The sequence below is a fragment of the Nocardioides thalensis genome (assembly GCF_013410655.1).
GTDB classification, from domain to species: Bacteria; Actinomycetota; Actinomycetes; order Propionibacteriales; family Nocardioidaceae; genus Nocardioides; species Nocardioides thalensis.
In genome coordinates this window covers 1,697,501-1,812,843 of sequence record NZ_JACCFP010000001.1, presented here as the reverse complement: position 1 = coordinate 1,812,843, position 115,343 = coordinate 1,697,501, and the positions used below count along the sequence as shown (strand labels likewise).

Sequence of the window (115,343 nt, the reverse complement as noted above, 5' to 3'; positions counted from 1 at the left end):
CGCGGCGCAGTCGTCGCCACGCGGCCGCGGCGGCCCGCGCGTCGGCGCTGTAGAACAGCAGCACGACCGACGAGGGACGGTGCCGCCGGACCGGGTCGAGCAGGCTCGCGCTCAGCTCCTCGAGCACCTTGCGACGCTCGGCGAGGTCGCGCGGGAGCGGAGGCAGGTCGATGCGCGCGTGGAAGGGCCGGTCGAGCCCGAAGGTCAGCATCACCACCGAGTCGGCCGGGTGGAAGCCGAGGACGACGGGCGCGACGGCGAGCAGGTCCTCCGTCGAGCGCGCGGTGTAGCGGGACTGCGGGATCGGACGAGGGGTGAGGTCAGGTGTCGGTTCCATGCCCGGACGCTTTCCACGGCGCCCGACACGGGCGCCGTGCGCCGTACGCCCCTGTGGACGGCTGCGCCCCGCGTCCCGCCTGTGGACGACACGCGGTCCGTGCTGGGGGAGGAATGGCCTACCGTGCTCGCGTGCGGAAGCAGGCATCGGTGCTCCACCTGGACCTCGACGCCTTCTTCGCCGCCGTCGAGCAGCGGGACAAGCCGTCGCTGCGCGGCAAGCCGGTGGTCGTCGGCGGCACCGGCAACCGCGGCGTCGTGTCGACCGCCTCCTACGAGGCGCGGGCGTACGGCGTCCGCTCCGCCATGTCGACGCGCGAGGCGCGCGCCCGCTGCCCGCACGCCGCGTTCCTCGGCGGCCGGTTCGAGGCCTACCGCGAGACGAGCGCGGCCGTGATGGAGGTGCTGCGCGCCTGCTCGCCCCTGGTCGAGCCGCTCTCGCTCGACGAGGCGTTCGTCGACCTCGAACGGGCCGGCCTACCCGACCTGGAGCTCGCGACCGTCACCGCCTGCGCGGAGCGGCTCCGCGCCCGCGTGCACGAGGTCACCGGCGGCCTGACCGCGTCGGTCGGGCTGGCGAGCTCGAAGTTCCTCGCCAAGGTCGCCAGCGACCTCGACAAGCCCGACGGCCTCCACGTGGTGGTGCCGGGCACCGAGCTCGAGGTGCTCCACCCGATGCGGGTCACGGTGATCCCCGGCGTCGGCCCGGCGACCGCCGACCGCCTCCACGGCGTCGGGGTGCGCACCGTCGCGGACCTGCACGGCCTCAGCCTCGACGAGCTGGTGCGCCTGGTCGGGAAGGCCCACGGCCAGGGGCTCTACCAGCTCGCGCGCGCCGACGACGACCGCGCGGTGGTCGCCGAGCGGGAGACGAAGTCGGTGAGCGTCGAGGGCACCTACGAGCACGACCTCACCGACCGCGTGCTCATGGCGGGCCTGCTCCGTCGCCAGGCCCAGGGCGTCGCCAAGCGGCTGCGCGCCAACGGCATCTCCGGCCGCACGGTGACGATCAAGGTCCGCCGCTACGACTTCAGCACCGTCAGCCGGTCGGTGACGCTCGCCTCCCCCACCGACGACGGCGCGCTGATCGGCCGGACGGCGACCCGGCTGCTCGACGACCTCGACACCACCGGCGGGGTGCGCCTGCTCGGTGTCGGCGTCTCGGGCCTCGCCGACTGGGTCCAGGACGACCTGTTCACCGAGGCCGCGCCCGAGGACGCTCCCGAGGAGCCCGGCGACGACGCCACCGACGCGCAGGTCGACGAGGCGGGCGCCCGCCACCGGTCGGGGTGGTATCCCGGCATGGACGTCGTGCACGAGGAGCACGGCCGGGGCTGGGTGTGGGGCTCGGGCAAGGGCGTGGTCACGGTGCGATTCGAGACCGCGGAGACGCCGCCGGGGCCCGTCCGCTCGTTCGCGACGGACGATCCCCTGCTGTCCCCCTGGCGCGGCGACGATGGGGCGCGCAGCGGAGCGGAGTGAGCGAAGCGAGCGCAGCTGCGCGCCGAAGGCGCCGACCCGTCACACCACATCGCTCCGTTCACACGATCGTCACGCGCCCGCATTGCGACGTACGACCGCAGCGACGACCATGGTGCCGTGCGCGGGCGGCGACACGCTCGGCGTCCCCGCACCACAACCAAAAAGGGTGAGGGCCTCTTGATGGTATGAGCATCAAGAGGCCCTCGGCTTGGCCGGCCGCCGAAGCGGCCTGCCGACGACGGTCCGGGACAAGTCCCGGGGCCTTCGCCCCCGACCTTCTCGCTTCCCCCGAAGGTTCCGCGGTCCGGATCGGTAGGAGAGTTCTACGCCCCTGCGCGACCGCGGCACAAGGGCTTTCGGCAAAGAAATTCCACATACTTCCGGTCCCACAGGACCCTCCACCGACGGCGCTCCGTCCTCCACAGGATTTCCGCCTCCCTCCACAGCCGACCACCGGGATCTGTGGATGGACCGGCCGGATAGCGTGCGGACATGTCCGCCGCACCGCAGCCGCCGCGCATCGAGCGCCGCCCCGTCGTCACGCACCACCACGGTCACGAGCGCACGGACGACTACGAGTGGCTGCGCGCGAAGGACGACCCGGCCGTGATGGCCCACCTCGAGGCCGAGAACGACTACACCCAGGCCCGCACGGCCCACCTCGCCGAGCTGCGCCAGGCGATCTTCGAGGAGATCAAGGGCCGCACCCTCGAGACCGACCTGTCGGTGCCCACCCGGGTGCGCGGCTACTGGTACTACGGCCGCTCCTTCGAGGGCCGCCAGTACGGCGCCAGCTGCCGCACGCCGGTGACCGACCCCGACGACTGGACGCCGCCGCGCCCGGCCGAGGACGCGCGTCCCGACCAGCCGGCGCTGCCGGGCGAGGAGGTCCTGCTCGACCTCGACGCGCTCGCCGAGGGGCACGAGTTCTTCTCGCTGGGCGGCTCCAGCGTCAGCCCGGACGATCGGCTGCTCGCCTACGCCGTCGACGTGGTCGGCGACGAGCGCTACACCGTGCGGGTCAAGGACCTCGCCACGGGCGAGCACCTCGCCGACGAGCTCACCGGCGTGCTCGGCGGCGTCACCTGGGGCGGGACGCCCGACCACTTCTACTACACGACGATCGACGAGAGCTGGCGTCCGGACAAGGTCTGGCGGCACCGCCTCGGCACCGCCCAAGGCGACGACGAACTCGTGTTCCACGAGCCCGACGCCCGCTACTTCGTTGGCGTCGGCCGCACCCGCAGCCGGCGCTACGTGATGATCGCGGCGAGCTCGAAGACGACGTCGGAGTACCACTACCTCGACGCCGCCGACGCGGGGGCCTCCCCGGTCTGCTTCGCCACCCGCGAGGACGGGGTGGAGTACTCCCTCGAGCACGCGCGCATCGCCGGCGAGGACCGCTTCCTGGTGCTCCACAACGCCTCCGGCCCCGAGTTCGAGCTGGCCACCGCCCCGACCGAGCCGACCGCGCGCGACGGGTGGGGGCCGCTGCTCCCCCACGACCCCGGGGTCCGGCTCGAGGACGTCGACGCCTACGCCACCCACCTCGTGGTCTCCCAGCGCAGCGGCGGGCTGCCGCAGGTGCGGATCCTCGTGCTCGGCGACGACGCGCCCGCGGGCGTCGCCGACGACCGGCTGGTGGAGTTCCCGAGCGAGCTGGCGACCGTCGGCGCCGGCAGCAACCCCTCGTTCGAGCAGCCGACGGTGCGCGTGGGCATGACGAGCATGGCCGAGCCGTCGTCGGTGCACGACTACGACCTGCGCACGGGCGAGCTCACGCTGCTCAAGCGCGCTCCGGTCCTCGGCGGCTACGACGCGTCCGACTACGAGGAGCACCGGCTCTGGGCGAAGGCGCCGGACGGCGTACGGGTGCCGATCTCGCTCGTCGTACGACGCGACGCCCGCGCGAGCGGCGACCCGGTGCCGCTGCACCTCTACGGCTACGGCGCCTACGAGACCTCGATCGACCCCTACTTCGCCGTGGGCCGGCTCTCGCTGCTCGACCGCGGCGCCGCGTTCGCGATCGCGCACGTCCGCGGCGGGGGCGAGATGGGCCGGAACTGGTACGACGACGGCAAGCTCGAGCACAAGCAGCACACGTTCGACGACTTCATCGCCTGCGCGCGGCACCTCGTCGAGACCGGCTGGACCACGCCGGACGTGCTCGTCGCCGAGGGCGCGAGCGCCGGCGGCCTCCTGGTCGGCGCGGTGGCCAACCAGGCACCGGAGGCGTTCGGCGGGATCGTCGCCGGCGTCCCGTTCGTCGACGCCCTCACCACCATGCTCGACGCCAGCCTGCCGCTGACCGTGCCCGAGTACGACGAGTGGGGCAACCCGTCCGACGACCCGGAGGCCTACGCCCGCATCGCCGGCTACGCGCCGTACGAGAACGTCGCCGACCTCCCCTACCCGCCGATCCTGGCCGAGACCTCGCTCAACGACACCCGGGTGCTGTACGTCGAGCCCGCCAAGTGGGTCGCCCGGCTGCGGGAGCGCGCACCGCGCGCCGACGTGCTGCTGCGCACCGAGATGGCGGCCGGCCACGGCGGCGTCTCGGGCCGTTACCGGGCCTGGCACGACCGCGCGTTCACCCTCGCCTGGATCCTCGACCGGATGGGCCTCGCCAGCGCGTGACCTGCTGTGGGGGGTAGGGAGCGACACCCTGGGTAACGCGACCCCTGAGAAGTCCCTGAGAAGTCAGCTCCCCGGCAACTCTGGGAACCGTCGGAACGTCTGACTCTACGTAGGCCGCATGGGGAATCACTCGCCGCCGCGGCACGTTGACGAGGAGTACGGATCCAAGGTCCGTATGCGAAGGAGGGTCGCGATGGCAACTGCAGTCGCAAACAAGAAGGGTGCGGTCCGCGAGATCGAGGGCCGTGACAGCGTCGGGCTCTACCTCGACGAGATCGCCCGGACCCCCTTGCTCGACGCTGCCCGCGAGGTCGAGCTGGCCAAGACGATCGAGGCCGGTCTCTACGCCGAGCACCTCCTCAAGGAGGGTCGCTGGGGCCGCCGCAAGGGCGCTCCCGCCGGCAACGTGAAGCGCGAGGAGCTGGAGTGGATGGCCGAGGAGGGCCAGCGTGCGGTGCAGGAGTTCATCACCGCCAACCTCCGCCTGGTCGTCTCCATCGCCCGCAAGTACGGCCGCGCGCAGATGCCGATGCTCGACCTGATCCAGGAGGGCAACACCGGCCTGATCCGCGCGGTCGAAAAGTTCGACTACGCCAAGGGCTACAAGTTCTCCACCTACGCCACCTGGTGGGTGCGTCAGGCGATCACCCGCGGCATCGCGCAGCAGGCGCGCGTCGTCCGCCTCCCCGTGCACGTCGTCGAGGAGCTCAACCAGGTCGGCGGCGCCCGGCGCACCCTGGAGCGGCAGCTCGGCCGCGAGCCGGAGCCGGAGGAGATCGCCGCCGAGCTCGGCATCGAGCTCGAGCGCGTGCTCGACCTGCTCTCGTGGGGGCGCGAGCACGTCAGCCTCGACACCCCGGTCGACGAGGACGGCGACACCTCGCTGGGCGACCTGATGGCCCAGGAGACCTCGCCCGGCCCCGACCTGACGGTCCTCGACACCGAGGCCCGCGACCGCCTCAACCGGCTGGTCGGGCAGCTCGACGACCGGGCCGCCGACATCATCCGGTCGCGCTACGGCCTCACCGACGGCCGCCAGCACAAGCTGGCCGACATCGGCGCCAAGCACGGCATCTCGGCCGAGCGGGTGCGCCAGCTCGAGCGGGAGGCGCTCCAGAAGCTCCGCCGCCTGGGTGACCCTGACCTGGCCGCCTGACCGTACAACTCCACAAGGACGCTGGCTCGACCTTTCGGTTTCCCCACCGCCTGTCAGGTCAGCTGATCGAAGGCCTCCGCCACCCTTTGGGCGGGGGCCTTCGAGCGTCCTGTGCCGACGCGGTCAGCCGCAGGCCGCTGCCGGGCCGCCCCGGGGCACCCGGACCGTGGCCGCGTCACCGCGCTGGTCGCCGCGCCACGACCGCACCCGGAACGTCCACGCCGCGGCGCGCGGCAGGCCGGTTGCCAGGTAGCGGGGCCGGATAGTGCGGCCGAGCGTGCGCCAGCCGTACGGCGTGCGCCGCTGCACCTGATAGCTGCGCGCGTGGCGCGGCGCCAGCCAGGTGAGCACCGCGCACCGGCGACCCGCGTCGCCGGCGAGGCGCCGCGGCGCCCCCGGGGGCGGCGAGGGTGCGACGCGCACGACGTTCGAGAAGACCCTCCCGCCCGGCTCGTCGTCACCCTTCACCGGCTGCAGCCGGTAGTCGTAGCGGTGGCCGTTGGTGAGGTAGCGGGCGGTCCACGCTCCGCCCGCGACCCGGAACGGCAGGCGGGTCCACGCCTGGCCGGCTGTGACGTCGCGGACCCAGACGTACTGGCTCGTCGCGCCGGGTGGACCCGTCCAGGCGAGGGTCGCGCTCGCATCCCTCGGCACCGCGGAGAGCCGGGCGCCGGACCGCGGCCCGACGGGCGGGAACGGCACCGCGCGGTCGGCCGCGGGCCCGACGCCGAGCCCGTGCAGTGCGTCGGCGACCGCCCAGGCGATCCGCACCTCGCCCCGCGCGTTGGGGTGGGAGCCGTCCCAGGTGTCCGCGAGCGCGTCGTGACCGGCAGCGGTGGCCGCCACGACCACCCGCGACCCGTCCGTGGTCGCCGCCGCGGCGACCGACCGCAACCGGGCGTTCAGCTCGGGCACCGCCGGGAACCAGGACTGGGTCGCCTCGGCCAGCACCACGTCGACGGTGGGGTCGGCCGTCCGTGCCTCGTCGACGAAGCGCCCGATCCGGGCCGCCACGGTCTCCGGCGTCCGCTGGGCGTAGAGGTCGTTGAACCCGAGCATCTCGACGACGACGTCGGGCCGGTGCTCGGCGACCAGGTCGGCGATCGGCACGTCGAGCACCTCGACCTGCATGCCCCACCGAGCCGCGTGGTCGCGGTCGAAGGCTCCGTCGGCGTACGCGAGGGAGCCGTGCTCGTCGGCGACGTTGTCGTAGAGGTCGGTGCGGGGGCCGACGAGGTCGACCGGCACGCCGGCGGCGGCGAGGTGCTGCCAGAGCCGGTAGCGCCAGGTCCAGTCCCCTGCCGAGCCCTGCGTGACCGAGTCGCCGACGAGCAGGATCCGGACCGGCTCCGGGGTCGGCTCGGCCGCCGCAGGCACCGGCGGCGCCGGTGCGGCGAGCACCGCCGTGACGAGGGCAGCGCACAGCCCCCCGAAGATCGAACGCATCATCCCTCCCGGACCAGGCTAGGTCAGCGACCCAGCTGGCGCAGCCGGTCAGGTCAGCTGCTGGAAGACCTCGGTCACCTTGCGGCGGAGGTCGTCGAGCGTCCCCGTGTTCTCGATGACGTACGTCGCGATGGCGCGCCGGTCCTCCCGCGAGGCCTGCGCGCCGATCCGCGCCCGGGCGTCCTCCTCGGTCCAGCCCCGGTCGCGCAGCATCCGCTCCACCTGGACCTCGGCCGGGACGTCGACGACGATCACCGCGTCGAACGTGTCGGCCCGCCCGGTCTCGGCCAGCAGCGGGATGTCGTGCACCACCAGGGCGCCCTCGGGCGCGTTGGCCTCGAGCTCGACGACCCGCTCGAAGACGAGCGGGTGCACGATCCCCTCGAGCACGCGGCGCTGCTGCTCGTCGTTGAAGACGATCGAGCCGACCTTGGGCCGGTCGAGGTGGCCGTCCGGCGTCAGCACCTCCGGCCCGAACGCCTCGACGACCGCGGCCAGGCCGGGGGTGCCCTTCTCGACCACCTCACGCGCGAGCTGGTCGCCGTCGATCACGACCGCACCGAGCTCCCGGAGGATCGCCGAGACGGTGCTCTTCCCCGAGGCGACTCCCCCGGTCAGTCCCACGCGCACAGCCGGACCCTACTGTGAGCACCGTGCGACGACCGACGACGGGTGACCGGGTGGCGCTGCTCGTCCCCGGCTCGCACGCCTACCTCGAGGCGGTGCTGCGGATGCTGACCGGCGCCGTGCTGCCGATCCCGCTCGACCCGCGCCTGACCGAGGGCGAGCGCACCCGCATCCTCGCCGGCCTGGACCCGACACTGGTCGTCACCGACGAGGACCAGCTCGCCGACCTGCTGGCCGTCCTGCCCGCGCCCGGCCTGCCGCTCGCCCGGCCGATGCACTGCACCAGCGGCACCACGGGCACGCCGAAGGGGGTCTGCTCCGGCGTGCTCGACCCGGAGCAGGCACAGGCACTCGTCGCCGAGGAGCGCGACCTGTGGGGCTTCGCCCCGGACGACGTCAACCTGGTCCTGAGCCCCCTCTACCACTCCGCTCCGCTGCGGTTCGCGCTCGGCACCGTGCTCGCGGGCGGCCGGGTGGTGATCCCCGGTCCCTTCGATCCGGCCGCCGTCACCGACGCGATCCGCGCCGAGCGGCCGACGACGATGTTCTGCGTCCCGGCCCACCTGCAACGGCTCTTCGCCCACTGGGACGAGGTCGGCGTGCCCGACCTGTCGTCGTTCCGGCTGGTGGCGCACGCCGGCGCCCCGTGCCCGACCGAGGTCAAGCGCCGGCTCATCGACCTGTTCCCCGACGGTTCGACCTGGGAGTTCTACGGATCGACCGAGGGCCAGTTCACCGCGTGCCGCAGCGAGGAGTGGCTCGCGCACCCGGGCACCGTCGGCCGCGCCCGCCCCGGTCGGATCCTCACCGCGGACCCCGACGGGCTGCTCTGGTGCGTGGTGCCCGAGTTCGCCCGGTTCACCTACTACGGCGAGCCGGAGAAGACCGCGGCCGCCTGGCGGCAGACCCCCGACGGCCCGGCCTTCACCGTCGGCGACCACGGCCGGATCGACGCCGACGGCTACGTCTACCTCGACGGCCGTCGCGAGGACCTGATCATCTCCGGCGGCGTCAACGTCTACCCGGCCGAGGTCGAGCAGGTGCTCGGCGAGTGCCCGGGCGTCGACGACGTCGCTGTGTACGGCGTGCCGGACGACACGTGGGGGCAGCGGGTCTGCGCCGCGGTGGTCGGCACGGTCGACGAGGACGCGCTCGCGGCGTACGCCCGGGAGCACCTGGCCCCGCCCAAGCGACCGAAGAGCTATGCGTTCCGCGACGCGCTCCCCCGCACGCTCACCGGGAAGGTACGGCGCTCCGAGCTCTGAGGCCTACCAGCGGTCGTGGACGGCGGCCCGGAAGTAGCGGTCGTAGATCCCGCGGACGCCGTCGAGCAGCTCGGGCGCGAGCGCGGGCAACGCGCCCGCTGCCGCGTTGGACCGCGCCTGCTCGACGTTGCGCGCGCCCGGGATCACCGTGGAGACGCCCGGTTGCTGGGCCACCCAGGCGAGCGCGACCTGTGCCGGCGAGGCTCCCGCGGGACCGTGCTCGCGCACGAGGGCCGAGAACTCCTGCGCCGCGGCGACGCCCGCCTCGTAGTCGACGCCCGAGAACGTCTCGCCCACGTCGAAGGCCTCGCCGTGGCGGTTGTAGCTGCGGTGGTCGTCGGGCGCGAACCGCGTGGTCGCGTCGTAGCGCCCCGACAGCAGGCCGGAGGCCAGCGGGACGCGCGCGATGATCGCGACCCCGGCGTCGGCGGCCGCCGGCAGCACGGCGTCGAGCGGCTTGAGGCGGAACGCGTTGAGGATGATCTGGATGCTCGCCACCCCCGGCCGGGCGATGGCCGAGAGCGCCTGGTCGCACGTCTCGACGCTCACGCCGTAGGCCGCGATCGCGCCGTCGGCCACCAGCGTGTCGAGGGCGTCGTAGGTGGCGTCATCGTCGATCACGGCGCTGGGCGGGCAGTGCAGCTGGACCAGGTCGAGCGTGTCGACGCCGAGGTTGCGCCGCGAGCGGTCGGTCCACGCCCGGAAGCTGTCGAGGACGTAGTGCTCCGGCAGCTGCTCCACCCGGCGGCCCATCTTGGTCGCGACCGTGATCGCGGCGTCCGGGTGCTCACGGAGGAAGCGGCCGATGACCTGCTCGCTGCGGCCGTCGCCGTAGACGTCGGCGGTGTCGAAGAACGTCACTCCGGCGTCGGCGGCCGCCTCGAGCACGGCGAGGGCGTCGTCCTCGGTGACCTCGCCCCAGTCGGCGCCGAGCTGCCAGGTGCCGAGGCCGATCACGGACGCGTCGCGGGAGAGCCGCGGAAGGGGTCGCTGCTGCATGCGCCCTTCCTACCAGCCGCCGGCGACCGACCGGTCAGCAGGCGAACTGGCGGCGGTAGGCCTGCGGGCTCACCCCGCGCACCCGGGTGAAGTGGTGGCGCAGGGCCGCGGCGTTGCCGAAGCCGACCTGGCCCGCGATCCACTCCACCGGCTGCTCGGTGCGCTCGAGCAGCTCCTCGGCGGCGGCGACGCGCTGGCGGGTCAGCCAGCTGTGCGGCGTCGTGCCGGTCTCGTCGCGGAACCGCCGCGCGAACGTGCGCGGGGACATGTGCGCCCGCTTGGCGAGGGACTCCACGGTGTGGTCGTCGCCGAGGTGCTCGACGACCCAGGTGAGGAGCGGCCCGAGGGTCTCGGCGTCGCAGTCGGGCACGGCGCGGGCGATGTACTGCGCCTGACCCCCGTCGCGGTGCGGGGGCACGACGGCGCGGCGGGCGACCGTCGAGGCGATCGCGGCGCCGTACTCCTGGCGCCAGATGTGCAGGCAGGCGTCGAGGCCCGCCGCGGTGCCGGCGCTGGTGACGATCTGGCCGCTGTCGACGTAGAGCACCTCGGGGACGACCCGGGCGAGCGGGAACCGGCTCTGGAGCTCCTCGGTGTACATCCAGTGGGTCGTGCACTCCCGGCCGTCGAGCAGGCCGGCGGCGCCCAGCGTGAAGGCGCCGCTGCAGACCGACAGGATGCGCGCGCCGCGCTGGTAGGCGTCCTGGAGCGCACGCACCACCGCCTCGGGCGGGATGCCGCCGCGCGGGATCGCCGGCACCGCGACGAGGTCGGCCGTCTCGAGCCGGTCGAGACCGTGCTCGGCCTGGATCGAGAAGCCCATCGAGGTGCGCATCAGGCGGTCGTCCTCGGCGCAGACGGCGAAGTCGATCGCCGGCACGCCATCGGCGGTGCGGTCGATCCCGAAGCCCTCGCAGAGCACGCCGAGCTCGAACGGCGCGACGCCGTCGAAGGCGAGGACGGCAACGTTGGTCAGCACCCGCTCAGCGTGGCAGAGTCATGGCAGGAAATCAACGCAAGGCGGCATTTCTGCCACTGGTGGCAGGATCTTTAAGAGAGCATGATTTCTGCCATGGAAACCATGATCCTCATCCTCGCCCTGGTCCTCGGCTTCGCCGCCCTGGTCCGCTCCGTCCGCCACGACCACTTCTCCGGCTGACGCCGAGTCGTCAGGCCCCTCCCTTCGATCCGCCGCCAAAAATGCACCGAGTCGGCTCGTCTTCACACCGCAGGGCGTGAGGACGAGCCGACTCGGCGTTTGCTCAGTTGCCGCCCGTGAGCTTCTCGCGGAGCGCCTGGAGCGCCTCGTCGGAGGCGAGCGAGCCGCCCGCGTCGACGTCGGCAGCCTGGTCGTCGCCCCCGCCGGAGGAGTACGACGTGGCCTCGCCGGCCTCGATCTCCGCCTGCTTGGCCTCGGCCTGCTGCTTGACGTGGGCCTCCCAGCGGGCGTGCGCCTTGGCGTACTGGTCCTCCCAGACCGCGCGCTGCTCCTCGTAGCCCTCGAGCCACTCGCCCGTCTCGGGGTCGAAGCCCTCGGGGTAGACGTAGTTGCCCTGCTCGTCGTAGGTCGCCGGCATGCCGTAGAGCGTCGGGTCGAACTCCTCGACGTCGGCGGCCGCGGTGGTCTCGTTGGCCTGCTTGAGCGACAGCGAGATCCGGCGACGCTCGAGGTCGATGTCGATGATCTTGACCATGACGTCGTCGTTGACCCCGACGACCTGCTCCGGGATCTCGACGTGGCGCTCGGCCAGCTCGGAGATGTGGACCAGGCCCTCGATGCCCTCCTCGACCCGCACGAACGAGCCGAACGGGACCAGCTTGGTGACCTTGCCGGGCACGATCTGGCCGATCTGGTGGGTCCGGGCGAAGTGCTGCCACGGGTCCTCCTGCGTCGCCTTCAGCGACAGGGAGACACGCTCGCGGTCCATGTCGACGTCGAGGACCTCGACGGTGACCTCGTCGCCGACGGTGACGACCTCGGACGGGTGGTCGATGTGCTTCCACGACAGCTCGGACACGTGGACCAGGCCGTCGACGCCGCCGAGGTCGACGAACGCACCGAAGTTGACGATCGACGAGACGACGCCCTTGCGGATCTGGCCCTTCTGGAGCTGGGTGAGGAAGCCGTGGCGGACCTCGGACTGGGTCTGCTCGAGCCAGGCGCGGCGGGACAGGACCACGTTGTTGCGGTTCTTGTCAAGCTCGATGATCTTCGCCTCGAGCGTCTGGCCGACGTACGGCTGCAGGTCGCGGACGCGGCGCATCTCGACGAGCGACGCCGGGAGGAAGCCCCGGAGGCCGATGTCGATGATCAGGCCGCCCTTGACGACCTCGATGACGGTGCCCTCGACGACGCCGTCGGCCTCCTTGACCTCCTCGATCGTGCCCCAGGCGCGCTCGTACTGGGCGCGCTTCTTGGACAGGATCAGGCGACCCTCCTTGTCCTCCTTCTGGAGGACCAGGGCCTCGACCTTGTCGCCGACGGTGACGACCTCGGACGGGTCGACGTCGTGCTTGATCGAGAGCTCGCGGGAGGGGATGACACCCTCGGTCTTGTAACCGATGTCGAGCAGGACCTCGTCCCGGTCGACCTTGACGATGGTGCCATCCACGATGTCACCGTCGTTGAAGTACTTGATGGTCTGGTCGATAGCGGCCAGGAAGTCCGCCTCGGAGCCGATGTCGTTGACCGCGACCTGGGGCGCGTTGTCGTCGTACTGGCTCAGCTGAGGGGTCGAGAGGGTGCTCGTCATGAGAAGGGATAGATCCTTGGGTGGGCAGATGTCGATGTGATCCGTGCCTGCGGGTTGCAGACACAAGGGTCAATCGTACGCGGGCGGCACTGCGCAGGTCCAACTGACGCCGATACGCTCGTCCCGTGCAACAGCACTGGCCGCACCCGCCCGTCACCGCCCATCGTCGCCCGGTCACCGAGGAGGAGTCCCGCCTGGCCAACGGGGCCGACTGGGACCGGTACGCCGACGAGTACCAGGCCACCCACGGCGAGTACCTCGGCGACGCCGGGTTCCTGTGGGGTCCCGAGGGCCTGACCGAGGCCGAGGCGGGCGTGCTGGGGCCGGTGGCGGGCCGGGACGTGCTGGAGGTCGGGTCGGGCGCCGGCCAGTGCTCCCGCTGGATCCGCGGCCGCGGCGGCCGGTCGATCGGGCTCGACCTCTCCCACCGCCAGCTCCAGCACTCGCGCCGCATCGACGAGGAGACGGGCGTGGCGGTGCCGTCGGTGAGGGGCACGGCGACGCACCTGCCCTTCCGCGACGACAGCTTCGACGTCGTCTTCTGCTCCTTCGGGGCGCTCCAGTTCGTCGCCGACATCGAGGACGCGGTGGCCGAGACCGCCCGGGTGCTGCGGGAGGGCGGCCGGTTCGCGTTCTCCATCACCCACCCGACCCGGTGGATGTTCCCCGACGACCCGACCAGCGAGGGCCTCACGGCGACCCAGTCGTACTGGGACCGGACGCCGTACGTCGAGGTGGACGACAGCACCGGAGCGACCGCCTACGCCGAGCACCACCGCACCCTCGGCGACTGGGTCGGGATCCTCGCGGGCGCCGGCTTCCGGATCACCACCCTCCTCGAGCCCGAGTGGCCCGAGCGCAACGAGCGGCTCTGGGGCGGCTGGTCGCGGGTCCGCGGCCGGCTCACGCCGGGAACGGCGATCTTCGGCGCCGACCTCGAGCCGCGCTGAGCGTCCCTACCTGCGGACCCGCGGGTATTTCTTGCAAGAGCAGCGCAGAGGCACCGGAATGTGCTTAGCGTGCGTGGCGGCCCCAACCGTGCTCCTGTAGGAGTTCCAATTGAATCCCGCTACTGCTCCCTCCAAGCTCCGCGCCCGCACCCGGGCGGCGGCACTCGCTGTCACCTCCCTGGCCACCGCCGGGGCGTTCGTCCTCGTGCCGGGACCGTCCGCGCACGCCGATCCGCTGCCGGCGCCGTACGACGCCGACGCGCACGCCGACCTGCTGAACGTGGAGGTCGACCTCCTCGGCGGGTCGCTCGCCAACGTCTACGTCGGCCACTCCCAGACACAGCTCGACAGCACCGGCGGCCTGACGGCCACTGAGGGCCTGCCGCCGATCCCGGCGGCCGCCCGGGTGCACGCCGTCAGCTCGAACGCCGACATCCAGCTGCTCGGCGAGTCGCCCACGCTCCAGACCGACTACGTCGCGGCCACCGCTCCCCCGCCCGTCGACCCGCCTCGGGAGACGCTGCTGCCGCTCGACCTGGCGCCGCTCGTCGACCTCGGGGTGATCGCGGGTGATGTGAAGGCCGACTACACCTCGGACATCACGTGCCCGACGCCGACCGAGGGCGTGCGCACGCTCGGCAGCTCGAAGACCGACCTCGCCGGCCTGACCGTCCTCGGCCTGCCCACGATCCCGGGCATCCCGACGATCGACAGCGTCGCGTCGGTCGGCGCGTCGTTCGTCGAGACGGAGACCCAGCTGCTCGAGAAGGCCGCGGCGCTGGGCGACAGCGTCCGCTCGCGCTCGACGCTGAGCATCGGCGACGTCAGCCTGCTCGACGGCGCCGTCGTCATCAAGGTCACCGACCCGGCCGTGATCACCGCGACCTCGGACGGCACCGAGGCCGGCGCGACCACGACGTACTCCGACCCGTTCATCGAGGTGGTCATCGGCGGCGACGAGGAGAACGCCATCGAGATCCCCGTCACTGGCGAGCCGGTCTCGATCCCCGGCCTCAACCTGCTCGGGCTCGCGACGGTCACCCTCGACGTGGCGGCGTTCAGCCCGGAGGACACCAGCGAGGGCGCCACCGCGTCCGCGTCGCTGGACGCGGTCCTCGCGGTCGACCTCAACGCGACGCTCGGCAGCGGCCCGCTCGCCACCGAGCTCGTCGACCTCCACCTCGGCCTCGGCCAGATGGACGCGACCGCCACCGCCCCCACGGGCGGCGTCGAGTGCGACGTCGTCGACCGCGACAACGACGGGCTGCCGGACGACGAGGAGCCCGACCACGGCACCGACCCGCTCGACCCCGACTCCGACGACGACGGGCTCACCGACGGCGAGGAGGTCGACCACGACGGCCCCGGGCCCGACGAGGGCTACGGAACCGACCCGCTCGACCCCGACTCCGACGACGACGGCCTCGAGGACGGTGAGGAGGTCGACACCGACGGCGACGGTCCGGACACCGGCACCGGCACCGACCCGTTGGACCCCGACACCGACGACGACTGCGTCAACGACGGGACCGAGGTCGACAACGACACCGATCCGCTCGACCCGTCCGACAACCCGCAGGCGTGCGACAACGACGCCGACAATGACGGGCTGCCGGACGACGAGGAGGACGACCACGGCACCGACCCCAACGACCCGGACACCGACGACGACGGGCTCACCGACGGCGAGGAGGTCGACCACGACGGCAACGGACCGGACGACGGGATCGGCACCGACCCGCTCGACCCCGACACCGACGACGACGGGCTCGAGGACGGCGAGGAGGTCGAGGAGACCGACACCGACCCGCTCGACCCCGACACCGACGACGACGGGCTCGAGGACGGCCAGGAGGTCAACGGGCCGACCAACTGCTCGACCGGCAACACCGACCCGCTCGACCGCGACACCGACAACGACGGTCTCGGCGACGGTTCGGAGGTCAATGGGATCCGGCTGCGCCAGGTGGTCTACCTCGGCGTCCGCAAGCACGGGAAGACCCGGATCGGGCTGGTCCGGCCGGACCCGTGCGTGAAGGACACCGACGCCGACGGCCTCAGCGACCGCCGGGAGGTCCGTGGCTCGCGCCTGGGGCAGAAGGTGATCGTGCGAGCGAAGTTCGGGAGCTCGTACCGGATCGGCAAGCGGGTGACGGACCCGACCGACCGTGACACCGACGACGACGGCGTCCCGGACCTGGCCGAGATCACCGGGCGCCGCAACAAGGCCCACGGCTTCCGGAAGTCCGACCCGACCAACGCCGACACCGACTTCGGCGGCATCACGGACGGCAAGGAGCTGCGCGCCGGCTCCGACCCGGCCGACGTCAGGTCGGGACCGCGGGACCCGCAGGGGAGGTTGGGCACCGCGGGCGGCTGACGGCCGTTGCGGAGAGCAGCCCCCGGACACCGCGTGTCCGGGGGCTGCTGCCTGTCGTCTCGGGGAATGGACGTCCCGGCAATAGCACGAAACCTTCCGAAAAGTGCTTCGTTGCAAGACTGGGGGTCGGCTGCAAGAAATGGGTTTAGGCTCCAATTCCACCGAACGCGCGGATGCAAGAGGGAGCCATCCAATGCAGGTTCTACGTCGTCGCGCCGCCACCGCAGCGCGCACCATCGTCCTGGGGGGAACCGCGGCGGTCACCGCGAGCGCGTTCACCCTCACCGCCCCGGCAGCGCCGGCCCACGCCGACCCGCTGCCGGCGCCGTACAGCGGGTCGGCCCACGGCGACCTCGTCCACCTGCCCGCCGACATCCTCGGCGGCGCGGCGACGAGGGTCCCGATCGGCCACTCGTACACGGAGGCCGACAGCACCACCGCGGCGCCCAACGTGACGTCGACGAGCGCCAACCTCGACGCCGAGCTGTTGACGCTGCCACTCGAGGTCGACGAGGAGACCGTCACGGCTCCGCCGTCGGCGGCCTCGAGCGACACCCTGCTTCCCGTCGACCTGGCCTCGATCGCCAACCTCGGCGTCATCAGCGGCGACGTCGAGGCCAACTACGTGAGCGCGGACGAGTGCCCGCCGGCGGACGGCAACATCCGGCTGCTCGGGCGCGCCACCACGTCGCTGGCCGCGGCAACGCTGGTCAGCGTCCCCGGCTTCGGCTCGGTCGCCCAGATCGGGGCCGTCGAGTCCGAGGCCCGGACGTTCCTCGAGGACGCCGACGGCGACGGCGCTTCCCACATGGTCTCGCAGGTCGACACCACCGTCGGCGACGTCCGGCTGCTCACCGGTCTCCTCGGCGGCATCACCATCCGGCTCTCCGAGGGGGTGACCACCCGGGCGGAGTCCGACGGCACCACCGGCACGGCGAGCCGTGAGAACGTCACCGCCCAGGTGATCGTCGGCGGCGTCACGATCGCCACGATCTCGGCCCAGGGCCAGCTGATCGACGTCCCGGTCAACCTCGGCCTGGCCAACATCGATCTCCAGGTGGGTCTCGGCTCGTTCACGAACACCAGCTCCGGCGCCACGGGTTCCGGTTCCCAGGACGCAGTCCTGCGGGTCGTCCTGCACGCGGAGCTGCTCGGCTCGCCTGCGGTCGACCTCGACCTCGCCGTCGGTCCGGCGGACGTCGAGGCCACCGCCCCGACCGGCGGCGTCGAGTGCACGACCGCGCCCCAGGACTCCGACGGTGACGGTCTCACCGACGACGAGGAGAACCAGCTCGGCACCGACCCCAACGACCCCGACACCGACAACGACGGCATCCAGGACGGCGCCGAGGTCGACGGCTCGGGCAACCAGTTCGACGGCGCACCGACCGACCCGCTCGCAGCCGACACCGACGGCGACGGGCTGTCGGACTCCGAGGAGAACACCGAGGGCACCGACCCCAACGACCCCGACACTGATAACGGTGGCGTCAACGACGGCACCGAGGTCAACGTCGACGGCACCGACCCGCTCGACCCTGCGGACGACGTCCAGACCGACACTGACGGCGACGGCCTGACCGACTCCGAGGAGAGCCAGCTCGGCACCGACCCGAACGACCCGGACACCGACGGCGACGGCATCCAGGACGGCCCCGAGGTCGACGGCTCTGGCAACGAGTTCGACGGCGCACCGACCGACCCGCTGGCACCCGACTCCGATGGCGACGGCCTGACCGACTCCGAGGAGAACACCGAGGGCACCGACCCCAACGACCCGGACACCGACGGCGACGGCATCCAGGACGGCGCCGAGGTCGACGGCTCGGGCAACCAGTTCGACGGCGCACCGACCGACCCGCTCGCAGCCGACACCGACGGCGACGGCCTCACCGACTCCGAGGAGAACGCAGCGGACACCGACCCCAACAACCCCGACACGGACGGTGACGGGATCAACGACGGCGACGAGGTCGACAACGGCACCGACCCGCTCGACCCCAACGACCCGACGGACCCGAACGACCCCGACGGTGACGGCCTCACCAACGACGAGGAGGACGCGCTCGGCACCGATCCCGACGACGCCGACACCGACAACGACGGCGTCAACGACGGCGACGAGGCCGACAACGGCACCGACCCGCTCGACCCGGACACCGACAACGACGGCGTCAACGACGGCGACGAGGCCGACAACGGCACCGACCCGCTCGATCCCGACTCCGACGACGACGGGCTGACCGACGGCGAGGAGCGGACCGAGGGCACCGACCCGCTCGATCCCGACACCGACGGTGACGGCATCAGCGACGGCGACGAGGTCGACGACGGCACCGACCCGCTCGACCCCAACGACCCGGCGCAGACCGACACCGACGGCGACGGCATCAGCGACGCGGACGAGACCTCGGGCGACCTCAACGACGGCTACGACAACGATCCGACCGACCCGGCCAACCCGGACTCGGACGGCGACGGCCTGACCGACGGCGAGGAGATCAGGGAGACCGGCACGGACCCCAACACCGCGGACACCGACGGTGACGGGATCGACGACGGCGACGAGGTCGACAACGGCACCGACCCGCTCGACCCCGACACCGACGGTGACGGGATCGACGACGGCACCGAGATCGACAACGGCACCGACCCGCTCGACCCCAACGACCCGACGGTGACCGACGGTGACAACGACGGGCTCTCCGACGAGGACGAGGCCGCCGAAGGCACCGACCCCAACGACCCCGACACCGACGACGACGGCGTCAACGACGGCGACGAGGTCGACAACGGCACCGACCCGACCGACCCCGACACCGACAACGACGGCCTCGACGACGGCCAGGAGCAGAACGAGGGCACCAACCCCAACGACCCCGACAGCGACAACGACGGCGTCGAGGACGGTCCCGAGGTCGACAACGGCACCGACCCGACCGACCCGGACTCCGACGACGACGGGCTCAACGACGGCGACGAGGACAGCCGCGGCACCGATCCGCTCGATCCCGACACCGACGGCGACGGCCTCAGCGACTCGCGCGAGGTCAACGGCCCGACCCGCTGCTCCACCGGCTCGACGAACCCGCTGAAGGTCGACACCGACGGCGACCGCCTCGGTGACGGCGAGGAGGTCAAGGGCATCCGGATGCGGCAGGTCGTCTACCTCGGCGTCCGCAAGCACAAGAAGACGCGCATCGGCCTGGTCAAGCCCGACCCGTGCGTCAAGGACACCGACGGCGACAAGCTCACCGACTTCCGCGAGATCGAGGGCATCCGGATCAAGCAGAAGGTGTTCGTCTGGAAGCGTTACGGCTCGGTCTACACCCTGGGCCTGCGCAAGACGGACCCGACCGATCCCGACACCGACAACGACAGCGTGCGGGACAAGCCGGAGTTCACCGGATCGAAGAACCGGAAGCACAACTTCCGGAAGTCCGACCCGACCAACGCCGACACCGACTTCGGTGGCATCGACGACGGTCGTGAGCTGCGGGCGGGCGCCGACCCGTCCAACGTGAGGTCGGGCCTGAAGAACCCCGATCGCACGATGTTCTTCGGCGGTTTCTGACCCACCCGGGCGACGGGGCACCAGCCATCCGGCTGGTGCCCCGTCGCCGCATCCGCGGGTCTCTGGCACCGCTAGGGTCGACGCGTGGACGAGGAGGAGATCGCCCGGTCGGCGGCGCTCGAGCGGCGGCACTGGTGGTACGCCGAGCGGCGGGCCCTCGTGCGGCGCACGGTCGGGTCGTGGCCGGCCGGCCGAGCGGCCGACGTCGGCTGCGGTCCGGGAGGCAACACCACCGTGCTGCGCGACCTCGGCTGGCGGGTCACCGGCGTCGAGTTCACTCCCGTCGGGGCGAGCATCGCCGCGTCACGCGGGCTCGACGTGGTGCGCGGTGACGCGCGCCGGCTCCCGTTCGCCGACGAGTCCCTCGACCTGGTCATCTCGACCGACGTGTGGGAGCACATCGACGACGACGAGGCGGTCGCCCGCGAGACCCACCGGGTGCTGCGCCGCGGTGGCCGCGCCCTGATCGCCGTCCCCTGCTCGATGAGGCTGTGGAGCGGCCACGACGTCGCGCTGGGCCACGTGCGGCGCTACGAGCGGGAGGAGCTGCGGGCGCGGATCACCGGGGCCGGGCTGGAGGTCGAGGACCTCTGGTCGTGGAACGTGCTGCTGCGTCCCGTCGTGCGCGCGCGACGCCGTCGCCACACGACGGCCGAGAGCGAGATGGAGCCGGTGCACCCGGTCCTCAACGCCGGTCTTCGCGCCGCCGTCGCCATGGAGCGGGTGGTCCCCCTCCGGCGGCTGCCCGGCGTCAGCCTGGTCGCCTCGGCCCGCAAGCCGTGAGCCACCACGACACCTGGGCGGCCGACCCGGGGATCGGGTGGCGCATCCTGCTCACGGCCGACCTCCCCCACCGACCGCGTCCCGACGACGTCGCCGACCTGCTGGCCGCGCTCTACCGCGACCAGGGCTGGGGCGCGGCGCCCGCGGTGACCGTCGGCGGTTCCCCGGACGGGCTGCGCACCGACCTCGCCGAGGCGCGTCCCGCGCCGGTGCTCGTCGGTACCGCCGGCACGTCGCTCGTCATCTCCGCCCACCACGGCGCGGCCGACGGGCTGGGTCTGCTGCGGGTGCTGGAGGCACTGGGCCCCTCCCCCGTCTCCAGCGACGTCCGGCGGCCGGGTGCGCGCCCACCGGGCGGGGGTCGGATCGCGTCGGTCGCGCGCCGTCTCGTCGAGGTGGCCGCAACGCCACCCGCCCGGCTGCGTCCCGCCTCGCCCGCCGGAGGAAGCGGCGACGTGATGGCCGAGGCGACGGTGACCGGCGGGCGCCGTACGACCGAGATCGTCGTGGCCGCGACCGCGGCCGCCGTGGAGCACGAGCGGTCGCTCGGGCGGAGCGGCCGGCACGTCGCGATCGCCGTCGGCGTCGGGTCGCCGCACGCACCGGGAGCGCCGATCGCCGACCGCAGCGGTCTGTTGCGGGTCCGGGACGCCGAGCGTCTCGACGCCGCCGCGATCCGGGAGGCGGTGCGGAGCGCGCCGCTCGAGGCGGCCCCGACGCGCGGCATGTCCGTCGGCCTGCGCCTGCTCGCGCCGCGGCTCGGCTCGACCCTGCTCGTGTCCCACCTCGGGGTCGTGGACGCGCCGGCGGTCGAGCGACTGGCGTTCCACCCGGTGACCGCCGGCGGCTCGGGGATCTCCCTCGGCGCGGTGACGCACCGCGACGTCACGACGTTCACGCTGCGGGCCCGGGCGGCGGTGTGGGACGCCGACGGCCTCGAGCGGTTGCTCGAGGCCGTCGTCAGCAGGCTGTGAGGCGAGCGGGCGTCAGGCGTTGACCAGCGGTCGGTCCGCCGGCGCCTCGTGCTGCTTGCCGTCCTCGGCCCGGCGGCCGAGGAACAGGCCAGCGGCGAGCGCGAGGACGCCCACGACGAGGAACCCGAGCGGGAAGAGGAACCGCATGCCGCCGAGGAGCGGCGCCTGGCCCTCGAGGTCGGACACGGTGGCGTCGACCTCGCCGTCGGTGAAGTTGACCGTTCCGGTGAACACGTCGACCGCCTGGCCGTCGTAGTTCAGCTGCTGGGTCCGCTCCTCGACCCGCTGCACGGGCGAGCCGGTGACGGGCTCGATGTAGAAGGTGCGGGTCATGGCGTAGGTCATCTCGGCGTCGACGGTGCCCTCCTCCGAGCCGAACATCGAGCCGGGCGCCTCACGGGTCTCGATGACGGTCGGCAGGATCTCCTGGACGAACTTGTAGACCGTCAGCCCCTGGATCTCCTCGGTGCCCTCGTAGGTCGCCGGCGCGGTGTCGCGCAGGCTGCCGTCCCAGACCTCGTAGGTCTTCTTCTGGGTGTCGAACGGGAACTTGTAGACCTGGCCCTCGAACGTGACCGGCTCGCGCACGGTCTCCTCGCCCTCCTTGACCTCGATCCAGGTGTCGCAGTCGTCGCACTCGACGCCCTCGCCCGAGACCTCGTCGAACGCGGCGCGCTCGGTCGACTGCTGGAACGGCTCGGTCCAGCCCTCGACCTCGGCGGTCACGACGTTGACCCAGACGACGTCGCCGTCGGCGGTGTCGGCGTCCACGTCCTGGCGGGTGCCCGACGTGATCTCGAGGTCGTGGACCTCGGTCTCGTAGGTCTCGAAGTTGAGGATGCGGGCGCCCTCGGCCTCGAGGAACGTCTCGCCCTTGTAGTTGTCCGGCACCTTGGCCAGCGTGGGATAGGCGTAGAACCGGACCAGGCCCGCGGCCACGATCAGGAACACGCCGAGCCCCACGAGCACGGGGGCGGCGGATCGGCGCAGTCGGCGCATGATGGATCGACCTTTCAGACGGCCACGCGGGTGTCGCGCGGCAGGTGGTGCGGGTCGGGCAACGCTCCGGCGTGCCCGACGATCTCCTCGGTGGCCAGTGCGCGGGCCTGCTCCCGCATCCGTGACCAGTCGAATTGCTGGGCCCACGCGCGGCACGCGTCGGCCCGGGCGGCCCGCTCGGCGGGCGCGAGGTCGGTGGTGACGGAGGCGGCCAGGGCGTCGCTCAGGCGGCGCCGTACCTCCTCGGGGTCACCGGGTGCGTCGGGGACCAGCCAGCCGGTCACCCCGTCGCGGATCGAGTCGCGCAGGCCCGGCACGTCGCGGGCGAGCGTGGGGACGCCGTGAGCGGCAGCGTCGATCACGGCCTGGCCCCAGCCCTCCGCATCGGAGGCGCACACGTGGACCGCGGCACCGGTGAGCAGCTCGCCCTTGGTCTCGTCGTCGACGTAGCCGTGGAACGTGACCCGGTCGTCGAGGCCGAGGTCGGCGGTGAGGCGCTCGAGGCGCTCCCGCTCGGGTCCCTGGCCCACGATGTCGAGGCGCAGCCGGCGCGCCGAGGTCGACGGCCGCACCCGGAGCTCGAAGAGCGCGCGGATGACGAGGTCGACCCGCTTGTGCGCGACCAGCCGGCCGAGGACGACGATCCGGTCGGCGTCGAACGCGGTCTGGGGCTCGTGGCCGGGCACGTCGGACCCGTTGGCGAGCAGGCCGATGTCGCCGGTCCAGCCGAGCTGGCGGCGCATCTCGCCCAGCGTCGACGGCGACACAGCGACGACGCGCCGCCGGCGGTAGACCCGGCGCATCGCGACCCGCTCCAGCCACCGGCCGAACGCCGCGACCGGCGCCGGGAAGTGGGTGTCGAACTGGGCCTGGTGCACGTGGTGCATGACCAGGACGACCGGAGTACGGCGCCGCAGCACCAGCGGCGAGAACGACGGCAGACCGCACGACGGGTCGATGACGATGTCGGTACGGCGGCGTCGGCGCAGGAGCCGCAGCAACGTCACCGGGTAGAAGCCGAGAGCCCCGCCCGCCCGGCGGATCCGGATGCCGTCACGCTCCTCGGTGCGGCGCCGGCCCGGCTCGCGGGCGGTGAGGAACTCCACGTCGGCGCCGCCCTCGGCGAGCGCGCGGGCGAACTGCCAGGCGTAGACCTCCGACCCGCCCGCGAGCGAGTGGTCGGGGTCGCGCCAGTTGACGACGACCGCGCGCACCCCGCGCAGGCTGTCGGCAACGCTCGCCGGCGCGGTGCTCACAGGGCCTCCTGCGGCACGGCGAGGGGGACCGGCAAGGCGACGGGAGCGGGCCGCGTCATGGGGGAACGCGGTCCCGCGCCCGCCGCCGAGCCGGCAGTCAGGGTGCCGGCAGCGAGCCGGCGGGTGCGCCACGCGATGGCGGCGAGCTCGGCGAAGGCCCCTGCGCCGTGACGGGCCGGGACGAACGTCGAGCCGGGGACGTCGGCCCACGTCACCGGGATCTCGTCGATCCGGGCACCGGCGGCGCGCAGGCGCACGAGGAGCTCGACGTCGAACGAGAAGCCGCGGGCCCGCAGGTCGCCGGCGGCCCGACGGGCGACCTCGCCGCGGAACACCTTGAACCCGCACTGGGTGTCGGCGATGTCGGGCAGCAGCCGCGCGGTGAGCCGGCGGTAGCAGGCGGCGCCGGTGCTGCGCACGCGGTCGGAGCGGACGTCGGTGCGCGAGCCGGGCAGGCCGCGCGACCCGATCACGACGTCGGCGCCGAGCGCCGTACGCCGCCACGCCTCGAGCAGTGCGTCCAGCCCAGTGGCGCCGTCGGCGTCCATGAAGCAGACCAGGTCGTCGTCGGCGGCAGCGGTGGCCAGCAGGCCGGCGCGCACGGCAGCGCCCTTGCCCCGGACGGCGCAGCGCACGACCCGCACCGGCAGCGCCGGGCGGTCGGCCTCGCGGGCCAGCTCGGCAGTGCGGTCGGTGCTCCCGTTGTCGACCACGACGACGGTCGCGTCGCCGAGCACGGCGCGATGGGCGCTCACGTAGCGACGGAGCTCGCGCAAGGTGCGCGGCAGCCGGCGTTCCTCGTTGTACGCCGGAATGACGATGTGCAGCATCGGACCCTCCCAAGCCGAATGCGGCAGGCTGTGCGTCGATGCGCGGCCGGGCAGTGCCCGGACGCGTGTCGACCCCAGCCGGCTACCGGCTCGAGTAGGTGTAGAGCTCGCTCTGGGCGACGGGCTCGGTCGTGTCCTGGGCGGCGTTGACGCCACCCACCATCACGGCCCCGGCCGCCAGCGCTCCGACGATCGCAGCGATCACAGTGTTCATACGCAGTCCCCTCCCAAAGACTGTGCGAGCGCGCCGCTCGGCGCGCCTCCACGTCATCCCCATGTGGCCTGCCGGTCCTCCCCAGGTCCGGCAGATGCGGTGTGACGCGCGTTACTCCCTGCCCGGAGTATCGACCCAACGCCGTTGAAAATCAAAACAACAGCCAAAGTGTCGGCAACTAATACGAGGACGGCACGCGAGCGGTCGGCGCGGTCGGGCACGGATGCCGGCTCGCCGAGGTCGACCAGGCGGAGGCCGCCGGCGTCGTACCTGACGGTGCCGTCGGGCACGTCCGGATCCCCCATGCCCTCCTCGACAAGCACCCAGCGCACGCCCAGGCCGCGCAGGGCGGTGGCGGGATCGTCGGCCGCCAGGGCGACGCGGACGTCCTCGACCAGCGGGTCCTCGGCGGGCACCACGCCGTCGTCGAGGTAGACCCGGTCGTCGACGAGCACCGCCCCCGGCAGGAAACGCGGCGCGGGGTCGAGCACCGCGCGGCGGTGGTTCCAGTCGTAGCCGCGGTAGGAGCCGGCCCACGGCAGCACGACGGTGCGGCCGGGCTCGTCGTCGAGGACCGCGGCGACGTCGCTCCACGCGCGGGGGTACGACGACCGCTCCAGGTCGCCGCCGGCTCCCCAGGCGAGCGTGGGCAACAGGAGCACGGGGGCGGCGACGATGAGGCCGACGACGGACCACAGGGCTCCGCGTCCGGGGCGGACCCGCTCCCGCACCGCCGTCGCGGCGCCGGCCGCACCGACGGCCAGGACCAGTCCGAGCGGGGCGAGGAACCGGTGCGAGTCGCGCAGCAGGGCGACGCCCGGCACCCGGTCACCGAGCCACTCGAGCAGCTCGGCACCCCCGGGCGCGGCGGGCAGAAGCGCCACCACGAGGGCGCCCGCGCCGAGCACCGCCCAGCGCCACCACTCCCCCGCGTGGTCGCGGACGGCGCGGCGCAGGCCGGCGACCGCGGCCACCGTGAGGAGGCAGGAAAGCCCCACCAGTGCGGCACTCTCGCGCCCGGCCGGGACGATCGACTCCTTCCAGATCCCGCCGAGCGAGACCAGGCTCGGCAGCAGCCCGGCCGCGGACTCCGCGCGCGCGGCGAACCCGTCGAACACGCCCTCGGCGGACACGGTGGCGGTCGTCGCGGTGAGCGACGGGACCAGCCACGGGAGGTTGGCCGCGACGGCGACGAGCGCCAGCCGCCACCAGCGGCCGCGGTCGCGGGTGAGGCCGAGCACCGCGACGACAACCACGGCCATCACGCCGCTCGACGGGCTGCACACCGCCGCGGCGGCCAGCGCCAGCGCGACCGGCCCCCACGCACCGCGGGGATCGGCCCGCAGGCGGCGGCCGCCGTACGCCGCCCAGGGCAGGACGAGGTAGCCGAGCAGGATGGCCCACTGCCCGATGAGCAGCCGCTCCATGACCCACGGGTTCCAGAGGAGGAGCGTGATCGCCGCCGCCCGCGCGTACCAGGCGTGGTCGCGCAGCAGCCGGCCGACGCCGACCCCGCCGGCGACGAACCCACCGACGAGGAGCGCTCGCTGCACCCAGCTGCCCGGCACCACCTGCGTCACGACCGAGACCAGCGCGTCCATCGGCACCGCTCGCGGGAGCGATCCGTCGAGGCCCAGCCACGCGGGCTTCCAGGGCTGCTCGGGGACGAACACCATGTCGCCGACGAGCCAGTAGCCGGGGCCGGCGAGCAGCGGCAGGAAGACGGCGAGGGCCAGGCCGGACGACCACGCCAGGTCGGTGAGCCAGGGCCGCCGGCTCACGGCTCCTCCGGAAGCCCGGCCTCGGCGTCGGTGACGCAGACCGTCGCGCGGCCGTCGGACTCCAGCTCGAGCCGGTCGACCTCGCGCCCGAGGTCGGGGAGCACGAACCACACCTGGTTGGGCCCGGGCCGGGCCAGGAACGCGGCCGACCAGTCCCCGGCGCCGATCGTGACGGTCGCCTCGCGGTCGGTGAAGTAGCCGAGCTGCACGAGCACCCGTCCGGCGAGCGGGACCCGGAACCGGACGTCGACCGGCCGGTCGTCGACGGCGTAGCCGCAGCCGTCGTCGCGGCCCGCCCGCGCCGTGATCGAGTCGTCGAGCTCAGGAGCCACCAGGCGGCCGTCGTCGGCGACCAGCCGGAGCCGGGGCGACGGGTCGTCGAACTCGGGCATCTCCGGCAACGGCGCCAGGATCCGTGAGTAGAGCGAGTCGTCGCCGACCAGCGGCAGCACGACGTCGGCCGGGGCGAGATCGTCGACGAGCACCTGGGTCGGGTCGGCGGCGAGCTCGCTGCGGAGGGTCGTCACCAGCTCACGGTCCTCGGTGTTCTGGAAGTGGGGCACCAGCAGCGCCGTGCCGAACGCCGCGGCCACGCCGTACGCCGCGACCAGCGCGCCGGCGGCGAGCCGCGGTGGGACACGGGGCGGGGCGGGCGCACCGCGCCAGGCGAGCGCGAGGCAGACCACCGCCGCGTGCACAACGTCGGAGGAGTAGCGTGGGTCGAGGCCGATCACCGAGCCGAACCCTGCCCGGCCCGACAGCACGAGGGCGAGGTCGGCCGCGACGTAGCCGGCAAGGACGGCGAGCCCCCAGCGGCGGGCGGGGCCGCCTCGCAGGAGCAGCCACCCGGCCGCCGCCACCGCGAGCACGATCGAGACCACGGTGACCCACGTCGCCGGCACCACGGCGCCACCCTCGAGGTGGCCGGTCCACGGGCCGCCGGCGACGCCCGGCACCACGTTCTCGCCGAGGAACGACCACGAGATCGCGAGCATCCGGCTCGCCGACCCGCCGCCGCCCTCGACGTCGGTGAGCAGCCCGTGGGCGACCAGGAACCCGGCGAGCAGCGCGACGAGCGCCGCCCAGAGCCACCGGAAGCGGACGAGCGCGGCGGTCAGCCGGCGCCAGCCGATGGCGTCGTCGGCGAGCGCGACCGCCACGCCGAAGACCAGCGGCGGGATCAGCACCGCGCGCTCGTGCCAGAGCAGGCCGACGACGGTGATGGCGACGATCGCGACCGGCTCGACCCAGCGGCGGCCGCCGGCCTGCTGCCAGCGGACGAGCAGCCAGACGGCGGCGAGCGAGCACAGCACGTGCGGCCACAGGCCCATCGCGGCGCTCCACCACAGGGTGGTCGCGAGCGTGAGCGGCGCCCACGCGAACAGCGCGAGCAGTGGGAGGCGGCTCCATCGCTCGCCCAGCAGGCGGGTCAGGATCAGCCACATCAGCACGGTTGCGGCCGTCTGCATCAGCAGGATGCCGGCCGCCACCACGGCCCAGTCGTACGGCGCGTGGTGCGCGACGAGCCAGTAGGAGAGCTGCTGGAGCGGGTTGACGTGGCCGGCCGTGTCACGGACCAGGAAGTCGACGGTGAGGTCCGAGGCGTAGGCGCGCCCGGACAGGTAGAAGTCGTCCTGGTTGAAGTAGGACCCCGCGAGCAGCACCCACCGGGTCGCGACCATGACCGCGATCACGCCGAGCGCCGCGACTCCCTGGGTTCCGCGCCAGGCGCTCATCGGAGCGTCCGTCCCGCCAGGACGCCGACGGCGACCGCGGCGGCGAGGTCAGCGGCGGCGCGGGACGTCTCGCCTCCGAGGACGTCGAGCACGCCCGACAGCACGACCAGGCCGCTCGCGGCGACCGCGACCGCGGTCCAGCGCGGACGATCGCCCGCGAGCACTGCGCCGCCGAGCGCCAACGCGCAGGCCGGACCGAGCAGGAGCAGGCTCACGACCACGGCGCCCGCACGCAACGGCCACCGGGTCGGGACGAGCGGCGGCCAGTCCCGAGCCGGCACCGCGGTCAGCGGGCGGCGCCGTACGACCTGGAGGAGCGGAGCGAGCAGCACCAGCAGCCCGGCGAGCAGCACCGCGCCGCTCACGCCGAGCCCGAGCGGCAGCAGCACGTCGTAGGTGCGCTGCGGCGCGAACCTGAGCTCGACGGTGGTCGCCTCGCCCGAGGGCAGGACCCAGCCCTGTTGCCAGCCGTCGACGCGCACCGGCATCAGCCGCTCGCCGTCGGCTTCGGCGACCCAGCCCTCGTTGAAGTTCTCGGGCAGGTAGAGCAGCGTGCCCTCCCCCGCCGCGACCCGCACGGTGCGGGTGCTGTCGCCCCAGTTCTGCACCTCGACGACGCGGCCGGCGCCGGGGCTCCCGGCGACTGCATCCTCCGGGACGGCGGTGACGTCCAGCACCTCGAACTCGGCGGTCGGGACGGCGCGGAGGTGGTGCTCGCCCTCGGCGAGGGTGATCGGCCCGTCGTCGTCGCGCGGCCGGCAGGCCTCGAGCTCCATCGGGCTGCCGTTGACGACGTCGGCGAGCGTGCCGGTGACCCGGGTCTTGATCGTCTCGCCGTCGATGCGGAGCAGCGGCCCCAGTCCGCACACGGAGCCGGTCGGGGCGTTCGGCAGGAACGGGCGGAAGACCTCGACACCGGTCAGCCCGATCTCGGGGACGACGACGTGGCGCGCACCCGCCGGCTTGACGAAGCGGACCCGGAGCTCGCGGGTCCGCACCGGACGGATCTCGGTCTCCGCGCCACCGAGCGTCACCCGCTGGCTGCGACGCGGGGTGCTCACCACGGCGGTCGTCGGCACCTGCTGGAGACCCTGGGTGGCCACGGTCAGCCCGGTGATCCTGCGGGCCTTCTGCCAGCGGAAGCTCAGCGTCGGATAGGGGTCGGCGTTGTCCGACACCCACGCGGTGGTCGTCTGCCCGTCGTAGGCGAACCGCGCCGCCACCTTGGGGTCCTGGCCGAACACCGACGAGGCCGCGACGGGCGGCCGGTGCTGCACGACGTCGAGGAGCCGCGCGGCCTCGGGAGTGCTGCGGACGACGACGTGCCCGCTCAGTCGCACCTCCTGCGCACCGCCGAGCGTGAACGTGCGGTCGAGACCCTCCGGCTCCTCCGACGCGCGGGCCCGTGCGGCGTCGCAGTCGGGCTGGCCGAGGGTGATGTAGCACGCACGCCGGCCGGTGACAGCGCTGAGCTGCCACGACGCGTCGGCGGGGATCGTGCCGGGCACCACCAGCGTGCGCCGCGGCTCGAGGCGGTCGACCTCCACCTCCCGCAGCCCGACCCGGGCGGAGTCGTCGGCGGTCGCCGCCGCGACGACACGCACCTCGACGGACTCGACCTCGCTGCCGTCGAGCGGCACCACCGCGGGCGCTCCGGAGACGTTGACGTCGACCTCGACGCGCTGGTCGCCGGCCACCACCTCGAGGGTGCGGACCGGCGTGACGAGCGGGTCGTCGGCCACCGGCGTGACGGTGACCCGGTGGACGTCCCGCGGCTGGTCGAAGGTCAGGCGGAGCCACTGCTCCTCCGGGTCCGTTGCGACCGAGCTGACCCAGCGGCTGTCGAGGTCGCCGTCGATCGCGGCGTACGGGCCGGACTGCACGGACACCGGCCCGAAGTTGTCGGCATAGCCCTGCGCCGACGACGCCGTGACCGACTCCAGGCCCTCGTAGCGGGCGACGACCTGGGGGTTGCCGGGCACGCCCGGGAAGTCGTGGACGGCGCGGGTGGTGCGCCAGGGCTCGTCGGCGGTCAGGACCGAGGAGAGCGCCTCGTCGTTGATGCCGAACGCGCGCTCGCGCCGCTGGTCGGCGTCGGTGACGGCCTCCGGCTGCTCGTCCCAGCCGTCCTCGCCGGCCAGCACGGTCGGCCGGCCCGAGAGGAGGCCGGCGCCGTCGAGCCCGAGCACGCTCTCGGGTGCGCCGCTCACGGTCAGGACGTCGTCGAGCGCGGCCGACCGCAGCACCGGGAGCCGCTCCGGCACCTCGAACACCTCGACCTCGGCCGCACCCTCGTCGGTCTCGCCGAACCCGGCGACCCGCTCCAGCCCCGCCCGCGCCAGGGACACCGCCGCAGCGCCGGGGTGCGGCGAGCCGGTGACGCCGCGCAGCAGGTCGCGGCGCAGGACCACGTGGGTGATGCCGGCGCGGGCCAGCTGGTCCACGAGCGCCTCCGTGGCGCGGCCGGTGGCGATGATCTGGTCGAGCGCCGAGAGGTAGCGGATCGACTGACCCGGGATCAGCGGCACCTGGCTGCGCGTCACCGTGGGGACCCCGCCGAGGATCGCCAGCGGCTCGTCGATCGTCCAGCCCCACGCGTGCTGCGCGAAGCGCGAGCCGGGCACCACGAGCGTGCGTCCCGCGGTCGCTGCGTCGCCTTCGGCCGCCGCGTGCTCCGCGAGGTAGGCGCGGGTCTCCTGCCAGGCCGTGGGGATCTCCTCCCAGCCCGGGGTACGGGCGTCGTTGAGCAGGAACGGCCGGCCCAGGGCGAGGACCGTGAGCAGCGGCACGAGGTAGAGCACGCGGTTCCACTCCGCGAGGGCCGGCAGGCGGCGGGCGCCGTACGTCCCGAGGCGCCAGATCGCGTGGCCGAAGCCCAGCGCCAGCGGCAGGCGCACGACGGGGTCGATCTTGTGCACGTTGCGGAAGATCTGGAGCGACCCGTCGAGAAGCCCGCGCATCGCGTCGGCGACGGGAGCGCCCGCGACGCCGCCGTGGGCGACGGTGAGACAGCCCAGACCGAGAACGGCGGCGAGCATGAGGGGGCGGTTGAGCGAGGACTCGAGCGACGCCAGTCCGACGAGACCGACAGCGGCGACCACCGCCGCGATCACGACCAGGGCAGGGTCGGTGGCCAGGTGGTACGCCGCCGGCCACCACGGCTGGTCGCCCGCCAGCAGGTAGGCGATCCACGAGGAGTCGCCACGTGCCGCCTCCGACCAGCCCACCACCGACGTGGTGTCGGTCGCGCTCTCGACGTACTCGTAGAACGGCGGGGCGTAGCGGGCCAGGAGCAGCAGCGGCAGGGCCCACCAGAGGCACGCCAGGCCCACGGCGCCGCACCACTGCGCGACGAAGCGCCACCGGGTCAGGCCCCGGCTCGCGCCCCAGACGACGAGGATGATCGCGAGCGGCAGGGAGCCGGCGGTCTCGACGGCGTTGACCCCGCCCATGCAGACGACCGCGGCGCCGCTGAGGACCGCCGCCTTCCACCCGGGCAGCACCCCGCGCAGGTGGAGCAGGACGGCCAGCACCAGCCACGGCATCACCGCGCCCGGCAGCGACTCGCCGGTCTGCACCGCGACCGTGCCGAACAGCCGGGGCGAGGCCGCGAAGACGACACCGGAGAGGAGCGCGACCGCGCCGGGCAGTCCGATCGCCAGCGCGACCCGGCGGGCGCCCTCGCACGCGACGACGAGGATCAGCGCCGACCAGAGCCGCTGGCTCACCCATCCCTCGACGCCCAGGACGTCGGTCAGCCAGAACCAGGTGCCCTGCGGGAAGAGGTAGCCGTAGGCCTGGTTCTGGAGCTCGCCGAAGTTGGACTCGGCGTGCCACAGCGTGAACGCCCCGGACAGGAAGTCACCCGGTCGCTCGGTCAACTCGGCGCGGGTGTCGTAGGTCGTCAGCCCGGGCTGCTGCACGAGCATGAGCAGGACGATGCCGGCGTACAGCGCGGCCGCGGCAGCGCCGTACCTGCCGCCCTCGGCCCTCGCCTCCTCCATCGTCCTCCTCCCGTGGCCCCGCCGTGGCGTGGGTCACCCTATGCGGCGGTGCGGGTCGGATCACGGTCGGCGCGACCCCCGCAATAGGCTGAAGCAGTGACCAGCGCCGCCGATCGCGACGAGCGGGAGGGCTCCGAAGCAGTGACGCCGACGGGCTCCCGGCTGGCGCGCCTGCTCCGCGGCAGCGCCGGCATCGCGGTCGCGATGGCGGTCATGAACGTCGGCACCTACGCGTTCCAGATGGTCTCGGCGCGGATGCTCGGTCCCAGCCAGTACGGCGCGGTCGCCAGCCTGATGGCCCTGCTCATGGTGCTCTCGGTCGTCCAGCTCGGGCTCCAGGCGACCGCGGCCCGCCGGATCGTCGCGGAGCCGCACGACGTGGCCGCGATCGAGGAGAGCATCCTCACCGCGACCTGGCGGGCCTCGTGGGCCCTCGGCGGCGTCGCGCTGGTGCTCTCGCCGCTGGTGTGGTGGCTGCTCCACCTCGACACGGTGATCCCGGCGATCGTGCTCGCGCTGGCCGTGGTGCCCACCACCGTGATGGGCGGCCAGGCCGGCGTGCTCCAGGGTGAGCGACGGTGGCTTCCGCTCAGCCTGATGTACGTCGCCGCCGGCGTGCCCCGAGTGGTGCTCGGCGCCGGGTTCCTCCTCGTCCGGCAGACCGAGGCCAGCGCGATGGCCGGGGTCCTCGTCGCCGCCTGGCTCCCCGTCGTCATCGGGTCGATCGCGCTGCGCGGCCACCGTCCCCACCCGCCGGAGAACGCCCACGACGCCGAGGTGCGGCGCGACGTACGGCGTGAGGTGTGGGGCAGCTCGATGGCACTGCTCGCGTTCACGGCGCTGTCCAACCTCGACGTCGTCGTGGCCCGCAACGTGCTCGACTTCCGCGATGCCGGTCTCTACGCGGGCGGCCTCATCGTCACCAAGGTCGTGCTCTTCCTGCCCCAGTTCGCGGTGGTGATCCTCTACCCGTCGATGTCGACCGCCGAGGAGAGCCGGCGCGCCATCCTGCGCGGCCTGGTCTTCCTCGGCGGCATCGGTGCCGCGTGCATCGCCGGCGCCTACGTGCTGCGCGACGTCGCCCAGGTCTTCATCGGCGGCGACAAGTACGCCGGTGTCACCGACCGGCTCTGGCTGTTCGCCGCGATCGGGGCCCTGCTCGCGATCCTCCAACTGCTGGTCTACGGCGGGCTCGCCAAGCGCGGGATCCTGCCGAAGTACGTCGTCGCCGCCGGTGTCGTCGCGATGATCGGCGTCGGGGTCCTCGCCACCCAGCTCACCGCGCTCGCGGTCACGGTGCTCGCCGTCGACGCCGTGGTGCTGGCCGTGCTGCTCGTGCTGGTCCTCCTCCGCGACGGTGGCCGCACTGCCGTCTAACCCGCGACGGCGATGTCGGCGACCGCGGCCGACGTGAGGGCGATCAGGTCGGAGGGAGCAAGCTCCACGTCGAGGCCCCGCCTGCCACCGGAGACGAGCACCGTGTCCCACAGCTCGGCGGTCTCGTCGAGCACGGTGCGGTGCGCCCGCTTCTGGCCGAGCGGCGAGATGCCCCCGAGGACGTAGCCCGTCGCTCGCTGGGCCCGTTCCTTGTCGGCCATCTGGGCCTTCTTGCCACCCACGGCGGCGGCCAGCGCCTTCAGGTCGAGCGTGCAGCTGACCGGCACGATGCCGACGCAGAGCTCGCCGTCGACGTCGGCCATGAGCGTCTTGAACACCCGGTCGGCCTCGACCCCGATCGCTTCGGCGGCCTCCAGCCCGTAGGAGGCCGCACGCGGGTCGTGGGCGTACTCGTGCAGCTGGTGGGCGACGCCGAGCCTCTTCAGCGCCAGCGTCGCCGGAGTCCCCACACCCACTGCTAGTGAGCCGCCTCGTGCCAGGAGCGTCCGGTGCCGACCGAGACGTCGAGGGGCACGGCGAGCTCGGCCGCGCCGCCCATCTGGTCGCGCACGATCTTCTCCAGTTGGTCGCGCTCCCCCGCCGCGACCTCGAACACGAGCTCGTCGTGGACCTGGAGCAGCATCCGCGACTCGAGCCCTTCGTCGTCGATGGCCTTCTGCGTCCGCAGCATCGCCACCTTGATCAGGTCGGCCGCCGAGCCCTGGATCGGCGCGTTGAGCGCCATTCGCTCGGCCATCTCGCGCCGCTGGCGGTTGTCGGAGGTCAGGTCGGGCAGGTAGCGGCGCCGGCCCCAGATCGTCTCGGTGAAGCCGGTGCGCCGCGCCTCGTCGACGACGCCGCCGAGGTAGTCGCGGATGCCGCCGAACGTCTCGAAGTACTCGTCCATCAGCTCGCGCGCCTCGGACGGCTCGATGCCGAGCTGCTGGCCGAGCCCGAACGCGGAGAGGCCGTAGGCGAGGCCGTAGTTCATCGCCTTGATCTTGGCCCGGTGCTCGGTGCCGACCTCCTCGGCCGGGACGTCGAAGACGCGCGCGGCGGTGATCGAGTGGAAGTCCTGGCCGGACTTGAACGCCTCGATCAGCAGCTCGTCCTCGGACAGGTGCGCCATGATGCGCATCTCGATCTGGCTGTAGTCGGCGGTCATCAGGCACTCGCCGCCCTCGCCGACGACGAACCCCTCCCGGATCCGGCGGCCCTCCTCGGTGCGGATCGGGATGTTCTGCAGGTTGGGCTCGGTCGACGACAGCCGCCCGGTGGCGGCGATGGTCTGGTTGAACGTGGTGTGGATGCGGCCGTCGGGGGCCACCGTCTTGAGCAGGCCCTCGATCGTCTGGCGCAGCCGGATCACGTCGCGGTGGCGCAGCAGGTGGAGCAGGAACGGGTGCTCGGTCTTGACGAACAGCCCCTGCAGCGCGTCGGCGTCGGTGGTGTAGCCGGTCTTCGTGCGCTTGGTCTTGGGCATGCCGAGCTCGTCGAAGAGCACGACCTGCAGCTGCTTGGGCGATCCGAGGTTGATCTCCTTGCCGATCACGGCGTAGGCCTCGTCGGCCGCCTTGCGCACCTCGTCTCCGAAGTGGCTCTCGAGCGACTGGAGGTGGTCGAGGTCGACGGCGATGCCGGTCTGCTCCATCTTCGCGAGCAGGTGGACGAGCGGGAGCTCGACGTCGGCGAGCAGCTGCTGGCCGCCGTGCTCCTCGACCGCCTTGTCGAGCGCCTCGGCCAGGTCGAGCACCGCGCGCGCGTGCAGCGCGGCCGTGGCCACGACGCCGTCGCCGGCCGGATCGTCGGCGACGTCGGTGGCGGCGAACAGCGAGTCCTGGTCGGCCTCGGCCTCGGCGCGCAGCTCGCGCTTGAGGTAGCGGACCGTCAGGTCGGCCAGGTCGTAGGAGCGCTGGTCGGGTCGCACCAGGTAGGCGGCGAGCGCGGTGTCGCTGGCGATGCCGCGCAGCACCCACCCGTGCGCGGCCATCGCGAGCAGCGGCCCCTTGGCGTCGTGCAGCACCTTCGGGCGCGAGTCGTCGGCGAGCCAGTCGCCCAGCGCCTTGTCGTCCTCGGGCGTGAGCTTCTCGGCGTCGACGTACGCCGCCCGGCCGTCTCCGACGGCGAACGCGATGCCCTCGACCCGGCCGGTGCCGGCGCCCCACGCGCCGCGGACGTGGACGCCCACGCGGTCGGTGCCGGCCTCGGTGAGCCAGGGGCCCACCTCGCCCTCGCCGAGCACCTGGGTCTCGAGCTCGAAGCCGCCCTCCTCGACCTCCTCCTCCGATGAGAGCGTCTCGAACAGCCGGTCGCGGAGCACCCGGAACTCGAGGCTGTCGAAGAGCGTGTGCACCTCCTGGCGGTCCCAGGGACGTATGGCGAGGTCGTCGGGCGAGAGGTCGAGCTCGAGGTCGCAGACCAACGCGTTGAGGCGGCGGTTGCGGATCACGTCACCGAGGTGCTCGCGCAGCGACTCGCCCTTCTTGCCGGTGATCTCGTCGGCGTGGGCGATGACGTTGTCGAGACCGTCGTAGGTGTTGATCCACTTGGCGGCGAATCCCACGCCGACGCCCGGGACGCCGGGCAGGTTGTCGGAGGTCTCCCCCACGATCGCCGCGATCTCCGGATAGCGGTGCGGCGGCACGCCGTACTTCTCCTGGACGGCCGCCGGCGTCATCCGGGCGAGGTCGGAGACACCGCGCATCGGGTAGAGGACGGTCGATCGCTCGGAGACCAGCTGGAGCGAGTCGCGATCGCCGGTGAGGATGAGCACCTCCATGCCGGAGGTCTCGTCGGCGAGCGCCTGGGTGGCCAGGGTGGCGATGATGTCGTCGGCCTCGTAGCCGGGCTTCTTCAGGTACGGGATGCGCAGCGCGTCGAGGACCTCCTCGATCAGCGGCAGCTGGCTGCTGAACTCGGTGGGCGTCTTGTTGCGCTTGGCCTTGTAGTCGGAGTACTCCTCCGAGCGGAACGTCTGGCGCGACACGTCGAACGCCACCCCGAGGTGGGTGGGCTGCTCGTCCCGCAGCACGTTGATCAGCATCGAGGTGAAGCCGTAGACCGCGTTGGTGTGCTGCCCCGTGGTGGTCGAGAAGTTCTCGACGGGCAGGGCGAAGAACGCGCGGTAGGCCACCGAGTGGCCGTCGATCAGGAGAAGCCTGGACACCCCTCGACCCTATCCAGCCTCGCCGACATCGTCGCCGGTGGTGAGGGTGCTAGTCCGGCGCGACCGGTGGCTGCTCGCCCGTGAGGGGCGGCTGCTCGGCACCGCCGCGAGCGCGGCGCTGGGAGCGGCGGGCCGCGAGCACCTTGGACAGGTTGCGGCCGGCTCCGGCCTCGGCGGGGCGCTGGGGGGTGATGCGACTGCGGACGACCGACGTCGGCCCCACCCGGTAGGTGGCGACCGGCGCGAGGCCGATGCGGGCCATGAACCGGTTGGCGTCGCGCGACTGGGCGGGCACCGCCGTCGCGAGGTGCAGCACGCCGCTCTCCTCCGCGAACGCCGCGGCGGCTTCGACCAGTGCACGACCCGCGCCGTGGCGCCGTACGTGGTCGAAGACCCGCGGGTGGATCGACTGCACGCACGGCTCGAGGTTGATCGGCGAGACGGTGCCGAGACGGAGGTAGATCGCGCCGGCGACCTGGCCGTCGACCTCCGCGACCACGAGCCGCTGCTCGGGCGACGCGGCGGCGTCCTTGATGACCAGCTCGAGATCGGCGACCTGCTCGGACCGGTCGGCCCGCCGCATCAGGTCGCCCCACAGCTCGGCCAGCGCCGGCGCATCCTCACGGCACGCGAGGCGGGTGGCAACGCTCGTACGGCTCATGGGCTGCTCTCCTCGGACGCACGGGGATTCGGGTCAACTGACCCGGTCCGGTTCGGGGTCACCCTAGCCCTCGGTAGCCCGGCAGGACAGAGGTCAGACCTTTCCCTGTGGACGGCACTTCTTGCGCAACTCGCAACCTCCCCGCAACAACATTCGGGCTTCGTGCAATATGGTGCCTGGATGCAGAAGCCGCGAATCACAGCCCTGGCCGTCACCGCCCTCGCGATCAGCCTCGCCGGCTGCGCGAAGGACGCAGATACCACCGAGACCGAGTCGGGTGTGAAGCTCGTCGAGGAGGGCGTGCTCACGATCTGCACCCACCTGCCCTACAAGCCGTTCGAGTTCACCCAGGACGGAGAGGTCGTCGGCTTCGACATCGACGTGCTGAAGATCGCCGCCGAGGCCGAGGGCCTGGAGACCGAGGTCGTCGACATCGGCTGGGAGACCATCGTGTCCGGCAACGCGCTTGAGAACGGTGACTGCGACGTCGCCACCGGCGCCATGACGATCACGCCGGAGCGCGAGGCGGTCATGGACTTCTCGGACCCGTACTTCGAGGCGACTCAGGCGCTGTTGACGCAGACCGGGTCGGGCTACGAAAGCCTTGAGGACCTCGAGGGCAAGCGGATCGCCGTCCAGGAGGGCACCACGGGCGAGGCCTACGTCAAGGAGAATCTTCCCGAGGGAGCAGAGCCCGTCTCCTACGAGGACTCGGTGCTGATGATGGAGGCCGTCCTTAACGGCCAGGCCGACGCCGGAGTCAATGACAACGGCCTCGTCAACTTCTACGTCACGGAGAACCCGAGCGTCGAGGTCACCACCGAGTTCAAGACCGGTGAGGAGTACGGCTTCTCGGTAAAGAAGGACGACAACGACGAGCTGCTCGAGGTGATCAACGACGCGATCGCCGACGAGGAGGCCTATAACGCGGCCTACGAGAAGTGGTTCGGCACCGCCCCCACGGAGTGACCGCCGGCTCATGGCACTGAGCAAGCGCAAGCGCGCGGCGTACCTCCGCTACGCGCAGTACACCCTGATCCTCGTCTTCACCGCGGTCATCGTCCTGACCGCCGACTGGGCGACGATCGAGGACAAGTTCTTCAACCGCGAGATCATCGAGGCGCAGTTCCCCGACATCATCACGACGGCGCTGAAGAACACCGTGATCTACACGGCATGCGGCTTTGCGTTCGGCCTGGTGCTGGGCCTCGTCCTCGCGCTCATGCGGCTGTCGAGCGTCGGCCCGTGGCGCTGGCTGTCGACGGGTGTCATCGAGCTGTTCCGCGGGCTGCCGGCGCTGGTGGTCTTCCTCGGCCTCGGCACCGGCTTCCCGCGGGCGTTCCCCGAGTACGAGATCCCCGGCGAGCAGCTCGGTACTGCGACGCTCGCGCTCGGCCTGGTCGGCGGCGCCTACATGGCCGAGACGATCCGGGCCGGCATCCAAGCGGTCCCGAAGGGGCAGTACGAGGCGGCGCGCACCCTCGGCATGTCGCACAGCCGCGCCATGGTCTCGGTGGTGATCCCGCAGGCGTTCCGGATCGTGCTGCCGCCACTGACCAACGAGCTGATCCTGCTGACGAAGGACTCCTCGCTGATCTACGTGCTGGGCCTGGCGCTCAGCGAGTACGAGCTCACCAAGTGGGGCCGCGAGGGCATGAACAGCGAGGCGAACCTGACCCCGCTGATCCTCGTCGGTTTCTGCTACCTCCTCATCACGGTGCCGCTCTCGATCGTGGTCCGCCGGATGGAAGCCAAGGCTGGGAAGGCCCGCTGATGACGACGACAGAGACGACGCCCGGTCCGACTGCGGGTCGCGCCGACGCGGCGATCGACATCCAGGACCTGCACAAGTACTTCGGGTCCAACGAGGTCCTCAAGGGCATCGACTTCCACGTCGACCGCGGCCAGGTGGTCTGCGTGATCGGTCCCAGCGGCTCCGGCAAGTCGACGCTGCTGCGCTGCGTCAACCTGCTGGAGACGCCCACCGACGGACGGATCTTCGTCGAGGGCGTCGAGGTGACCGACCCCGACGTCGACATCGACAAGGTGCGCTCCCGGATCGGGATGGTCTTCCAGCAGTTCAACCTGTTCCCGCACATGACCGTGCTGAAGAACCTGACCGTCGCCCAGCAGAAGGTGCGCAAGCGCCCGGCGGCGGAGGCGGTCGAGGTGGCGCGCCGCAACCTCGAGAAGGTCGGCCTCTCCGACAAGGAGAACGCCTACCCCGCGCACCTCTCCGGCGGCCAGCAGCAGCGGGCCGCCATCGCGCGGGCCCTGTCGATGGACCCGGAGCTGATGCTGTTCGACGAGCCGACCAGCGCGCTCGATCCCGAGCTCGTCGGCGACGTGCTCGCCGTCATGAAGGACCTCGCCAACGAGGGCATGACGATGATGGTCGTCACCCACGAGATGGGCTTCGCCCGCGAGGTGGGCGACAAGCTGGTCTTCATGGACGGCGGCGTCGTCGTCGAGGAGGGCGTGCCCTCGGAGGTGCTGGCGAACCCGCAGCATGAGCGGACGCAGGCGTTCCTCTCGAAGGTCTTGTAGGTCTCGATACGCCGGAGCCCCAGGGGCTCCGGCGTATCGAGACTCTCAGACGTCCCCGCCCAGGTACGCCGCCTTCACCGCGTCGTCGCCGGCGAGCTCGGCGCCCGTCCCGGAGCGGACGATCTCGCCCGTCTCCAGGATGTGCGCCTCGTGCGAGCGCTTGAGCGCCTGTGCGGCGTTCTGCTCCACCAGCAGGACCGTGGTGCCCTGCTCGTTGATCTCCGTGATGATCGAGAAGATCTGCTGGATCAGCTTCGGCGCCAGACCCATCGACGGCTCGTCGAGCAGCACGAGCCGCGGACGAGCCATGAGCGCGCGTCCGATCGCGAGCATCTGCTGCTCGCCGCCCGACATGCTGCCCGCGGTCTGCTTCTCGCGCTCCTGCAGCCGCGGGAACAGGGTGAACACCCGGTCGATGTCCTCGCGGTAGGCCGCGGTCTTGCGGTCCTTGCGGAGGAACGCGCCCATGTCGAGGTTCTCGCGCACCGTCATGCCGACGAAGCAGCCACGGCCCTCCGGCGACTGGCTGATGCCGAGCTTGACCCGGTCGTACGGCGACATCGCCGTGATGTCCTTGCCCTCGAAGCGGATCGTGCCCGCCCGCACCTTGCGCAGGCCGGACACCGTCTTCAGCGTCGTGGTCTTGCCGGCGCCGTTGGCACCGATCAGCGTGGTGACCGTGCCCTCGGGCACGCCGAAGCTGATGTCACGGATGGCCTCGATGTGCCCGTAGTTGACACAGAGACCTTCGACCTCAAGAAGCATCTTCCTCGTCCACTCCCAGGTAGGCCGCGATGACGGCGGGGTTGTCGCGGATCTCGGCCGGGGTGCCCTCGGCGATCTTGCGCCCGAACTCGAGCACCACGATCCGGTCGGTCACTCCCATCACGAGCTTCATGTCGTGCTCGATGAGGAGCACGGTGTAGCCGCGGTCGCGCACCTTGCGGATCAGGTTCATCAGCTCGACCTTCTCGGCCGGGTTGAAGCCCGCTGCCGGCTCGTCGAGACAGATCAGCTTGGGTCCGGTCGCCATCGCGCGAGCGATCTCGAGCCGGCGCTGGTTGCCGTACGACAGGTTGGCGGCGAGCTCGTCGGCACGCTTGCCGAGACCCATGAAGCGCAGCAGCTCCATGGCCTTGTCGTGGCCCTCCTGCTCCTCACGTCGGTGGCGCGGGAGCCGGAACAGCGCGCTGAGCATTCCTGTCTTGTGCTGCGCGTCGGCGCCGACGAGGACGTTCTCCAGAGCAGTCATCGTCGGGAACAGCCGGATGTTCTGGAACGTCCGGGCGATGCCGAGCTTGGTGATCTGGTGCTTGCGCATCCCTGCCAGCGACCGACCGTTGAACCGGATGGCTCCGGAGGTCGGCCGGTAGACACCGGTGATCGCATTGAAGCACGTCGTCTTGCCGGCGCCGTTAGGTCCGATGAGGCCGAGGATCTCACCCTCGTTGATGTCGAAGGAGACGTCGTCGAGTGCCGTGAGGCCGCCGAACTTGAGCGTCAGGTTCTCGATCTCGAGCACTGCCGCGTCGTCGCGGACCGGTTCCTCGGCGCGCGCGTAGTCAGGTCCGACGGGATTGATGTCAGACACGGGCAGGCTCCTCTCCCTCGGTGCCCTCTTCGAGCTCCTCGAGCTCGTGCTCGAGCTGCTTGGCGCGCACGGTGCGTTTCGGCGGCAGCAGGCCCTCGGGGCGGAAGTTAGCCAGCATCACGAGCGCGACGCCGAACGCAAGGACCCGGAAGTCCTCGAAGTCGCGGAACCGTTGAGGCAGGTAGGCGACGAGTGCAGCACCGACCACGACGCCCCAACGGTTGCCCTGGCCGCCGACGACCACGGCCGCGAGGAACATGATCGAGAACAGCAGGAGGAACGAGTCCGGGTTGATGAAGTTCTGGCGGCTGGCGTAGAGCGACCCGGCGAGACCTCCGATGAACGCGCCGGTGGCGAAGGCCAGCAGCTTGAACTTGAACGTCGGGACGCCCATCAGCTCCGCGGCGTCTTCGTCCTCGCGCGTGGCCTCCCACGCCCGACCGACGCGGCTGTTCTTGATGAGCCGGTCGGCGAAGATCACCAGGATGCAGACCGTGAGGCCCAGCCAGTAGTAGGGAATCTGGTCGACCGGACCGAACTCCAGGAACTTCGTGGTGTCGTCGGTGTCGAGCAGCACCGTGCCGTCGCCCCAGTACAGGTGCGGGATCTCGAAGAGTCCCTCCTCGCCGCCGAGGCTCGGCGGGCGGGCGATCTGGCTGATCCCGCGTCGGTCCCCGAGCCACTCGAGGTTGACGGCGACGAGGCGGATGATCTCCCCGAACCCGAGCGTGACGATCGCAAGGTAGTCACCGCGGACCCGTAGCGTCGGCGCGCCGAGCAGGATCCCGGCGAGCGTTGTCGCGACGACCGCGCACGGGATGGCGAGCAGCAACGGCCAGCTGGCGTGGAACGAGGTGAGGATCGCCGCCGTGTAGGCGCCGATGGCGTAGAAGCCGACGTACCCGAGGTCGAGGAGGCCGGCATACCCGACCACGATGTTCAGCCCCAGCGCCACCAAGGCGTACATGGTCACCACGAACAGCACGCCGCCGAAGTCGGCGCGATCCGTGGTGATGAACGGCAGCTCCAGCAACGGGAGCGCGTAGGCGAAGAGGGCCAGCAGGACCCACAAGACGATTTTCAGCGGCTTGGGCAGAGCCTTGAGCCTGGTCATCGGGTTCATGCGCGTGCCTTTCCGAGGGACTCACCGAGCAGGCCGGTGGGCCGGAACAGAAGGATCACGACCAGCAGCACGAAGGCGACCACGTGCCGCCACTCAGTACCGAAGATGGCAGATCCCCAGGTCTCGGCGACGCCGAGCACCAGCCCACCGAGAAGGGCGCCGCGCAGGTTGCCGATGCCCCCCAACACGGCGGCGGTGAACGCCTTGACGCCGAGCAGGAAGCCGACGTCGAACTTCGTGGTCTCGATCTTCAGCATGTAGAGGAAGGCCGCGACACCCGCCATCAGACCGCCGATGAGGAACGTCATCTGAACGGTGCGGGTGGGGTTGACTCCCATGAGCGCAGCGGTCTCGGGGTCCTGTGCCGTGGCCCGGATTCCCATTCCCATCCGCGACCGGCGCACGAACTGGTCGAGCAGCACCATCATGCCGATCGCGGAGAGGATGACGAGGACGTCGATCGACGAGATGGACACGTCGCCGATCGACCAACGCGGCGCGTCGACGACACCCGCCATGCTGTTGTTGATGCGGGCCGCGCCGACGTACTCCGAGAGGTTGTCGTCGAGACCGAACCAGCCTGCGATCTTGTCGCGCAGACCCATGATCTCGGCGAGCACGAACGACGCGCCGATGGCGGAGATCAGGGCGATCAGCCGGGGAGCGTTGTTCTTGATGAGGCGCCGGTAGGCGACCCGCTCGAGCACCAGCGCGATCACCGCCGACATCGCCATCGCGGCGAGCAGCGCCGCGATCAGGATGGCGATCAGCTTGATGCCGTCAGCCTCGGCGCCGTTCAGCGCCATGATCGTCCAGAGCATCGCGAAGGTGCCGTACATGAACACCTCGGAGTGCGCGAAGTTGATGAGCTGCAGCACGCCGTAGACCATCGTGTAGCCCAACGCGATCAGCGCGTAGATGGCGCCGAACGCGAGCCCACCGACAGTCAGCTCGGGCAGGTTGCTGAAGAAGAAGTCAAAGTTCACCCAGGCCTCCTAGGACCTGCTCGGACAGGGCTACGGCCGGGGACTTGTGGTCCCCGGCCGCAGCGACCTGTCTCATGGTTCGACGGTCAGACCGGAACTACTCGATCTCACCCTCGGGGACGATCTCGCCACCCTCGACGGTGTACGAGTAGACGTGCACGTCCGTCGGCTCGCCCGTCTCGTCGAACGCCAGCTGCTTGGTCACACCGGCCTCGTCGTACTCGTTGACGAACTCCAGCATGTCCTCGCGGTTGTCGATGCCCTCCGCGATGCCGTCGAGGAAGATGTTCGCGGCGTCGTACGCCTCAGCGGCGTAGGTGCCCGGCGCGCTGCCGAACTCCGCCTCGAAGGCCTCCGCGAACTCGGCAACGGCCGGGTCGGTGTCGGGGATGCAGGGGCAGGTGATGATCGTGCCCTCGGCGTCGTCGCCGGCCTCGAGGTAGGCCGGGTCCTTCACGCCGTCGGCGACGACGAACTGGCCGTCGAAGCCACCGTCACGCAGCTGGCCGATGAGGATCGTCGCCTCGGCGTAGTAGCCGCCGAAGAAGATCGTGTCGGCCTTGGAGTCGACCGCCTTGGTGACCGTCGCCGAGAAGTCGGTGTCACCGGCCTGGATGGTGTCGGTGCCGACGACCACGTCACCGAGCGAGTCCTCGACGATGCCGGCGAGGCCGGCGCCGTACTCGGACGCGTCGTCGATCACGAACGTCGCCTCGGAGCCGATGGTCTCCTGGATGTACTTCGCGGCGGCGGGACCCTGGGTCGCGTCGTTGCCGAGCGCGCGGTGGAACGTGTCCCAGCCGTTCTCGGCGAGCGTCGGGTTGGTCGCCGACGGAGTGATCGTCGGCACGCCGGCGTCGGCGAAGATCGGGCCCGCGGCGGCGGACTCACCGGAGAAGGCGGGGCCGACGACGCCGATGATGGCCTCGTCACTGGCCACCTCGGGCGCCAGGTTGGGCGCCTCGTCGGGGTTGCCCTGCGAGTCGAACTTCTCGTAGCCGACCTCGCACTCGGCGTCCTCGTTGTACTGGTCGATGGCGAGCTGCGCGCCGTCGATGATCGGAGCACCGAGACCCGCGGCCGGGCCGGTCTCCGGACCGAAGAAGGCCAGCGAGACGTCGCAGGCCGCGTCGCCGCCGCCAGCGTCGCCGCCGCCGTCCCCGTCCTCGGTCGTGCCACAGGCCGACAGTGCAAGTCCCAGCGTCAGCGCAACGGCGCCGACGCCGACTACCTTGTTTCGCCTCAAGACGATTCCCACTTCCTTGACGGCTCCACCTGCTCGGGCAGTGGAGGCTCGGTCACGAGCGCTCGGGATCGCGCCCGCTTTCGGGCGGAAACTACACTGCCGTGCCGGTCGGCGGAAGCGTGGACCCGCCGGTAACGCTCAATCGGTGACGATTCGTTACCTGGGAGATCCTCCCGTCACGAGGCGGACAACCAACGAAAAATCCGTCAGATGTTCGGCTTCGAGGCACCGGGTACGCCGTGGGACACGACCCCCTCCGCGACCTGTCTCATCGACATCCGGAGGTCCATCGCGGTCTTCTGGATCCAGCGGAACGCCTCGGGCTCGGTGAGCGTGAGCTGGTCCTGGAGGATGCTCTTGGCGCGGTCGACGGCCTTGCGCGTCTCCAGGCGGTCCTGGAGATCGGTCACCTCGGCCTCGAGCTGCTGGATCTCGGAGAACCGGCTCATCGCCATCTCGATGGCGGGCACCAGGTCGGACTGGCTGAACGGCTTCACGATGTAGGACATCGCACCGGCGTCACGGGCTCGCTCGACGAGCTCGCGCTGGGAGAACGCCGTCAACATGACCACGGGAGCGATGCGCTTGCCGGCGATGGCCTCGGCGGCGGCGATACCGTCGAGCACCGGCATCTTCACGTCGAGGATGACCAGGTCGGGCCGGAGCTCCTCGGCGAGCTCGATCGCCTTCTGCCCGTCCCCCGCCTGGCCGACGACGTCGTACCCCTCCTCGCCCAGCATCTCGGCGAGGTCCATCCGGATCAGGGTCTCGTCCTCCGCGATCACGACGCGGGGCCGCCCGCTCGACGCTGCTTCGCTCACGGGAGACAGGCTATCGGCAGCGGGTTACGGCCGATGCTCAGTCGCTTGTGAGGTGCAGCGCATCGACCGCTACAGTTTCGCGTTGGGCCGGGTTGGCGGAATGGCAGACGCGATGGTCTCAAACACCATTGTCCGAGAGGGCGTGTGGGTTCGAATCCCACACCCGGCACCCGGGGTATTCAGCGACGACGGTACGCCGGCGCGACCTCGTTGATCGCGTCGCCCATCCGGTGGATGCGCAGCGCGTTGGTCGAGCCGGGGATGCCCGGCGGTGAGCCGGCGACGATGACGACCAGGTCGCCCTCGGCGACCCGACCGATGCGGAGCAGCTGCTCGTCGACCTGACGGACCATCTCGTCGGTGTGCTCGACGGTCGCGGTCTTGAACGTCTCGACCCCCCAGCTCATGGCGAGCTGCGAGCGGCAGCGCGCCTCCGGCGTGAACGCCAGCACGGGGATCGAGCTGCGCAGCCGCGACAGCCGGCGCGCGGAGTCGCCGCTCTGGGTGAAGGCGACGATGTACTTCGCCGCGACGCGGTCGGCGACCTCCTCCGCGGCCTTGGTGATGATCCCGGAGCGGGTGTGCGGGTTCCAGTCGATCGCGCCGAACTGGCGGCCGATGCGGGCCGGCTCGAGCGCGTGCGACTCCGTGGCGGAGACGATGCGCGCCATCGTCTCGACCGTGTGGATGGGGTGCTCCCCCACGCTCGTCTCGCCGGAGAGCATCACGGCGTCGGCGCCGTCGAGCACGGCGTTGGCGACGTCGCTGGCCTCGGCGCGGGTCGGCGCCGGGTTGGTCACCATCGACTCGAGCATCTGGGTCGCCACGATGACCGGCTTGGCGGACATCCGCGCCTTCTCGATGACCTGCTTCTGGAGGAACGGCACCTCCTCGAGCGGGCACTCGACCCCGAGGTCGCCGCGCGCGACCATGAACGCGTCGAACGCGTCGATGATCTCGTCGAGGTTGTCGATCGCCTGCGGCTTCTCGATCTTCGCGATGATCGGGACGAAGATGCCCTCCTCGCGCATGATCTTGCGTACATCGTCGGCGTCCGCCGCGTTGCGCACGAAGCTGAGCGCGATGAAGTCGACGCCGAGCCGCAGCGTGAACCGCAGGTCCTCGATGTCCTTCTCCGACAGGGCGGGCACGGAGACCGCGACGCCCGGGAGGTTGATGCCCTTGTTGTTGCTGACGCGGCCGCCGACCAGCACCTCGGTCACGACGTCGGTCTCGTCGACCTCGACCACCCGCAGCCGGATCTTGCCGTCGTCGATCAGGACCGGGTCGCCGGGCTTGACGTCGCCGGGCAGGCCCTTGTAGGTCGTGCCGCAGTTCTTGTCGTCGCCGTCGACCTCGCGGGTGGTGATCGTCCAGGACTGGCCGCGGTGCAGCGTGACCGGGCCGTCGGAGAACGTCTCCAAGCGGATCTTCGGGCCCTGGAGGTCGGCGAAGATGCCGACCCCGTGGCCGCTCGCGTCGGCGGCGGCCCGGACCATCCCGTAGACCGCCGCGTGGTCCTCGTGGCTGCCGTGGCTCATGTTGAGCCGGGCCACGTCCATGCCGGCGTAGACCAGCTCCCTGATACGCCGTTCGGTGCTCGTCGCCGGACCCAGCGTGCACACGATCTTCGCTCTCCGCACGGCCCAACCCTAGCGGTGATGTGATCGATCAAAACCGCCGACCGGCGCTACTGGACGGTAAGAAATGCACCGATGCCGAGTCGGCTCGTGATCACGAGCCGACTCGGCACCTCAGAGCGTGAAGACGCGCCGACTCGGGTCAGACGACGAGCGGGCGGGCCGTCGGCGGGATCGGCGCCGGCAGCGTGGTGGAGCCGGTGAGGTAGGCGTCGACCGCGGCGGCGGCGGCGCGCCCCTCGGCGATGGCCCACACGATGAGCGACTGGCCGCGACCGGCGTCGCCGGCCACGAACACGCCGTCGACCGACGACATGTAGTCGTTGTCCCGGACCACGTTGCTGCGCTGGTCGAGGTCGACGCCGAGCTGCTCGACGAGGCCCGGACCCTCGGGACCGAGGAAGCCCATCGCGAACAGCACCAGCTCGGCCGGGATCTCGCGCTCGGTGCCCTCGAGCTCCACGAGCTTGCCGTCCTCGAACCTCACGTCGACAAGCTGGAGCGCCTTGACGTTGCCCTGCTCGTCGCCGATGAACTTCTTGGTGGACACGCCGTAGACCCGGTCGCCGGCCTCCTCGTGCGCGGAGGAGACGCGGAAGATCATCGGGTACGTCGGCCACGGCTGGCCGGCGGGCCGGTCGGCCGGCGGCTCCGGCATGATCTCGAGCTGGGTGATCGAGGCGGCGCCCTGGCGCGCGGAGGTGCCGAGGCAGTCGGCGCCGGTGTCGCCGCCGCCGATGATCACGACGTGCTTGCCGTCGGCACGGATCTGGTCCTCGACGGTCTCCCCCAGTGCGACCCGGTTGGCCTGCGGCAGGAACTCCATCGCCTGGTGGATGCCACCGAGCTCGCGCCCCGGCACCGGCAGGTCGCGGGGGACCGTCGCGCCGGTCGCGAGGATGACGGCGTCGTAGCGCTCCTTGAGCTTCTCGCCCGTCAGGTCACCGGCGCCCACCTCGACGCCGGAGCGGAAGACCGTGCCCTCGCGCTTCATCTGCTCGATGCGGCGGTCGACCTGCATCTTCTCCATCTTGAACTCGGGGATGCCGTAGCGGAGCAGTCCGCCCGGCTTGTCCGCGCGCTCGTAGACGGCGACGGTGTGCCCGGCGCGGGTGAGCTGCTGGGCGGCAGCGAGGCCGGCGGGGCCGGAGCCGACGACGGCCACGGTCTTGCCGGACAGCCACTCCGGCGGCTGGGGCCGCACGAAGCCGGACTCCCACGCCTTGTCGATGATCGAGACCTCGACGTTCTTGATCGTCACCGCGGGCTGGTTGATGCCGAGCACGCAGGCGGTCTCGCACGGTGCCGGGCAGAGGCGGCCGGTGAACTCCGGGAAGTTGTTGGTCGCGTGCAGGCGCTCGATCGCGCCCTCCCAGTCGTCACGCCAGACCAGGTCGTTCCACTCGGGGATGATGTTGCCGAGCGGGCAGCCCTGGTGGCAGAACGGGATGCCGCAGTCCATGCAGCGACCGGCCTGCTCGGTGATGATCGGCAGCAGCGCGCGGCCGATCCCGCCGGGGTAGACCTCGTTCCAGTCGTTGACCCGCTCCTCGACGGGGCGGCGCTCGGCCACCTGGCGGGTGTGCTTCAGAAATCCCTTGGGGTCAGCCATCGGTACGTCCCCTCCACTCCTTCGCTGCGCTCATCCGTGGAGTGCCTCCATCATCGCGTTGGCGACGCCGTCCTCGTCGAGCCCGTCGGCCTCGGCCTTCGCCGCCGCCTCGAGCACGATCCGGTAGTCACGCGGCATCACCTCGGTGAACCGGGTGAGGGCGGTCTCCCAGTCGGCCAGCAGCTCTGCCGCGACCTCGGATCCCGTCTCCTCCTGGTGCTTGCGGACCATGTCGTGCAGCTCCGCCTTGTTGGCCTCGCTGACCGGGCCGAGCTCGACGAGCTCCGGGTTGACCCGGAACTCCTTGAGATCGAGGACCCAGGCGATGCCGCCCGACATCCCGGCCGCGAAGTTGCGGCCGGTCTTGCCGAGCACGGCGACGCGGCCGCCGGTCATGTACTCGCAGCCGTGGTCGCCGACGCCCTCGGTGACGACGGTGGCACCGGAGTTGCGGACGCAGCACCGCTCGCCGACGCCACCGCGGATGAAGATCTCACCCGAGGTCGCGCCGTAGGCGATGGTGTTGCCGGCGATGATGTGCTCGTCGGCGCGGAACGGCGCGCTGCGGTCCGGGCGGATCGCGATCCGCCCGCCCGACAGCCCCTTGCCGACGTAGTCGTTGGCGTCGCCCTCGATCCGCAGGGTGATGCCCCTGGGCACGAACGCACCGAACGAGTTGCCGGCCGAGCCGGTGAACGTGATGTCGATCGTGTCGGTGGGCAGGCCCTCACCGCGGTAGCGCTTGGTCACCTCGTGGCCCAGCATCGTGCCGACGGTGCGGTTGACGTTGCGGATCGCGACCTGGGCGCGGACCGGCTCGGCGTTGTCGAGCGCCGGCTGCGCGATCTTGATCAGCTCGACGTCGAGCGCCTTGTCCAGCCCGTGGTTCTGGGTGCCGGTGTTGCGCACGTCCTGGTCGGGGAAGTGGGTCTCGGCGACGTCGACCCGGTGCAGGATCGGTGCCAGGTCGAGTCCCGAGGCCTTCCAGTGGTTGACGGCACCGACCGTGTCGAGCGCGTCGACCCGGCCGATGGCCTCGTCGATGCTGCGGAAGCCCAGCGACGCGAGCAGCTCGCGCACCTCCTCGGCGATGAACTCGAAGAAGTTCACGACGTACTCGGCCTTGCCGGTGTAGCGCGAGCGCAGCACCGGGTTCTGGGTCGCGACGCCGACCGGGCAGGTGTCGAGGTGACAGACGCGCATCAGGATGCAGCCCGACACCACGAGCGGCGCGGTGGCGAAGCCGAACTCCTCGGCCCCGAGCAGAGCCGCGACGACGACGTCGCGGCCGGTCTTCAGCTGGCCGTCGGTCTGCACGACGATGCGGTCGCGCAGGCCGTTGAGCAGCAGCGTCTGCTGGGTCTCGGCGAGGCCGAGCTCCCACGGGCCGCCGGCGTGCTTGAGTGACGTGAGCGGCGAGGCGCCGGTGCCGCCGTCGTGGCCGGAGATCAGCACCACGTCGGCGTGCGCCTTCGACACACCCGCCGCGACCGTGCCGACGCCGACCTCGGAGACCAGCTTCACGTGGACGCGGGCCGCGGGGTTGGCGTTCTTGAGGTCGTGGATGAGCTGCGCCAGGTCCTCGATCGAGTAGATGTCGTGGTGCGGCGGCGGGCTGATCAGGCCGACGCCCGGCGTGGAGTGCCGGGTCTTGGCCACCCACGGGTAGACCTTGTTGCCGGGCAGCTGGCCGCCCTCGCCGGGCTTCGCGCCCTGCGCCATCTTGATCTGGATGTCGTCGGAGTTGGTGAGGTACTCGCTCGTCACGCCGAAGCGACCGGACGCGACCTGCTTGATCGAGCTGCGCCGCTCGGGGTCGTAGAGACGGTCGACGTCCTCGCCGCCCTCACCGGTGTTGGACTTCGCGCCCAGGCGGTTCATGGCGATGGCCAGCGTCTCGTGGGCCTCCCGGCTGATCGAGCCGTAGGACATGGCGCCGGTCGAGAACCGCTTGACGATCTCGGACGCCGGCTCGACCTCGTCGATCGGGATCGGCGCCCGGTCGTAGTCGGCGGGGTCCTTGAACTTGAACAGCCCGCGCAGCGTCATGAGCTTCTCGGACTGCTCGTCGACCGCCGACGTGTACTGCTTGAAGATGTCGTAGCGGCCGGTGCGGGTGGCGTGCTGGAGGCGGAACACCGTCTCCGGGTTGAAGAGGTGCGGCTCGCCCTCGCGACGCCACTGGTACTCGCCGCCGATCTCCAGCTCCCGGTGGGCGGGCGCGATGCCCTCCCGCGGGTAGGCCTTGCTGTGCCGGAGCGCGACCTCCTCGGCGATGGTGTCGAGCTCGACCCCACCCAGCTTGGAGGTGGTGCCGGTGAAGTACTTGTCGACGACGGTCTGCGAGAGGCCGATGCACTCGAAGATCTGGGCGCCGGTGTACGACGCCACGGTGCTCACGCCGATCTTCGACATGACCTTGACGACGCCCTTGCCGAGACCCTTGATCAGGTTCTTGACCGCGACGTCGGGGTCGACCTTCACGAAGTGGCCGTCCCGCGCGAGGTCCTCGACGGACTCCATCGCGAGGTACGGGTTGACCGCGGCCGCGCCGTACCCGACGAGGAGCGCGACGTGGTGGACCTCGCGCACGTCGCCGGCCTCGACGAGGAGCCCGACCTGGGTGCGGGTCTTCTCGCGCACCAGGTGGTGGTGGACCGCACCGGTCAGCAGGAGCGACGGGATCGGCGCCTGCTGCTGGTCGGAGTGGCGGTCGGACAGCACGATGATCCGGGCGCCGCGCGCGATCGCGTCGGACACCTCCTGGCAGATCTCGTCGATCCGCTGGGCCATCGCCGCTCCCCCGCCGTCGACGGGGTAGAGACCGCGCGACACGTGGGTGATGAAGCCCGGCATGTCGCCGTCACGGTTGATGTGGCGGATCTTGGCCAGGTCGTCGTTGGAGATGACCGGGAACGGCAGGACGACCTGGCGGCACGACGCCGGCGTCGGCTGGAGCAGGTTGGACTCCGGGCCGATGCTGCCGTTGAGCGAGGTGACGAGCTCCTCGCGGATCGCGTCGAGCGGCGGGTTGGTCACCTGCGCGAACAGCTGCGAGAAATAGTCGAACAGCAGGCGCGGCTTGTCGCTCAGCGCCGCGATCGGGGTGTCGGTGCCCATCGAGCCGAGCGCCTCGCCACCGGTGTTGGCCATCGGGGTGAGCAGGATCCGCAGCTCCTCCTCGGTGTAGCCGAAGATCTGCTGGCGGCGGGTCACCGACGCGTGGGTGTGGACCACGTGCTCGCGCTCGGGCACGTCGTCGAGGTGGATCATCCCGGCGTGGAGCCACTCGCCGTACGGGTGCTCCGCGGCGAGCTCGGCCTTGATCTCCTCGTCCTCGATGATCCGGTGCTCCTCGGTGTCGACGAGGAACATCCGGCCCGGCTGGAGGCGGCCCTTGCGGACCACCGTGGCCGGGTCGAGGTCGAGCACGCCGACCTCGGAGGCGAGGACGACGAGGCCGTCGTCGGTCACCCAGAAGCGCGACGGGCGGAGACCGTTGCGGTCGAGCACGGCGCCAATCTGCGAGCCGTCGGTGAAGACGACGCAGGCGGGGCCGTCCCACGGCTCCATCATCGTGGAGTGGAAGCGGTAGAAGTCGCGCCGCTTCTCGTCCATCTCGGTGTGGTTCTCCCACGCCTCGGGGATCATCATCAGCACCGAGTGCGGCAGGCTGCGGCCGCCCATGTGCAGCAGCTCGAGGACCTCGTCGAACGACGCGGAGTCCGAGGCGCCGGGCGTGCAGATCGGGAACAGCCGCTCGAGGTCGCCGGGGATCACGTCGGAGGACAGCAGCGCCTCGCGGGCCCGCATCCAGTTGCGGTTGCCCATGACGGTGTTGATCTCGCCGTTGTGGGCGATGAACCGGAACGGGTGCGACAGCGGCCAGCTCGGGAACGTGTTGGTCGAGAACCGCGAGTGGACGACGGCCAGCGCCGAGGCGATGCGCTCGTCGACCAGGTCGGGGAAGAAGTTGTCGAGCTGGTCGGTCGTCAGCATGCCCTTGTAGGCGAGGGTGCGCGACGACAGCGACGGGAAGTAGACGTCGGTCTCGCGCTCGGCGCGCTTGCGCAGGCAGAACGCGAGCCGTTCCAGCGCCATCCCGGTCAGCCGCTGGCCGGATCCCTGGACGAACAGCTGGGTGAACGTCGGCATGACGCTGCGCGCCATGGTGCCGAGGATCTCCGGGTTGACCGGGACCTCGCGCCAGCCGAGGACGTCGAGGCCCTCCTCGACGGCGATCTCCTCGATGCGCTGACGGGTCTTGGCGACCTGCTCGTCGTCACCGGGCAGGAACGCGGTGCCGACGGCGTACGTCGTGGCCGCGGGCAGCTCGAAGCCGGCCTCGGTCGCGACGTCGCGCAGGAACGCGTCGGGCACCTGCATCAGGATGCCGGCGCCGTCGCCCGAGTTGGGCTCGGCGCCCGCGGCACCGCGGTGGTCGAGGTTGCGGAGGGCAGTCAGGGCCTTGGCCACGATGTCGTGGCTGGCCTCGCCGGTCATCGTCGCGACGAACGCAACACCACAGTTGTCGTGCTCGTGACGAGGGTCGTACAGACCCTGCGGCGGCGGGAACGCGTGCGAGTAGGGCACCAGAAGTTCTCCCGTCGGCTAAAGAGGGCGCAAGGGACGTCACTGGCCCACGCGGCGGAAGCCTCAGGTTACTACAGTGTGACGCGCCGTTTATCCCCCGGAGCCATCCGTGGACGCCTCCGGAGCCTCCTCCGCAGTCGCATCCGTCACATCAGGCTCACGGTCGACGTACACCGACTCCTCGACGCCCGGGTGGGTGCGCTGCGACCAGACGAAGTACGCCGTGGCCAGCGCGAACAGCACGATCGAGGTCCACACGTTGAACCGAAGGCCGAGCACGTTCTCGAGCTGGACGTCATCGATCCGGATGTACTCGATCCAGCCGCGCCCGAGCGTGTAGAGCATCACGTAGACGGCCATCACGCGGCCATGGCCGAGCTTGAAGCGCTTCTCGAGGAAGAACACGATCAGCGCAGCGGCCGCGAGGTTCCACAGGCACTCGTAGAGGAAGGTCGGGTGGAACGTCGCCATCTCGGGCAACGGCGACGGCGCCTGGTCGACGTAGGCCTCGCTGAAGTGGGCCCGGTCGATCTCGAGGCCCCACGGGAGGTCGGTCGGCCGACCGTAGAGCTCCTGGTTGAACCAGTTGCCCCACCGGCCGATCGCCTGCGCGACCAGCACGCCGGGAGCGACGGCGTCGAGCACCGGCGCGATCCGAATGCCCTTGTAGCGCGCGCCGAGCCAGGCGCCGAGGGCACCGAGCGCGACGCCGCCCCAGATGCCGAGGCCGCCGTGCCAGACGTAGAGGATGCCGATCGGCCCCTCCACACTGTCGTCGCCGAAGTAGCGCTCCCAGTCGGTCGCGACGTGGTAGAGCCGGGCGCCGACCAGCCCGAACGGGACCGCCCAGATGGCGATGTCCTGGATGTCGCCGTACTTGCCGCCGCGGGCGACCCAGCGGCGCTCGCCGATCCAGATCGCGGCGATGATGCCGGCGATGATGCACAGCGCGTAGCCGCGGATCGGCACCGGGCCGAGGTTCCACACCCCGTCGGCGGGGCTCGGAATGCTCAGCAGCTCGATCATGACTCCTCCAGGAGGGTCTCGATGTCGTTCGCGAACTCCGTCGCGGAGGTGTCGTCGGACCAGACCACGACGGCCTCGTCGCTGGCGTCGATGCCGAGGACCGCGGTGGTGTGACCGCCGAGATCGTAGCCACCGCTCGGCAGCTTCTTGCCGTCGTTGACGTAGACGTGCATCGGCTCGCCCAGCTCGACGATGGTGTCGAGGCTGCCCGTGAGGCCGACGATGTCGTCGCCGTAGCCGTCGAGGTAGTCGCGCAGCGCGGCCTCGTCGTCGCGCTCCGGGTCGGTGGTGACGAACACCAGGTCGACGTCGTCGCGCTGGTCGTCGTCGAGCTGGTTGAGGGCCGCGGACAGGTTGCTCATCACCAGTGGGCACAGGTCGGGGCAGTGCGTGTAGCCGAAGAAGACCAGCGTCAGCGGGCGGTCGGTGTCCTCGGTCAGGGAGTACGGCGCGCCGGTGGTGTCCGTTAGCGCGACGCCCGGCACCTGGTAGGGCTCGTCGAGCCGCGAGCCGGCGAACTCGGTGGAGTCGCCGCCGCACGCACCGAGCAGGAACAACCCGGCAACTGCGGCCGCCCATTGGTGGTCGAGTAGCCGTCGCGAGGAACGAGCGACGGCGTATCGAGACCTCAAGACCGGACGCCTCCTGCCAGGTCCTCGGTGAGCGCGCCCAGCGCACGGCAGCCGGCCTCGATGTCACCCGGGTGGTCGAGCAGGGTGCGGACGAACGCCGAGCCGACGATGACGCCGTCGGCGTACGCCGCGATCTCGGCGGCCTGCGCGCCGTTGCTGACGCCGAGGCCGACCCCGACCGGCAGGCCGGGCGCCGACTGCGCAGCCGCCGCCTTGGTGCGGGCGACGAGCGGCCCGGCCAGCTCGCTGGTGCTGGCGCGCGCACCGGTGACGCCCATGACGGCGGTGGCGTAGACGAAGCCGCGGCACGCGGCCGTGGTCATCGCGATCCGCTCGTCGGTCGACGAGGGGGCCACGAGGAAGACCTTGTCGAGGTCGCGCTCGTCGGCGGCGGCGATCCACTCAGGAGCGAAGTCGGGCGTCAGGTCGGGCGTGATGAGCCCCGCTCCCCCGGCGCTCGCCAGATCGGCGGCGAAGCGCTCGACGCCGTACCTCTCGACGGGGTTCCAGTAGGTCATCACCAGCGTCGGGGTGCCGGTCGCGGCGACCGCCTCCACGACGCGCAGCACGTCGGTCGTGCGGACGCCCGCGTCGAGCGCCTGCTGAGCCGCGGTCTGGATGGTGGGCCCGTCCATGACCGGGTCGCTGTAGGGCAGGCCGATCTCGATGACGTCACAGCCGGCCTCGACCATCACCTTCAGCGCGGCGATGCTGCCGTCGACGTCGGGGAAGCCGGCCGGCAGGTAGCCCACGAGCGCGGCTCGGTCGTCGGCGCGCGCCTTCTCGAAGGCGGTGCTGCTGCTCATGCCTCGACACCCTCTCCCGGCGGCTGCTCGGCATCGGCGCGCCCGAGCCCGAAGTACTCCAGCGCGGTGCCCATGTCCTTGTCGCCGCGACCCGAGAGGTTGACCAGCAGGGTCTGGCCGGGCCGCTCCTTGGCGACCTTGAGCGTGCCGGCGACGGCGTGCGCCGACTCGATGGCCGGGATGATGCCCTCGGTCTTCGCGAGCAGGGCCATGGCGTCCATGGCCTCGGCGTCGGTGACGGGGAGGTACGTCGCCCGCCCGCCCGCCGAGAGCGCGGCGTGCTGCGGCCCGACGCCCGGGTAGTCGAGGCCCGCCGAGATCGAGTGCGACTCCACCGTCTGGCCGTCGTCGTCCTGGAGCACGAACGTGCGCGCGCCGTGGAGCACGCCGATGCTGCCGGCGAAGATCGTGGCAGCGTGGCGCCCGCTCTCGACGCCGTCGCCGCCGGCCTCGAACCCGTAGATGTCGACCTCCGGGTCGTCGATGAAGCCGGCAAAGAGGCCGATCGCGTTGGAGCCGCCGCCGACGCAGGCCGCGATCGCGTCGGGCAGCGCACCGGTCAGGTCGAGGCACTGCTGGCGCGCCTCGTCGCCGATGCCGCGCACGAAGCTGAGGACCAGGCTGGGGAACGGGTGCGGGCCGGCGGCGGTGCCGAACAGGTAGGCGGTGTGGTCGACGCTGGCGACCCAGTCGCGGAGTGCCTCGTTGATGGCGTCCTTGAGCGTGCGCGAGCCGCTCTTGACCGGCACCACCTCTGCGCCGAGCAGCTGCATCCGCGCCACGTTGAGCGCCTGCCGCTCCGTGTCGACCTCGCCCATGTAGACGGTGCAGTCGAGCCCGAGGTAGGCCGCGGCGGTGGCCGAGGCGACGCCGTGCTGACCGGCGCCGGTCTCGGCGATGACGCGCGTCTTGCCCATCCGCTTGGTGAGCAGCGCCTGGCCGAGCACGTTGCGGATCTTGTGCGCCCCCGTGTGGTTGAGGTCCTCGCGCTTGAGGAGGATCCGCGCGCCCGCCACCTCGGAGAGGCGGTGCGCGTCGTAGAGCATGCTCGGCACCCCGGCGTAGTTCTGGAGCAGCTGCTCGAACTCGTGGCCGAAGCTCGGGTCGGCCATCGCCTTCTCCCAGGCGGTGTCGAGCTCGTCGAGCGCCGCGATCAGGGCTTCGGGCATGAACCGGCCGCCGAAGGCGCCGGCGCCTCCGAACCACCCGTGCTGGTCCGCGTCAAAGCGCGAGGTCACCATGAACTCCTGTCATGCTGCGCACCGCCTCCCGCGGCGCGCCGTCCTTCACCAACGCCTCGCCGACGAGCACCACCCGGGCCCCCTCGGCGACGTAGCGCTCCACGTCGGAGCGGCCGGAGATCCCGGACTCGGCCACCAGCACCCGGTCGTCGGGGACCAGCGGCTCCAGCCGGGCGAAGACGTCGGGATCGACCTCGAGTGTCTTGAGGTTGCGGGCGTTGACGCCGATCAGCTCGGCGCCGAGGAACACCGCACGCTCGGTCTCCTCCTCGTCGTGCACCTCGACCAGCACGGTGAGCCCGAGCTCGCGCGCCTCGTCGTGGAGTCGGCGGAGGGTCTCGTCGTCGAGCGACGCCACGATGAGGAGCACCAGGTCGGCGCCGGCAGCCCGGGCCTCCAGCAGCTGGTAGCTCTCGACCATGAAGTCCTTGCGCAGGATCGGTACGTCGACCGCGGCCCGCACGGCGCGCAGGTCGTCGAGGCTGCCGCCGAAGCGCCGCTGCTCGGTGAGCACGGAGATCGCGTGGGCGCCGCCGGCGGCGTACTCCTGCGCGAGCGCGGCGGGGTCGGGGATGTCGGCCAGCGCGCCCTTGCTGGGGCTCTTGCGCTTGACCTCCGCGATCACGCTCGAGCCCGGCGCGCGGAAGTGCGGCATCGGGTCGCGCGGCGGGTCGACGTCGGCGAGCGCGGCGCGCAGGTCGGCCTCGCTGACCGCCGACTGACGGGCCGCGAGGTCCTCGCGGACGCCGGCGACGATCTCGTCGAGCACTGAGCCCGCAGTCATGACGCCTCCGTTGTCTGCCATCTCGACCAGCAAATGAATTCCGCGCAACCCCGCGCCAGGTGGTTTCGAGTGTGGCACGAGGTGGATAGCCTCCCAGACACTGCCCGGAGACTGACCCGGGCCCGACGAAGGGTAGACACGTGAGCTACAACGCGCCCCCGCCTCCGGGCGGCTACGGAGCACCCCAGCCCGCATACGGCGGCGCCCCGATGGAGCACCCGCAGGGCACGACCATCCTGATCCTCGGGATCCTCAGCATCGTCTGCTGCGGAATCTTCACCGGCATCCCCGCGATCATCATGGGCAGGAAGGCGTCGAACGACGGCCAGGCCTACAGCAACGCGGGCGTGATCAAGGCCGGCTACATCTGCGGCATCATCGGCACGGTGCTGTCCGTGCTCGGCATCGTGTTCTACATCATCATGTTCGCGATCGCAGGCAGCGTGTCGCTCAGCACCAGCTGACGCACACCGCACTCGACCGATGGGTCACGGCTCCGGCCGTGGCCCATCGGCTATTTCTCAGGGGGCGAGCCAGGAGCCGGGCAGGTTGCGCAGCAGCGTGAAGACGGCCATGAGCCCGATGACCGCGACCGCCGAGTACTTCATCGCGCGCTCGGACGGCTCCCACGGTCGTCCGGACCACCGGCCGCTGGTCCAGCGGTAGAAGACGTAGAACAACAGCGGGATCGAGGCGACGAAAAGCAGGTTGCTCGACGCCGCGTCGACCAGCTGGAGGTTGGTGAGGTCGTTGACCGCGCGCAGGCCGCCGCAACCGGGGCAGGCGAGGCCCATCGCGGCGGTCGGGCAGATGCCCCAGGAGCCCTCCGCGTGCGGGTCGCGGAAGTGCAGCGCGACCGTGGCCGCCGAGATGCCGCCCGCCACCAGGGCCGGCCCGAGCAGCCGGCGCGCGCGGCTGTCGCGGGCGACGCTCTCAACCTGCGCGGTGGCGGCCATCGACCCTCCTCGGTCGGTCAGTGGGCTCAGTGGTCTGAGGTGTGCAGACCCATCTTGTCCATCGCGACGAAGACGACACCCGCGGCGACGACGATGACGACGCCGACCCAAAAGATCGGCATGCTCACCGGCGACAGCATCAGCCCGACGCCGCCGACGACGAACCCGACCAGCGCGACGAAGACGGCGGTCCAGGCCGCAGGGGTGTTGCCGTGGTTGTCGGACATGCGTGCGTGCTCCTCGCGGGTGTTTGGGTGTGCTGTGCCGAGTCTATGGGTTGCTCACGCCGTCGGATCGTCGCCCTCGTCGAGCGACTTCCACAGCTCGGTGCTGGAGAGCTCCTCGGCGGGCGCGACGGTCGCTGTCGCGGCACCACCGGCGGCGGGTGCGTCGTACCGGCTGCCCATCTCGGGCCACGCCGGAGCCAGGCGTACGGCGGCCGCGCCTGCGGCCGTGGCGACCGCGCTGCCGAACAGGGCGGCCCAGAACCACCCGGTGCGGACCGCGCCGAGGTCGCCGCTGAGCCCGATGTAGCCGAGCTGGCGGGTCGCGTCGCTGATGTAGTCGTCAGCCTGGAGGAAGCCGCCCACCACGGCCACCGCGACGACGCCGGCCGCGCTCAGGGTCGCGAGGACCGCCACCAGGCGGCGGAGCCGCCCGCGGGTGACGAGGAGCACGCCCCAGCAGGCAAGCGCGACGAGACCCAGCGCGCCCGCGAGCGGGAACTCCGACGCCGCGGCGTCGGTGCCGCCGTAGGACGCCATGCCGATGTCCTCGAGGGCGGACTCGGGGATGCGGAGCATCGCCCGGTGGCCCGCGATCGCCGTCAGCACGCTCGCGGCGAGGCCGACCAGCACCACGGGCGCGAACGTACGGCGCCGCGGGTCGGTGTCGGGGGTGGGCGTGGCTGCGTCAGGCACCGATCAGCCCGCTGTCGAAGCAGGTGCGGTCACCCGTGTGGCACGCCACGCCCTCCTGGTCGACCTTGACCAGCAGGGTGTCGCCGTCGCAGTCGAGGCGGACCTCCTTGACGTGCTGGGGGTTGCCCGAGGTCTCGCCCTTGACCCAGTACTCCTGCCGGGAGCGGCTCCAGTAGGTCCCCCGGCCGGTGGTCAGCGTGCGGTGCAGCGCCTCGTCGTCCATCCACGCCAGCATCAGCACCTCGCCGGTGTCATGCTGCTGGACGATCGCGGGCAGCAGCCCGTCGGGGTTGCGCCTGAGGCGCTCGGCGATCGTCGGGTCGAGGGTGCTCACGCCCTCCATTATCGACGCCGTCGAAACAGACCCCCGTGCTGGCCCGAATCCGCCCTCATGGTCTGCCGAATCCGACGTCATGGTTCGCCGAGTTGTACCTGATGGTTTGCCGAGCTAGCCGTCCTGGCTCGGTGGAGGACGTACGGACCACGGCCGAGCCAGCAGGCACAACTCGGCGGACCATCAGGTACAACTCGACGCGCCATGAGGTACAACTCGACCCTCCATCGAGGGGGATTCGAGGGCGGGTGGGTCACCGGGCCTGTTGGGCGACCCACGACCGGTGGAGCGCGGCGTACACGCTGTCCTCGTCGCGGACGAGCTCGGCGTGGGGGCCGCGCTGCACGATCCGACCCTTGTCGACGACCACGACCTCGTCGGCGGCCTCGGCCGTGGAGAGCCGGTGGGCGATGGTGACCGAGGTGCGGCCGGACATCAGCCGCTCGAGCGCGCGCCCGATGCGCATCTCGAGCTCGGGGTCGACGGCACTGGTGGCCTCGTCGAGCACGAGCAGGTCGGGGTCGGCGAGCTGGGCGCGGAGCAGCGCGACCAGCTGGCGCTCCCCCGCGGACAGCGACTCCCCGCGCTGGCCGACCATCGTCGCCAGCCCGTCCGGCAGGCCCGCCAGCCAGTCGCCGAGGCCCAGCTCCTCGGCCGCCGCGGCGATCTCGGCGTCGGTCGCGTCGAGCCGGCCGTACCGCGCGTTGGCGGCCAGGGAGTCGTCGAACAGGAAGCCCTCCTGCGGGACCAGCACCACGCTCGAGCGCAGCGACGCCTCGGCGACGTCGCGGAGGTCGATGCCGTCGATCAGCACCCGGCCGGTGGTCGGGTCCATCAGCCGGGTGAGCAGCTTGGCGATCGTCGACTTGCCGGAGCCGGTCTCCCCCACGACCGCGACCCGGCGCCCGGCCGGGATCTCGAGGTCGATGTCGGTGAGCACCGGCGGCCCGCCGGGGTAGGCGAACCCGACGTCCTCGAAGCGCACGTCGACCGCGTGGTGCGGGAGCACCCGCCCGTCCGGGCCGGGGTCGACCAGGTCGGCGGGGGTGTCGAGGATGCCGATGACCCGGCGCCAGCCAGCGATGGCGTTCTGGGCGTCGGTGAGGATCTGGGTGCCCATCTGCACCGGGCCGACGAACAGGGTGACGATGAACGCGAACGCGAGCACCTCGCCGGCGGTGATGTCGTCGGCGAAGCCGAGCCAGATGCCGATGATCAGCACGCCGGCGTTGGCCAGGCCCGCCGAGATGCCGCCGAGGGAGAACGAGAACACCGTGAAGCCCTGGGCCCGCGTGCTCGCGGCCTTGTGGGCGTCGACGGCGGCGTCGATCCGCTCCTGGGTGCGCGCCTCGACGGCGTAGGACCGCACGACGGCCGCGCCGACGACCGGCTCGGAGATGGCCGAGAGCAGCACGCCCACCTGGCGCCGGACCACGCCGTACGCCTCGGACAGCTTGCGCTGGAACCACCGCATCGACAGGAACAGCGGCGCGAAGCAGACCCACACGACCAGCGCGAGCTGCCAGCTGTAGAACAGCATCACGACGGTCGCCACGAGGACCTGGCCGATGCTGACCACGAACAACAGGCCGCCGAACACCAGGAACTGGCTCACCTGGTCGACGTCGCTGGTCACCCGCGAGACGAGGGCGCCGCGGCGCTCGGTGTTCTGCGTGAGCAGCGGCAGGTCGTGCACGTGGCGGAACGCCTTGACCCGCAGCGTCGCCAGGCCGCGCTCGGACGTCGAGAACAGGCGCGCCGTCATCGCGTACGACGCCCAGCTCGTCACGACGATCGCGGCGGCGGCCACGAGCGCCATCGCCGTCGTGAACCCGACGTCGGGCCCGCCCGCGTCGCGCAGGCCGTGGTCGATGGTCTGCTGCACGGTGATCGGTACGACGACCTGACCGGTCGACGCGAGCACCGCGAGGAGGAGGGTGCGACCGATGCCCTCGGTGAGCTCGGGCGAGTGGCTGATGCCGCGGCGGATGGTCTCCCAGCCGCCGATGGACTCTCCGGTGTCGAGGATCGTCACGGTGCGGCCACCTCCTCCGGTCGGCCGTGCTCGGTCTCGTAGGCGTTGACGAGACGGGCGTAGTCGGCGTTGCGCGCGACCAGCTCGTCGTGCGGGCCGCGGTCGACGATGCGGCCGTCGGCGAGGAAGAGCACCTCGTCGGCCAGGGCGATGGTGGCCTTGCGGTAGGCGACGACGACGAGCGTGCTGCCGGTGGTTGAGGTGCGAGGGCCGCCAGGCCCGAGCCTCGAAACCTCCGGCTCCCCGCGCAGACCGGCGAGGATCCGCGCCTCGACCTCCGGGTCCACGGCCGACGTGGCGTCGTCGAGGATCAGCAGCCGCGGGCGCCGTACGAGCGCCCGGGCGAGGGAGATGCGCTGCCGCTGCCCGCCGGAGAGCGACGTGCCGCGCTCCCCCAGCCGGGTGTCGAGACCGTCCGGAAGCGCGGCGACGAAGCCGTCGGCCTGCGCCGTGCGCAGGGCCTCCCACACCTCCGCGTCGGGGACGTCGGCGCCGAGCGTGACGTTGCCGCGCACGGTGTCGTCGAAGAGGAAGGCCGTCTGCGGCACGACCGCGACGACCTCGGCGAGGCCCCCGTGCTCGAGGTCTCGTACGTCGACGCCGTCGACCCGGATCGTGCCGCGGTCGGTGTCGACGAGGCGGGTGAGCAGCGTGGTGAGGGTGCTCTTGCCCGAGGCGGTGGCGCCGACGAGGGCGACCGTGCGGCCCGGCTCGACGGTGAACGTGAGGTCCGCGAGCAGCGGCCGGTCGGGCTGGTAGCCGTAGGCGAGGTCGTCGACCTCGAGCCGCGCGCCGGCCTCGCCGGTCGGGGCGGCTGCGGCGCCGTACTCCATGCTGCCGGTCGCCCGGAGCACCGCGTCGACGCGCCGGTAGCCGACCACGCTCCGCGGGAACTCCCCCAGCAGCCAGCCGATCGAGCGGATCGGGAACGAGACGACCGTCAGCAGGTAGGCGACCGTGACGACGTCGCCGGCGTCCGTGGCGCCGCTGATGACCCGGTTGACGCCGATGACGAGGACGACGAGCACGGCGAGGTTGGGCAGCGCGGCCAGGGTCGGGTCGAAGGCGGCGCGGATCCGGCCGACCTTGATGTTGGCCTCGCGCAGCTCGGCGGCCTTGGCGCGGAACCGCTCGGTCTCCTGGGGCTCGCGGCCGAGGGTCTTGACCACCATCGCGCCGTCGAAGGACTCGTGGGCGATCTCGCTGAGCTCGGCGCGCAGCTGCTGGGCACGGGTCGCCCAGCCCTGCGCGAGCCGCTGGTAGACCACGTTGGTCGCGATCACGAGCGGGAACACCAGCAGGCCGACGATCGCCAGCACCAGGTCGGCGACCAGCATCTGCACGACGGCGATCAACATCATCGCGACCGTCCCGACTGCCATCGGCAGCGGGGCGATCGGCCCCCACGCCGCCTCGACGTCGGAGTTGGCGTTGGAGAGCAGCTCGCCGGTCGGGTGCTTCTGGTGCCACGACATGGGGAGGCTGAGGTACTGACGGGTCACGGCGCGGCGGGTGTGGGCCTGCATCCGGTACTGCATGACGCCGGCGCCGAGGCGGCGGGCGACGATGCCGACCGCGCGCAGGATGGCGACGCCCACGAACAGCCCGAGCACCGCCCAGAGCAGGCCGGCGCCGATCTCCCCGTCGCGGAAGGCGGGCAGCACGACGTGGTCGGTCGACCAGCCCAACACCCACGCGTCGGCGACGGTCAAGGCGCCGAAGAGCAGGCTGCCGATCGTCGAGAGCGTGAAGACCCACGGCTCGCGCTTGATGGCCACCCAGAGGACGGCGAAGCCCGCGCCCGTCGTACCCGTCTTCTCGCTCACCCTGCCTGCTTCCCAGCCGTCCTCGATACTCCGGGCCAACCGGCCCGGGCGGGCACGCTATTCCCTCGCACCGCCCCTAGCCAGCCAGGAAGCTGAACCGTACGTCGCGCTCGGCGTTGTCGACGTTGAGGTCGACGAGGCAGATGCTCTGCCAGGCGCCGAGGGCGAGCCGGCCGTCGAGGACCGGGACCGTCGCGTACGGCGGCACGAGCGCCGGCATCACGTGGGACCGACCGTGCCCCGGGCTGCCGTGCTTGTGGATCCACCGGTCGTCGGCCGGGAGCAGGTCGCCGAGCGCCGCGAGCAGGTCGTCGTCGCTGCCGGCTCCGGTCTCGAGGATCGCGATCCCGGCCGTCGCGTGAGGCACGAATACGTGGAGCAGCCCGGAGTCCCTGGTGCGCACGTAGTCGGCGCAGTCGCCGGTGATGTCGAGGACGCGCTCCTCGCTGCCGGTGCGGTAGGTCCTGGTCTCGGAGTCCATGCCGCGATCATGGCGCGCCCCGCAAAGGCGGACGGCGCGTGGTTCAATCGCCCGCGTGCATGACCAGCTCGCAGCCGTCCTGGACCGACTGCACCACGATGGCCGCGAGCCTGGTGCGGCGGCGTGCGTCATCCGGCCGGACGGGTCGACGGTCGAGGCCATGACCGGCCACCGCGGCGAGGGCACCCCCTGGACCTCCGACACGCTCGTGATGACGTACTCGTGCGCGAAGCCGCTGGCCGCGCTCACCGTCCTGGAGGCCGTCGCGACCGATGTGCTCGGACTCGACCAGCGGGTCGCCGACATCTGGCCGGCGTACGCCACGCACGGCAAGCAGGAGACCACCGTCCGTCACGTGCTGAGTCACCAGGCGGGCCTCCCCGCCTTCCCCGAGGCGGCCGCCGGCATCGCGTACGACGACCGCGACGCACTCGTCGCGCTGCTCGCCGATGCCGAGCCGGCACACGAGCCGGGCACGGCAGTCGCCGAGCACGCGCTGACCTACGGCCACCTCTGCGACGAGCTGCTGCGCCGGTCGACCGGGCAGTCGCTCGACGAGCGGTTCGCCGCGATCGCCGCGCGACACGGGTGGGACCTCCATCTGTCGGTCCCGGTCGGCGAGCTCGGCCGGGTGGCCGACGTCGTCGCCGTCGCGGACACCTGGCCCGACGCCTACCTGACGGACCCCCGCTGGGCGCCTGCGATCGGGCGGCCTCCCGGACTGCTCGACCCGGCGGTTCTCAACAGCGAGCGCTGGCGCCGCACCAGCTTCCCGGCGATCTCGCTGCACGCGACGGCCCGCGGCCTGGCGCGGTTCTACGCCGACCTCGCCGCCGACGGTCCGGTCGCGCGCCTCCTCGGCCCGGGCCTCCACCGCGAGTACGTCACGCCGCAGCGGACGGGACCGGACGGCGTCCTCGGCCGTGAGGTGGCGTGGACGCTCGGTTTCCAGGTCGACGCCCTGCGGGGCGGACGGCGGGAGATCGGCATGGGCGGTGCCGGTGGCAGCAGCGGCTGGGTCGCGCTCGGGCCGGACGACACGGCGGACTACGCGGCGGCGTACGTCACCCGGGGCCTCGGCGGGCACGACCGCGGCGAGGAGGTCTGGCGGCTGCTCGAGCCCGACCTCTGACGGGTCCCTGGGGATGGCGGCTCAGGCGTCGCCCACGTGCTGCACCACCCGCACGCTCATGTGCCACGTGCTCATCGCGCCCTCGATGATGACGAGGAAACCGTCCGGGCCGTCCCGGAACACCTGGCGGCTCTGCGGTGAGAACGGGTCGGGCGGGTCGAACTCGAACGCCGACTTCCGCGCCGCGACGAGCGCGTCGTCGCGGCTCGGGTGCCGGACCCCGCCGACGTCGACCACCGTGGCGGGGCGCTGCTCGGAGCCGTTGGCGTACTCGATGGCCACCAGCCAGGGACCGTCGTCGCCGCCGGCGACCGACGGGTCCTGGAGCTCCCACGGCACGTCGTCACCCTGGGCGCCGCCGCCGTAGACCTCGTAGCTCTGCGTCATGCGCCCGTCCTACCCGGTCAGCGGACGGGATAACCCGCGCCGGCGAGCGTGTCCTTGACCTCGCCGACCCGCACCTTGCCGAAGTGGAAGATCGTGGCCGCCAGCACGGCGTCGGCGCCGGCCTCGACCGCCGGCGGGAAGTGCTCGGCCGCCCCTGCTCCCCCGGATGCGATCACAGGAACCGAGACCTCGCTCCGCACCGCGCGGAGCAGCTCGATGTCGAAGCCGTCCTCGGTGCCGTCGGCGTCCATCGCGTTGAGCAGGATCTCCCCCGCGCCGAGGGCTGCCGCCCGGGACGCCCACTCGATCGCGTCTATCCCGGCGGACTTGCGGCCGCCGTGGGTGGTCACCTCGAACCCGGAGTCGGTGCGGGACTCCCCCGTGGCACGCCGGGCGTCGACCGACAGCACGAGGACCTGGTTGCCGAACCGGTCGGCGATCTCGGCCACCAGCTCCGGCCGGTGGATCGCGGCGGTGTTGACGGCGATCTTGTCGGCGCCGGCGCGGAGCATCCGGTCGACGTCGTCGACCGAGCGGATGCCGCCCCCGACGGTGAGCGGGATGAAGACCTGCTCCGCGGTCGCCGACACGATCTCCAGCGTGGTCGCGCGCCCCTCGTGCGAGGCGGAGATGTCGAGGAAGGTCAGCTCGTCGGCACCCTCGGCGTCGTAGGTCCGGGCGAGCTCCACCGGGTCGCCCGCGTCGCGCAGCTCCTTGAAGTTGATGCCCTTGACCACGCGCCCCGCGTCCACGTCGAGGCACGGGATCACCCGGACGGCGAGGCTCACGCGCGGTCCTGGGGCAAGGTCAGCGCGAGCGCGTCCTCGAGCGTGAACTGACCGGTGTAGAGCGCGGTGCCGGCAATGGCGCCCTCGACTCCGATCGGCACCAGCTCCATGAGCGCGCGGATGTCGTCGAGCGTGGTGACCCCGCCGGAGGCCACGACCGGCCGGTCGGTCGCGTCGCACACGTCGCGCAGCAGCTGGAGGTTGGGGCCCTGGAGCATGCCGTCCTTGTTGACGTCGGTGACCACGTAGCGCGCGCAGCCCTCGGAGTCGAGGCGGGCGAGCGTCTCGTAGAGGTCGCCGCCCTCCTGGGTCCAGCCGCGCGCGGCGAGGGTGCGGCCTCGCACGTCGAGGCCCACGGCGACGCGGTCGCCGTACGTCGCGATCGCCTTGGCGCACCACTCCGGCTGCTCCAGCGCGGCGGTGCCGATGTTGACCCGGCGGCAGCCGGTCGCCATCGCAGCCTCGAGCGACTCGTCATCGCGGATGCCGCCGCTCATCTCGACCTTGATGTCGAGACGGCCGACGATCTCGGCCTGGAGGCGGCGGTTCTCGCCGTGGCCGAACGCGGCGTCGAGGTCGACGAGGTGCAGCCACTCCGCGCCGGCCTCCTGCCAGCGGAGCGCGGCCTCGATCGGATCGCCGAACCGCTTCTCCGACCCGTCGACGCCCTGCACCAGCTGGACGGCCTGGCCGCCCTTGATGTCGACGGCGGGCAGCAGCTCGAGGTAGTCGCTCACAGTGATTCCACCCAGTTCCTCAGCAGTACGGCGCCCGCATCCCCCGACTTCTCCGGGTGGAACTGCGTGGCGCACAACGGTCCGTTCTCCACCGCCGCGACGAAGCGGTCGCCCCCGTGCTCGGCCCAGGTGACCAGCGGCTGGTGGCTGTCCGGGGTGCGGTCGTTGGTCTCGAGCGTCCAGTCGCGGACGCCGTAGGAGTGCACGAAGTAGAAGCGCTCGTCCTCCAGCCCGGCGAAGAGCCGCGAGCCGGCGGGCACCTCGACGGTGTTCCACCCCATGTGCGGCACGATCGGCGCCTGCAGCCGCTCGACGACGCCCGGCCACTCGCCGCAGCCCTCGGTCTCGACGCCGTGCTCGATGCCCCGGTCGAAGAGGATCTGCATGCCCACGCAGATGCCGAGCACGGGGCGGCCGCCGGAGAGCCGGCGCGCGATGATCCGCTCGCCGCGGATCGCCCGCAGGCCCTTCATGCACGCCTCGTAGGCGCCGACGCCAGGCACGACGAGACCGTCGGCCGCCATCGCCGCGTCGAGGTCGCCCGTGAGCGTCACCGCGGCACCGGCGCGCTCGACCGCGCGCACGGCGGAGCGGAGGTTGCCGGACCCGTAGTCCAGGACAACCACATTGGGAACGCTCACTGCGTCGACTCGTTCACAGAGCTCACAGGGCGCCCTTCGTCGACGGGATCCCGGTCTCGCGCGGGTCGAGCGCGATCGCGTCGCGGAACGCCCGGGCGAACGCCTTGAACTGCGTCTCGACGATGTGGTGCGGCTCGCGCCCCGCCAGCACCCGCACGTGCAGGGCGATGTGGGCGTGGAACGCGATCGTCTCGAACACGTGGCGCGTCAGGGAGCCGAGGTAGGCGGGGGTGGTGCCGCCGAGCTGGACGTACTCCTGGCCCTCCGGCTCGCCGGTGTGCACGCAGTAGGGACGGCCGGAGACGTCGACGACGGCCTGCACCAGCGCCTCGTCGAGCGGGACGGTGGCGTCGCCGAAGCGGCGTACGCCCTTCTTGTCCCCCAGCGCCTCGCGCAGCGCCTGGCCGAGCACGATCGCGGTGTCCTCCACCGTGTGGTGGGCGTCGATGTGCACGTCGCCGGAGGTCTGCACGGTCAGGTCGACCAGCGCGTGCCGCGCGAACGCGGTCAGCATGTGGTCGTAGAACCCGACGCCGGTCGAGATGTCGTGGCGGCCGGTGCCGTCGAGGTCGACCTCGACGAGCACCTTCGACTCGCTGGTCTGCCGCTCGATGCGGGCGGTCCTCGTGCCGGTCATGGCATCTCCTTCATCACGTGCAGCAGCGCGTCCTGGAACGCCGCCATCTCGTCCGCGGTGCCGATCGACACGCGGAGCCAGCCGTCGGGCCCGGTCTCCCGGATGAGCACACCCCGGTCGAGAAGGCCCTGCCAGACAGCATGACGATCCCCGAAGGTGCCGAACAAGCAGAAATTCGCGTCGCTGTCGGCGACCTCGAAGCCCTCGCCGCGCAGCCACGCCACGGTGCGGTCGCGCTCGGCGCGCAGCTCGTCGACCTTCCCGAGCAGCTCCGGCGCGTGCCGCAGGGCCGCGAGCGCGGCGGCCTGGGTCACGGCGGAGAGGTGGTAGGGCAGGCGCACGACCCGGATGGCGTCGCAGATCGCCGGGTCGGCCGCCAGGTAGCCGAGCCGCAGCCCGGCACCGGCGAACGCCTTGCTCATGGTGCGGGTCACGACGAGGTTGCGGTACGCCGACAGCTGCTCGAGCGCGCTCGGGGTGCCGGAGCGGCGGAACTCGCCGTAGGCCTCGTCGACGACCACGACGCCGGACTCCCCCACCGCCTCGCACAAGGTGGTGACGACCTCGGGCGCCAGCGCGGTGCCGGTCGGGTTGTTGGGGCTCGGCAGCAGCACCACGCTCGGCCGCTCCTCGGCGACGAGCACCCGCGCGGCCTCGAGGTCGATCGAGAAGTCGTCCTCGCGGCGGCCGGTCACCCAGCGGGTGCTCGTGTCGCGGGCGTACTCGGGATACATCGAGTACGTCGGTGCGAAGCTGACCGCGGTGCGACCCGGCCCGCCGAACGCCTGCAGCAGCTGGAGCATGACCTCGTTGGAGCCGTTGGCCGCCCACACCATCTCCGGCGTGACCCGCGCGTCGCGCGACAGGTAGTCGGCAAGGGCCGCCCGGAGCGCGACGAACTCACGGTCGGGATAGCGGTTGAGCGTGCGCGCCGCCTCGACGACCGACGACGCGATGTCGTCGACGCACGCCGGCGACGGCCCGTAGGGGTTCTCGTTGACGTTGAGCTGGACCGGGACGTCGAGCTGCGGGGCGCCGTACGGCGCGATGCCACGCAGCTCCTCGCGGAGCGGAGGAAAGTCGACCATGGCTCAGTCCTGGAACCGCACGCGCACGGCGGCGCCGTGGCCGGGCAGGTCCTCGGCCTCGGCGAGGGTGACGACGTGGTCGGCGACCTCGGCGAGGCCCTCGCGGGAGTACTCGACGACGTGCACCGACTTGGTGAACGCGCGCACCGACAGCCCCGAGGAGTGGCAGGCGCAGCCGGCCGTGGGCAGCACGTGGTTGGAGCCCGCGCAGTAGTCGCCCAGGCTGACCGGGGTGTGCGGGCCGACGAAGATCGCGCCGGCGTTGCGCACCCGGGCGGCGTACGACGCGGCGTCGCGGGTGTGGATCTCGAGGTGCTCCGCGGCGTAGGCGTCGACCACCGCGAGCCCCTGCTCGAGGTCGCGCACCAGCACGATGCCCGACTGGGTGCCGGTCAGGGAGGTGTGGATCCGCTCGACGTGCTTGGTCGCCGCCACCTGCTTGTCGAGCTCGGCCTCGACGTCGTCGGCCAGCGCCGGCGAGTCGGTGACGAGCACCGACGCGGCCAGCGGGTCGTGCTCGGCCTGGCTGATCAGGTCGGCCGCGACGTACGCCGGGTCGGCGGTGTCGTCGGCGAGGATCGCGATCTCGGTCGGCCCGGCCTCGGAGTCGATGCCCACCTGGCCCCGCAGCAGCCGCTTGGCCGTCGCGACGTAGATGTTGCCGGGGCCCGTCACCAGGTCGACCCGCTCGACGCGCTCCGTGTCGGCCGTCGCGGGCAGGCCGTAGGCGAACATCGCGATCGCCTGGGCGCCGCCGACGGCGTAGACCTCCTCGACGCCGAGCAGCGCGCAGGCGGCCAGGATCGTCGGGTGCACGGAGCCGCCGAACTCCTCCTGGGGCGGGCTGGCGAGGGCGATCGAGCTGACGCCGGCTGTCTGGGCCGGCACCACGTTCATCAGCACGCTCGAGACCAGCGGGGCGAGGCCGCCGGGGACGTAGAGCCCGACGCGCTGCACGGGAACCTTGCGGTGGGTCACCCGGGCGCCCGTGGCGAGGTCGGTGACGACGTCGGCCTCGAGCTCCGCGGCACAGGTCGCGCGCAGCCGGCGTACGGACTCGTCCAGGGCGGCGCGGACGGCCGGGTCGAGGTCGGCTAGCGCTGCCGACAGCGCATCGGCGGGCACCCGCAGGTCGTCGACCCAGACGCCGTCGAGCTTGTCGGTGTAGTCGCGCACCGCGTCGGCGCCACGCGCGCGGACCTCGTCGAGGATCGGCTGCACCACATGCGTCGCCGCCTCCGCGTCGAACTCCGCGCGCGGCACGGCCGAGCGGTAGTCGACGGAGGCTGCGTCACGGCCAGCCTCGCGAAGGTCGATGCGACGGATCATGGCCCCAAGTCTACGGTCGGGCGCGGGTCGTCCCTGACCGCGGACCGGATCGCAGTACTGTCGAAGCGTGACCGACCGACTGCCGATGTTCCCGCTGAACATGGTGGTCTATCCCGGCGTCAGCGTGCCGTTGCGGGTGTTCGAGGACCGCTACCGGGCGCTCGTCCACCACCTGCTGCGGATCGACGACCCGGCCGAGCGCGTCTTCGGCTCCGTCGGCATCCGGGAGGGCTACGAGGTCGGCGACCACGGCGCCCAGTCGCTGTTCCGGGTCGGCGTCCGGCTGCAGCTGACCGAGGTCGAGAGCCACGCCGACGGCACGTTCGACGTCGTCGCTGTCGGTCGCGACCGGATCCGGCTGGACCGGCTCGACGGCACCGGGAACTTCCCGGTCGGCGAGGTCGACCAGCTGCCCGAGCCGACCGTGCCCGTCGACGCCGACGTCGTCGAGCGGGCGCGGGCCACCTTCACCGCCTACCGGTTCGCCCTGCGCGAGATCGCCCAGGACCCGTTCAACGGCAGCTTGCCCGAGGACCCGCTCTACCTGTCGTGGACGCTCGCGGCGTGCGCTCCCCTGCCGATGGCCGAGCGCCAGGAGCTCCTCGAGGCCGACGACGCGGGCCACCGACTGATCCTCGTCACCGACCTGCTCCGGGAGGAGCTGCGGGCGATGAACGTCATCTCCTCGCTGCCCGCGACCGAGGTCGCCCGCACGCGGTGGTCACCGAACTGAGGATCAGTCGACGCTGAGCCGCATCGAGCTGAGGGCCATGCCGTCCTCGTAGCGGCTCGACACGGCGAACGCGTCCAGCGGCTCGAGGTTGGCCGCGACCTCGGGCGGCAGCAGCCCGAACAGCTCCTCGACGACGGGCGCGTCGAGGTCGACGTAGAGGAGCGCGGTGGCGTCGTCGGCGTCGGGCACGACCCGCTCGAACTTCTCGGAGCCGCCCAGGTCGCCGCCGTCGAGCAGCTCCTGCCGGTAGTCGCCGGACGGGCCGATCGCCACCAGGTCGTCGTCGGAGTCGGCGCCGGCCATCTCGGCGACGTACGGCGGAGCGGCCTCGTAGATGCGGTCGAGGGCCTCCTCGATCTCCTCCACGTCGCCCCGGGCCTTGATGCCGACGGGCAACGCGGCCGGGTCGGGCGCCTCGAGCTCGTCGGCGGACAGGTCGCCGCCGACGGCCAGCACCGCCGCCTCGCCGAGCACCGCTTCGAGGGTCTCCACGAGGTCGAGCCCGGTCTGCGCCTCGAGGGCCTCGAGCTCGCCGTCGATGATGTCGGCCTCCGAGCCGAGCGACTCGCGCATCAGATCGAGGTAGTCGCCTGCCCAGCCGTCGGCGAAGCCGATGCCGAACAGGGCCGCGGTGTCGTCGGGGAGGTCGCCCGCCAGGTCGCCGACGGAGCCGGCGTCCTCGAGCCCGCTCAGGAAGCCCATCACCGTGGAGTCGGCGGTGGCCGCCGCATCGATCCGGAGGGCCTCGTCGTCGAACCCGACCGAGAGCGCCAGGCCCTGGAAGGAGTCGACCAGGCTGTCGGTCATCTCCGGCGGGGCGGGCACCCCGTCCTCGGCGAACTCCTGCTCGATGGCCTCGGCGATGTACTTCCCCGCTCCGGCCGCGGCGTATGCAGTGACGATGCCACTGCCGCCCACGCCGTCGACGTGGTCCTCGAACCCGGGGTCGTCGGACAGCGGCTCGCTGGCCGCGTCGTCGGCCACCCGGTCGGCGATCTCGTCGGTCTCGGCGAGGATCGCCCACTCGCCCTCGACGTGCCAGCCGAGCGGCCCGAACCCGGGGCAGTCGGCCAGCGCCGCGAGACCGTCGTCGGCCGCGTCGGCGTCGGTCACCTGGGCGACGAAGACCGGCACCGGCTCGGCGTCGTCGCCGTCGCCCGGGACGGCCGCGACGGCCACCCGGTTGCCCAGCCACGAGTCGATGTCGTCGCCGTAGTCGAGGGTGTCGCACTCGAGGTCCTGCTGCGCGAGGTCGAACAGCTGCTCCCGTACGTCGCCGCCGGAGTCGACGTCGAGCTCCTCCCACGCCGGGAAGTCCTCGAGCGCGTCGCGCGCGGCGAGCAGGTCCTTGCCGCCGGGGTCGAGGTCGAGCGCGAGGTAGCCGATGGTCGACGCGGGCAGGGCCTCCGCCGGCTGGGGGCCGCTGCCGAAGTACCAACGGGCAGCGAAGACGCCACCGGTGATGACGGCGACCGACGCCACGGCACCGGCCGTGACGAGAGCGACCCGCCTGCCGGAGCGCGACGGGCCTGCTGCGGGAGTCGGTGAGCCGGGCGGCGGCGGGGGAAGGGGTGCATCACTCATCGGGCCGCTGCCTCCAGCCAGGTCGTCGGGTCGTTCTCGCGGGCGCGCACCTCGCCGAGACTCTTCGCGCTGAGCATGACCACCAGGTAGCCGGTCAAACCCGCCACCGGCCAGGAGAAGTACGGCGTCGGCACCGGCACGTCGTCCCAGCCGAGGAGGGAGATCCGGCCCATGGTCACCTCGAGGTTGCCGGGGACCTTGTCGCCCACCGTGGCCGCCGTCGCCAGCGTCTGCGGGTCGGGCGGGCTGAGCTGGGTGCCCAGCCAGACCATCGCGAGTGCCGCCAGGACGCTGCCGGCGAGCATGGCGCCGAGCATCAGCAGCGCCGTACGGCCGGCCAGCAGGCCGGCGACGAGCCCGAGGAGCAGGCCCAGCCCGAGGGCGATCACGATGTACTGGGCGGTGCCGCCGAACGCGTCGGTCTGGCCCGGGTCCCAGGGCTCGGGATACCAGCGCGGCCCACGCTCGGGAACGTCGTAGATCCGGCCCGGCGTCGCCGGGCCCCACCAGGTCCACCACAGCCAGCCGCCGAGCAGCCCCAGCCCGACCGAGCCGGCGAGGACCGCGCCGACTCGCAGCAACAGCGCTCTCATCCGGCGAGGCACCCCGGGCCGAGGAGCTGCTTGAGGTCGGCGAAGAGCGCCGGGCTCGGGCTGACCCGGGCCTCGAGCCGCATCAGCTTCGTCGCGTCGCGGGTGAGCAGCTGGAGCCGGACCTCGTTGAGGCCCGGGTGGGCGGCGAGGATCTCCTTGAGGCCCGCGACGTTCTGCGGCGTGCACCGCGTCGAGGGCAGGCTGATGATGACCGGGCCCTCGGCGTTGCCGCGGTCGAGGTCGGGCGCGGTGACCTCCTGGCCGTGCAGCTCGGGCTGGTCCTTGCTGCGGGAGAGCCGGCCTCGGACGGTGAGGATCGCGTCGTGCTCGAGCAGCGGCGAGGCGAGCTGGTAGGCGCTGGGGAACAGCAGCACGTCGATCGCACCCTCGAGGTCCTCGAGCGTGATCATCGCCCAGGGATCGCCCTTCTTGGTGATCTTGCGCTGCACGCTGGTGACCAGGCCCGCGACCGTGACCGTCGAGCCGTCGGGCCGGTCCTCGTCCTCGAGCAGCTGGCCGATCGTGGTGTCGGTGCCGCTGGAGAGCACGTGCTCGAGCCCGAGCAGCGGGTGGTCGGAGACGTAGAGGCCGAGCATGTCGCGCTCGTGGGCGAGCAGCGTGCGCTTGTCCCACTCCTCGAGGTCGGGGATCGTCACGCTCACCCCGAACCCGGCGCCGAGGCCGCCGTCGCCGTCCATGTCGAGGCCGGCGAACAGCGAGTCCTGGCCGATCGCCTCGTTGCGCTTGATGTCGACGTACTGGTCGACGGCGGTCTCGTGGATCGCGACCAGCGAGCGGCGCTTGTGCTTGAGGTCGTCGAACGCCCCCGCCTTGATCAGGGACTCGATGACCCGCTTGTTGCAGACGAGCGCCGGCACCTTCTCGAGGAAGTCGTTGAAGGACTCGTAGCGGCCCTTCTCCTCGCGCGCCGCGACGATCTGCTCGACGACGTTGGCGCCGACGTTGCGCACGGCGGTCATGCCGAAGCGGATGTCGCTGCCGACGGCCGTGAAGTCGTGGGACGACTCGTTGACGTCGGGAGGCAGGACCGCGATCTTCATCCGGCGACACTCGTTGAGGTAGATCGCCATCTTGTCCTTGTCGTTCTTGACCGAGGTCAGGAGCGCCGCCATGTACTCGGTCGGGTAGTTGGCCTTGAGGTAGGCGGTCCAGTAGGTGATGACGCCGTAGGCGGCGGAGTGCGACTTGTTGAACGCGTAGTCGGCGAACGGGACGAGGATGTCCCAGAGCGTCTTGACCGCGTCCTGCGGGTAGCCCCGCTCGAGCATGCCGGCCTCGAAGCCGGCGTACTGCTTGTCGAGCTCCTCCTTCTTCTTCTTGCCCATCGCACGGCGCATGTTGTCTGCGGCGCCGAGCGAGAAGCCGGCGAGCACCTGCGCGATCGCCATGACCTGCTCCTGGTAGACGATCAGGCCGTAGGTCTCCCCCAGAACCTCCTCGAGCGGCTCGGCGAGCGCGGGATGGATCGGCTCGATCGGCTCGCGGCCGTTCTTGCGGCGCGCGTACTTGTTGTGCGAGTCGGCGCCCATCGGGCCCGGCCGGTAGAGCGCGGAGACGGCGGTGATGTCGGCGAACTTGTCGGGGAGCATCGAGCGCAGCAGCGCGCGCATGCCGCCACCGTCGAGCTGGAAGACGCCGAGCGTGTCGCCGCGGCCCATCAGCTCGTAGGTGGCCCGGTCGTCGAAGGGCAGGTCCTCGAGCACGACGTCCTCGCCGCGGTTGGCCTTGATGTTGGCGACCGCGTCCTCGAGCGTGTGGAGGTTGGACAGCCCGAGGAAGTCCATCTTGACCAGGCCCAGCGACTCGCACATCGGGTAGTCGAACTGGGTGATGATCGCGCCGTCCTGCGGACGGGCCATGATCGGCACCACGTCGATCAGGGGCTCGCTGGACATGATGACGCCGGCGGCGTGGACGCCCCAGTTGCGGATCTGGCCCTCGAGCCCGCGGGCGGTCTCGTAGATCGTGCGGACGTCGGGGTTCTGCTCGTGGAGCGCGCGGAACTCCTGGCCGTCGTTGTAGCGCTTGTGCTCGGGGTTGAAGAGGTCCTTGAGCGGGACGCCCTTGCCCATCACGTCGGCGGGGAGCGCCTTGGTGATCATGTCGCTGATCGCGAACCCGTGGTCGAGCACGCGGGCGGCGTCCTTGATCGCGGCCTTGGACTTCAGCCGCCCGAACGTCGCGATCTGCGCGACCCGCTCGGCGCCGTACTTCTCGGTGACGTACTGGATGACCTCGCCGCGTCGGTGGTCGTCGAAGTCGATGTCGAAGTCGGGCATCGACGGTCGCTCGGGGTTGAGGAACCGCTCGAAGAAGAGCCCGTGCTCGAGGGGACACAGGTCGGTGATGCGCAGCGCGTAGGCGGCGATCGACCCGGCACCGGAGCCGCGGCCGGGCCCCACCCGGATGCCGTTGTCCTTGGCCCAGTTGATGAAGTCGGCGACCACGAGGTAGTAGCCGCAGTAGCCCTTCTGGGAGATGATCGCGAGCTCCATCTCGACCCGGTCGCGCACCTCCTGGTCGAGCCGGTCGCCGGGGTAGCGCGACTCGATGCCGCGCCAGACCTCCTTGCGGAACCAGCTCTCCTCGGTCTCGCCCTCCGGCACGTCGGCGCGCGCCATGTAGCCGCCCGTGGACTCGGTGAACTCGACGTCGCAGCGCTCGGCGATCGCCAGCGTGTTGTCGCAGGCCTCCGGCATGCCGAAGCGGTCGGCCCACAGCTCGCGCATCTCGGCGGCGGACTTGATGTAGTAGCCGCCGCCGTCGAACTTCAGGCGGTTGGTGTCGGAGAGCCGCTTGCCGGACGCGACGCAGATGAGGGCGTCGTGGGCCGCGGCGTCCTCGGGGTTGTTGTAGTGGGAGTCGTTGGTGGCGACCGGCGGGATCCCGAGCTCCTTGCCGAGCCGGAGCAGGTCGTCGCGCACGCGCTTCTCGATGTCGATGCCGTGGTCCATCAGCTCGAGGAACACGCTGTCGCGACCGAAGATGTCCTGGAGCTCGCCGGCCTCGCGGACCGCCTCGTCCCACTGGCCGAGGCGGAGGCGGGTCTGGATCGCGCCGCTCGGGCAGCCGGTGGAGACCATCAGCCCCTTGCTGTGCTCCTGGAGCAGCTCCTTGTCCATGCGGGGCTTGTAGAAGAAGCCCTCGAGGCTGGAGCGCGACGAGAGCCGGAACAGGTTGTGCATGCCCTCGGTGCTCTCGGCCCACATCGTCATGTGGGTGTAGGCGCCGCCGCCGGCGACGTCGTCGCCGCCCTCCTCGGCCCCGTCGACGCCGTTGCCCCTGCCCCACTTGACGCGGCGCCGCTCGCCCCGCTCGGTGCCGGGCGTCAGGTAGGCCTCGATGCCGATGATCGGCTTGACGCCGTACTTGTGGGCCTTCTTGTAGAAGTCGTAGGCGCCGTGGAGGTTGCCGTGGTCGGTCATCGCGATCGACGACATCCCGAGGTCGCTCACGCGCGTGAAGAGACCGTCGAGAAGGGACGCCCCGTCGAGCATGGAGTACTCGGTGTGGACGTGCAGGTGGACGAAGTCGGTGCGGTCCCCTCCGGCTGCCATCGGTGCTGCGAGCTCCTCAAGTGGGTCGAGGGTGGGCGGTCGGATCGGCGCAGTGTCGCTGAGCAGTCGCTGGGCGGGCGCCAGGGGAAGGACCTCAGCGTACGCGACCGATTCCCGTGATCGTGGCAGACACCGCCGACACTGTGACACGCTGAGCGGTGAACGCCACCTCGTCCCCGGGAGGCCGCCATGCGCGCCGTCATCCGTCCCCTCTCCCTGCTCGGCCTCGCGGTGTGCCTGGCCGCTCCACCGCTCGTCGCGGCGGCCGGCCCGGGTGCCGTGCCCGCCGCGCCGAAGCCGCCGTGCGAGCAGTCGGTGAGCGGCACGGCGGGCGACGACCTGCTCGAGGGCACCGCCGGGCGCGACATCATGTGCGGCCGCGCGGGCAACGACGTGCTCGAGGCGTTCCGTGGCCGCGACGTCGTGCGCGGCGGCACCGGCGATGACCAGACCGAGGGCGGGCCGGGCGCCGACGAGCTCCGTGGCCAGGAGGGTGCCGACCTCCTGGTGGGCCTCGCCGGTGACGACCGCGGGTTCGGCGGCCAGGGCGTCGACCGGGTGATCGGCAACGCCGGCAACGACCTGCTCAACCCGGGCAAGGGCGCCGACGACCTCACCGAGGGAGGCGACGGCCGCGACATGATCATCCTCGCCGACGGCAAGCCGGACGAGACCGCGGTGTGCGGCGCCGGCCGCGACAAGGTGCGGATGGACGAGGGCGACGTCGCCGACCCGGACTGCGAGGTCGTCGTGACCTTCGGCGACGGGCTGACCCCCGACCCCGCCGGCCGCCGCTAGTGGCGCTGCGGCTGGTGGACGTCTCGCCGTCACCCCGCCTCGACCAGCCGGCGTTCCTGCCCTCCGGCGAGCCCGGGCGGCTGCGGACCTACTCCGGCGACGTCGTGCTCCAGCAGGACTCCGGCGTCATCCTCTACACGCCGGGCAAGGTGGACGCGGTCCCGGTCACGTTCGTCCCGCCCGACGCCGAGGCACTGGCCGCGGGCACCGAGCCCCTCCTCGCCGCCGAGGTGACGATCGGCCAGATCCTGCTGGCGGGCAGCGGCTACGACCACTTCAGCGGCGCCGGGGCGACGCAGGTGGTGGCCGGGACCCAGCCGCACACCGACCCGGCGTGGACCTGGCCGAACCTGTCCTTCCAGGCGCTCGGCGTGCGCTCGATGGTGCTGCGCTACCGGCTGACGGTCCTCACGACCGAGGCCGCGGGCCGACCGGCCACGGAGTAGGTTGCCTCTCCGTGACAGCTACCGCCGTACGCCCGCCGGACCCCGACGTCCTCGCCGCCGCCCGCGACCGCCTCGCGGGCCTGGCCACCCCGGCCGGTGCACTGGGCCGGCTCGGCGACCTCGGCACCTGGCTGGCGGCCTGCCAGGGCAGCGTGCCGCCCGCCCCGCTCGACGACGTGCGGCTGGTGATCTTCGCCGGCGACCACGGGGTCGCGGCGCACGGCGTCTCCGCCTACCCACCGGCGATCACCGCGGCGATGGTGCGCACGTTCGTCGCGGGGCGTGCGGGCGTCAACGCGCTCGCCGCCGCGCACGGTGTCCACGTCCGGGTGCTCGACCTCGGCGTCGACTGGGACCTCGCGCAGCTCGACGACGTGCCCGCGGACGTGACCGCCCACAAGGTACGGCGCAGCAGCGGGGCGATCCACCTCGAGGACGCGCTCTCGGCCGACGAGCTCGAGGCAGCGCTCGGGGCGGGCCGGCGCGTCGCCCTCGACGAGATCGCGGCGGGCGCGCAGCTGCTGCTGTCGGGCGACATGGGCATCGGCAACACGACCCCGGCGGCGGCGATGGTCGCCGCCGCCCTCGGGCTGCCGGCCGCCGAGGTGACCGGGCGCGGCACCGGCGTCGACGACGCCACTCTCGACCACAAGACCGCGGTCGTGCAGACCGCGCTCGACCGCGCCGGCGACCGCCTGGACGACCCGCTGCAGACGCTGCAGGCGGTCAGCAGCGCCGACCTGGCCGCGACCGTGGGCTACCTCGTGCAGGCCGCCGAGAGCGGGACCCCGGTGCTGCTGGACGGCCTGATGTCCGTCGCTTGCGCGCTCACCGCCGACCGGCTCGCACCGGGCGCCGCCGCGTGGTTCGCCGCCGGGCACCGCTCGACCGAGCCCGCCCAGGCGCTGGCGCTGGAGAAGCTCGGCCTCGAGCCGGTGCTCGACCTCGGCATGCGGCTCGGGGAGGGCTCGGGCGCCGTCGCGGCCGTGCCGGTGCTGCGCTCGGCGGTCGCAGTGCTGCGCGACGTCGCGCTGCTCTCCGACCTCATGTGATGAAGGCGCTGCGGCTGTCGGTCGGGATGCTCACCTGCATCCCCGTGCCGGCGGTGATGGACGTGACGCCGCGGGTCGCGCGCGGCGCGCTCCTGTGCGCCCCGCTGGCGGTCGCGCCGCTCGGTGCCGCGGTCGGCCTGGCGTGCTGGGCCGGAGGGCGGGCGGACCTGCCGCCGCTGGCCGTCGCGTTCGTGGCGATCGGCCTGTTGGCGCTGGGGTCGCGGGCGCTGCACCTCGACGGCCTCTCCGACGTCGCCGACGGGCTCACCGCGTCCTACGACCGCGCGCGGTCGCTCGAGGTCATGAAGGGCGGCACCGCCGGCCCCGCCGGCGCCGCGGCGCTCGTGGTCGTGCTCGGGGCGCAGGCGGCCGCGCTCGCGACGTACGGCGCGAGCGCGCGGGACGCGGTCGTCGCCGGCGCCTGCGTCGCGGCGTCCCGGGGCGCGCTGTGGATCGTGTGCGCGGCCGTCGTGCCGCCGGCGCGGGCGGACGGGCTGGGCGCCACGTTCGCGAGGCGGGTCCCCGTGGCGGTGACGGTGACCGGGTGGATGGCGCTCGCGGCCCTTGCGGCGCTGGTCGACCCGGTGCGCGGGCTCCTGGCCGTCACGGTGGCCGCGGCCGCCGTACTGCTGCTGACGTGGCGGTGCGTGCGGCGCTTCGGCGGCGTCACCGGCGACGTGTACGGCGCCGCGATCGAGGTGGCGCTGGCCGTCCTGCTGGTCGGGCTCGCCGGAGCCGGCTAGAGCACCAGCACGCGGCCCGCGACGACCAGGTGGACCTCGTCGCACGCGGTCGCGAGACGCTGGTTGACCGTGCCGAGCAGGTCGCGGAACACCCGGCCGGACCGGTGCTCGGGCACCACGCCGAGGCCGACCTCGTTGGTCACCAGGACGACCCGGCCGGGCGAGGCGGCGACCGCGTCGACGATCTCGGCGAGCGGCGAGAGCACGGCGTCCTCGACCTCGCCCACCGGGGCCTCCCACAGCCCGGCCTCGTCGATCACGGCGGTGAGCCAGGTGCCGAGGCAGTCGACCAGCACCGGGCCCGCCGCCTGGTCGATCGCCACCGCGACGTCGATGGTCTCGACCGTCGTCCACCACGCCGGCCGCCGCTCCTGGTGCCGGGCGACGCGCGCGGCCCAGTCGGCGTCGTCGTAGGTGGGTCCGGCCGCGACGTAGGTCACCGGCGCCGACTTCGAGAACAGGCTCTCGGCGTGCACCGACTTCCCGGAGCGCACTCCCCCGGTGACCAGGACCTTCGCAGCGGCCGACGCCGCCCCGGGCTCAGCCAACGGTGAACTCCACCTTCCGGGCGGACAGGTCGGCCACGGTGAGCCGCACGGCCACCTCGGTGCCGAGCGGCAGCGGCCCCGAGGCCGACACCAGCGGCGCCTCCACGCCGATCGCCTCGACCAGGACCACGCCGCGGCGCTCGTCCTTCTCGTCGACGGAGGTCACGACGCCCGTGAACTCCTCGCCGACCCGCCCCTGGAGCAGCCCGGCCTCCAGCACGTCCAGGATCGCGCGCTCGTAGGCGTTGGCACGGCGGGCGGAGTCCTGCAGCGTCTTCGGCAGGTCGGGCAGCGCGGCACGCACCCAGTCGGGCACCGGCTGCCCGGCGCACAGCGCCACGCACACCTCGCCCGTGTAGCGGTCGCCGAGCCGTCGCAGCGGCGCAGTGACGTGGGCGTACGGCGCCGCGATCGCGCTGTGCAGCGTCTGCTCCGGCAGCTCGCCGTCGAACGCCGCGTAGCCGGAGCCGCGCAGCAGCCGGGTGGCCGCGACGGCCATCGCCTGGTGGGCCGGGAGGGTCCGGTCGAGCGAGCGGATGAGCTCGGGGTAGTCCACGTCGCCGGGCCAGTCGATTCGCAGGCCCTTCGCGACCCTTCGGAGCCGGGCCACGTCGCGGGGGTCGGGCGGCGGCAGCGTGCGGAGCACGCCGATCCGGCCCTCGAGCATCAGCGTCGCGGCAGCCATGCCGGTCATCAGCGAGATCTGGGCGTTCCAGAGCTCCACCGGAAGCTGCTCGCGGAACTCCAGGGTGAGCCGCCCGCCTTCCTCGTGCACCTCCTGCTCGGGGAGCGGCAGCGAGATGCCCCCGCGCTCCTGCTCCTTCGCCTCCCGCAGGGTGCCGACCTCGCGGAGCAGCTGCAGCACCTCGCCCGCCGAGCCGTCGTCGAGCGCGGCCTGCGCGCCGACGTACGACAGCTGCTGGCGGGACCGCACCAGCGCCCGCTCCACGCGGACCGACGTGCCCTCGCCGGTGGCGTCGACCTGCATCGTCCACAGCAGGGCGGGGCAGGTCTGGTCGGGCAGCAGCGACGCGGCGCCCTCCGAGAGGCCGGGCGGGTGCAGCGGGATCCGGTGGTCGGCGCCGTAGAGCGTCTCACCCCGGCGGTGCGCCTCGACGTCGATCGGGTCGCCCGGCCTCACGAACGCCGCGACGTCGGCGATCGCGTAGTGGACGACGAAACCGCCGTCAGGATCGCGCTCGATGTGCAGCGCCTGGTCGAGGTCGCGGGAGCCCTCGGGGTCGATCGTCAGGAACTCGATGTCCGTGCGGTCGAGCTCGGGGAGCACCGCGCCCGCGGCGGCCCGCTCGGCGGCGGCCGTGACGTCGGCCGGGAAGCCGGTGGGGAGCTCGAGCTCCTGCTCGACCTTCGCCAGCGCCTCCTTCAGGTCCGCGGACCCTGCTGACTCGGCCTTGACCCGGACCACGAGATTGCTCGGCATAGCAGCGACCTTAGTGTGGCCCCCGTGCTGATCCTGCTGCCGCCCAGCGAGGGCAAGACCGCGCCCGGCCGGGGCCGGGCCCTCGACCTGGACTCGCTGGCCCTGCCGGTGCTCACCGACGCGCGGAAGCGGGTGCTGCACGCGCTGGTCGGCCTGTGCCGCGACGAGCCGGAGGTCGCCGTGACGGCGCTCGGGCTCACCGCCGGCCAGGCCGAGCACGTCGCCCGCAACGCCGGCCTCGAGTCGGCGCCGACGGCCCGCGCCGACCGCGTCTACACCGGCGTCCTCTACGACGCGCTCGACGCCGCCACCCTGTCCCCCGCTGCCCGCCGGCGCGCGGCGACCCGGCTCGCCGTGACGTCCAGCCTGTTCGGCCTGGTGCGCCCGGGCGACCGGATCCCCGCCTACCGTCTGTCCGGCGACGCAGCGCTGCCGGACGTCGGGCCGGTCGCGGGGGTGTGGCGCGACGCGCTCGGCCCGGCTGTCGACGAGTCGCTCCGCCGCGGACTCCTGGTCGACCTGCGCTCGAGCATGTACGCCGCGTTCTGGCGTCCGCCCGCCGAGCTGGCGCCGCGCGTCGCGACGGTGCGGGTGCTGCACGAGGTCGACGGCACCCGCAAGGTCGTCAGCCACTTCAACAAGGCGACCAAGGGCCGCATCGTGCGGGCGCTGCTCGAGGACGGCGCCGACCCGCGCACCCCCGCGGCGCTCGCCGACGCGCTGCGCGACCTCGGCTGGACGGTCGAGGTCGGCGAGCGGACCAAGAAGGGCACCCAGCTGGACGTGGTGGTCAGCGACCTGTGAGGGCGCCCGTCAGTTCAGGTCGATGAACGCCTCGAGGAGCTCGACGGCAGCGTCCTTCTGGTTGCCGATGTTGCGCGTGCCCTCGGAGAAGACCTCGACGCCGATCACCGAGCCGTCGTGCTTGGTGATCGCCTCGCTCCGCTGCGGCGTGCCGAAGGCGATGCCGTCGTCACCGACGTCGATCGGCTCGGGCTCGACCCCGTAGCCCGCGGCGGTGCTGCGCACCGCCTCGATCTCCTCGTCGGCGATCAGCCCGGCGCCCTCGGTGATCGTCACGCCGACGCCGCTGCCGCTGTAGTTGCAGCCCGCGGCGATGATGATGTCAGCGTCGAGGACCAGCTCGACGTCGTGGCCCACGACGTCGGACACCTCGGCAGCGGTGGGGCACTCGACGTCACCGAGCCCCGGCACGCTGTCCTTCACCGTGTCGACGACCCGCCACACGACGAAGCCGCCGACGCCGCAGACCACGACCAGCACGACGAGCGTGATGATGGCCGCGATCAGGCAGCCGCTGCCCTTCTTCCGCGGCGGCTGGGCATACGGCGGCTGGCCGTACGGCGGCACCGGCTGGCCGTAGGGCTGGTACGGCTGTCCGGGCGGCGGCGGCTGCCCCGGCGGCGGAGGCGGCGGGTAGGACACCTGCCGAGCGTGGCACGAACCGCGCCTGCTCGGGAGCCGCTTTCGCGGACTCGTGCCGACGAGCGGCCGTCAGAGCGGACCGTCGGTGCGGGCGGCCGGAAGCGCGTTGTAGAGCTTGAGCGCCCCGCGCCGCTCGCCCGTGCGGTGGTCGGGGAAGAACGACACGATGGACACGGCGGCCGGCTGGAGGTCCATCCGGAACACCGCCTCGAGCGGTGCGCCGAGCGCGTGGGCGACCAGGGTCTTGATCGGCGTCACGTGGCTGACGACCACCAGGGTCTCCCCGGCGTGGGCGGCGACGAGGCGGGTGAGTGCGGCGAGCACCCGCTCCTCCACGGCGTGGAAGGACTCGCCGCCGGGCGGCGCGGCCGCCATGTCCGAGACCCAGGCCTGGAAGGCGTCCTTGTCCTTCTCCATGACCTCGACGAAGGTCAGCCCGTCCCACTCGCCGAACTCCATCTCGGCGAAGCCGGGCTCCTCCTCGACCCCGAGGTCGAGCGCGGCGGCGACGATGTCGGCCGTCTCGCGGGTGCGGCGCACGGGAGACGCGACGACGGTGTCGACGCCGATCCCCCGCTCCTTGAGCCACTCGGCGGTGGCCAGCGCCTGCGCCCGGCCCTCCTCGCTCAGTCCGGGGTTGGCGCCGCCGAGTCCTCCGGAGAACCGCTTGGACGAGGTGTGCTCGGTGACGCCGTGCCGCACCAGCACCAGCGTCGTCGTACCGGTGATGCCCGGCTCGGCCGCCGGCTCCTCGACCTCCTCGATGAGCGACTCGGCCTCGTCCGCCGGCTCGCGGTAGGGGTCCTCTCCCGCGACCGTGACGCCCGACCGCTTGCCGTCGAGGGCCTCGTTGGCGAGCCGGTCGGCGTGCTTGTTCTGCTCGCGCGGCACCCAGGTGTAGGTCGTGCCGGACGGGGCGAGCCGGCTGGCCTCGAGCGCGAGCGGCTTCATGGCGGGGTGCTTGACCTTCCAGCGCCCGCTCATCTGCTCGACCACCAGCTTGGAGTCCATCCGGACCTCGACGTCGGCGTCCGGCGCGAGCTCCGCCGCCATCCGGAGCCCGGCGATCAGGCCGGAGTACTCGGCGACGTTGTTGGACGCGACCCCGATGGTCGTGCCCTCCTCCGCGATGACCTCGCCGGTCTCGGCGTCCTTGAGGACGGCGCCGTACGCCGCGGGGCCGGGGTTGCCGCGGGAGCCGCCGTCGGCCTCGATCAGGACCGACCGGTGACGACCAGGATCAGGCACCGAGGCCGCTCTCGGAGGTGCGGACCAGGATCCGCTGGCACTCCTCGCACCGCACGACCTCGTCGTCGCCGAGCCCCTTGATGCGGGCGATCTCGGACGGGTCGAGGGTGAGCATGCACCCGCCGCACTGGCGGGCGCGCAGCGCCGCGGCGCCGACGCCGCCCTTGCTGGCGCGGAGCTTCTCGTAGAGAGCGAGCAGGTCGTCGGGCAGCTCGGCGACGATCGGCGCGCGCCGGGTCTCGACGAGTGCCAGCTCGGCCTTGACCTCGCCGGCCTGCACGTCGCGGGCCCCGGTCAGCTCGGCGAGGCGCTCGTCGGTCGCGTGCATCTCCTCCTGGAGGCGCCGCAGCAGGCCCTGCGCCTCCTCGAGCTGCTCCATGACCTCGAGCTCCTCGTCCTCCAGCACCGAGATCCGACGCTCCAGCGTCTCCATCTCGTGCTGCATCCGCTCGATGTCCTTGGGGTTGGCGATGGCGCCGGAGTCGATGCGCTGCTGGTCGCGCTGGCGCCGCGCCTTGACCTGCTCGACGTCGGCGTCGGCCTTCTCCTGCGCGGCCGCGAGGTCGTCGACGACGATCTGCTGGTCGCGCAGCTTGCCGAGGGTGACGCCGCGGGACCGGGTCAGCTCCTTGATCTCCGCCTCCTGCGGGAGGTTCCCGAGGCGGTGGCGCAGCTGGTCGACCTCGGAGTCGACTCCCTGCAGGTCGAGCAGCTTGAGCTGGGCGTTCGGGTCGGCCTTCACAGGCGCATTGTCCACGGGTCGGTGACCACGGTGCTCACCCGGGTCTCGACGTCGGCGCCGAGGGCCTGCTCGAGCATCCCGGCGACGACGGGGAGCCAGGTGGACTCCGCCGCCCAGTGGGCGACGTCGACCAGCGCGGGGCCGCCCTTCTCCACGAACTCGGCGGCGGGGTGGTGGCGCAGGTCGCTGGTCAGGTAGACGTCGACGTCGCTGCGGGCGACCCGGTCCAGCAGGAAGTCGCCCGCTCCCCCGCAGACCGCGACCCTCTTGACCACGCGGCCCGGGTCGCCGGCCACGCGTACACCGTGCTGGGTCAGCGGGAGCACAGCGGCCACGTGCTCCGCGAACTCCGCCAGCGTGACCGGCGGGAGGTTCCCGACCCGGCCGGTGCCCGTCGTGGTGATGCCGGGGTCGGCGAGCTCGACGACGTCGTAGGCCGGCTTCTCGTAGGGGTGGGCGGCGAGCAGAGCCGCCACCACCCGGGGTCGCAGGTGCCGGGCGAGCACGACCTCGACGCGGACCTCCTCCACCGTCTCCAGCTCGCCGACCTTGCCGATCATCGGGTTGGCGCCGTCGAGAGGGCGGAACCTGCCCTCGCCGGGACCGCTCGTGTACGACGCGAAGTCGTAGTCGCCGATCCGGCCGGCGCCCGCCTCGGCCAGCGCCGCCCGCACCGGCGGGGCGGCGTCGGTCGGGACGAAGGTCGTCAGCTTGTCGACCGGCTCCCCCACGGCCGGCACCAGCGGAGCGAGGTCGGTGAGCCCGATCGCCTTCGCCAGCGCCTCCGACACCCCGCCGGCGGCCTGGTCGGCGTTGGTGTGCGCTGTCAGCAGCGCACAGCCGGCCTTCGCGAGCGTGCTCAGCGTGCGGCCCTTGGGTGTCGTCGCGGCGAACCCGTTGACCGGCTTGAGGAAGAGCGGGTGGTGGACGATCACCAGGTCGGCCTTCCAGTCCGCGGCCTCCTCGGCGACCGCGGGCGCGGGATCGACGGCGAGGAGCACCCGCTTCACGTTCTGCGCGGGATCGCCCCACACGAGCCCGACGGCGTCCCAGTCCTCCGCGGTCTCGGGCGGGTACCACCCGTGGATCAGGTCGACGACGTCCTTCAGCGCAGGCATGCCGCAGAGGCTAGCGGGGCGGCACGAGCGGGATCGGGGCGGCAGCGGCGCGGAAAAGTTTCCGCCGAGGTGTCGAAATCGCGGACTCCGGTTCGTGGACAGGGCAAGAGCACCCCGAGCCCGCACGACAAGGAGGCACGACCATGTGGGACACCGAGCACACCACCCCGACGCACCTCTCCCACGACCTGCCGTGCGCGGGCTGTGGCCACGCCGTCCACACCTACCTGCCGTGCAGCGACACCTGCGCGTGCCAGGTCAGCGCGCTGCCCGGCAGCGTCCCGCTGGCCGCCTGACCAATCAGCCGCGGCGCGCCAGGTCGAGCAGCGCCTCGACGTCGAGGTGCTCCTCGACCAGGTCGCCCAGCAGGTCGAGCCGCCGCTCGCGAGCAGCGGGGAACGACGCCGCGGACTCGACGCCCAGGGCGTCGCGGAGGTACGACGCCCGCAGGCCGTCGTCCTCGAGCGCGCCGTGCGCCATCGTGCCCGTGACGGCGCCCGCGGTCGTCGTACCGGAGATCCGGCCGTGGTGGATCTCGTAGCCCGCCGGCTCGTGCAGGCGCAGCGTCTTGTCCGGCGAGAACACGGTCTCGACGTCGAGCAGGCCGAGACCGTCCACGACTCCGGGCGGCCCCTCGACGCCGTCCGGGTCGGCGATGGTGCGGCCGAGCATCTGGCAGCCGCCGCAGATGCCGAGCACCGGCCGCCCGGCGCGGGCGTGGCGCAGGATCGCGGCGTCGAGGCCGCGCTCGCGCAGCCAGGCCAGGTCGGCGGTCGTCGCCCGGGTCCCCGGCAGCACGACCAGGTCGGCCTCGGCCAGGCGGCGCGGGTCGGAGACGAACACGACGTCCAGGTCCGGCTCGAGCCCGAGCGCGTCGACGTCGGTGAAGTTGCTGATCCGCGGCAGCCGCACCACCGCGACCGTCCGGGTCGCCTCGCGGGCACGACGGCCGTCGAGGTCGAGCGCGTCCTCGGAGTCGAGCCACAGGTCGGGGTGCCACGGCAGCACGCCGAACGTCGGCAGGCCGGTGCGCTGCTCGAGGTCGGCGAGCCCGGGCCGCAGCAGCCCGACGTCGCCGCGGAACTTGTTGACGACGAAGCCCTTCACCAGCGCCCGGTCCGCGTCGTCGAGGAGCATGAGCGTGCCGTAGGCCGACGCGAACCAGCCGCCGCGGTCGATGTCGCCCACGACCACGGTCGGCACGTCGCCGTGCCGTGCGAGCCCCATGTTCACGTAGTCGGACTCGCGCAGGTTGATCTCGGCAGGACTGCCCGCGCCCTCGGCCACCACGACGTCGTAGCGGGACCGGAGGTCGTCGAACGCCGCGTGCGCCGTCGTCGCCAGCCGTTCCCGTCCGGACGTCCAGTCGCGCGCCGAGACCTCACCGTCCGGCAGCCCCATCCGCACGACGTGGCTGCGCCGGTCGCTGCCGGGCTTCAGCAGCACCGGGTTCATCGCGACCTCGGGCTCGGCGCCGGCTGCGCGGGCCTGCACCCATTGCGCGCGCCCGATCTCGCCGTAGCCGTCACCGGTCCCGAGGGGCACGACCATCGAGTTGTTGGACATGTTCTGCGCCTTGTACGGCGCCACCCGGATCCCGCGCCGTACCAGCGCGCGGCACAGCCCGGTCACCACCACGCTCTTGCCCGCGTCGGAGGACATGCCGGCGACGAGGAGAGCGGTCACGCCGCGAGGCTAGGGCATGGGCCGCGCTAGTTGACCTGGCGGTCGCGTCCCTCCCAGTAGGGCGCGCGCAGCTTGAACTTCTGCAGCTTCCCGGTCGCCGTCCGCGCGAGCTCGTCGCGGAACTCGACGGACGTGGGCGCCTTGTAGCCGGCGAGCCGCTCCTTGCACCACCTGATCAGGTCGGCCTCGGTGTCCGGGCCGGGCTCGGCGTCGGCGCTGAGCACGACGAGTGCCTTGATCGTCTCGCCCCACTTCTCGCTGGGCACGCCGATCACCGCGACCTCGGCGACGGCCGGGTGCGAGAACAGGGCGTCCTCGACCTCGATCGACGAGACGTTCTCGCCGCCGGTGATGATCACGTCCTTCTTGCGGTCGGCGATGGTCAGGTAGCCGTCCTCGCCGATGAAGCCGCCGTCGCCGGTGTGGAACCAACCGCCCTCGAGCGCCTTCGCGGTCTCCTCCGGCTGCTCCCAGTAGCCCTCGAGCACCACGTTGGACCGGGCCAGCACCTCGCCGGAGCCCTCGGCCGACTCGTCGGTGCGCAGCGTGACGCCGAGCGCCGGCGCCCCGGCGCGGGTCAGCCGGACCGCGCGCTCCTCGGCGGACAGGTCGTCCCACTCCTCGCGGCTGCGGTTGACGGTCAGCACCGGGGAGGTCTCGGTGAGGCCGTAGATCTGGATGAACTCCCAGCCCAGCTCCTCCTGCACCCGCACGACGGTCTTCGTCGGCGGCGGCGCGCCGGCCATCACGATCCGCACCCGGTCGCGGCCGGGGATCTCGCCCTCCCACGTCTGCGCCGCGTCCAGTACGGCGGCCGCGACGGCCGGTGCGGCGCACATCATCGTCACGCCCTTGTCGCGCACGCGGCGCAGGATCTCCGCGCCGTCGACCTTCCGCAGGATCACGTGCCGGGCACCCACGCCGGTCATGGCGAACGGCATCCCCCAGCCGTTGGCGTGGAACTGCGGCAGCGTGTGCAGGTAGACGTCGCGGTCGCTGATCGTCGTGTGCAGCCCGAACGTCACGGCGTTGGTCCAGATGTTGCGGTGCGTGATCTGCACGCCCTTGGGCCGGGCCGTCGTGCCCGAGGTGTAGTTGATCGTCGCGGTCGCCGCCTCGTCGTGCTCCCACGGCCGCGGCTCGGCGCCGGGCGCGGCGTAGAGGTCCTCGTCGGTGCCGAGCACGAACTTCATCTCGCAGTCCACGCCCTTGAGCGCGTCCTCGAGCTCGGGGTCGACGTACAAGACCCGTGCTCCGGAGTGCTCGACGATGTACTGCACCTCGTCGGGGCGCAGCCGGAAGTTCACCGGCACCAGCACCCGGCCCCACCCGCACACGCCGAAGAACGAGGTGAGCAGCCGGCTGCTGTTGTGGCTCACCACGGCCACGCGGTCGCCGACCTCGAGGCCGAGCTCGTCGAGCCGCGCAGCCTGCCGCCGGGCGAGCTCCCCGATCTCGCGGTAGGTGAGCGAACCCTGGCTGGGCGCGGGCTGGTCCGGCTCGTCGACCACCCCGACCCGGTCGCCGTACACCTGCACGGCGCGGTCGAGGAAGTCGTTGACGCTGAACGGGACGAACATGGGCGTGCCTCCCCTGCGCGAAGTCTGTGATCGTCGCCACTCTAGGCACCGCCGGGGTTGCGAAGAGGTTGCCTGGACCGTGGGTAGGACGAGCGGCCGCCGCCGATCGGCGAACGGCGCGCGCCGCACGACGACCGGTCCGCGCCATGAGAGAGCTCTCATCGGGCTCTCACCCCCGCACCACCTTGGGGCAGGATCGTTGGCGACATGAGCCTCCCGTGGAAGATCCTGCTCGCCCTGGCGGTCGTGCTACCGCTCGGCGGATTCGTCGTGGGGTCCCTGGCGAGCGCCGCCGACGACGATCCACTTCCTCGTCAGCCGATCGTGCTTCGCGAGGGCGACGAGAGCCAGGCCCCGAGCGATGCCCCCTCCCCGTCCCCCGGCCCGAGGTCCGGCGAGAGCCGCAACGGCTCGTCCGACGACGACGTCAACGACCCTGACGACCACGTCGTCTCGCCGAAGCCCTACGAGGACGGCGATGATGACTCGGGCGACGACCACGGCACGACCGGCGAGGAGGGGGACGACGGCGGTGACGACGGGGACGACGACGATGACGGGGACGGGGACGACTGATCCCGCCTCCCGCCGCGCCGGCTGGTCGGTCCGGACCAGGATCGCGACTGCGGTCGCGTTGCTGGTGACCGTCGCTCTGGCCGGCGCCGGGGTGATCGTCTACGTCGTGGAGCGCGAGCGCATCGACAACTCCGTGCAGCGCGAGGTCGAGCAGGAGCTCGACGAGTTCACCCGGCTGGAGTCCGAGGGCATCGACCCGCGGACCGGACGGCCTTTCGACGTGCCGTCCCTGCTCTTCACGTTCCTCGAACGCAACGTGCCCGACAACGACGAACTGCTCGTCGGCTGGGTCGAGGACGCCCCGGAGTACTGGTTCCCGCGTGATGACCTCGTCGCCGACCCCGCCTTCCGCGCGACCGCGGAGCCCTTGGTCACCGAGGGCGGCAGCGCGTACCTCGACACCGCGCGCGGTGAGGTGCGGATCACCAGCCAGCCGGTGCGGCAGGGCAAGGTCACTGGGGCCCTCCTCGTGGTCGCCTACCTCGACGAGGACCGGGCCGAGCTCGCTGCCACGATGCGCACCTACGCGATCGTCGCCCTGCTGTCGCTGTTCATCATCACCTGGGTCGCGTGGTGGCAGGCGGGCCGGCTGCTCCGCCCGCTCCGGACGCTGCGCCGGACGGCCGACGACATCAGCGCCACCGACCTGTCGCAGCGCATCCCCGAGACCGGCAACGACGACATCACCGCCCTCACCCGCACGGTCAACACGATGCTCGACCGGCTCGAGGCGGCGTTCGTCGGCCAGCGGCAGTTCCTCGACGACGCCGGCCACGAGCTGCGCACGCCGCTCACCGTCCTGCGCGGGCACCTCGAGCTGCTCGACGCGGGCAGCCCGGAGGAGGTCGCCGAGACCCGCACCCTGCTGCTCGACGAGGTCGACCGGATGGCCCGGCTGGTCGGCGACCTGATCCTGCTCGCCAAGACCGGCCGTCCCGACTTCCTCGCTCCGCGCGAGACCGACCTCGGCGACCTGGCGGCGTCGGTGGTGGCGAAGGCCCGCGCCCTCGGCGATCGGCGCTGGGTGCTCGACACGCCGTACGACGACGCCGGCGCGCGCGTGGTCCTCGACGAGCAGCGGATCACCCAGGCGCTCCTCCAGCTGGCCGACAACGCGGTCAAGCACACCGACGCCGGCGACGAGATCGGCATCGGCGCCGAGGTCGGGGACGGCCGGGTCCGCTGCTGGGTGCGCGACTCCGGCGACGGCGTTCCGCCAGAGGACCGCGAGCGGATCTTCGACCGCTTCGGCCGCGCAGCGGTCCGATCAAACGACGAGGGGTTCGGACTCGGCCTCTCGATCGTGGCCGCGATCGCCGAGGCCCACGGTGGCCGCGCCTACGCCGACGACCCGCCGCCGGGGCGCCCCCGCGGCGCCCTGTTCGTGATCGACCTGCCGGCCGTCCGGCCGTTGGAGGAGGAGAGCCCGTGGCCCGCATCCTGATCGTCGAGGACGAGCACCGGATCGCGTCGTTCGTGGCCAAGGGCCTCCGCGCGGAGGGCCACACCACGATCACGGCCGAGGACGGCCCGACCGGGCTCGACCACGCCCTCAGCGGCGACATCGACCTCGTCGTGCTCGACATCGGGCTCCCGGGGCTCGACGGGTTCGAGCTGCTCGACCAGCTCCGCTCCCAGGGGTCGCGGGTCCCGGTCATCGTGCTGACCGCACGCGACTCGGTGACCGACACGGTGGCGGCCCTCGAGGGCGGCGCCGACGACTACATGCCGAAGCCGTTCCGGTTCGCCGAGCTCAACGCCCGGATCAAGCTGCGGCTGCGCGCCGCCGCCGGCGGAGGCGACGGCGGGCGTCCCGACGCGCTCACCGCGGGCGCCGTACGACTCGACCTGCGGACGCGGCGCGCCACCGTGGCGGGCAAGGAGATCGACCTGTCGGCGCGGGAGTTCGCCCTGGCCGAGATGTTCCTCGTCAACGCCGGCCAGGTCCTCTCGCGCGAGCAGCTCCTCGACCACGTGTGGGGCCTCGACTTCGACCCCGGGTCCAACGTGGTCGACGTGTACGTCGGCTACCTGCGCCGCAAGCTCGGACCGGAGTCCATCACCACGGTTCGTGGGATGGGCTACCGGTTCGAGCCGTGACGCGGTCGCTCACACCGGGCGGGCGTTGACCTTGAACGTCAGCCGCGGCGCCGGCTGGCGCGCCAGCACCGGCTCGAGCGCCTCGGCGACCTCGTGCGGGAGCGGCCGGTCGGCGGGCCGCTTCTCCAGGCAGGCAGCGACCACCTTGCGGACCTCGGGGGCCACCCGCCCCGGCAGCTCACCCGGCTCGTCGACGAGCTGCGGGTGGCTGACCGACGGGTCCCTGGAGGACCTGTCGCCCGACCGGAACGGCCGCTCCCCCGCGATCGCGTGGAACAGCGTCGAGCCCACGCCCCAGACGTCGGAGGCGTAGCCGGGCACGCCGTGGCGGCCGCCCGGGTCCGCCTGCTCGGGCGCGAGGTAGGCGTCCGTGCCGATGATCGCCGTGATCTCGGCGGCGCTGTCCGCGGGCCGCGCCACCGACAGGTCGATGAGCCGGGCCGGCGAGCCCATGATGATGTTGCTCGGCTTGATGTCGAGGTGGCACACGTCGGCGTGCCGGAAGAAGTGCAGGGCGGACGCGAGGTCGATCGCCAGCGGCAGGTACTGCTGCTCGCTCAGCCGTCCGTGCCGGCGGATCAGCTTCGCCAGCGACGGCCCCTCGACGTGCTCGAGCACCAGGTGCGGCCGGGGGCCGTCGGCGTCGTGGCGCAGCCCGCGCGCCACGACGGGGTGGTGCGCGACGTCGAGCGCCCGCGCCTCCCGCTCGAGGCCGTCGAGCGTGTCGGGGTCGTCTACCTCCGCCGGCCGGACGACCTTCACCACGACGGGTCCGTAGGTGATCTCGTCGAACGCCAGGAACGCCTCGTACGACGAACCGCCCCCGAGCAGCCGCAGGGCGGTCAGCTCGGGGGTGATCGCGTCGCCGCGGTGGAGGTCCCAGCTCGACAGCTCGGTCTCTTCGCGGGTGCCGGACATCAGCGCGTGTTGTGGCGCGAGCGGTCGTTGGTGTTGTTGCGCGACCAGTCCCGCTTGCGCGAGTTCGTGCCGTCGCGGGTCCAGTCTTTCGAGGCCCGGTTGCGGCTGTTGTCGCGGCCGCTCCGGCTGCCCGTGCGGCTGTTGCTCCGCGACCTCGAGTCGTCGTCGCGGGCGAGGCGGTCGTCGTCGTTCTCGTCGTCATCGTCGGAGACGAGCACGACGTCGGCGCCGTCGTCGTCGCGCTTCGCGAACTCCTGGGCACCGGCCGAGCCCGGCATCGCGATCAGGCCGGCGGTCACCAGCCCGGCGAGGCCGACGACGGCCGGCGGCAGCAGCTTGATCTTCATCGTGGTGTGTCCTTCCGTGGTGTCTTGAGCTGACACCAGGAAGACTCCCGGCCCGCGGTGAGGTGCCCATGAGTCACGGATGAGAGCCCTCTCACCCACGTGCGTCCTCGGTGGGCGCAGAGAGACTCGAACTCCCGACATCTTCCTTGTAAGGGAAGCGCTCTAACCAACTGAGCTATGCGCCCGCGGGCGGCACCCTACCGGCCGGCGCGCCGACTCCTGAAATGAGTCGAACCGCTGGCGTCTCGGGTCACCAGCGGTTCAACGAGAAGAACGATATCCACGCGGCCGCGGCCTTCCAAGGGCTCGGCCCGAAAATCATCCGAAGTGATGAGTAACGTAGTCCGTTCGGACTACCCCGGGCGCCGAGCGCGGCGGCTCAGACGCTCGTCGCGGCCTCGGCTGCCTCGTGCAGGCGGGCGAGGTGCTCCTCAAGGTCGCGGCCCTGCGCGGCGGGGTTGTGGACGGCCCAGGTGAGGTTGCCGGCCTTGTCGACGATGTACGACGACCGGCGCGGCCCGCCGTTGCTCTCGTCGAACACGCCGTACGCCGTCGAGACGGCCCCGTGCGGCCAGAAGTCGCTGAGCAGGGGGAAGTTGATGCCGTCGGCGTCGGCGAACGCGCGGAGCGCGTAGACCGGGTCGCACGAGATCGCGATGACCTCGGTGTCGAAGGTGACGAACTCGTCGAGGCGGGTCCGGATGCCCGACATCTCGCCCGTGCACACGCCGCTGAACGCGAACGGGTAGAACAGCAGAGCGACCGCCTTCTCGCCGCGGAAGGACGAGAGGCTGACGTCCTGCCCGAACTGGTCACGCAGCGTGAAGTCGGGCGCCGGGCCGCCGAGCTCGAGACCGGAGTGGACGGAGTCGCTCACTCGTGCTCCGCCAGCTCCCGCTTGAGGACCTTGCCGGTCGCGTTGCGGGGCAGCTCGTCGAGGAACACGATCTCGCGCGGCACCTTGTAGCGCGCGAGGTTCTGCTTGACCCACCCCTTCAGGTCGTCCTCGGTCACGGACTCGTCGCTGCGGACGACGAACGCACGCAGCCGCTTGCCGAAGTCGTCGTCGTCCACGCCCAGCGCGGCCACCTCGGTCACGGCGGGGTGGGTGGCGAGGCAGTCCTCGACCTCCTTGGGGAAGACGTTCTCACCCCCGGACACGATCATCTCGTCGTCGCGGCCCTCGACGAAGAGACGGCCTTCGGAGTCGAACCGGCCGACGTCGCCGGAGGACATCAGGCCGTCGATCATCTCCTTGCCGCCACCACCGGTGTAGCCCTCGATCTGGAGGTCGTTGCCCACGAAGATCCGGCCGGGCTCCCCCGCCGGCACCTCCTTGCCGTCGGCGTCGTAGATCCGGACCACGGTGTTGAGCGGCAGTCGCCCGGCGGTTCCGGGAGCCTCGCGGAGGTCCTGCGGAGAGGCGATGCTCGCCCAGGCGATCTCCGTGGAGCCGTAGGTCGAGTAGAGGTTGTCGCCGAACCGGTCCATCCACTGCGTCGGGAGGTCGCCGGGGAGCGCCGACCCGGAGGAGGCGACGGCCTGCAGCTTCGGCAGCGAGTGCTTCGCGAGCGTCTCCTCCGGCAGCGCGAGGATGCGCTGCAGCATCACGGGGATCACCGCGAACGACTCGCACTCGTGCTTCTCGAGGATGTCCAGCGCGGTCTCGGGGTCGAACTTGCGGTTGAGCACCAGGGTGGTGCCGAGCAGCATCGCGAGCTGGTAGTGGGCGAAGCCCCAGGTGTGGAACAGCGGCGCGGCGACGTAGCAGGTCCAGCCGCTGCGCAGCGGCATCCGCGAGAGCAGCGACACCGCAGCCGGGATGCCGCCCTGCGGGCGGGGCGCGCCCTTCGGCGTACCGGTGGTGCCGGAGGTCAGGATGATGGTGCGGCCCATCCGCGACGGAGGCGTGGGCTCGGTCGCGGAGCCGGAGCCGATCAGGCCCTCGAGGGTGTCGGGACCGGCCTCGCCGTCGGTCCAGGCGACCACCCGGTCGTTGATGTCGACGCCCGAGAGCAGGCTCTCGAACTCCTCGTCGTAGATGACGACGCGCGGCTTCTCGCGCTCGACCACGTCGGCCAGCTGCGGGCCCGCGAACGCGGTGTTGAGGTAGAGGACGTCGGCGCCGAGCTTGCTGATCGCGATCGACGCCTCGATGAAGCCGCGGTGGTTGCGGCACATGACGGCGACGCCATCACCGGTCTTCACCCCGCGCGCGGCGAGCGCGTTGGCCAGCCGGTTGGTGCGGTCGTGCACCTCGGCGAACGTCAGCGAACCGAGCTCGTCGATGATCGCGGTCCGGTCGGGTCGCCGCAGCGCCATCGTCTTGAAGCCGCCCGCGGGCGCGGTGCCCCAGGTCTTCAGCGTCTTGAGCATCCCCGCCAGGACCACCGGCGAGTAGGGCCGGACGATGCCGGACTCGGTCAGGATCTTGACGCTCGTCGCGGCGTCGCGCACCCTCGCGCTGATCGTTCCCATGCGGTCGAAACTATCGCGTCCTGCCGCGGCGCCGGACACCTGCTCAGGAGACGGTCTTGGGGGCCACCAGCCGGGTCGCCACCCAGTCGCGGCTGACCGCCGCCGTGGTGGTCTGCGACAGGCCAGCGATGGGCGCCGCCTCCGCGACGTCGGCCGGGTCGACCGCGCCCGGCCGGCCGACCTTCGGCGTCAGCAGCCAGATCACGCCGCCGCCGACGAGGTCGGTCAGCGCGTCCACCAGTCCGTCGACCAGGTCGCCGTCGTCGTCGCGCCACCACACCATGACGACGTCGACCACGTTGCCGTAGTCACCGTCGACCATGTCGCCGTCGATCGCGTCCTCGATCGCGACCCGCAGCTCGTCGTCCGTGTCCTGGTCCCAGCCGAGTTCCTGAACGACCATCCCGGGCTTGAGTCCCAGGCGGTCGACGGGGCTGGTCGGTGCAGCACCGCCACCAGCGGTCGAGCTCACGGTCAGTTCCTCCAGGTGCGACAGACGGTCAGGTTGCGGAGTAGTCCAGCGGAGTCGGCGCGAAAGGGCAACCCATCCGCCCCTCCGGCGCGCCGCGCGGCCCGCGGCCGCCAGGCTACTGCTGGGTAAATTCCCCGGTGACCGGTTCAGTGGGACGATTGCAGGCGTGACCCAGAACACCCCTTCTGTCATCCACGAGGGCCTGCCGACCCAGCTGCCCGACATCGACCCCGGCGAGACCCAGGAGTGGATCGACTCCTTCGACGCGATGCTCGAGCAGCGAGGCCGCGACCGCGCCCGCTACGTGATGCTGCGGCTCCTCGAGCGCGCCCGCCAGACCCAGGTCGGAGTGCCGGCCCTGCGCAGCACCGACTACATCAACACGATCCCGCCGGAGCGGGAGCCGTGGTTCCCCGGCGACGAGGACGTCGAGCGCCGGATCCGGGCGTTCATCCGCTGGAACGCGGCCGTGATGGTGTCGGCTGCCAACCGCAAGGGCCTCGAGGTCGGCGGCCACATCGCCACCTACCAGTCGTCCGCCAGCCTCTACGAGGTCGGCTTCAACCACTTCTTCCGCGGCAAGGACCACCCTGGCGGCGGCGACCAGATCTTCATCCAGGGTCACGCCTCCCCCGGCATCTACGCCCGCGCGTTCCTCGAGGGCCGACTCAACGAGGAGCAGCTCTTCCGGTTCCGCCAGGAGGTCCAGCACGGCACGGGCGCCGGCCTGTCGTCGTACCCCCACCCCCGGCTGATGCCGGACTTCTGGGAGTTCCCGACCGTCTCGATGGGGCTCACCGGCATCAACTCGATCTACCAGGCGCGGTTCAACCGCTACCTGCACAACCGCGGCATCAAGGACACCAGCCAGCAGCGCGTGTGGGCGTTCCTCGGCGACGGTGAGATGGCCGAGCCGGAGTCGCTCGGCGCGATCCGCGTCGCCGCCCGCGAGGAGCTCGACAACCTGGTGTGGGTCGTCAACTGCAACCTCCAGCAGCTCGACGGCCCGGTCACCGGCAACGGGAAGATCATCCAGGAGCTGGAGGCCAACTTCCGCGGCGCCGGCTGGAACGTGATCAAGGTGATCTGGGGCCGCGAGTGGGACGAGCTGCTCGCGCGCGACGTCGACGGCGTGCTCGTCAACCAGATGAACTCCACGCCCGACGGCGCGTTCCAGACGTTCTCCGTCGAGTCCGGCGCCTACAACCGCGAGCACTTCTTCGGCCCCGACCCGCGGCTGCGGGCGATGGTCGAGCACATGACCGACCGTCAGATCGAGAAGCTGCCGCGCGGCGGCCACGACTACCGCAAGGTCTACGCCGCGTTCGACGCCGCGACCAAGCAGGTGGGCCAGCCGACGGTGATCCTCGCCAAGACCATCAAGGGCTGGACGATCGAGGCGCTGGAGGGCAAGAACGCCACCCACCAGATGAAGAAGCTCACTCAGGACGACCTGAAGAAGTTCCGCGACCGGCTCTACCTCCCGGTCTCCGACCACGACCTGGAGAAGGCCTACGAGGAGACCGGCACCGCGCCGTTCTTCCACCCGGGCAAGGACTCGCCGGAGATCGACTACATGATGGAGCGGCGCCGCCAGCTCGGCGGCCCGCTGCCCCAGCGCGTCGACCGCTCGAAGCCGCTCAAGCTCCCCGGCGACAGCGTCTATTCCGAGCTCAAGCAGGGCGGCGGCAAGCACAAGGTCGCCACCACCATGGCGACGGTGCGGCTGCTCAAGGACTGGATGAAGGACCCCGAGATCGGCAAGCGCATCGTGCCGATCGCGCCCGACGAGTACCGCACGTTCGGCATGGACTCGATGTTCCCGTCCGCCAAGGTCTACGACCCAGCGGGCCAGCAGTACGAGTCCGTCGACCGCAAGCTGCTGCTCGCCTACAAGATGTCGCCGCAGGGCCAGCTGCTCCACGAGGGCATCTCCGAGGCGGGCGCGATGGGCTCGGCGATCGCCGCGGGCTCGTCGTACGCCACGCACGGCGAGCCGATGATCCCGTTCTACATCTTCTACTCGATGTTCGGGTTCCAGCGGACCGGTGACTCGATCTGGGCGATGGCCGACCAGATGTCGCGCGGCTTCCTGATCGGCGCGACCGCGGGCCGCACGACGCTGACCGGCGAGGGCCTCCAGCACGCCGACGGGCACTCGCCGCTGATCGCCGCGACCAACCCGGCGGTCGTGCACTACGACCCGGCGTTCGCCTACGAGGTCGCGCACATCATGCAGGCCGGGCTCGAGCGGATGTACGGCGAGGACCCCGACAACGTCATCTACTACCTCACCGTCTACAACGAGCCGGTCGACCAGCCGAAGGAGCCCGACAACGTCGACGTCGAGGGCATCCTGCGCGGTCTCTACTGGACGTCGAGCTCCGAGGGCGACGGCCCGAAGGTGCGGCTGATGGCCTCCGGCGTCGCCTACCCGTGGGTCGAGGAGGCGAAGCGGATCCTCGCCGACGAGTGGGGCGTCCAGGCCGAGACCTGGTCGGTCACCTCCTGGAACGAGCTGGCCCGCGACGCCGTCGCTGCCGAGGAGTGGAACCTGCTGCACCCGAACGAGGCGCCGCGGACGCCGTACGTCGCCGAGAAGCTCAGCGGGGGCAGCGAGCCCGTCGTCGCGGTGTCCGACTACATGCGTGCGGTGCCGCTGCAGATCGCGCGCTGGGTCCCCGGTGACTACCGGGTCCTGGGTGCCGACGGCTTCGGCTTCGCCGACACCCGGCCCGCGGCGCGGCGCTTCTTCCACATCGACGCCCAGTCGGTCGTCGTCCAGGCGCTCGCGGCGCTTGCCGACGCCGGCCAGATCGACGCCGCGAAGGTCAAGGAGGCGTTCGACCGCTACCGGATCGACGACCCCACCGCGGTCGCCGGGGTCAAGCAAGAGGGCGGCGACGCCTGACCGCTAGGCAGTGGCTACGGCCTCGACCGGCGGAAGGGCCCCGGACCTGAGGAGTCGCCGCCACTTCGCCCGCGAGTACGTCGCGGGCGAGGTGCGGTCGACCCAGTCGACGAGCAGGTCGGCGAACCGCTCGGGGTCGTCCTTGTGCGGGAAGTGGCCGGAGTCGTCGAAGATCGTGACCTCCGCGGTCGGGGCGAGCGTCGCCAGCTCCTCCGCGTGCTTGACCGGGATCACCATGTCGTCGCGACCCCAGACCACGTGCACCGGCATCTCGGCGGTCAGGTAGGCGCGGTCGCGCATCGACAGCACCTGGCCGCGCCAGTCGATCGCGGCGCGCACGAGGTGGACGATCGCCCGCCGGGCGCGCGGGTCGGCGAAGCTCTCGAGGATGTCGGCGACCTCGGCGAGGTCGCGGGTCTCCCGCAGCCCGAGGTCGCGCAACCGGCGCAGGGCCAGCTGCTCCGCCTGCCGCAGCCCGGGCATCGTGAGCACGCCGAACGCGAAGATCCAGCCGGGCAGCGAGATCGCCCGGATCAGTGGGGTGACCTCGCGGCCGAGCCCGCCGGCGTTGAGCAGCATCAGCCGCTCGGTGCGCTCGGGGAACTGGTAGGCGAACTGCATCGCGACGCCGCCGCCGAAGCTGTGCCCGACCACGGTGACCTTGTCGATGCCCAGCACGGTGAGCAGGTCGCGCATCCCGTTGGCGTAGCCCGCGACGGTGTAGTCGGCGCGCGGCTTGTCGGAGCGGCCGTGGCCGAGGAAGTCCGGCGCGATCACGGTGAACCGCTCGGCCAATCGGTCCACGACCGGCGCCCAGGTGGTGTGGTCGCACGCGAGCCCGTGCAGGAGCAGGAGCGCCGGGCCGTTGCCCCGCTTGACGTAGGCGCGGCGGTGGCCGTGCACGGTCACGAACTGCGGCTCGTCCATCTCCAGCCCCTTCCCCGCTGATGGTGATTCGCGATTCAACCACGTGGTCCTGAGCGTCGCCGTGGCACCCGCCACGCCGCTGCCGGTCGGTGTCGCGTGCGAGACCCCTAGACTTGTGGGGTGTCGACGAAGGATCCGCGCCGCCGGGCCACCACCCAGCTGCGCCGGGCATCGGGCCGGTTGAGCACCGCGGCGACCACGCGGATGGACGCCGAGCTGCCCTGGTTCGCCGCGCTGAGCGCCGAGGCGCGCTCGTACGTCGGGCTGATCGTCCAGGCCGGCGTGAAGAGCTTCGTCGACTGGTACGCCGACAGCGGCAGCACGCCGCCGGCGTCCCAGCTCGCGAGCGCGGTGTTCGGCGCCGCGCCGAGGGCGATGGCGGGGGTGATCTCCCTGGAGCAGACCGTCGACCTGGTCCGGCTCTCCATCGACGTCGTCGAGCACAGCCTCGACGACGTGCTTCCGCCGGAGGACGCCGCCGACGTGCACGCGGCCGTGCTCCGTTACGGCCGGGAGCTCGCGTTCGCCACCGCGGAGGTCTACGCGCGGGCCGCCGAGATGCGTGGCGCCTGGGACGCGCGGCTCGAGGCCCTGGTGGTCGACTCGGTCCTGCGCGACGAGACCGACGAGGCCGTCCTCTCCCGGGCGAGCGCGGTGGGCTGGAGCGCCCGCGGCGACGTCGCCGTGATCCTGGGCGCGGCACCCGAGGGCCAGAGCGAGGCGGGCGTGTTCGACGCCGTACGCCGCGCCGCGCGCGACGTCGGGATGGACGCGCTGTGTGCCGTCCAGGGTCACCTGCTGGTCGTGATCCTCGGCGGCATCAGCGACGCCGAGAAGGCCGGCAAACGGGTCGTGGAGTTCTTCGACGGCGGGCCGGTGGTCATCGGACCCGTCGTGCCCGACCTCGGCCACGCCCACGTCTCGGCCGCCTCGGCCCAGGCCGGCCTGCGCGCGGCGGCCGGCTGGCCCGACGCGCCACGACCGGTCTGCAGCGGTGATCTCCTGCCCGAGCGCGTGCTCGCCGGCGACCCCACGGCGCTCGAGCACATGGTCGGGCAGATCTATCGCCCGCTCGCCGACGCCCGCGGCACCCTCGTCGAGACGCTGACGGCGTACTTCGCGAACGGCGGCGGCATCGAGGCCACCTCGCGGGCCCTCTTCGTGCACGCCAACACCGTTCGCTACCGGCTCGGACAGGTGGCCGACCTCACCGGCCTGACGCCCGGCCAGCCTCGCGACGCGCTCACGCTCCAGATCGCCCTCGCCCTCGGCCGGCAGGAAGAGACGCGTTTGTAGGAACCTCACAAACCTCGCGCCGCGAGTTTCGTTCCACCCGCACGCGCGATGCGTGCCACCGGCGCGGCAGGCTGGATCCCGTGCTCGTTATCGTCGCCCCCGGCCAGGGAGCCCAGACTCCCGGCTTCCTCGCGCCCTGGCTCGCCGAGCCGATCTTCGAGTCGCGGCTCCACTGGCTCTCGACCGTTGCCGGGCTCGACCTCGCCCACTACGGCACGGCCGCCGGCGAGGAGGAGATCCGCGACACCCGGATCGCCCAGCCGCTGCTCGTGGCCGCCGGGCTGGTCACGGCGCTCGAGCTCTTCCCCCACCCCGCCGACGCGTTCGCGCGCATCGGCGCCGTGACGGGGCACAGCGTCGGTGAGATCACCGCCGCCGCGGGCGCGCGGGTGATCACCGCAGAGCAGGCGATGGTGCTCGTGCGCGAGCGCGGCCGCGCGATGGCCGAGGCCGCGGCCGCCACTCCCACCGGGATGACCGCGGTGCTGGGCGGCGACCGCGCCGAGGTGCTCGCCACGCTCGAGCGGCACGGCCTCACCGCCGCCAACGACAACGGCCCGGGCCAGGTGGTGGCCGCCGGCACGCGCGAGCAGCTCGACGCGCTCGCCGACGGCCCGCCGGAAGGCGCCCGGCTCCGCCCGCTCTCGGTCGCCGGCGCGTTCCACACCTCCCACATGGAGCCCGCGGTCGAGCACGTGGCGTCCCTGGCCCGGGCCGTCTCCGTCCACGACCCCCGCACACCGGTCCTCTCGAACCGCGACGGCCAGGTCGTGCACGACGGCAAGGACGTGCTGCGCCGGATCGTGGGCCAGATCGCGCGTCCGGTGCGCTGGGACCTCTGCCTGGAGGCGATGGTCGACCTCGGCGTCACCGGCATTCTCGAGGTCCCGCCGGCCGGCACGCTCACCGGCATCGCGAAGCGCTACTTCCGCTCGGCCGGCCACGCCGTCGAGACCTTCGCGCTCAGCACCCCCGACCAGCTCGACGACGCCCGCGCGTTCTGTGACCGGCACGGCGAGGAGTCACCGATCGACTCCTCCCCCACGTGGCGCATGGTCGTCTCGCCGGCCAAGGGCGTCTTCCACCGCGACGCCGCCGTCGCCGACACCGGCCTGCTGCCCGCGGGCGTGACGATCGGCGACGTCGCCAGCCTGCGCGACCGGATCACCGTCACCGCAGCCCACGGCGGCCACGTCGTCGAGTGGCTGGTCGAGGACGGCGACCCTGTCGCGCCGGGCCAGCCACTGCTGCGCGTCTACCCGGACGGCGCCGCATGAGCGAGCCCGGTCTCCTCGGGGTCGGCTCCTACCGGCCGGCGCGGATCGTCCCCAACTCCGAGATCGTCGACGCGATCGACTCCACCGACGAGTGGATCCAGCAGCGCTCGGGCATCCGCGAGCGCCGCATCGCAGGGCCCGACGAGTCCGTCGTGTCCATGGGCACCGCTGCCGCGCGCACCGCGGTGGAGCGCGCCGGACTCGACCCCCAGCAGGTCGATTGCGTGATCGTCGCGACCGTGAGCCACCCGCTGGCCACGCCGAGCGCCGCCGCGCGGATCGCCTTCGAGCTCGGCACCGACCAGGCGGCGGCGTTCGACGTCTCCGCCGCGTGCGCCGGCTTCTGCCACGGCGTCGCCGTCGCTGCCGACCTGGTGCGCGGGGGCAGCGCCCGCCACGTCGTGGTCATCGGCGTCGAGAAACTCAGCGACATCACCGACCCGCACGACCGCGGCACCGCGTTCATCTTCGCCGACGGTGCGGGTGCGGTCGTCGTCGGACCGACGGAGTCCGCCGGCATCGGTCCCGTCGTGTGGGGCTCCGACGGCGAGCAGTACGACCTGATCCGCTCGATCGGACCCGGCGAGCCGACGCTCACCATGCAGGGTCGCGAGGTGTTCCGCTGGGCGTCGTACTCGATGGCCAAGGTCGCCCTCCAGGCGCTCGACCGCGCCGGCGTCGGACTCGACGAGCTCGACCTCTTCGTGCCGCACCAGGCCAACAACCGCATCACCGACGCGATGGCGCGGGCGATGAGCCTGCCCGACACGGTCCGCATCGCCCGTGACATCGTCGACGCCGGCAACACCTCCGCCGCGTCGATCCCGCTGGCGCTGGACCGGATGATCGCCGACGGCGACGCCCGCCCCGGTGACCGCGCGCTGCTCGTGGCGTTCGGCGCCGGCCTCTCGTACGCCGCGCAGGTCGTCACCCTCCCCTGACGGCCCTCCCTGCCCAGCTTCACCCAACCACCACGAAGGAGAACAGATGAGCACCGAAGAGATCCGCGCCGCGCTTGCGGACATCGTCAACGAGGTCGCCGGCATCAGCGCCGACGACGTCCAGCTGGACAAGTCGTTCACCGACGACCTGGACGTCGACTCGCTGTCGATGGTCGAGGTCGTCGTCGAGGCCGAGGAGCAGTTCGGCGTGAAGATCCCGGACGAGGAGGTCAAGAACCTCAAGACGGTCGGCGACGCGGTGGCCTACATCGAGCGCGCCCGCGCGGCGGCCTGAGGTCACGATGACCAAGAACCAGCGCATCCGCGTCGTCGTCACGGGCCTCGGCACCACCAACCCGCTCGGTGGTGACGCGTCCACGACCTGGGAGGCGATGCTCGCCGGGAACTCTGGCGTACGCCGCCTCGAGGACCCCCGCTTCGCCGACCTGCCGGTGCGGATCGCTGGTACGGCGGCGGTCGACCCGACCGAGGTGATCGAGCGGGTCCGGGCACGCCGCCTGGACCGCTCGTCCCAGCTGGCCCTGGTGGCCGCGACCGAGGCCTGGCGCGACTCCGGCCTCGACGTGCCCCAGCAGGCTGGCGACCTCGACGGCGAGCGCGTCGGCGTCGCCATGGCGTCGGGTATCGGTGGGGTCCAGACCCTCCTGACCAACTACGACGCCATGCTCGAGAAGGGCCCGCGCCGGGTCTCCCCGCTGGCGGTCCCGATGCTGATGGCCAACGCGCCGGCCGCCACCATCTCGCTCGAGATCGGCGCCCGGGCCGCGGTCAACACCCCGGTCTCGGCCTGCGCCTCGGGCAACGAGGCGATCGCCCTCGCCGCCGACCAGATCCGTCTGGGCCGCGCTGACGTCGTCGTCGCCGGCGGCACCGAGGCGGCGATCCACCCGCTGCCGATGGCCGCGTTCTCCAACATGATGGCGCTCTCGAAGAACGAGGGCGACCCGACGACGGTCTCCCGGCCGTGGGACACCGGGCGCGACGGCTTCGTGCTCGGCGAGGGTGCGGGCGCCCTCGTGCTCGAGTCCGAGGAGCACGCGCGCGCCCGCGGCGCCCGGATCTACGCCGAGGTGCTCGGCGCGGGCATCACCGCCGACTCCCACGACATCGCACAGCCCGATCCCGAGGGCCGCGGCGGCACCCGCGCGATCCAGCGGGCGATCGAGGAGGGCGAGCTGTCGTCGGCCGACATCGCCCACGTCAACGCGCACGCGACCTCCACGCCGCAGGGCGACGTCGCCGAGGGCCTGATGCTGCACGCGACCCTGGGCGCCCACGCCTCCGAGGTCGTCGTCACCAGCACGAAGTCGATGACCGGCCATCTGCTCGGCGGCGCCGGCGCGCTGGAGGCGGTCGCCACCGTGCTGGCGCTGCACCACCGTGTCTCCCCGCCCACGATCAACCTCGACGACCAGGACCCGGCCGTCGAGCTGGACATCGCGACCAAGGTCCGCGACCTCCCGCTCGGCCAGATCGCCGCGCTGAACAACTCGTTCGGCTTCGGCGGGGCCAACGTCGCGGTCGCGTTCGGAGTGTCCTGATGACCGCACCCACCACGGAGTCCCCGGCGGCCGCCGCCAAGCCGGCCAAGCCGCCGCGCGAGGAGGACCCCCGCTACCCGCTCACGCGGCTGACCGCCCTCCTCGACCCCGGCAGCCTCGAGCTGATCTCCCCCGGCGGCGCGGACTCCCAGTCCGGCATGATCGCCGCCGTCGGCACCGTGGGCGGCACGCCCGTCGTGGCGTTCTGCTCCGACGCGACCGTCATGGGCGGCGCCATGGGCGACGAGGGCTGCCGGGTCGTCGTCGACGCCTACCACCGCGCGCTCACCGACCGGGTGCCGATCATCGGCCTCTGGCACTCCGGCGGCGCCCGTCTCGCCGAGGGCGTGCTCTCCCTACACGCGGTGGGCCGGATCTTCCACGTGATGACCCAGGCCTCCGGCAAGATCCCGCAGATCTCCGTGGTGCTCGGCCCGGCAGCCGGCGGCGCGGCGTACGGGCCCGCGCTCACCGACGTCGTGATCCTCGGCCCCGAGGGCCGGATCTTCGTGACCGGCCCCGAGGTGGTGCGGTCGGTCACCGGCGAGGCGGTCGACATGCTGCGTCTCGGCGGTCCGGAGCCGCACGGCCGGCGCTCCGGCGTGGTGCACCTGGTCACCGACACCGAGCAGGGCGCGCTCGACCGGGCCCGCGACGTCGCCGGCTTGCTCGGCAGCCAGGGCAGCCTGGCGGTCGACGAGGTCGAGGATCGCGACCTGTCCCAGCACCTGCCCGAGTCCGTGAAGCGGGCCTACGACGTGCACCCGCTGATCGACGACCTGCTCGACGCCGACACGTCCGTGGAGCTGCACGCCCGGTGGGCCCCCAACATCGTCACCGCGCTCGGACGCCTCGGCGGCCGCACGGTCGGCGTCGTCGCCAACAACCCGCTCCGGCTCGGCGGCTGCCTCGACTCCCAGTCGGCGGAGAAGGCCGCCCGCTTCGTGCGGATGTGCGACGCGTTCGGGGTGCCGCTCGTCGTGGTCGTCGACGTCCCGGGCTACCTCCCCGGCGTCGGCCAGGAGTGGGACGGCGTCGTCCGGCGCGGTGCGAAGCTGCTGCACGCGTTCAGCGAGTGCGTCGTCCCGCGGGTGACCCTGGTGACGCGCAAGACGTACGGCGGCGCCTACATCGCGATGAACGCCCGCTCGCTGGGCGCCACCCGCGTGTTCGCGTGGCCCGGCGCCGAGGTCGCGGTCATGGGCGCCGTCGCGGCGGTGCGGATCCTCCACCGGAGGCGCCTCGCCGACGTGCCCCCGGACCTGCGGCCGCGAGTCGAGGCCGAGCTGGCCGCCGAGCACGAGCGGATCGCCGGCGGGGTCGAACGGGCCGTCGAGATCGGCGTGGTCGACGAGGTCGTCGAGCCCGGTCGCACCCGGTCCGCGCTGGCGGGTGCGCTCGCCGACGCCGTGCAGGCCGAGGGCGTACACCGCGGCCTTCACGGCAACATCCCGCTCTGACCTGTCCGTAGTTCAGACGGCCGCTGCGTAACCGGCGGCCGTCTGACTACGTTGGACGCACTGTGAGGGTCATCACTTTCGTCCTGGGCCTGACGCTCGCCACGAGCACGCTGGTGGGCGCCTCGACCGCGTCACGCGCCGACGAGGTCACACCGGCGACGGAATCGGTCTCCTACAAGGACTGGGGACGGGCCCGGGCGCCCGACCAGGTGCTGCGCAAGGGCTGCAACCTCTACCGGTTCCGGTACCGCGTCCGTCCGCCGGCAGGCGAGTTCTGGACGGCCGAGATCTTCCTCAAGCGCCCGGACGGCGTCACCCTCGGCCACAGGTTCTACAACAACGACAAGCCCGACCCGGACCCGAAGCGGGCGACCCGGCGGATCGAGGTGTGCAAGAGCTCGACGTGGTTCGGCCGCCACAAGCTGTCGATGCGCGTGACCTGGTTCGACGAGGACGACGACCCCCACTCGGGATGGGTGAAGCCGTCGTACTTCCGGATGATGCGGCCCTGACGGAACCTTCGGACGACCTGCCCGGATCGCCGCTTCGCGCCGACCCGCTCGTTCCTCGCTCCCGGCGCTCAGACGACCTGGTGCAGCCAGCGCACGGGAGCGCCCTCGCCGGCGTGGCGGAACGTCTCGAGCTCGTCGTCCCAGGGCTTGCCGAGGAGCTTGTCGATCTCGAGGTCGAGCGTGGTCTCGCCGAGCGCGGCCCGGACGACCGCGGCCTTGAGCCGGTCCTCGGGGATCATGATGTCGCCGTGCAGGCCGGTGACGGCGTGGAAGACGCCCAGGTCGGGCGTGTAGGAGAACCGGGCACCCTCGGTCGAGGAGGTCGGCTCCTCGGTCACCTCGAAACGGAGGTGGTTCCAGCCGCGCAGGGCCGAGGCCATGGCGGCTGCCGAGCCCGCCTTGCCCGACCACGAGAACTCGCAGCGGTAGGTGCCGGACTGGGCCCCCTGTGGCGTCCAGCTCGGGTTGACGGGGACACCAAGGACACCGCCCACGGCCCACTCGACGTGAGGGCACAGCGCAGACGGTGCGGAGTGGACGTAGAACACGCCCCGCGTTGTTGCAGTGGTCACGACGACTCTCCTCGGTCTTCCTATCTCCGGCGTGAGCTACGCCTTCCCCAGCGGGCTCCACGGACGGTCGACCTCGACGAGCGAGTGACACTTGTGTAGTTGTGCTCCTATTGTGACCCATGAGGCGCTTTCACGCCAGTGTCAGTTCCTCCAGCACCTTACGCGCGATTCCGAGGCCGCCGAGGTGGCTCTCCCCGTCGATCACGGTCATCGTCGCGTCGGGCAGCCGCGCGACGACGTGGGCGCCGTGCCGGAACGGCACGATGTGGTCGTCGTCGCCGTGCCACCAGCGCACCGGCGCCTTGACGTCGGCGAGGTCGAAGCCCCAGTCGCGCGTGAACAGCACCAGGTCCGCGAGCGGAGCGGACGTCTGGAAGCGACTTCCGTTGAGCAGGTCGTCGAGGAACATCGCCTTGAACTCCGGGCGCGACAGCAGGTTCTTGTCGCCCGGCGGCTGGACCGCGGCGTAGAGGTCGAGGGCCGGGCCGGCGAGCGGCTTCACGGTCCTGATGGCCGTCGTGATCGCCGCGCCCAGCGGCCGGCGGGCGTGCGTGAGCAACGGTGCGAACCGGACGGCGAGCTGGATGGGGCCGCCCTCGACGGCGTCCGGCCCGCGGGTCGGCGCCACGCCGCCCAGCACGCCGACCCCGACGACCCGGTCGGGCAGCGCGGCCCCGGCGGCGAGGGCGTAGGGCCCGCCACCGGAGAGGCCGATCACGCGGAACGTGTCGAGCGCGAGAGCGTCGGCGAGCAGGGCCAGGTCGTTGGTCCAGTCCAGGACGCTCGGGTACTGGTACGGCGTCGAGGAGCCGATGCCGGGTCGGTCGACGCCGATGATGCGCAGGCCGTGCTCCTCGGCGTACGTGCGCGCGTCGATCGGGATCTGGCGCCGCGCGCCGGGTGTGCCGTGCATCCACACCAGGGCCGGTCCCCGTGGAGAGCCGTACTCCGCGAAGCTGAGGCGTCGCCCGTCGCGCACGGCGACGCTGCCCTCGAGGGTCGGGCGACGCGGCGAGTCGTTGCGGGCCTCGCGGCGCGGGACGGGAAACACCATGGCGAGGAGTGTCCCACGGCGAGTCGCCTCGCCGGATCTCGTGTCCAGCCCCGTGGCCCGCGGTGATGTGTCCTAGTCTGCCGCCATGAGCAACGACGCGGCCCTGGTCCCACCGGCTCTGCCGCGTCCCCCGGGGCGGTCGTCCCGCACCCGGTGGATCGTCGGCGGCGTCATCGCCGCCGTGATCGTCGTCGGCTGGCTGGTGTGGTACCTGCTCTCCCCCGGTGCGCTCCCCACGAGCGACCGGACCGAGAGCGGCTCCGGCGTGGCCGGTTCTCCGCTGTACGTCGAGATGTTCCATGCGTCCGACGACTTCGACCGCACGCTCCATGTCTCGGGCGTGGACGTCACCGGCGACGTCCCGGAAGGCGTCACGGTCACTCCCCTGCTCTGCCGGGGCTCGCTCAACGGCGTGACCCCGAGGACCGAGGGCTTCTGCAGCGAGCTGGTCGACCCGGAGGGCGAGGACCTCGGCGCCGGCGACTCGATCGTCGTCGAGCTCGAGTCCGACAGCGCCGCCGAGGTCCACCTCGACCGGATCGAGATCTCCTTCCGGCAGGACATCCGCTTCGGCAGCGAGCCCGCCGGGATCAGCGGCGCCGACATCACGTTCGTCGAGCGCTGATCGGCCCGGTCCCGGTCCGCTCCGGGTCCGGTCCTAGTCCGCGGACCTCTCCAGAGCGGCGGCACGCTCGGCCGCGTCCGTGATCTCGTCGGCATCGATCGCGTTCGTGCGGTGGAACCACGTGAGCGCGTCCTTGGTGCGGCCGGACTGCTCGAGGGTGTCGGCGTAGGCGTAGCGGAGGCGCACCACCCATGACTCGCGGCTCTTGCTGTTCAGCGGAGCCAGCTCGAGAGTCCGCAGAGCCGCCTCGAACTGACCGAGGTCGCGACGCGCGCCGGCCTCGACGATCGTCATCTCGGCCTTGGCCGCAGCCGGGAAGCGCGCCACCGAGGGGCTCTTGGCCAGCTCGATCGCCCGCTTGGCGTTGCCCAGGGCGCGGTGACAGTCGGCCATGATCGGCAGGTACGCCGTCGCGCCGTTGATCCGCTTGGCAGCACGCAGCTCGGAGAGCGCCTCGGCGTAGTGACCCGCCGCGTAGGCCGCCTCGCCGGCGGCCTCGCGCACGACCGCGAGGCGCGGCGCACGGGCCCGCGCGGCCAGCGTGTGCTGGTAGGCGACCTCGGGCTCGTCGTCGATGAGCCGGCCGGCAGCGGCGAGGTGCCGCGCGACGCGCATGCCGAGCTTCTCGGGAAGACCGCGCAGCTGGGAGCGCACGTCGGGCGCGAGCTCGCTGCCCGTGACGTCGTCGGGCAGAGGCGGACCGTCGTAGAGCTCCTGCTCCTTGGTGCGGGGACCCTTCTCGCCCCGCTCGCGGGCATCGCGGCCCGGAGCGCGGCGCTGCGCCGGCTTGCCCCCGCGCTGACCGGGCTTCCCGTCCCGCTGGCCGGGCTTGCCACCGCGCTCGGGCCTGCCGTCGCGCGACGACTTGCCACGCTCGGGCCGTCCTGTGGACCTGCCGTCGCCCTGGGGCGCGCGGCCCCGGGCGGGCTTGCCGCCTCGCTCGTTGGGCTTGCCACGGCGCTGCTCTGCCACGACGATCTCTCTTCTCTTGGGTCGGGTACTGCGAAATACAGTAGAGGCCACCCGAAGGTGGCCTCTACCGGAGGAGCGCTGTGCGCTCTCTCTATAACGAAGTCCGGCGGCGTCCTACTCTCCCACGACCTCTCGGTTGCAGTACCATCGGCGCTGGCAGGCTTAACTTCCGGGTTCGGTATGGGACCGGGTGTTTCCCTGTCGCTATGGCCGCCGTAACTCTATGAACCACCCGTGTGTGCCCCGGTGTGTGTACCTGGGGGGGTGGTTGGATTGTGGACGCGATGTACACGGCGTGTGTGTTGTGTGATTGCCCGCAACACTGTGGTGTTTGTGTGTTGTGTTGGGGGTTTGTGTGGCAAGTGTTCGGCCTATTAGTACCGGTCGGCTGGGCATTGCTGCTGTACACCTCCGGCCTATCAACCCAATAGTCTGTTGGGGGCCTTACACCCTCAAAGGGGTGGGGAAACCTCATCTTGAAACGTGCTTCCCGCTTAGATGCGTTCAGCGGTTATCACTTCCGAACGTAGCTAACCAGCCCTGCACCTGGCGGTACAACTGGCACACCAGAGGTTCGTCCATCCCGGTCCTCTCGTACTAGGGACAGCCTTTCTCAAGTTTCCTACGCGCGCGGCGGATAGGGACCGAACTGTCTCACGACGTTCTAAACCCAGCTCGCGTGCCGCTTTAATGGGCGAACAGCCCAACCCTTGGGACCTACTCCAGCCCCAGGATGCGACGAGCCGACATCGAGGTGCCAAACCATCCCGTCGATATGGACTCTTGGGGAAGATCAGCCTGTTATCCCCGGGGTACCTTTTATCCGTTGAGCGACACCCCTTCCACATGGTGGTGCCGGATCACTAGTTCCGACTTTCGTCCCTGCTCGACATGTCTGTCTCACAGTCAAGCTCCCTTGTGCACTTACACTCGAAACCTGATTGCCAACCAGGCTGAGGGAACCTTTGAGCGCCTCCGTTACATTTTGGGAGGCAACCGCCCCAGTTAAACTACCCATCAGGCACTGTCCCTGAACCAGATCATGGCCCTAGGTTAGACATCTAGTACGACCAGAGTGGTATTTCAACGATGACTCCCACCGAACTGGCGTCCGGTGTTCACAGTCTCCCACCTATCCTACACAAGCCGAACCAAACACCAATGCCAAACTATAGTAAAGGTCCCGGGGTCTTTCCGTCCTGCCGCGCGTAACGAGCATCTTTACTCGTAGTGCAATTTCGCCGAGTCCATGGTTGAGACAGCGCCCAAGTCGTTACTCCATTCGTGCAGGTCGGAACTTACCCGACAAGGAATTTCGCTACCTTAGGATGGTTATAGTTACCACCGCCGTTTACTGGGGCTTAAATTCTCCGCTTCGAGCGTGAGCTCTAACAGGTCCTCTTAACCTTCCAGCACCGGGCAGGAGTCAGTCCGTATACATCGTCTTACAACTTCGCACGGACCTGTGTTTTTAGTAAACAGTCGCTTGGGCCTGGTCTCTGCGACCCTTCACGCTCACCCAGCAAGTGGGGTCACGATCCGGGTCCCCCTTCTCCCGAAGTTACGGGGGCATTTTGCCGAGTTCCTTAACCATGGTTGTCTCGATCGCCTTGGTATTCTCTACCTGATCACCTGAGTCGGTTTGGGGTACGGGCGGCACCATTCCTCGCTAGAGGTTTTTCTCGACAGCATAGGATCACCCACTTCCCCCCTACGGGGTCGGCATCACCTCTCAGGCCCGACATTCAAGTCAGAGTGGCGGATTTGCCTACCACTCGCCCTACGGGCTTACCCACCGTCAACCATCGCGGTGGTTGGGCTACCTTCCTGTGTCACCCCATCGCTTGACTACTACCGGATCGGATCCCACGCTCCACACCACGCTCTCACCCCGAAGGGATCGATACGTGGTGCTTCGGGTGGTTAGCATCACCGGGCTCGTCAGGGACGGCATGGCGCCGGTACCAGAATATCAACTGGTTGTCCATCGACTACGCCTGTCGGCCTCGCCTTAGGTCCCGACTTACCCAGGGCAGATTAGCTTGACCCTGGAACCCTTGATCATTCGGCGCACGGGTTTCTCACCCGTGATTCGCTACTCATGCCTGCATTCTCACTCGTCTCCCATCCACCGCTGGATCACTCCGCGGCTTCACCCGGAAGACGACGCTCCCCTACCCAACCACACCCCTTACGGGTATCTGCATGGTTGCCATGGCTTCGGCGGACGGCTTGAGCCCCGCTACATTGTCGGCGCGGAATCACTTGACCAGTGAGCTATTACGCACTCTTTCAAGGGTGGCTGCTTCCAAGCCAACCTCCTGGTTGTCACTGCGACTCCACATCCTTTTCCACTTAGCCGCCCCTTAGGGGCCTTAGCCGATGGTCTGGGCTGTTTCCCTCTCGACTACGAACCTTATCGCCCGCAGTCTCACTGCCACGCTTACACTTACCGGCATTCGGAGTTTGGCTAACGTCAGTAACCTGGTAGGGCCCATCGGCTATCCAGTGCTCTACCTCCGGCAAGCAACACGCAACGCTGCACCTAAATGCATTTCGGGGAGAACCAGCTATCACGGAGTTTGATTGGCCTTTCACCCCTATCCACAGGTCATCCCCTCCATTTTCAACTGAAGTGGGTTCGGTCCTCCACGCCGTCTTACCGGCGCTTCAACCTGCCCATGGATAGATCACTCCGCTTCGGGTCTAGAGCGTGCGACTCAACCGCCCTATTAGGACTCGCTTTCGCTACGGCTACCCCACACGGGTTAACCTCGCCACACACCGCTAACTCGCAGGCTCATTCTTCAAAAGGCACGCCATCACCCCAACACCACAAGTGGCAGCCGGGCTCTGACGGATTGTAGGCACATGGTTTCAGGTACTATTTCACTCCCCGCCAGGGGTACTTTTCACCTTTCCCTCACGGTACTGGTCCGCTATCGGTCATCGAGAAGTATTTAGGCTTAACGGGTGGTCCCGCCAGATTCACACACCATTCCAGGAGTGGCATGTTACTTGGGAAAAAACCCCACCAACACACGTGTCTTACACCTACGGGGCTATCACCCGCTACGGCACCGCTTCCCAACGGACTTCGACTTCAACACGCACACTAGCGAGCATCCGGCAGAATGCTCCAGGTAAATCCCACAACCCTCACCTCGCAACCCCTGCCGGGTATCACACGAGACAAGTTTGGCCTCATCCGATTTCGCTCGCCACTACTCTCGGAATCACTATTGTTTTCTCTTCCTGTGGGTACTGAGATGTTTCACTTCCCCACGTTCCCTCCCAACACCCTATTTCATTCAGGTGCAGGTAACACGACATGACTCGTGCTGGGTTACCCCATTCGGAAACCCCCGGATCAACGCTTCCTTGCCAACTCCCCAGGGAATATCGCAGGCTGGAACGTCCTTCATCGGCTCTCGATGCCAAGGCATCCACCATGTGCCCTTACCAACTTGCCAAACAAACCCACAACACAACAAACAAACACACCCACCCCAACAAAGAAAGGCAGGCGCATCAGATGCCATCTTGCGAGCTCATCAACATGAGCTGTATATCAAGACACAAAACTTCTACAATCATTGCGAACTATCACACTACAAACCACGACCCGATCAACCCCCGCAAAGGGGCAAACGAAGCGTGGTCTGCTCGCGTCCACTATCCA

At 71.6% G+C, this 115,343-nt stretch carries 98 protein-coding genes, 2 tRNA genes and 2 rRNA genes (1 of these 102 cut by a window edge); 35 read left to right on the top strand and 67 right to left on the bottom strand.

Annotated elements, in window-relative coordinates:
* Positions 1–337 carry the beginning of a DUF4192 domain-containing protein gene (locus tag HNR19_RS08885; RefSeq protein WP_179667578.1) on the bottom strand. Its footprint begins 701 nt before the window's first position, so the window shows 337 of its 1,038 coding nt (coding positions 1–337); its start codon is at positions 335–337; the stop codon falls past the left edge of the window.
* Between the two features lie 131 nt (positions 338–468).
* Between HNR19_RS08885 and HNR19_RS08880 the strand changes: the two genes are divergently transcribed.
* From HNR19_RS08880 to HNR19_RS08870, 3 genes are all read left to right on the top strand, one after another.
* Positions 469–1,818, top strand: a complete 1,350-nt coding sequence (locus HNR19_RS08880) for a DNA polymerase IV (RefSeq protein WP_179667577.1) — start codon at positions 469–471, stop codon at positions 1,816–1,818.
* Between the two features lie 492 nt (positions 1,819–2,310).
* Entirely contained in the window at positions 2,311–4,455 is a 2,145-nt protein-coding gene (locus HNR19_RS08875; protein ID WP_179667576.1) for a S9 family peptidase, read from the top strand.
* A gap of 193 nt (positions 4,456–4,648) precedes the next feature.
* A complete protein-coding gene (locus HNR19_RS08870) occupies positions 4,649–5,611 on the top strand; it encodes a sigma-70 family RNA polymerase sigma factor (RefSeq protein WP_179667575.1) in 963 nt (320 codons plus the stop codon).
* 123 nt (positions 5,612–5,734) lie between these two features.
* Here HNR19_RS08870 and HNR19_RS08865 read toward each other — a convergent pair whose 3' ends face one another.
* Both HNR19_RS08865 and coaE read right to left on the bottom strand, forming a co-directional pair.
* Positions 5,735–7,057, bottom strand: coding sequence for a GDSL-type esterase/lipase family protein (locus HNR19_RS08865; RefSeq protein ID WP_179667574.1), 1,323 nt, complete (start codon positions 7,055–7,057; stop codon positions 5,735–5,737).
* Positions 7,058–7,105: 48 nt separating this feature from the next.
* Positions 7,106–7,687, bottom strand: a complete 582-nt coding sequence (coaE, locus tag HNR19_RS08860; protein WP_179667573.1) for a dephospho-CoA kinase — start codon at positions 7,685–7,687, stop codon at positions 7,106–7,108.
* Between the two features lie 23 nt (positions 7,688–7,710).
* Between coaE and HNR19_RS08855 the strand changes: the two genes are divergently transcribed.
* Positions 7,711–8,949 carry a class I adenylate-forming enzyme family protein gene (locus HNR19_RS08855; protein WP_343047115.1) on the top strand — a complete coding sequence of 413 codons (1,239 nt, stop codon included), beginning with the start codon at positions 7,711–7,713 and terminating at the stop codon, positions 8,947–8,949.
* 3 nt (positions 8,950–8,952) lie between these two features.
* Here the strand turns inward: HNR19_RS08855 and HNR19_RS08850 are convergent, their stop codons facing one another.
* The 3 genes from HNR19_RS08850 to rpsA form a co-directional block, all read right to left on the bottom strand.
* Positions 8,953–9,948, bottom strand: coding sequence for an aldo/keto reductase (locus HNR19_RS08850; RefSeq protein ID WP_179667572.1), 996 nt, complete (start codon positions 9,946–9,948; stop codon positions 8,953–8,955).
* A gap of 34 nt (positions 9,949–9,982) precedes the next feature.
* Positions 9,983–10,927, bottom strand: a complete 945-nt coding sequence (locus tag HNR19_RS08845) for a helix-turn-helix domain-containing protein (protein ID WP_179667571.1) — start codon at positions 10,925–10,927, stop codon at positions 9,983–9,985.
* Positions 10,928–11,210: 283 nt separating this feature from the next.
* Complete coding sequence (rpsA, locus tag HNR19_RS08840; protein WP_179667570.1) at positions 11,211–12,701, bottom strand: 30S ribosomal protein S1; 1,491 nt, start codon at positions 12,699–12,701, stop codon at positions 11,211–11,213.
* Positions 12,702–12,826: 125 nt separating this feature from the next.
* Between rpsA and HNR19_RS08835 the strand changes: the two genes are divergently transcribed.
* From HNR19_RS08835 to HNR19_RS08815, 5 genes are all read left to right on the top strand, one after another.
* Positions 12,827–13,651 (top strand): methyltransferase domain-containing protein, encoded by an 825-nt coding sequence (locus HNR19_RS08835; protein WP_179667569.1) that lies wholly within the window; start codon positions 12,827–12,829, stop codon positions 13,649–13,651.
* Between the two features lie 109 nt (positions 13,652–13,760).
* Entirely contained in the window at positions 13,761–16,031 is a 2,271-nt protein-coding gene (locus tag HNR19_RS08830) for a hypothetical protein (RefSeq protein WP_179667568.1), read from the top strand.
* Positions 16,032–16,224: 193 nt separating this feature from the next.
* A complete protein-coding gene (locus tag HNR19_RS08825; RefSeq protein WP_179667567.1) occupies positions 16,225–19,605 on the top strand; it encodes a hypothetical protein in 3,381 nt (1,126 codons plus the stop codon).
* Positions 19,606–19,689: 84 nt separating this feature from the next.
* Complete coding sequence (locus HNR19_RS08820; protein WP_179667566.1) at positions 19,690–20,388, top strand: methyltransferase domain-containing protein; 699 nt, start codon at positions 19,690–19,692, stop codon at positions 20,386–20,388.
* The gene (locus HNR19_RS08815; protein ID WP_179667565.1) at positions 20,385–21,362 is read left to right on the top strand and encodes a serine/threonine-protein kinase; all 978 of its coding nucleotides are present in this window, start codon (positions 20,385–20,387) and stop codon (positions 21,360–21,362) included. Before HNR19_RS08820 ends, HNR19_RS08815 begins: the two co-directional genes overlap by 4 nt.
* Before the next feature lie 12 nt (positions 21,363–21,374).
* On the opposite strand, the gene pgfA is transcribed toward HNR19_RS08815, so the two are convergent.
* From pgfA to HNR19_RS08785, 7 genes are all read right to left on the bottom strand, one after another.
* Positions 21,375–22,361 (bottom strand): cell envelope lipid trafficking protein PgfA, encoded by a 987-nt coding sequence (pgfA, locus tag HNR19_RS08810; RefSeq protein WP_179667564.1) that lies wholly within the window; start codon positions 22,359–22,361, stop codon positions 21,375–21,377.
* 14 nt (positions 22,362–22,375) lie between these two features.
* The gene (locus HNR19_RS08805; protein WP_179667563.1) at positions 22,376–23,617 is read right to left on the bottom strand and encodes a glycosyltransferase; all 1,242 of its coding nucleotides are present in this window, start codon (positions 23,615–23,617) and stop codon (positions 22,376–22,378) included.
* The gene (locus tag HNR19_RS08800; RefSeq protein ID WP_179667562.1) at positions 23,614–24,447 is read right to left on the bottom strand and encodes a glycosyltransferase; all 834 of its coding nucleotides are present in this window, start codon (positions 24,445–24,447) and stop codon (positions 23,614–23,616) included. Before HNR19_RS08800 ends, HNR19_RS08805 begins: the two co-directional genes overlap by 4 nt.
* Before the next feature lie 82 nt (positions 24,448–24,529).
* Positions 24,530–24,661 carry a hypothetical protein gene (locus tag HNR19_RS23125; RefSeq protein ID WP_281366470.1) on the bottom strand — a complete coding sequence of 44 codons (132 nt, stop codon included), beginning with the start codon at positions 24,659–24,661 and terminating at the stop codon, positions 24,530–24,532.
* Positions 24,662–24,714: 53 nt separating this feature from the next.
* Positions 24,715–26,442: an MmpA family trehalose lipid delivery protein gene (locus HNR19_RS08795; RefSeq protein ID WP_179667561.1), complete on the bottom strand. Its 1,728-nt coding sequence runs from the start codon at positions 26,440–26,442 to the stop codon at positions 24,715–24,717.
* On the bottom strand, positions 26,439–28,178 hold the full coding sequence (locus tag HNR19_RS08790; protein ID WP_179667560.1) for a hypothetical protein: 1,740 nt from the start codon (positions 28,176–28,178) through the stop codon (positions 26,439–26,441). Before HNR19_RS08790 ends, HNR19_RS08795 begins: the two co-directional genes overlap by 4 nt.
* Positions 28,175–32,182, bottom strand: coding sequence for an alpha-(1->3)-arabinofuranosyltransferase domain-containing protein (locus HNR19_RS08785; RefSeq protein WP_179667559.1), 4,008 nt, complete (start codon positions 32,180–32,182; stop codon positions 28,175–28,177). Before HNR19_RS08785 ends, HNR19_RS08790 begins: the two co-directional genes overlap by 4 nt.
* Positions 32,183–32,278: 96 nt before the next feature.
* Here HNR19_RS08785 and HNR19_RS08780 point away from each other — a divergent pair, with 96 nt between their 5' ends.
* Positions 32,279–33,559, top strand: a complete 1,281-nt coding sequence (locus HNR19_RS08780) for a lipopolysaccharide biosynthesis protein (RefSeq protein WP_343047114.1) — start codon at positions 32,279–32,281, stop codon at positions 33,557–33,559.
* On the opposite strand, the gene ybaK is transcribed toward HNR19_RS08780, so the two are convergent.
* From ybaK to HNR19_RS08765, 3 genes are read right to left on the bottom strand one after another with little or no spacing between them, the layout of a single operon-like run.
* On the bottom strand, positions 33,556–34,029 hold the full coding sequence (gene ybaK, locus HNR19_RS08775; RefSeq protein ID WP_425490657.1) for a Cys-tRNA(Pro) deacylase: 474 nt from the start codon (positions 34,027–34,029) through the stop codon (positions 33,556–33,558). The two genes, HNR19_RS08780 and ybaK, sit on opposite strands and share 4 nt — an antisense overlap.
* 8 nt (positions 34,030–34,037) lie before the next feature.
* On the bottom strand, positions 34,038–36,725 hold the full coding sequence (gene polA, locus HNR19_RS08770) for a DNA polymerase I (protein ID WP_179667558.1): 2,688 nt from the start codon (positions 36,723–36,725) through the stop codon (positions 34,038–34,040).
* Between the two features lie 49 nt (positions 36,726–36,774).
* Positions 36,775–37,386: a GNAT family N-acetyltransferase gene (locus HNR19_RS08765; RefSeq protein WP_179667557.1), complete on the bottom strand. Its 612-nt coding sequence runs from the start codon at positions 37,384–37,386 to the stop codon at positions 36,775–36,777.
* Positions 37,387–37,566: 180 nt separating this feature from the next.
* Between HNR19_RS08765 and HNR19_RS08760 the strand changes: the two genes are divergently transcribed.
* Genes HNR19_RS08760 through HNR19_RS08750 form a run of 3 tightly spaced genes read left to right on the top strand, consistent with a single transcriptional unit; the run spans position 37,567 to position 39,933 of the window.
* Positions 37,567–38,355, top strand: a complete 789-nt coding sequence (locus tag HNR19_RS08760) for a transporter substrate-binding domain-containing protein (RefSeq protein ID WP_179667556.1) — start codon at positions 37,567–37,569, stop codon at positions 38,353–38,355.
* 10 nt (positions 38,356–38,365) lie between these two features.
* Positions 38,366–39,160, top strand: coding sequence for an amino acid ABC transporter permease (locus HNR19_RS08755; protein WP_179667555.1), 795 nt, complete (start codon positions 38,366–38,368; stop codon positions 39,158–39,160).
* Positions 39,160–39,933: an amino acid ABC transporter ATP-binding protein gene (locus HNR19_RS08750; protein ID WP_179667554.1), complete on the top strand. Its 774-nt coding sequence runs from the start codon at positions 39,160–39,162 to the stop codon at positions 39,931–39,933. Before HNR19_RS08755 ends, HNR19_RS08750 begins: the two co-directional genes overlap by 1 nt.
* A gap of 45 nt (positions 39,934–39,978) precedes the next feature.
* Here the strand turns inward: HNR19_RS08750 and HNR19_RS08745 are convergent, their stop codons facing one another.
* The 6 genes from HNR19_RS08745 to HNR19_RS08720 all read right to left on the bottom strand — a co-directional run bounded on the left by HNR19_RS08745 (position 39,979) and on the right by HNR19_RS08720 (position 45,700).
* Positions 39,979–40,698 carry an ABC transporter ATP-binding protein gene (locus HNR19_RS08745; RefSeq protein WP_179667553.1) on the bottom strand — a complete coding sequence of 240 codons (720 nt, stop codon included), beginning with the start codon at positions 40,696–40,698 and terminating at the stop codon, positions 39,979–39,981.
* Positions 40,688–41,524, bottom strand: a complete 837-nt coding sequence (locus HNR19_RS08740) for an ABC transporter ATP-binding protein (protein WP_343047112.1) — start codon at positions 41,522–41,524, stop codon at positions 40,688–40,690. The genes HNR19_RS08745 and HNR19_RS08740 overlap by 11 nt, the downstream gene beginning before the upstream one ends.
* Positions 41,517–42,647 (bottom strand): branched-chain amino acid ABC transporter permease, encoded by a 1,131-nt coding sequence (locus HNR19_RS08735; RefSeq protein WP_179667552.1) that lies wholly within the window; start codon positions 42,645–42,647, stop codon positions 41,517–41,519. Before HNR19_RS08735 ends, HNR19_RS08740 begins: the two co-directional genes overlap by 8 nt.
* Positions 42,644–43,633: an ABC transporter permease subunit gene (locus HNR19_RS08730; protein WP_179667551.1), complete on the bottom strand. Its 990-nt coding sequence runs from the start codon at positions 43,631–43,633 to the stop codon at positions 42,644–42,646. The genes HNR19_RS08735 and HNR19_RS08730 overlap by 4 nt, the downstream gene beginning before the upstream one ends.
* 97 nt (positions 43,634–43,730) lie before the next feature.
* Positions 43,731–44,879: a branched-chain amino acid ABC transporter substrate-binding protein gene (locus HNR19_RS08725; protein ID WP_179667550.1), complete on the bottom strand. Its 1,149-nt coding sequence runs from the start codon at positions 44,877–44,879 to the stop codon at positions 43,731–43,733.
* 206 nt (positions 44,880–45,085) lie between these two features.
* Positions 45,086–45,700 (bottom strand): response regulator, encoded by a 615-nt coding sequence (locus tag HNR19_RS08720; RefSeq protein ID WP_179667549.1) that lies wholly within the window; start codon positions 45,698–45,700, stop codon positions 45,086–45,088.
* Between the two features lie 86 nt (positions 45,701–45,786).
* On the opposite strand from HNR19_RS08720, the gene HNR19_RS08715 reads away from it, so the two are divergent.
* Positions 45,787–45,869 (top strand) — tRNA-Leu (locus HNR19_RS08715).
* Between the two features lie 10 nt (positions 45,870–45,879).
* Here HNR19_RS08715 and pyk read toward each other — a convergent pair.
* The 8 genes from pyk to trpC form a co-directional block, all read right to left on the bottom strand.
* Entirely contained in the window at positions 45,880–47,343 is a 1,464-nt protein-coding gene (pyk, locus tag HNR19_RS08710; RefSeq protein WP_179667548.1) for a pyruvate kinase, read from the bottom strand.
* A gap of 139 nt (positions 47,344–47,482) precedes the next feature.
* Entirely contained in the window at positions 47,483–48,952 is a 1,470-nt protein-coding gene (locus tag HNR19_RS08705) for a glutamate synthase subunit beta (protein WP_179667547.1), read from the bottom strand.
* Positions 48,953–48,982: 30 nt separating this feature from the next.
* On the bottom strand, positions 48,983–53,545 hold the full coding sequence (gene gltB, locus HNR19_RS08700) for a glutamate synthase large subunit (protein WP_179667546.1): 4,563 nt from the start codon (positions 53,543–53,545) through the stop codon (positions 48,983–48,985).
* 90 nt (positions 53,546–53,635) lie between these two features.
* Positions 53,636–54,571, bottom strand: a complete 936-nt coding sequence (gene lgt / locus HNR19_RS08695) for a prolipoprotein diacylglyceryl transferase (protein WP_179667545.1) — start codon at positions 54,569–54,571, stop codon at positions 53,636–53,638.
* Entirely contained in the window at positions 54,568–55,128 is a 561-nt protein-coding gene (locus tag HNR19_RS08690; protein WP_246303494.1) for an SCO family protein, read from the bottom strand. The genes lgt and HNR19_RS08690 overlap by 4 nt, the downstream gene beginning before the upstream one ends.
* A 71-nt stretch (positions 55,129–55,199) precedes the next feature.
* The gene (trpA, locus tag HNR19_RS08685) at positions 55,200–56,009 is read right to left on the bottom strand and encodes a tryptophan synthase subunit alpha (protein WP_179667543.1); all 810 of its coding nucleotides are present in this window, start codon (positions 56,007–56,009) and stop codon (positions 55,200–55,202) included.
* On the bottom strand, positions 56,006–57,247 hold the full coding sequence (trpB, locus tag HNR19_RS08680) for a tryptophan synthase subunit beta (RefSeq protein WP_343047111.1): 1,242 nt from the start codon (positions 57,245–57,247) through the stop codon (positions 56,006–56,008). Before trpB ends, trpA begins: the two co-directional genes overlap by 4 nt.
* Positions 57,231–58,034, bottom strand: a complete 804-nt coding sequence (gene trpC, locus HNR19_RS08675; protein ID WP_179667541.1) for an indole-3-glycerol phosphate synthase TrpC — start codon at positions 58,032–58,034, stop codon at positions 57,231–57,233. The genes trpB and trpC overlap by 17 nt, the downstream gene beginning before the upstream one ends.
* A gap of 140 nt (positions 58,035–58,174) precedes the next feature.
* Here trpC and HNR19_RS08670 point away from each other — a divergent pair, with 140 nt between their 5' ends.
* On the top strand, positions 58,175–58,498 hold the full coding sequence (locus HNR19_RS08670; protein ID WP_218910191.1) for a DUF4190 domain-containing protein: 324 nt from the start codon (positions 58,175–58,177) through the stop codon (positions 58,496–58,498).
* A gap of 57 nt (positions 58,499–58,555) precedes the next feature.
* Here HNR19_RS08670 and HNR19_RS08665 read toward each other — a convergent pair whose 3' ends face one another.
* From HNR19_RS08665 to HNR19_RS08635, 7 genes are all read right to left on the bottom strand, one after another.
* Entirely contained in the window at positions 58,556–58,990 is a 435-nt protein-coding gene (locus HNR19_RS08665; RefSeq protein ID WP_179667540.1) for a DUF2752 domain-containing protein, read from the bottom strand.
* A 26-nt stretch (positions 58,991–59,016) separates the two neighbouring features.
* Positions 59,017–59,217, bottom strand: a complete 201-nt coding sequence (locus tag HNR19_RS08660) for an HGxxPAAW family protein (protein WP_179667539.1) — start codon at positions 59,215–59,217, stop codon at positions 59,017–59,019.
* A gap of 54 nt (positions 59,218–59,271) precedes the next feature.
* Positions 59,272–59,910, bottom strand: coding sequence for a Trp biosynthesis-associated membrane protein (locus HNR19_RS08655; RefSeq protein WP_179667538.1), 639 nt, complete (start codon positions 59,908–59,910; stop codon positions 59,272–59,274).
* Positions 59,903–60,244: a phosphoribosyl-AMP cyclohydrolase gene (gene hisI / locus HNR19_RS08650; protein ID WP_425490656.1), complete on the bottom strand. Its 342-nt coding sequence runs from the start codon at positions 60,242–60,244 to the stop codon at positions 59,903–59,905. The genes HNR19_RS08655 and hisI overlap by 8 nt, the downstream gene beginning before the upstream one ends.
* A 253-nt stretch (positions 60,245–60,497) precedes the next feature.
* Positions 60,498–62,279 (bottom strand): ABC transporter transmembrane domain-containing protein, encoded by a 1,782-nt coding sequence (locus tag HNR19_RS08645; protein ID WP_179667536.1) that lies wholly within the window; start codon positions 62,277–62,279, stop codon positions 60,498–60,500.
* Positions 62,276–64,105 (bottom strand): ABC transporter transmembrane domain-containing protein, encoded by a 1,830-nt coding sequence (locus HNR19_RS08640; RefSeq protein ID WP_179667535.1) that lies wholly within the window; start codon positions 64,103–64,105, stop codon positions 62,276–62,278. The genes HNR19_RS08645 and HNR19_RS08640 overlap by 4 nt, the downstream gene beginning before the upstream one ends.
* A 76-nt stretch (positions 64,106–64,181) precedes the next feature.
* Positions 64,182–64,586, bottom strand: coding sequence for a YjbQ family protein (locus HNR19_RS08635; RefSeq protein WP_179667534.1), 405 nt, complete (start codon positions 64,584–64,586; stop codon positions 64,182–64,184).
* Between the two features lie 55 nt (positions 64,587–64,641).
* Between HNR19_RS08635 and HNR19_RS08630 the strand changes: the two genes are divergently transcribed.
* Positions 64,642–65,718, top strand: a complete 1,077-nt coding sequence (locus tag HNR19_RS08630; RefSeq protein ID WP_218910189.1) for a serine hydrolase — start codon at positions 64,642–64,644, stop codon at positions 65,716–65,718.
* Positions 65,719–65,739: 21 nt separating this feature from the next.
* On the opposite strand, the gene HNR19_RS08625 is transcribed toward HNR19_RS08630, so the two are convergent.
* The 7 genes from HNR19_RS08625 to hisD are packed head-to-tail and all read right to left on the bottom strand — an operon-like array spanning position 65,740 to position 71,325.
* Positions 65,740–66,105, bottom strand: a complete 366-nt coding sequence (locus tag HNR19_RS08625) for a hypothetical protein (RefSeq protein WP_179667532.1) — start codon at positions 66,103–66,105, stop codon at positions 65,740–65,742.
* A 17-nt stretch (positions 66,106–66,122) separates the two neighbouring features.
* Entirely contained in the window at positions 66,123–66,893 is a 771-nt protein-coding gene (hisF, locus tag HNR19_RS08620) for an imidazole glycerol phosphate synthase subunit HisF (RefSeq protein ID WP_179667531.1), read from the bottom strand.
* Complete coding sequence (priA, locus tag HNR19_RS08615) at positions 66,890–67,630, bottom strand: bifunctional 1-(5-phosphoribosyl)-5-((5-phosphoribosylamino)methylideneamino)imidazole-4-carboxamide isomerase/phosphoribosylanthranilate isomerase PriA (RefSeq protein ID WP_179667530.1); 741 nt, start codon at positions 67,628–67,630, stop codon at positions 66,890–66,892. The genes hisF and priA overlap by 4 nt, the downstream gene beginning before the upstream one ends.
* On the bottom strand, positions 67,627–68,271 hold the full coding sequence (hisH, locus tag HNR19_RS08610) for an imidazole glycerol phosphate synthase subunit HisH (protein ID WP_179667529.1): 645 nt from the start codon (positions 68,269–68,271) through the stop codon (positions 67,627–67,629). The genes priA and hisH overlap by 4 nt, the downstream gene beginning before the upstream one ends.
* Before the next feature lie 22 nt (positions 68,272–68,293).
* A complete protein-coding gene (gene hisB, locus HNR19_RS08605; protein ID WP_179667528.1) occupies positions 68,294–68,908 on the bottom strand; it encodes an imidazoleglycerol-phosphate dehydratase HisB in 615 nt (204 codons plus the stop codon).
* On the bottom strand, positions 68,905–69,996 hold the full coding sequence (locus tag HNR19_RS08600; RefSeq protein WP_179667527.1) for a histidinol-phosphate transaminase: 1,092 nt from the start codon (positions 69,994–69,996) through the stop codon (positions 68,905–68,907). Before HNR19_RS08600 ends, hisB begins: the two co-directional genes overlap by 4 nt.
* 3 nt (positions 69,997–69,999) lie before the next feature.
* Positions 70,000–71,325, bottom strand: a complete 1,326-nt coding sequence (gene hisD / locus HNR19_RS08595; protein ID WP_179667526.1) for a histidinol dehydrogenase — start codon at positions 71,323–71,325, stop codon at positions 70,000–70,002.
* 67 nt (positions 71,326–71,392) lie between these two features.
* Here hisD and HNR19_RS08590 point away from each other — a divergent pair, with 67 nt between their 5' ends.
* A complete protein-coding gene (locus HNR19_RS08590) occupies positions 71,393–72,058 on the top strand; it encodes an LON peptidase substrate-binding domain-containing protein (RefSeq protein ID WP_179667525.1) in 666 nt (221 codons plus the stop codon).
* Between the two features lie 3 nt (positions 72,059–72,061).
* Here HNR19_RS08590 and HNR19_RS08585 read toward each other — a convergent pair whose 3' ends face one another.
* Genes HNR19_RS08585 through dnaE form a run of 3 tightly spaced genes read right to left on the bottom strand, consistent with a single transcriptional unit; the run spans position 72,062 to position 77,813 of the window.
* On the bottom strand, positions 72,062–73,642 hold the full coding sequence (locus tag HNR19_RS08585; RefSeq protein ID WP_179667524.1) for a hypothetical protein: 1,581 nt from the start codon (positions 73,640–73,642) through the stop codon (positions 72,062–72,064).
* The gene (locus tag HNR19_RS08580) at positions 73,639–74,223 is read right to left on the bottom strand and encodes a hypothetical protein (protein WP_179667523.1); all 585 of its coding nucleotides are present in this window, start codon (positions 74,221–74,223) and stop codon (positions 73,639–73,641) included. The genes HNR19_RS08585 and HNR19_RS08580 overlap by 4 nt, the downstream gene beginning before the upstream one ends.
* Before the next feature lie 8 nt (positions 74,224–74,231).
* Positions 74,232–77,813, bottom strand: coding sequence for a DNA polymerase III subunit alpha (gene dnaE / locus HNR19_RS08575; protein ID WP_179667522.1), 3,582 nt, complete (start codon positions 77,811–77,813; stop codon positions 74,232–74,234).
* A 189-nt stretch (positions 77,814–78,002) separates the two neighbouring features.
* On the opposite strand from dnaE, the gene HNR19_RS08570 reads away from it, so the two are divergent.
* Genes HNR19_RS08570 through HNR19_RS08555 form a run of 4 tightly spaced genes read left to right on the top strand, consistent with a single transcriptional unit; the run spans position 78,003 to position 80,852 of the window.
* The gene (locus HNR19_RS08570) at positions 78,003–78,611 is read left to right on the top strand and encodes a calcium-binding protein (RefSeq protein WP_179667521.1); all 609 of its coding nucleotides are present in this window, start codon (positions 78,003–78,005) and stop codon (positions 78,609–78,611) included.
* Positions 78,612–78,625: 14 nt separating this feature from the next.
* Complete coding sequence (locus tag HNR19_RS08565) at positions 78,626–79,057, top strand: hypothetical protein (protein ID WP_179667520.1); 432 nt, start codon at positions 78,626–78,628, stop codon at positions 79,055–79,057.
* 11 nt (positions 79,058–79,068) lie between these two features.
* A complete protein-coding gene (gene cobT / locus HNR19_RS08560; RefSeq protein WP_179667519.1) occupies positions 79,069–80,109 on the top strand; it encodes a nicotinate-nucleotide--dimethylbenzimidazole phosphoribosyltransferase in 1,041 nt (346 codons plus the stop codon).
* Positions 80,109–80,852, top strand: a complete 744-nt coding sequence (locus tag HNR19_RS08555; RefSeq protein ID WP_179667518.1) for an adenosylcobinamide-GDP ribazoletransferase — start codon at positions 80,109–80,111, stop codon at positions 80,850–80,852. The genes cobT and HNR19_RS08555 overlap by 1 nt, the downstream gene beginning before the upstream one ends.
* Here HNR19_RS08555 and cobU read toward each other — a convergent pair.
* Together cobU and HNR19_RS08545 are read right to left on the bottom strand one after the other, a co-directional pair.
* Positions 80,849–81,400 (bottom strand): bifunctional adenosylcobinamide kinase/adenosylcobinamide-phosphate guanylyltransferase, encoded by a 552-nt coding sequence (gene cobU / locus HNR19_RS08550; protein ID WP_179667517.1) that lies wholly within the window; start codon positions 81,398–81,400, stop codon positions 80,849–80,851. The genes HNR19_RS08555 and cobU overlap by 4 nt on opposite strands.
* Positions 81,393–82,841, bottom strand: a complete 1,449-nt coding sequence (locus HNR19_RS08545) for an RNB domain-containing ribonuclease (RefSeq protein ID WP_179667516.1) — start codon at positions 82,839–82,841, stop codon at positions 81,393–81,395. The genes cobU and HNR19_RS08545 overlap by 8 nt, the downstream gene beginning before the upstream one ends.
* A gap of 24 nt (positions 82,842–82,865) precedes the next feature.
* Here HNR19_RS08545 and yaaA point away from each other — a divergent pair, with 24 nt between their 5' ends.
* Positions 82,866–83,645, top strand: coding sequence for a peroxide stress protein YaaA (yaaA, locus tag HNR19_RS08540; RefSeq protein WP_179667515.1), 780 nt, complete (start codon positions 82,866–82,868; stop codon positions 83,643–83,645).
* 9 nt (positions 83,646–83,654) lie between these two features.
* Here yaaA and HNR19_RS08535 read toward each other — a convergent pair whose 3' ends face one another.
* The 4 genes from HNR19_RS08535 to HNR19_RS08520 all read right to left on the bottom strand — a co-directional run bounded on the left by HNR19_RS08535 (position 83,655) and on the right by HNR19_RS08520 (position 87,395).
* Complete coding sequence (locus HNR19_RS08535) at positions 83,655–84,287, bottom strand: hypothetical protein (protein WP_179667514.1); 633 nt, start codon at positions 84,285–84,287, stop codon at positions 83,655–83,657.
* 69 nt (positions 84,288–84,356) lie between these two features.
* Positions 84,357–85,535 carry a bifunctional RNase H/acid phosphatase gene (locus HNR19_RS08530; RefSeq protein WP_179667513.1) on the bottom strand — a complete coding sequence of 393 codons (1,179 nt, stop codon included), beginning with the start codon at positions 85,533–85,535 and terminating at the stop codon, positions 84,357–84,359.
* Positions 85,528–86,277 carry a zinc ribbon domain-containing protein gene (locus HNR19_RS08525; RefSeq protein WP_343047110.1) on the bottom strand — a complete coding sequence of 250 codons (750 nt, stop codon included), beginning with the start codon at positions 86,275–86,277 and terminating at the stop codon, positions 85,528–85,530. The genes HNR19_RS08530 and HNR19_RS08525 overlap by 8 nt, the downstream gene beginning before the upstream one ends.
* Positions 86,274–87,395, bottom strand: coding sequence for a Nif3-like dinuclear metal center hexameric protein (locus tag HNR19_RS08520; protein ID WP_179667512.1), 1,122 nt, complete (start codon positions 87,393–87,395; stop codon positions 86,274–86,276). Before HNR19_RS08520 ends, HNR19_RS08525 begins: the two co-directional genes overlap by 4 nt.
* A 143-nt stretch (positions 87,396–87,538) precedes the next feature.
* Here HNR19_RS08520 and HNR19_RS08515 point away from each other — a divergent pair, with 143 nt between their 5' ends.
* Positions 87,539–87,691 carry a hypothetical protein gene (locus tag HNR19_RS08515; protein WP_179667511.1) on the top strand — a complete coding sequence of 51 codons (153 nt, stop codon included), beginning with the start codon at positions 87,539–87,541 and terminating at the stop codon, positions 87,689–87,691.
* A gap of 4 nt (positions 87,692–87,695) precedes the next feature.
* On the opposite strand, the gene HNR19_RS08510 is transcribed toward HNR19_RS08515, so the two are convergent.
* The gene (locus HNR19_RS08510) at positions 87,696–89,081 is read right to left on the bottom strand and encodes a cobyric acid synthase (RefSeq protein WP_179667510.1); all 1,386 of its coding nucleotides are present in this window, start codon (positions 89,079–89,081) and stop codon (positions 87,696–87,698) included.
* A 26-nt stretch (positions 89,082–89,107) separates the two neighbouring features.
* A complete protein-coding gene (locus tag HNR19_RS08505) occupies positions 89,108–90,661 on the bottom strand; it encodes an AMP-binding protein (RefSeq protein WP_179667509.1) in 1,554 nt (517 codons plus the stop codon).
* A gap of 207 nt (positions 90,662–90,868) precedes the next feature.
* Here HNR19_RS08505 and HNR19_RS08500 point away from each other — a divergent pair, with 207 nt between their 5' ends.
* The 3 genes from HNR19_RS08500 to HNR19_RS08490 are packed head-to-tail and all read left to right on the top strand — an operon-like array spanning position 90,869 to position 93,337.
* The gene (locus tag HNR19_RS08500; protein WP_179667508.1) at positions 90,869–91,237 is read left to right on the top strand and encodes a hypothetical protein; all 369 of its coding nucleotides are present in this window, start codon (positions 90,869–90,871) and stop codon (positions 91,235–91,237) included.
* The gene (locus HNR19_RS08495; protein ID WP_343047109.1) at positions 91,194–92,681 is read left to right on the top strand and encodes a sensor histidine kinase; all 1,488 of its coding nucleotides are present in this window, start codon (positions 91,194–91,196) and stop codon (positions 92,679–92,681) included. Before HNR19_RS08500 ends, HNR19_RS08495 begins: the two co-directional genes overlap by 44 nt.
* Complete coding sequence (locus HNR19_RS08490) at positions 92,666–93,337, top strand: response regulator (RefSeq protein ID WP_179667506.1); 672 nt, start codon at positions 92,666–92,668, stop codon at positions 93,335–93,337. Before HNR19_RS08495 ends, HNR19_RS08490 begins: the two co-directional genes overlap by 16 nt.
* 9 nt (positions 93,338–93,346) lie before the next feature.
* Here HNR19_RS08490 and HNR19_RS08485 read toward each other — a convergent pair whose 3' ends face one another.
* The 6 genes from HNR19_RS08485 to HNR19_RS08460 form a co-directional block, all read right to left on the bottom strand.
* Positions 93,347–94,255, bottom strand: coding sequence for a serine/threonine-protein kinase (locus HNR19_RS08485; protein ID WP_179667505.1), 909 nt, complete (start codon positions 94,253–94,255; stop codon positions 93,347–93,349).
* Positions 94,255–94,602, bottom strand: a complete 348-nt coding sequence (locus HNR19_RS08480; protein WP_179667504.1) for a hypothetical protein — start codon at positions 94,600–94,602, stop codon at positions 94,255–94,257. The genes HNR19_RS08485 and HNR19_RS08480 overlap by 1 nt, the downstream gene beginning before the upstream one ends.
* A 111-nt stretch (positions 94,603–94,713) precedes the next feature.
* Positions 94,714–94,787 (bottom strand) — tRNA-Val (locus tag HNR19_RS08475).
* 194 nt (positions 94,788–94,981) lie between these two features.
* A complete protein-coding gene (locus HNR19_RS08470; RefSeq protein ID WP_179667503.1) occupies positions 94,982–95,479 on the bottom strand; it encodes a redoxin domain-containing protein in 498 nt (165 codons plus the stop codon).
* Entirely contained in the window at positions 95,476–97,080 is a 1,605-nt protein-coding gene (locus HNR19_RS08465; RefSeq protein ID WP_179667502.1) for an AMP-binding protein, read from the bottom strand. Before HNR19_RS08465 ends, HNR19_RS08470 begins: the two co-directional genes overlap by 4 nt.
* Before the next feature lie 43 nt (positions 97,081–97,123).
* A complete protein-coding gene (locus HNR19_RS08460) occupies positions 97,124–97,552 on the bottom strand; it encodes a DUF3052 family protein (protein ID WP_179667501.1) in 429 nt (142 codons plus the stop codon).
* Between the two features lie 166 nt (positions 97,553–97,718).
* Between HNR19_RS08460 and aceE the strand changes: the two genes are divergently transcribed.
* Complete coding sequence (gene aceE, locus HNR19_RS08455) at positions 97,719–100,463, top strand: pyruvate dehydrogenase (acetyl-transferring), homodimeric type (RefSeq protein ID WP_179667500.1); 2,745 nt, start codon at positions 97,719–97,721, stop codon at positions 100,461–100,463.
* 3 nt (positions 100,464–100,466) lie between these two features.
* Here aceE and HNR19_RS08450 read toward each other — a convergent pair whose 3' ends face one another.
* Complete coding sequence (locus HNR19_RS08450) at positions 100,467–101,390, bottom strand: alpha/beta fold hydrolase (RefSeq protein WP_179667499.1); 924 nt, start codon at positions 101,388–101,390, stop codon at positions 100,467–100,469.
* A gap of 120 nt (positions 101,391–101,510) precedes the next feature.
* On the opposite strand from HNR19_RS08450, the gene HNR19_RS08445 reads away from it, so the two are divergent.
* The 7 genes from HNR19_RS08445 (at position 101,511) to HNR19_RS08415 (ending at position 108,438) form a co-directional block, all read left to right on the top strand.
* Entirely contained in the window at positions 101,511–102,686 is a 1,176-nt protein-coding gene (locus HNR19_RS08445; protein ID WP_343047108.1) for a PucR family transcriptional regulator, read from the top strand.
* Between the two features lie 80 nt (positions 102,687–102,766).
* Positions 102,767–103,963, top strand: a complete 1,197-nt coding sequence (locus HNR19_RS08440; protein ID WP_179667498.1) for an acyltransferase domain-containing protein — start codon at positions 102,767–102,769, stop codon at positions 103,961–103,963.
* Positions 103,960–104,904, top strand: a complete 945-nt coding sequence (locus tag HNR19_RS08435; RefSeq protein ID WP_179667497.1) for a beta-ketoacyl-ACP synthase III — start codon at positions 103,960–103,962, stop codon at positions 104,902–104,904. The genes HNR19_RS08440 and HNR19_RS08435 overlap by 4 nt, the downstream gene beginning before the upstream one ends.
* A gap of 46 nt (positions 104,905–104,950) precedes the next feature.
* Positions 104,951–105,199: an acyl carrier protein gene (locus HNR19_RS08430; protein ID WP_179667496.1), complete on the top strand. Its 249-nt coding sequence runs from the start codon at positions 104,951–104,953 to the stop codon at positions 105,197–105,199.
* Between the two features lie 7 nt (positions 105,200–105,206).
* Entirely contained in the window at positions 105,207–106,466 is a 1,260-nt protein-coding gene (locus HNR19_RS08425; RefSeq protein ID WP_179667495.1) for a beta-ketoacyl-[acyl-carrier-protein] synthase family protein, read from the top strand.
* A complete protein-coding gene (locus HNR19_RS08420) occupies positions 106,466–107,926 on the top strand; it encodes a carboxyl transferase domain-containing protein (protein ID WP_179667494.1) in 1,461 nt (486 codons plus the stop codon). The genes HNR19_RS08425 and HNR19_RS08420 overlap by 1 nt, the downstream gene beginning before the upstream one ends.
* Positions 107,927–107,988: 62 nt before the next feature.
* Positions 107,989–108,438, top strand: coding sequence for a hypothetical protein (locus HNR19_RS08415; protein ID WP_179667493.1), 450 nt, complete (start codon positions 107,989–107,991; stop codon positions 108,436–108,438).
* Between the two features lie 68 nt (positions 108,439–108,506).
* Here the strand turns inward: HNR19_RS08415 and HNR19_RS08410 are convergent, their stop codons facing one another.
* Positions 108,507–109,010 carry a DUF3145 family protein gene (locus HNR19_RS08410; RefSeq protein WP_179667492.1) on the bottom strand — a complete coding sequence of 168 codons (504 nt, stop codon included), beginning with the start codon at positions 109,008–109,010 and terminating at the stop codon, positions 108,507–108,509.
* A gap of 130 nt (positions 109,011–109,140) precedes the next feature.
* The gene (locus HNR19_RS08405; protein WP_179667491.1) at positions 109,141–110,064 is read right to left on the bottom strand and encodes an alpha/beta fold hydrolase; all 924 of its coding nucleotides are present in this window, start codon (positions 110,062–110,064) and stop codon (positions 109,141–109,143) included.
* An 85-nt stretch (positions 110,065–110,149) separates the two neighbouring features.
* Here HNR19_RS08405 and HNR19_RS08400 point away from each other — a divergent pair, with 85 nt between their 5' ends.
* Positions 110,150–110,689, top strand: a complete 540-nt coding sequence (locus HNR19_RS08400) for a hypothetical protein (protein ID WP_179667490.1) — start codon at positions 110,150–110,152, stop codon at positions 110,687–110,689.
* Positions 110,690–110,722: 33 nt separating this feature from the next.
* Here the strand turns inward: HNR19_RS08400 and HNR19_RS22665 are convergent, their stop codons facing one another.
* The 3 genes from HNR19_RS22665 to HNR19_RS08385 all read right to left on the bottom strand — a co-directional run bounded on the left by HNR19_RS22665 (position 110,723) and on the right by HNR19_RS08385 (position 115,134).
* Complete coding sequence (locus HNR19_RS22665; protein ID WP_179667489.1) at positions 110,723–111,661, bottom strand: tetratricopeptide repeat protein; 939 nt, start codon at positions 111,659–111,661, stop codon at positions 110,723–110,725.
* Between the two features lie 101 nt (positions 111,662–111,762).
* Positions 111,763–111,879 (bottom strand): 5S ribosomal RNA (gene rrf, locus HNR19_RS08390).
* A gap of 136 nt (positions 111,880–112,015) precedes the next feature.
* Positions 112,016–115,134, bottom strand: a 23S ribosomal RNA gene (locus tag HNR19_RS08385).
* Positions 115,135–115,343: the final 209 nt, after the last annotated feature.

What these genes read in the sequence shown, in the direction of transcription:
- HNR19_RS08875 (WP_179667576.1), top strand. Translation starts at nt 2,311, where the DNA reads ATGTCCGCCGCACCGCAGCCGCCGCGCATCGAGCGCCGCCCCGTCGTC.
- HNR19_RS08870 (WP_179667575.1), top strand. Translation starts at nt 4,649, where the DNA reads ATGGCAACTGCAGTCGCAAACAAGAAGGGTGCGGTCCGCGAGATCGAG.
- HNR19_RS08865 (WP_179667574.1), bottom strand. Translation starts at nt 7,057, where the DNA reads ATGCGTTCGATCTTCGGGGGGCTGTGCGCTGCCCTCGTCACGGCGGTG.
- HNR19_RS08850 (WP_179667572.1), bottom strand. Translation starts at nt 9,948, where the DNA reads ATGCAGCAGCGACCCCTTCCGCGGCTCTCCCGCGACGCGTCCGTGATC.
- rpsA (WP_179667570.1), bottom strand. Translation starts at nt 12,701, where the DNA reads ATGACGAGCACCCTCTCGACCCCTCAGCTGAGCCAGTACGACGACAAC.
- HNR19_RS08825 (WP_179667567.1), top strand. Translation starts at nt 16,225, where the DNA reads ATGCAGGTTCTACGTCGTCGCGCCGCCACCGCAGCGCGCACCATCGTC.
- pgfA (WP_179667564.1), bottom strand. Translation starts at nt 22,361, where the DNA reads ATGCGCCGACTGCGCCGATCCGCCGCCCCCGTGCTCGTGGGGCTCGGC.
- HNR19_RS08800 (WP_179667562.1), bottom strand. Translation starts at nt 24,447, where the DNA reads ATGCTGCACATCGTCATTCCGGCGTACAACGAGGAACGCCGGCTGCCG.
- HNR19_RS23125 (WP_281366470.1), bottom strand. Translation starts at nt 24,661, where the DNA reads ATGAACACTGTGATCGCTGCGATCGTCGGAGCGCTGGCGGCCGGGGCC.
- HNR19_RS08790 (WP_179667560.1), bottom strand. Translation starts at nt 28,178, where the DNA reads ATGAGCGCCTGGCGCGGAACCCAGGGAGTCGCGGCGCTCGGCGTGATC.
- HNR19_RS08785 (WP_179667559.1), bottom strand. Translation starts at nt 32,182, where the DNA reads ATGGAGGAGGCGAGGGCCGAGGGCGGCAGGTACGGCGCTGCCGCGGCC.
- HNR19_RS08765 (WP_179667557.1), bottom strand. Translation starts at nt 37,386, where the DNA reads ATGAGCCGTACGAGCGTTGCCACCCGCCTCGCGTGCCGTGAGGATGCG.
- HNR19_RS08760 (WP_179667556.1), top strand. Translation starts at nt 37,567, where the DNA reads ATGCAGAAGCCGCGAATCACAGCCCTGGCCGTCACCGCCCTCGCGATC.
- HNR19_RS08755 (WP_179667555.1), top strand. Translation starts at nt 38,366, where the DNA reads ATGGCACTGAGCAAGCGCAAGCGCGCGGCGTACCTCCGCTACGCGCAG.
- HNR19_RS08750 (WP_179667554.1), top strand. Translation starts at nt 39,160, where the DNA reads ATGACGACGACAGAGACGACGCCCGGTCCGACTGCGGGTCGCGCCGAC.
- HNR19_RS08745 (WP_179667553.1), bottom strand. Translation starts at nt 40,698, where the DNA reads ATGCTTCTTGAGGTCGAAGGTCTCTGTGTCAACTACGGGCACATCGAG.
- HNR19_RS08735 (WP_179667552.1), bottom strand. Translation starts at nt 42,647, where the DNA reads ATGAACCCGATGACCAGGCTCAAGGCTCTGCCCAAGCCGCTGAAAATC.
- HNR19_RS08705 (WP_179667547.1), bottom strand. Translation starts at nt 48,952, where the DNA reads ATGGCTGACCCCAAGGGATTTCTGAAGCACACCCGCCAGGTGGCCGAG.
- lgt (WP_179667545.1), bottom strand. Translation starts at nt 54,571, where the DNA reads ATGATCGAGCTGCTGAGCATTCCGAGCCCCGCCGACGGGGTGTGGAAC.
- trpA (WP_179667543.1), bottom strand. Translation starts at nt 56,009, where the DNA reads ATGAGCAGCAGCACCGCCTTCGAGAAGGCGCGCGCCGACGACCGAGCC.
- trpC (WP_179667541.1), bottom strand. Translation starts at nt 58,034, where the DNA reads ATGACTGCGGGCTCAGTGCTCGACGAGATCGTCGCCGGCGTCCGCGAG.
- HNR19_RS08665 (WP_179667540.1), bottom strand. Translation starts at nt 58,990, where the DNA reads ATGGCCGCCACCGCGCAGGTTGAGAGCGTCGCCCGCGACAGCCGCGCG.
- HNR19_RS08660 (WP_179667539.1), bottom strand. Translation starts at nt 59,217, where the DNA reads ATGTCCGACAACCACGGCAACACCCCTGCGGCCTGGACCGCCGTCTTC.
- HNR19_RS08635 (WP_179667534.1), bottom strand. Translation starts at nt 64,586, where the DNA reads ATGGACTCCGAGACCAGGACCTACCGCACCGGCAGCGAGGAGCGCGTC.
- HNR19_RS08625 (WP_179667532.1), bottom strand. Translation starts at nt 66,105, where the DNA reads ATGACGCAGAGCTACGAGGTCTACGGCGGCGGCGCCCAGGGTGACGAC.
- hisB (WP_179667528.1), bottom strand. Translation starts at nt 68,908, where the DNA reads ATGACCGGCACGAGGACCGCCCGCATCGAGCGGCAGACCAGCGAGTCG.
- HNR19_RS08600 (WP_179667527.1), bottom strand. Translation starts at nt 69,996, where the DNA reads ATGGTCGACTTTCCTCCGCTCCGCGAGGAGCTGCGTGGCATCGCGCCG.
- hisD (WP_179667526.1), bottom strand. Translation starts at nt 71,325, where the DNA reads ATGATCCGTCGCATCGACCTTCGCGAGGCTGGCCGTGACGCAGCCTCC.
- HNR19_RS08585 (WP_179667524.1), bottom strand. Translation starts at nt 73,642, where the DNA reads ATGAGTGATGCACCCCTTCCCCCGCCGCCGCCCGGCTCACCGACTCCC.
- dnaE (WP_179667522.1), bottom strand. Translation starts at nt 77,813, where the DNA reads ATGGCAGCCGGAGGGGACCGCACCGACTTCGTCCACCTGCACGTCCAC.
- HNR19_RS08570 (WP_179667521.1), top strand. Translation starts at nt 78,003, where the DNA reads ATGCGCGCCGTCATCCGTCCCCTCTCCCTGCTCGGCCTCGCGGTGTGC.
- HNR19_RS08555 (WP_179667518.1), top strand. Translation starts at nt 80,109, where the DNA reads ATGAAGGCGCTGCGGCTGTCGGTCGGGATGCTCACCTGCATCCCCGTG.
- HNR19_RS08545 (WP_179667516.1), bottom strand. Translation starts at nt 82,841, where the DNA reads ATGCCGAGCAATCTCGTGGTCCGGGTCAAGGCCGAGTCAGCAGGGTCC.
- HNR19_RS08520 (WP_179667512.1), bottom strand. Translation starts at nt 87,395, where the DNA reads ATGCCTGCGCTGAAGGACGTCGTCGACCTGATCCACGGGTGGTACCCG.
- HNR19_RS08515 (WP_179667511.1), top strand. Translation starts at nt 87,539, where the DNA reads ATGTGGGACACCGAGCACACCACCCCGACGCACCTCTCCCACGACCTG.
- HNR19_RS08505 (WP_179667509.1), bottom strand. Translation starts at nt 90,661, where the DNA reads ATGTTCGTCCCGTTCAGCGTCAACGACTTCCTCGACCGCGCCGTGCAG.
- HNR19_RS08500 (WP_179667508.1), top strand. Translation starts at nt 90,869, where the DNA reads ATGAGCCTCCCGTGGAAGATCCTGCTCGCCCTGGCGGTCGTGCTACCG.
- HNR19_RS08485 (WP_179667505.1), bottom strand. Translation starts at nt 94,255, where the DNA reads ATGTCCGGCACCCGCGAAGAGACCGAGCTGTCGAGCTGGGACCTCCAC.
- HNR19_RS08480 (WP_179667504.1), bottom strand. Translation starts at nt 94,602, where the DNA reads ATGAAGATCAAGCTGCTGCCGCCGGCCGTCGTCGGCCTCGCCGGGCTG.
- HNR19_RS08465 (WP_179667502.1), bottom strand. Translation starts at nt 97,080, where the DNA reads ATGGGAACGATCAGCGCGAGGGTGCGCGACGCCGCGACGAGCGTCAAG.
- HNR19_RS08450 (WP_179667499.1), bottom strand. Translation starts at nt 101,390, where the DNA reads ATGGACGAGCCGCAGTTCGTGACCGTGCACGGCCACCGCCGCGCCTAC.
- HNR19_RS08435 (WP_179667497.1), top strand. Translation starts at nt 103,960, where the DNA reads ATGAGCGAGCCCGGTCTCCTCGGGGTCGGCTCCTACCGGCCGGCGCGG.
- HNR19_RS08430 (WP_179667496.1), top strand. Translation starts at nt 104,951, where the DNA reads ATGAGCACCGAAGAGATCCGCGCCGCGCTTGCGGACATCGTCAACGAG.
- HNR19_RS08425 (WP_179667495.1), top strand. Translation starts at nt 105,207, where the DNA reads ATGACCAAGAACCAGCGCATCCGCGTCGTCGTCACGGGCCTCGGCACC.
- HNR19_RS08420 (WP_179667494.1), top strand. Translation starts at nt 106,466, where the DNA reads ATGACCGCACCCACCACGGAGTCCCCGGCGGCCGCCGCCAAGCCGGCC.
- HNR19_RS08405 (WP_179667491.1), bottom strand. Translation starts at nt 110,064, where the DNA reads ATGGTGTTTCCCGTCCCGCGCCGCGAGGCCCGCAACGACTCGCCGCGT.
- HNR19_RS08400 (WP_179667490.1), top strand. Translation starts at nt 110,150, where the DNA reads ATGAGCAACGACGCGGCCCTGGTCCCACCGGCTCTGCCGCGTCCCCCG.